At 62.9% G+C, this 113,252-nt stretch carries 112 protein-coding genes (2 of these 112 only partly in view); 86 read left to right on the plus strand and 26 right to left on the minus strand.

The genetic code is table 11. The features are described from left to right. The 6 genes from NLM15_RS16595 to NLM15_RS16620 form a co-directional block, all read left to right on the plus strand. Positions 1-384 carry the 3' portion of a branched-chain amino acid ABC transporter permease gene (locus NLM15_RS16595; protein ID WP_254118134.1) on the plus strand. It extends 483 nt beyond the left edge of the window, so the window shows 384 of its 867 coding nt (coding positions 484-867); its start codon lies beyond the left edge, outside the window; the stop codon is at positions 382-384. Between the two features lie 12 nt (positions 385-396). Further along, positions 397-1,470 carry a branched-chain amino acid ABC transporter permease gene (locus NLM15_RS16600; RefSeq protein WP_254118135.1) on the plus strand — a complete coding sequence of 358 codons (1,074 nt, stop codon included), beginning with the start codon at positions 397-399 and terminating at the stop codon, positions 1,468-1,470. A 2-nt stretch (positions 1,471-1,472) separates the two neighbouring features. Next, positions 1,473-2,192, plus strand: a complete 720-nt coding sequence (locus NLM15_RS16605) for an ABC transporter ATP-binding protein (RefSeq protein WP_254118136.1) — start codon at positions 1,473-1,475, stop codon at positions 2,190-2,192. Next, the gene (locus NLM15_RS16610) at positions 2,182-2,907 is read left to right on the plus strand and encodes an ABC transporter ATP-binding protein (RefSeq protein WP_256565446.1); all 726 of its coding nucleotides are present in this window, start codon (positions 2,182-2,184) and stop codon (positions 2,905-2,907) included. The genes NLM15_RS16605 and NLM15_RS16610 overlap by 11 nt, the downstream gene beginning before the upstream one ends. 47 nt (positions 2,908-2,954) lie before the next feature. Continuing rightward, positions 2,955-3,716: an SDR family NAD(P)-dependent oxidoreductase gene (locus NLM15_RS16615; protein ID WP_254118138.1), complete on the plus strand. Its 762-nt coding sequence runs from the start codon at positions 2,955-2,957 to the stop codon at positions 3,714-3,716. Positions 3,717-3,802: 86 nt separating this feature from the next. Further along, a complete protein-coding gene (locus NLM15_RS16620) occupies positions 3,803-5,206 on the plus strand; it encodes an amidase (RefSeq protein WP_254118139.1) in 1,404 nt (467 codons plus the stop codon). Between the two features lie 43 nt (positions 5,207-5,249). On the opposite strand, the gene NLM15_RS16625 is transcribed toward NLM15_RS16620, so the two are convergent. The 3 genes from NLM15_RS16625 to NLM15_RS16630 form a co-directional block, all read right to left on the minus strand. After that, on the minus strand, positions 5,250-5,993 hold the full coding sequence (locus NLM15_RS16625; RefSeq protein WP_254118140.1) for a methyltransferase domain-containing protein: 744 nt from the start codon (positions 5,991-5,993) through the stop codon (positions 5,250-5,252). A gap of 137 nt (positions 5,994-6,130) precedes the next feature. Further along, positions 6,131-6,253, minus strand: coding sequence for a hypothetical protein (locus NLM15_RS43510; protein ID WP_256565447.1), 123 nt, complete (start codon positions 6,251-6,253; stop codon positions 6,131-6,133). A 102-nt stretch (positions 6,254-6,355) separates the two neighbouring features. Beyond that, positions 6,356-6,592 (minus strand): hypothetical protein, encoded by a 237-nt coding sequence (locus tag NLM15_RS16630; protein ID WP_254118141.1) that lies wholly within the window; start codon positions 6,590-6,592, stop codon positions 6,356-6,358. A gap of 491 nt (positions 6,593-7,083) precedes the next feature. On the opposite strand from NLM15_RS16630, the gene NLM15_RS16635 reads away from it, so the two are divergent. After that, complete coding sequence (locus tag NLM15_RS16635) at positions 7,084-8,376, plus strand: c-type cytochrome (RefSeq protein WP_254118142.1); 1,293 nt, start codon at positions 7,084-7,086, stop codon at positions 8,374-8,376. A 31-nt stretch (positions 8,377-8,407) separates the two neighbouring features. Here the strand turns inward: NLM15_RS16635 and NLM15_RS16640 are convergent, their stop codons facing one another. Next, positions 8,408-10,378, minus strand: coding sequence for a 4Fe-4S binding protein (locus NLM15_RS16640; protein ID WP_254118143.1), 1,971 nt, complete (start codon positions 10,376-10,378; stop codon positions 8,408-8,410). Between the two features lie 130 nt (positions 10,379-10,508). Here NLM15_RS16640 and NLM15_RS16645 point away from each other — a divergent pair, with 130 nt between their 5' ends. The 10 genes from NLM15_RS16645 to NLM15_RS16690 all read left to right on the plus strand — a co-directional run bounded on the left by NLM15_RS16645 (position 10,509) and on the right by NLM15_RS16690 (position 19,652). Beyond that, positions 10,509-11,276: a biotin/lipoate--protein ligase family protein gene (locus NLM15_RS16645; protein ID WP_254118144.1), complete on the plus strand. Its 768-nt coding sequence runs from the start codon at positions 10,509-10,511 to the stop codon at positions 11,274-11,276. Further along, positions 11,273-11,767 (plus strand): DUF6505 family protein, encoded by a 495-nt coding sequence (locus NLM15_RS16650; RefSeq protein WP_309144930.1) that lies wholly within the window; start codon positions 11,273-11,275, stop codon positions 11,765-11,767. The genes NLM15_RS16645 and NLM15_RS16650 overlap by 4 nt, the downstream gene beginning before the upstream one ends. Next, complete coding sequence (locus NLM15_RS16655) at positions 11,760-12,764, plus strand: DUF6352 family protein (RefSeq protein WP_254124262.1); 1,005 nt, start codon at positions 11,760-11,762, stop codon at positions 12,762-12,764. Before NLM15_RS16650 ends, NLM15_RS16655 begins: the two co-directional genes overlap by 8 nt. Then, on the plus strand, positions 12,761-13,276 hold the full coding sequence (locus NLM15_RS16660) for a DUF3305 domain-containing protein (protein WP_254124263.1): 516 nt from the start codon (positions 12,761-12,763) through the stop codon (positions 13,274-13,276). The genes NLM15_RS16655 and NLM15_RS16660 overlap by 4 nt, the downstream gene beginning before the upstream one ends. Continuing rightward, positions 13,273-13,878, plus strand: coding sequence for a DUF3306 domain-containing protein (locus NLM15_RS16665; RefSeq protein ID WP_254118146.1), 606 nt, complete (start codon positions 13,273-13,275; stop codon positions 13,876-13,878). The genes NLM15_RS16660 and NLM15_RS16665 overlap by 4 nt, the downstream gene beginning before the upstream one ends. 134 nt (positions 13,879-14,012) lie before the next feature. After that, the gene (locus NLM15_RS16670; RefSeq protein ID WP_254118147.1) at positions 14,013-14,804 is read left to right on the plus strand and encodes a molecular chaperone TorD family protein; all 792 of its coding nucleotides are present in this window, start codon (positions 14,013-14,015) and stop codon (positions 14,802-14,804) included. A gap of 29 nt (positions 14,805-14,833) precedes the next feature. Beyond that, complete coding sequence (locus NLM15_RS16675; RefSeq protein WP_254118148.1) at positions 14,834-15,043, plus strand: twin-arginine translocation signal domain-containing protein; 210 nt, start codon at positions 14,834-14,836, stop codon at positions 15,041-15,043. Positions 15,044-15,054: 11 nt separating this feature from the next. Continuing rightward, positions 15,055-18,003, plus strand: coding sequence for a formate dehydrogenase subunit alpha (locus NLM15_RS16680; RefSeq protein WP_254118149.1), 2,949 nt, complete (start codon positions 15,055-15,057; stop codon positions 18,001-18,003). A gap of 12 nt (positions 18,004-18,015) precedes the next feature. Continuing rightward, the gene (gene fdh3B, locus NLM15_RS16685) at positions 18,016-18,612 is read left to right on the plus strand and encodes a formate dehydrogenase FDH3 subunit beta (RefSeq protein WP_007592757.1); all 597 of its coding nucleotides are present in this window, start codon (positions 18,016-18,018) and stop codon (positions 18,610-18,612) included. Between the two features lie 38 nt (positions 18,613-18,650). Next, on the plus strand, positions 18,651-19,652 hold the full coding sequence (locus NLM15_RS16690) for a formate dehydrogenase subunit gamma (RefSeq protein ID WP_254118150.1): 1,002 nt from the start codon (positions 18,651-18,653) through the stop codon (positions 19,650-19,652). A gap of 34 nt (positions 19,653-19,686) precedes the next feature. Here NLM15_RS16690 and NLM15_RS16695 read toward each other — a convergent pair whose 3' ends face one another. After that, the gene (locus NLM15_RS16695) at positions 19,687-19,890 is read right to left on the minus strand and encodes a hypothetical protein (RefSeq protein WP_254118151.1); all 204 of its coding nucleotides are present in this window, start codon (positions 19,888-19,890) and stop codon (positions 19,687-19,689) included. 490 nt (positions 19,891-20,380) lie between these two features. On the opposite strand from NLM15_RS16695, the gene NLM15_RS16700 reads away from it, so the two are divergent. The 5 genes from NLM15_RS16700 to NLM15_RS16720 are packed head-to-tail and all read left to right on the plus strand — an operon-like array spanning position 20,381 to position 25,528. Beyond that, positions 20,381-21,331 (plus strand): PDR/VanB family oxidoreductase, encoded by a 951-nt coding sequence (locus tag NLM15_RS16700; RefSeq protein ID WP_254118152.1) that lies wholly within the window; start codon positions 20,381-20,383, stop codon positions 21,329-21,331. Positions 21,332-21,350: 19 nt separating this feature from the next. Next, positions 21,351-22,691 carry a Rieske 2Fe-2S domain-containing protein gene (locus NLM15_RS16705; protein WP_254118153.1) on the plus strand — a complete coding sequence of 447 codons (1,341 nt, stop codon included), beginning with the start codon at positions 21,351-21,353 and terminating at the stop codon, positions 22,689-22,691. Next, positions 22,688-23,164: an aromatic-ring-hydroxylating dioxygenase subunit beta gene (locus NLM15_RS16710; protein WP_254118154.1), complete on the plus strand. Its 477-nt coding sequence runs from the start codon at positions 22,688-22,690 to the stop codon at positions 23,162-23,164. Before NLM15_RS16705 ends, NLM15_RS16710 begins: the two co-directional genes overlap by 4 nt. Before the next feature lie 7 nt (positions 23,165-23,171). After that, entirely contained in the window at positions 23,172-24,788 is a 1,617-nt protein-coding gene (locus tag NLM15_RS16715) for an ATP-dependent acyl-CoA ligase (RefSeq protein ID WP_254118155.1), read from the plus strand. A gap of 11 nt (positions 24,789-24,799) precedes the next feature. Further along, on the plus strand, positions 24,800-25,528 hold the full coding sequence (locus NLM15_RS16720) for an SDR family NAD(P)-dependent oxidoreductase (RefSeq protein WP_254118156.1): 729 nt from the start codon (positions 24,800-24,802) through the stop codon (positions 25,526-25,528). 8 nt (positions 25,529-25,536) lie between these two features. Here NLM15_RS16720 and NLM15_RS16725 read toward each other — a convergent pair whose 3' ends face one another. The 4 genes from NLM15_RS16725 to NLM15_RS16740 form a co-directional block, all read right to left on the minus strand. Next, positions 25,537-26,019, minus strand: a complete 483-nt coding sequence (locus NLM15_RS16725; RefSeq protein ID WP_254118157.1) for a MarR family winged helix-turn-helix transcriptional regulator — start codon at positions 26,017-26,019, stop codon at positions 25,537-25,539. Between the two features lie 26 nt (positions 26,020-26,045). After that, entirely contained in the window at positions 26,046-26,513 is a 468-nt protein-coding gene (locus tag NLM15_RS16730) for a MarR family winged helix-turn-helix transcriptional regulator (protein WP_254118158.1), read from the minus strand. A 155-nt stretch (positions 26,514-26,668) separates the two neighbouring features. Beyond that, entirely contained in the window at positions 26,669-28,234 is a 1,566-nt protein-coding gene (locus tag NLM15_RS16735) for an indolepyruvate oxidoreductase subunit beta family protein (protein ID WP_254118159.1), read from the minus strand. After that, a complete protein-coding gene (locus NLM15_RS16740) occupies positions 28,231-30,390 on the minus strand; it encodes an indolepyruvate ferredoxin oxidoreductase subunit alpha (protein WP_254118160.1) in 2,160 nt (719 codons plus the stop codon). The genes NLM15_RS16735 and NLM15_RS16740 overlap by 4 nt, the downstream gene beginning before the upstream one ends. Positions 30,391-30,518: 128 nt before the next feature. On the opposite strand from NLM15_RS16740, the gene NLM15_RS16745 reads away from it, so the two are divergent. The 6 genes from NLM15_RS16745 to NLM15_RS16770 all read left to right on the plus strand — a co-directional run bounded on the left by NLM15_RS16745 (position 30,519) and on the right by NLM15_RS16770 (position 36,912). Continuing rightward, positions 30,519-31,547: a carbon-nitrogen hydrolase family protein gene (locus NLM15_RS16745; protein ID WP_254118161.1), complete on the plus strand. Its 1,029-nt coding sequence runs from the start codon at positions 30,519-30,521 to the stop codon at positions 31,545-31,547. A gap of 66 nt (positions 31,548-31,613) precedes the next feature. Beyond that, positions 31,614-32,720 carry a cupin domain-containing protein gene (locus NLM15_RS16750; RefSeq protein WP_254118162.1) on the plus strand — a complete coding sequence of 369 codons (1,107 nt, stop codon included), beginning with the start codon at positions 31,614-31,616 and terminating at the stop codon, positions 32,718-32,720. A gap of 43 nt (positions 32,721-32,763) precedes the next feature. After that, a complete protein-coding gene (locus tag NLM15_RS16755) occupies positions 32,764-33,672 on the plus strand; it encodes a fumarylacetoacetate hydrolase family protein (protein ID WP_254118163.1) in 909 nt (302 codons plus the stop codon). Continuing rightward, positions 33,672-34,109 (plus strand): thioesterase family protein, encoded by a 438-nt coding sequence (locus NLM15_RS16760; protein WP_254118164.1) that lies wholly within the window; start codon positions 33,672-33,674, stop codon positions 34,107-34,109. Before NLM15_RS16755 ends, NLM15_RS16760 begins: the two co-directional genes overlap by 1 nt. An 11-nt stretch (positions 34,110-34,120) precedes the next feature. Then, on the plus strand, positions 34,121-34,831 hold the full coding sequence (locus NLM15_RS16765) for a hypothetical protein (protein ID WP_254118165.1): 711 nt from the start codon (positions 34,121-34,123) through the stop codon (positions 34,829-34,831). Positions 34,832-35,115: 284 nt separating this feature from the next. Next, positions 35,116-36,912 (plus strand): NAD(P)/FAD-dependent oxidoreductase, encoded by a 1,797-nt coding sequence (locus NLM15_RS16770; RefSeq protein WP_254118166.1) that lies wholly within the window; start codon positions 35,116-35,118, stop codon positions 36,910-36,912. 186 nt (positions 36,913-37,098) lie between these two features. Here NLM15_RS16770 and NLM15_RS16775 read toward each other — a convergent pair whose 3' ends face one another. Genes NLM15_RS16775 through NLM15_RS16790 form a run of 4 tightly spaced genes read right to left on the minus strand, consistent with a single transcriptional unit; the run spans position 37,099 to position 41,801 of the window. Next, positions 37,099-37,812 carry an ABC transporter ATP-binding protein gene (locus tag NLM15_RS16775; protein WP_254118167.1) on the minus strand — a complete coding sequence of 238 codons (714 nt, stop codon included), beginning with the start codon at positions 37,810-37,812 and terminating at the stop codon, positions 37,099-37,101. Further along, a complete protein-coding gene (locus NLM15_RS16780) occupies positions 37,809-39,578 on the minus strand; it encodes an ATP-binding cassette domain-containing protein (RefSeq protein ID WP_254118168.1) in 1,770 nt (589 codons plus the stop codon). Before NLM15_RS16780 ends, NLM15_RS16775 begins: the two co-directional genes overlap by 4 nt. Continuing rightward, positions 39,575-40,618, minus strand: a complete 1,044-nt coding sequence (locus NLM15_RS16785) for a branched-chain amino acid ABC transporter permease (protein WP_254118169.1) — start codon at positions 40,616-40,618, stop codon at positions 39,575-39,577. The genes NLM15_RS16780 and NLM15_RS16785 overlap by 4 nt, the downstream gene beginning before the upstream one ends. A 34-nt stretch (positions 40,619-40,652) precedes the next feature. Continuing rightward, complete coding sequence (locus NLM15_RS16790) at positions 40,653-41,801, minus strand: ABC transporter substrate-binding protein (RefSeq protein ID WP_254118170.1); 1,149 nt, start codon at positions 41,799-41,801, stop codon at positions 40,653-40,655. A 624-nt stretch (positions 41,802-42,425) separates the two neighbouring features. Between NLM15_RS16790 and NLM15_RS16795 the strand changes: the two genes are divergently transcribed. The 7 genes from NLM15_RS16795 (at position 42,426) to NLM15_RS16825 (ending at position 49,794) form a co-directional block, all read left to right on the plus strand. Continuing rightward, entirely contained in the window at positions 42,426-43,208 is a 783-nt protein-coding gene (locus NLM15_RS16795) for an aspartate/glutamate racemase family protein (protein ID WP_254118171.1), read from the plus strand. Between the two features lie 34 nt (positions 43,209-43,242). After that, a complete protein-coding gene (locus NLM15_RS16800; RefSeq protein ID WP_375166841.1) occupies positions 43,243-43,671 on the plus strand; it encodes an organic hydroperoxide resistance protein in 429 nt (142 codons plus the stop codon). Positions 43,672-43,683: 12 nt separating this feature from the next. Continuing rightward, positions 43,684-44,862 carry a thiolase family protein gene (locus tag NLM15_RS16805; RefSeq protein ID WP_254118172.1) on the plus strand — a complete coding sequence of 393 codons (1,179 nt, stop codon included), beginning with the start codon at positions 43,684-43,686 and terminating at the stop codon, positions 44,860-44,862. Next, positions 44,859-46,100, plus strand: coding sequence for an SDR family NAD(P)-dependent oxidoreductase (locus NLM15_RS16810; protein ID WP_254118173.1), 1,242 nt, complete (start codon positions 44,859-44,861; stop codon positions 46,098-46,100). Before NLM15_RS16805 ends, NLM15_RS16810 begins: the two co-directional genes overlap by 4 nt. 34 nt (positions 46,101-46,134) lie before the next feature. Further along, positions 46,135-46,917, plus strand: coding sequence for a cyclase family protein (locus NLM15_RS16815; RefSeq protein WP_254118174.1), 783 nt, complete (start codon positions 46,135-46,137; stop codon positions 46,915-46,917). A 61-nt stretch (positions 46,918-46,978) separates the two neighbouring features. Further along, positions 46,979-48,136 (plus strand): ABC transporter substrate-binding protein, encoded by a 1,158-nt coding sequence (locus NLM15_RS16820; RefSeq protein ID WP_254118175.1) that lies wholly within the window; start codon positions 46,979-46,981, stop codon positions 48,134-48,136. An 11-nt stretch (positions 48,137-48,147) separates the two neighbouring features. Next, positions 48,148-49,794, plus strand: a complete 1,647-nt coding sequence (locus NLM15_RS16825; RefSeq protein ID WP_254118176.1) for an ATP-dependent acyl-CoA ligase — start codon at positions 48,148-48,150, stop codon at positions 49,792-49,794. A 19-nt stretch (positions 49,795-49,813) separates the two neighbouring features. On the opposite strand, the gene NLM15_RS16830 is transcribed toward NLM15_RS16825, so the two are convergent. Together NLM15_RS16830 and NLM15_RS16835 are read right to left on the minus strand one after the other, a co-directional pair. Then, entirely contained in the window at positions 49,814-50,368 is a 555-nt protein-coding gene (locus NLM15_RS16830; protein WP_254118177.1) for a MarR family winged helix-turn-helix transcriptional regulator, read from the minus strand. Between the two features lie 126 nt (positions 50,369-50,494). After that, entirely contained in the window at positions 50,495-50,695 is a 201-nt protein-coding gene (locus NLM15_RS16835; protein WP_254124754.1) for a hypothetical protein, read from the minus strand. On the opposite strand from NLM15_RS16835, the gene NLM15_RS16840 reads away from it, so the two are divergent. From NLM15_RS16840 to NLM15_RS16850, 3 genes are read left to right on the plus strand one after another with little or no spacing between them, the layout of a single operon-like run. Continuing rightward, positions 50,627-52,948, plus strand: a complete 2,322-nt coding sequence (locus NLM15_RS16840; RefSeq protein WP_254118178.1) for a bifunctional salicylyl-CoA 5-hydroxylase/oxidoreductase — start codon at positions 50,627-50,629, stop codon at positions 52,946-52,948. The two genes, NLM15_RS16835 and NLM15_RS16840, sit on opposite strands and share 69 nt — an antisense overlap. Before the next feature lie 16 nt (positions 52,949-52,964). Further along, the gene (locus NLM15_RS16845) at positions 52,965-54,143 is read left to right on the plus strand and encodes an acyl-CoA dehydrogenase family protein (protein WP_254118179.1); all 1,179 of its coding nucleotides are present in this window, start codon (positions 52,965-52,967) and stop codon (positions 54,141-54,143) included. A 20-nt stretch (positions 54,144-54,163) separates the two neighbouring features. Next, positions 54,164-54,595, plus strand: coding sequence for a RidA family protein (locus tag NLM15_RS16850; RefSeq protein ID WP_254118180.1), 432 nt, complete (start codon positions 54,164-54,166; stop codon positions 54,593-54,595). Between the two features lie 83 nt (positions 54,596-54,678). Here NLM15_RS16850 and NLM15_RS16855 read toward each other — a convergent pair whose 3' ends face one another. The 3 genes from NLM15_RS16855 to NLM15_RS16865 form a co-directional block, all read right to left on the minus strand. Continuing rightward, entirely contained in the window at positions 54,679-54,879 is a 201-nt protein-coding gene (locus NLM15_RS16855; protein WP_254118181.1) for a hypothetical protein, read from the minus strand. Between the two features lie 1,229 nt (positions 54,880-56,108). Continuing rightward, a complete protein-coding gene (locus NLM15_RS16860; RefSeq protein ID WP_256565449.1) occupies positions 56,109-57,422 on the minus strand; it encodes a caspase family protein in 1,314 nt (437 codons plus the stop codon). A 7-nt stretch (positions 57,423-57,429) separates the two neighbouring features. Next, positions 57,430-58,338, minus strand: coding sequence for a DUF4399 domain-containing protein (locus NLM15_RS16865; RefSeq protein ID WP_254118183.1), 909 nt, complete (start codon positions 58,336-58,338; stop codon positions 57,430-57,432). A 256-nt stretch (positions 58,339-58,594) separates the two neighbouring features. On the opposite strand from NLM15_RS16865, the gene NLM15_RS16870 reads away from it, so the two are divergent. Further along, positions 58,595-59,467: a formylglycine-generating enzyme family protein gene (locus NLM15_RS16870; protein ID WP_254118184.1), complete on the plus strand. Its 873-nt coding sequence runs from the start codon at positions 58,595-58,597 to the stop codon at positions 59,465-59,467. A gap of 2 nt (positions 59,468-59,469) precedes the next feature. Beyond that, positions 59,470-59,901 carry a hypothetical protein gene (locus tag NLM15_RS16875; protein ID WP_254118185.1) on the plus strand — a complete coding sequence of 144 codons (432 nt, stop codon included), beginning with the start codon at positions 59,470-59,472 and terminating at the stop codon, positions 59,899-59,901. A gap of 361 nt (positions 59,902-60,262) precedes the next feature. Here NLM15_RS16875 and NLM15_RS16880 read toward each other — a convergent pair whose 3' ends face one another. Both NLM15_RS16880 and NLM15_RS16885 read right to left on the minus strand, forming a co-directional pair. Continuing rightward, entirely contained in the window at positions 60,263-60,496 is a 234-nt protein-coding gene (locus NLM15_RS16880) for a DUF6894 family protein (protein WP_254118186.1), read from the minus strand. Positions 60,497-61,558: 1,062 nt separating this feature from the next. Next, positions 61,559-61,960: a hypothetical protein gene (locus NLM15_RS16885; protein WP_254118187.1), complete on the minus strand. Its 402-nt coding sequence runs from the start codon at positions 61,958-61,960 to the stop codon at positions 61,559-61,561. 811 nt (positions 61,961-62,771) lie between these two features. Here NLM15_RS16885 and NLM15_RS16890 point away from each other — a divergent pair. From NLM15_RS16890 to NLM15_RS16925, 8 genes are all read left to right on the plus strand, one after another. Beyond that, complete coding sequence (locus tag NLM15_RS16890) at positions 62,772-62,987, plus strand: hypothetical protein (RefSeq protein WP_254118188.1); 216 nt, start codon at positions 62,772-62,774, stop codon at positions 62,985-62,987. A 168-nt stretch (positions 62,988-63,155) separates the two neighbouring features. After that, the gene (locus tag NLM15_RS44040) at positions 63,156-63,449 is read left to right on the plus strand and encodes a hypothetical protein (protein ID WP_375166842.1); all 294 of its coding nucleotides are present in this window, start codon (positions 63,156-63,158) and stop codon (positions 63,447-63,449) included. Positions 63,450-64,037: 588 nt separating this feature from the next. After that, on the plus strand, positions 64,038-64,250 hold the full coding sequence (locus NLM15_RS16900; RefSeq protein WP_254118189.1) for a hypothetical protein: 213 nt from the start codon (positions 64,038-64,040) through the stop codon (positions 64,248-64,250). A gap of 26 nt (positions 64,251-64,276) precedes the next feature. Beyond that, entirely contained in the window at positions 64,277-64,489 is a 213-nt protein-coding gene (locus NLM15_RS16905) for a hypothetical protein (protein ID WP_254118190.1), read from the plus strand. Positions 64,490-64,515: 26 nt separating this feature from the next. Next, positions 64,516-64,728 carry a hypothetical protein gene (locus NLM15_RS16910; RefSeq protein ID WP_254118191.1) on the plus strand — a complete coding sequence of 71 codons (213 nt, stop codon included), beginning with the start codon at positions 64,516-64,518 and terminating at the stop codon, positions 64,726-64,728. A gap of 1,559 nt (positions 64,729-66,287) precedes the next feature. Then, a complete protein-coding gene (locus tag NLM15_RS16915) occupies positions 66,288-66,500 on the plus strand; it encodes a hypothetical protein (RefSeq protein WP_254118189.1) in 213 nt (70 codons plus the stop codon). 26 nt (positions 66,501-66,526) lie between these two features. Beyond that, entirely contained in the window at positions 66,527-66,739 is a 213-nt protein-coding gene (locus NLM15_RS16920) for a hypothetical protein (RefSeq protein WP_254118190.1), read from the plus strand. A gap of 26 nt (positions 66,740-66,765) precedes the next feature. Continuing rightward, a complete protein-coding gene (locus NLM15_RS16925; protein ID WP_254118191.1) occupies positions 66,766-66,978 on the plus strand; it encodes a hypothetical protein in 213 nt (70 codons plus the stop codon). 117 nt (positions 66,979-67,095) lie between these two features. Here NLM15_RS16925 and NLM15_RS16930 read toward each other — a convergent pair whose 3' ends face one another. The 3 genes from NLM15_RS16930 to NLM15_RS16940 are packed head-to-tail and all read right to left on the minus strand — an operon-like array spanning position 67,096 to position 73,479. Next, positions 67,096-69,999 (minus strand): NHLP bacteriocin export ABC transporter permease/ATPase subunit, encoded by a 2,904-nt coding sequence (locus NLM15_RS16930; RefSeq protein WP_254118192.1) that lies wholly within the window; start codon positions 69,997-69,999, stop codon positions 67,096-67,098. Next, positions 69,996-72,218, minus strand: a complete 2,223-nt coding sequence (locus NLM15_RS16935) for an NHLP family bacteriocin export ABC transporter peptidase/permease/ATPase subunit (protein ID WP_375166843.1) — start codon at positions 72,216-72,218, stop codon at positions 69,996-69,998. Before NLM15_RS16935 ends, NLM15_RS16930 begins: the two co-directional genes overlap by 4 nt. Further along, positions 72,211-73,479 (minus strand): NHLP bacteriocin system secretion protein, encoded by a 1,269-nt coding sequence (locus NLM15_RS16940; RefSeq protein ID WP_254118194.1) that lies wholly within the window; start codon positions 73,477-73,479, stop codon positions 72,211-72,213. Before NLM15_RS16940 ends, NLM15_RS16935 begins: the two co-directional genes overlap by 8 nt. A 144-nt stretch (positions 73,480-73,623) precedes the next feature. Between NLM15_RS16940 and NLM15_RS16945 the strand changes: the two genes are divergently transcribed. After that, positions 73,624-74,151, plus strand: a complete 528-nt coding sequence (locus NLM15_RS16945; protein ID WP_254118195.1) for a hypothetical protein — start codon at positions 73,624-73,626, stop codon at positions 74,149-74,151. A gap of 101 nt (positions 74,152-74,252) precedes the next feature. On the opposite strand, the gene NLM15_RS16950 is transcribed toward NLM15_RS16945, so the two are convergent. Beyond that, positions 74,253-74,423, minus strand: coding sequence for a hypothetical protein (locus NLM15_RS16950; protein ID WP_254118196.1), 171 nt, complete (start codon positions 74,421-74,423; stop codon positions 74,253-74,255). A gap of 101 nt (positions 74,424-74,524) precedes the next feature. Here NLM15_RS16950 and NLM15_RS16955 point away from each other — a divergent pair, with 101 nt between their 5' ends. Then, positions 74,525-75,004, plus strand: a complete 480-nt coding sequence (locus tag NLM15_RS16955) for a Crp/Fnr family transcriptional regulator (protein ID WP_254118197.1) — start codon at positions 74,525-74,527, stop codon at positions 75,002-75,004. Positions 75,005-75,990: 986 nt separating this feature from the next. Here the strand turns inward: NLM15_RS16955 and NLM15_RS16960 are convergent. Further along, positions 75,991-76,722, minus strand: a complete 732-nt coding sequence (locus NLM15_RS16960; protein ID WP_254118198.1) for an IclR family transcriptional regulator — start codon at positions 76,720-76,722, stop codon at positions 75,991-75,993. 236 nt (positions 76,723-76,958) lie between these two features. Between NLM15_RS16960 and NLM15_RS16965 the strand changes: the two genes are divergently transcribed. The 7 genes from NLM15_RS16965 to solA all read left to right on the plus strand — a co-directional run bounded on the left by NLM15_RS16965 (position 76,959) and on the right by solA (position 84,098). Next, positions 76,959-77,789, plus strand: a complete 831-nt coding sequence (locus NLM15_RS16965; protein WP_254118199.1) for a transporter substrate-binding domain-containing protein — start codon at positions 76,959-76,961, stop codon at positions 77,787-77,789. 20 nt (positions 77,790-77,809) lie between these two features. Beyond that, positions 77,810-78,526: an amino acid ABC transporter permease gene (locus NLM15_RS16970; protein ID WP_254118200.1), complete on the plus strand. Its 717-nt coding sequence runs from the start codon at positions 77,810-77,812 to the stop codon at positions 78,524-78,526. Further along, positions 78,526-79,341 (plus strand): amino acid ABC transporter permease, encoded by an 816-nt coding sequence (locus NLM15_RS16975; RefSeq protein WP_254118201.1) that lies wholly within the window; start codon positions 78,526-78,528, stop codon positions 79,339-79,341. The genes NLM15_RS16970 and NLM15_RS16975 overlap by 1 nt, the downstream gene beginning before the upstream one ends. Beyond that, complete coding sequence (locus tag NLM15_RS16980; RefSeq protein WP_309143600.1) at positions 79,338-80,084, plus strand: amino acid ABC transporter ATP-binding protein; 747 nt, start codon at positions 79,338-79,340, stop codon at positions 80,082-80,084. Before NLM15_RS16975 ends, NLM15_RS16980 begins: the two co-directional genes overlap by 4 nt. Positions 80,085-80,136: 52 nt before the next feature. Beyond that, positions 80,137-81,453, plus strand: coding sequence for an FAD-binding oxidoreductase (locus NLM15_RS16985; protein WP_254118202.1), 1,317 nt, complete (start codon positions 80,137-80,139; stop codon positions 81,451-81,453). Between the two features lie 78 nt (positions 81,454-81,531). Further along, positions 81,532-82,848 (plus strand): FAD-binding oxidoreductase, encoded by a 1,317-nt coding sequence (locus NLM15_RS16990; protein WP_254118203.1) that lies wholly within the window; start codon positions 81,532-81,534, stop codon positions 82,846-82,848. A gap of 83 nt (positions 82,849-82,931) precedes the next feature. Further along, entirely contained in the window at positions 82,932-84,098 is a 1,167-nt protein-coding gene (gene solA, locus NLM15_RS16995) for an N-methyl-L-tryptophan oxidase (RefSeq protein ID WP_254118204.1), read from the plus strand. A 583-nt stretch (positions 84,099-84,681) separates the two neighbouring features. On the opposite strand, the gene NLM15_RS17000 is transcribed toward solA, so the two are convergent. After that, complete coding sequence (locus tag NLM15_RS17000) at positions 84,682-85,467, minus strand: DeoR/GlpR family DNA-binding transcription regulator (RefSeq protein ID WP_254118206.1); 786 nt, start codon at positions 85,465-85,467, stop codon at positions 84,682-84,684. 253 nt (positions 85,468-85,720) lie between these two features. On the opposite strand from NLM15_RS17000, the gene NLM15_RS17005 reads away from it, so the two are divergent. The 29 genes from NLM15_RS17005 to NLM15_RS17145 all read left to right on the plus strand — a co-directional run. Next, complete coding sequence (locus NLM15_RS17005; protein WP_254118208.1) at positions 85,721-86,737, plus strand: ABC transporter ATP-binding protein; 1,017 nt, start codon at positions 85,721-85,723, stop codon at positions 86,735-86,737. A gap of 57 nt (positions 86,738-86,794) precedes the next feature. Continuing rightward, entirely contained in the window at positions 86,795-88,051 is a 1,257-nt protein-coding gene (locus NLM15_RS17010; protein WP_254124266.1) for an ABC transporter substrate-binding protein, read from the plus strand. Positions 88,052-88,097: 46 nt separating this feature from the next. Further along, positions 88,098-89,018 (plus strand): carbohydrate ABC transporter permease, encoded by a 921-nt coding sequence (locus tag NLM15_RS17015; protein ID WP_254118209.1) that lies wholly within the window; start codon positions 88,098-88,100, stop codon positions 89,016-89,018. Beyond that, a complete protein-coding gene (locus tag NLM15_RS17020) occupies positions 89,015-89,824 on the plus strand; it encodes a carbohydrate ABC transporter permease (RefSeq protein ID WP_254118211.1) in 810 nt (269 codons plus the stop codon). The genes NLM15_RS17015 and NLM15_RS17020 overlap by 4 nt, the downstream gene beginning before the upstream one ends. Next, positions 89,713-90,663 carry an endonuclease/exonuclease/phosphatase family protein gene (locus NLM15_RS17025; protein ID WP_254118213.1) on the plus strand — a complete coding sequence of 317 codons (951 nt, stop codon included), beginning with the start codon at positions 89,713-89,715 and terminating at the stop codon, positions 90,661-90,663. The genes NLM15_RS17020 and NLM15_RS17025 overlap by 112 nt, the downstream gene beginning before the upstream one ends. A 1-nt stretch (position 90,664) precedes the next feature. After that, complete coding sequence (locus tag NLM15_RS17030; RefSeq protein WP_254118215.1) at positions 90,665-91,042, plus strand: NUDIX hydrolase; 378 nt, start codon at positions 90,665-90,667, stop codon at positions 91,040-91,042. 298 nt (positions 91,043-91,340) lie between these two features. Then, a complete protein-coding gene (locus NLM15_RS17035; RefSeq protein WP_254118217.1) occupies positions 91,341-92,660 on the plus strand; it encodes an extracellular solute-binding protein in 1,320 nt (439 codons plus the stop codon). Positions 92,661-92,815: 155 nt separating this feature from the next. Next, on the plus strand, positions 92,816-93,703 hold the full coding sequence (locus NLM15_RS17040; protein WP_254124267.1) for an ABC transporter permease subunit: 888 nt from the start codon (positions 92,816-92,818) through the stop codon (positions 93,701-93,703). 1 nt (position 93,704) lies between these two features. Further along, positions 93,705-94,625, plus strand: a complete 921-nt coding sequence (locus NLM15_RS17045) for an ABC transporter permease subunit (protein ID WP_254118219.1) — start codon at positions 93,705-93,707, stop codon at positions 94,623-94,625. Positions 94,626-94,634: 9 nt separating this feature from the next. Further along, positions 94,635-95,396 carry a glycerophosphodiester phosphodiesterase family protein gene (locus NLM15_RS17050; RefSeq protein ID WP_254118221.1) on the plus strand — a complete coding sequence of 254 codons (762 nt, stop codon included), beginning with the start codon at positions 94,635-94,637 and terminating at the stop codon, positions 95,394-95,396. Further along, the gene (locus tag NLM15_RS17055; RefSeq protein WP_254118223.1) at positions 95,393-96,928 is read left to right on the plus strand and encodes an alkaline phosphatase; all 1,536 of its coding nucleotides are present in this window, start codon (positions 95,393-95,395) and stop codon (positions 96,926-96,928) included. The genes NLM15_RS17050 and NLM15_RS17055 overlap by 4 nt, the downstream gene beginning before the upstream one ends. Position 96,929: 1 nt before the next feature. Continuing rightward, positions 96,930-97,730, plus strand: coding sequence for an inositol monophosphatase family protein (locus NLM15_RS17060; RefSeq protein WP_254118225.1), 801 nt, complete (start codon positions 96,930-96,932; stop codon positions 97,728-97,730). After that, entirely contained in the window at positions 97,727-98,674 is a 948-nt protein-coding gene (locus NLM15_RS17065) for a sugar-binding transcriptional regulator (protein ID WP_254118226.1), read from the plus strand. The genes NLM15_RS17060 and NLM15_RS17065 overlap by 4 nt, the downstream gene beginning before the upstream one ends. Further along, positions 98,671-100,137, plus strand: a complete 1,467-nt coding sequence (gene xylB / locus NLM15_RS17070; protein WP_254118227.1) for a xylulokinase — start codon at positions 98,671-98,673, stop codon at positions 100,135-100,137. Before NLM15_RS17065 ends, xylB begins: the two co-directional genes overlap by 4 nt. Positions 100,138-100,216: 79 nt before the next feature. Then, positions 100,217-101,233 carry an alcohol dehydrogenase catalytic domain-containing protein gene (locus NLM15_RS17075; protein ID WP_256565451.1) on the plus strand — a complete coding sequence of 339 codons (1,017 nt, stop codon included), beginning with the start codon at positions 100,217-100,219 and terminating at the stop codon, positions 101,231-101,233. Between the two features lie 31 nt (positions 101,234-101,264). Further along, a complete protein-coding gene (locus tag NLM15_RS17080; RefSeq protein ID WP_254118229.1) occupies positions 101,265-101,930 on the plus strand; it encodes an HAD family phosphatase in 666 nt (221 codons plus the stop codon). Between the two features lie 641 nt (positions 101,931-102,571). Next, positions 102,572-103,918: an ABC transporter substrate-binding protein gene (locus NLM15_RS17085; RefSeq protein ID WP_254118230.1), complete on the plus strand. Its 1,347-nt coding sequence runs from the start codon at positions 102,572-102,574 to the stop codon at positions 103,916-103,918. A 102-nt stretch (positions 103,919-104,020) separates the two neighbouring features. Beyond that, a complete protein-coding gene (locus NLM15_RS17090; RefSeq protein WP_254118231.1) occupies positions 104,021-104,980 on the plus strand; it encodes a carbohydrate ABC transporter permease in 960 nt (319 codons plus the stop codon). After that, positions 104,977-105,930, plus strand: a complete 954-nt coding sequence (locus tag NLM15_RS17095; RefSeq protein WP_254118232.1) for a carbohydrate ABC transporter permease — start codon at positions 104,977-104,979, stop codon at positions 105,928-105,930. The genes NLM15_RS17090 and NLM15_RS17095 overlap by 4 nt, the downstream gene beginning before the upstream one ends. Then, positions 105,927-106,139, plus strand: a complete 213-nt coding sequence (locus NLM15_RS17100; protein ID WP_254118233.1) for a hypothetical protein — start codon at positions 105,927-105,929, stop codon at positions 106,137-106,139. Before NLM15_RS17095 ends, NLM15_RS17100 begins: the two co-directional genes overlap by 4 nt. Before the next feature lie 6 nt (positions 106,140-106,145). Continuing rightward, the gene (locus NLM15_RS17105; RefSeq protein ID WP_254118234.1) at positions 106,146-107,243 is read left to right on the plus strand and encodes an ABC transporter ATP-binding protein; all 1,098 of its coding nucleotides are present in this window, start codon (positions 106,146-106,148) and stop codon (positions 107,241-107,243) included. After that, on the plus strand, positions 107,236-108,243 hold the full coding sequence (locus NLM15_RS17110; RefSeq protein WP_254118236.1) for an ABC transporter ATP-binding protein: 1,008 nt from the start codon (positions 107,236-107,238) through the stop codon (positions 108,241-108,243). The genes NLM15_RS17105 and NLM15_RS17110 overlap by 8 nt, the downstream gene beginning before the upstream one ends. Further along, positions 108,240-108,854, plus strand: coding sequence for a dihydroxyacetone kinase subunit DhaL (gene dhaL / locus NLM15_RS17115; protein ID WP_254118237.1), 615 nt, complete (start codon positions 108,240-108,242; stop codon positions 108,852-108,854). Before NLM15_RS17110 ends, dhaL begins: the two co-directional genes overlap by 4 nt. Then, a complete protein-coding gene (gene dhaM, locus NLM15_RS17120; protein WP_254118238.1) occupies positions 108,851-109,237 on the plus strand; it encodes a dihydroxyacetone kinase phosphoryl donor subunit DhaM in 387 nt (128 codons plus the stop codon). Before dhaL ends, dhaM begins: the two co-directional genes overlap by 4 nt. Beyond that, complete coding sequence (locus tag NLM15_RS17125; RefSeq protein WP_254118239.1) at positions 109,230-109,544, plus strand: HPr family phosphocarrier protein; 315 nt, start codon at positions 109,230-109,232, stop codon at positions 109,542-109,544. Before dhaM ends, NLM15_RS17125 begins: the two co-directional genes overlap by 8 nt. Before the next feature lie 4 nt (positions 109,545-109,548). After that, positions 109,549-111,147 (plus strand): phosphoenolpyruvate--protein phosphotransferase, encoded by a 1,599-nt coding sequence (gene ptsP / locus NLM15_RS17130; RefSeq protein WP_375166844.1) that lies wholly within the window; start codon positions 109,549-109,551, stop codon positions 111,145-111,147. Next, complete coding sequence (locus NLM15_RS17135) at positions 111,144-111,575, plus strand: hypothetical protein (RefSeq protein ID WP_254118242.1); 432 nt, start codon at positions 111,144-111,146, stop codon at positions 111,573-111,575. Before ptsP ends, NLM15_RS17135 begins: the two co-directional genes overlap by 4 nt. Before the next feature lie 37 nt (positions 111,576-111,612). Next, positions 111,613-112,602 carry a dihydroxyacetone kinase subunit DhaK gene (dhaK, locus tag NLM15_RS17140; RefSeq protein ID WP_254124268.1) on the plus strand — a complete coding sequence of 330 codons (990 nt, stop codon included), beginning with the start codon at positions 111,613-111,615 and terminating at the stop codon, positions 112,600-112,602. 535 nt (positions 112,603-113,137) lie between these two features. Then, positions 113,138-113,252: the start of a fatty acid desaturase gene (locus tag NLM15_RS17145; protein WP_254118243.1), read on the plus strand. 845 nt of this gene lie beyond the right edge of the window; the window shows 115 of its 960 coding nt (coding positions 1-115); the start codon lies at positions 113,138-113,140; its stop codon lies beyond the right edge, outside the window.

Raw genomic sequence — 113,252 nt, forward strand, 5'->3', positions numbered from 1 at the left:
GGCGTGATCGCCCGTGCGACGATGCAGAATGCGGCGATGGCGAAGGCGCTGGGCGCACGCACCGGCCGCATCTATGCGATCAGTTTCGGGATCGGCACCGGTCTCGCCGGGCTCTGCGGGGCGCTGTACGCGCCGACCATGACGCTGATCCCGACCATGGGCGCCACCTTCGTGGTCGAAAGCTTCGTCACGGTCGTGATCGGAGGGGCGAACGTGCTGCTCGGAACGGCGCCGGCCGCTGTGTTCCTGGCGATGATCCGGATGGCGTTGAATGCGAGCTACGGCCAGATCATCGGACAGATCGGAATGCTGGTCGCCGTCATCCTGATCATTCGGGTATTGCCCGAGGGGCTCTCCAGCGTGCTGGTTCGTCGTGGGCGCTAAAGGGGAATGTTGATGTTCAAGCTGCTGGAAGGCCCACAGACGCTCGGACGCGGCAAGTTGTTCTGGTCGTGCTTTGTCGCCGTGCTGGCAGGAGCGCTGGCCTATCCACTGTTCGCCGATTCCTACGACGTCGGCAATTTCGCCTACTTCCTGATCTGGATATTCATGGCGCTCGGCCTCTGCCTGATGTGGGGCTATGGCGGCATGCTGTCGTTCGGCCAGACCTTGTTCTTCGGCATCGCCGGTTACGGTTACGGCGTGCTCGCGATCAACATGGGCGGCGGCACCGCCACGATCGCGGCGCTTGTACTCTCTGTGTTTATCGCGATGGTCGCGGCTGGCATCCTCGGCTACTTCATGATCTGGGGCGGCATCAACGGTATCTTCTTCGGCATCGTGACACTGTCCGCAACGCTGGTGCTGGCCTTCTTTCTGGGCCAGACCGCGGGGCCTGAATGGCACATCGGCCCCGCCCGGCTGAACGGGTTCAACGGCATGAAGGGCATGGACCCGTTGACCGTCGGCGACTTCTATATCGAGGGCTCGGCGCTCTATTACGTCATGGTCGCGCTGATCGTGATCGTCTATCTCGCGCTGCGCATGCTGGTGAATTCGGGGATCGGCAACGTCATCGTGGCGACGCGGGAAAACCCGCAGCGCGCCGAGATGCTGGGTTACGACGTCAGGAAATACCAACTGCTGACCTTCGTGATCGGAAGCGGTCTCGCGGGCCTCAGCGGCGCCCTGTACACGTCGTGGGGTCAGTTCATCACCCCGTCGAGCATTGGCTTGCCGGCCGCTGCAATGCCGATCGTGTGGGTGGCCTTCTCCGGACGCAGCGATTTGACTGCGACCCTGATCGGGTCGTTCCTGTTGCTGTTCGGCTTCCAGACCATCACGGTCTACAGCCAACAGGCCGCACTGGTGCTGATGGGGGCGCTGCTCCTTGCCACGGTGATGCTCGCGCCGCAGGGCTTTGTGCTTGGCATCGGCAAGCTCGTTGCGGACTGGTGGAGCGGCCGCCGGCGGCGCGATGACGGTGCCGTCATGGTGGAGGCTGGCCGCTTGCAGTCGGAAGAGTCCTGATCATGACGCTGGTCGAAGTCAAAGGTGTATCCAAGCGTTTTGGCGGATTGACCGCCGTCTCCGATGTCGACCTTGCGGTCAACGCAGGCGAGGTCCACTGCCTGATCGGTCCCAACGGCGCCGGCAAGAGCACACTGTTCAAGCTGATCGTGGGTCTCTATCCGCCGACCCATGGCAGCATCCTGTTCGACAGCGTCGACATCACGGCTGAGCGTCCATACGCGCGCGTGCAGCGGGGCATGAGCATCAAGATGCAGGCTCCGAGCGTGTTCAAGGAGCTGCCGGTCCGGCAGAACATCCAGATTGCGCTCCAGGAGCGACTGTCCGGCGCGGAACGCATCGCCGAAGAGGATCGCCTGCTGACACTGCTCAACCTCGGCCCGGACAGCGAGAAGCTCGCGGGTGCGCTGTCGCATGGCCAGCAGCAATGGCTCGAGATCGGGATGGCGCTGGCGCTGAAGCCTCAGCTCCTGCTGCTGGACGAGCCGACTGCCGGGATGTCACCGGAGGAAACCTTCAAGACCGGCGAGCTGATCAAGTCGTTCAATGCCGAAGGCATGACGGTGCTTGTCGTCGAGCACGATATGGCCTTTGTGCGCCAGGTCGCCCAACGCGTCACGGTGCTGCATCTCGGCAAGATTTTTGCGCGCGGCAATCTCGAAAGCATTTTGCAGGACGAAAAGGTCGCGGAAATTTACCTCGGTAAGACCCATGCTCACTAAGCCCACACCCACTGGCCGGATTCTTGACGTATCGGACTTATGGGCGGGATACGGCGCGACGCCGATCCTGCAGGGGGTCACCATGTCGGTCTCGCGCGGCGAGATCGTCGGCGTGATCGGCCGTAACGGTGTCGGCAAGTCGACCCTGATGCGGTGCCTGATCGGCCTGCTGCAGACCTGGCGCGGCACGATCAGATTCATGGAGCAGGACGTCACAAAGCTCGAGGCGGACGCGCGGGCGAGGGCGGGCTTCGGATATATCCCGCAAGGGCGGGATGTCTTTCCGCAGATGACCGTCGAGGAGAACCTGCAGGTCGGCGAGTTGATCGGCGGTCCCGGCGGCAGGAAGCTGCCGGAGCTTGTCTATGAGTATTTTCCGCGGCTGAAGGAACGCCGGCGGCAGGCCGCGGGCACCATGTCGGGCGGCGAGCAGCAGCAGCTCGCCATAGGTCGCGCGCTGATCGGCAATCCGTCCTTGATGATCCTGGACGAGCCGTCCGAGGGCATCCAGCCCTCGATCGTACAACATATCTGCGAGGCGCTGAGGTCGTTCCGGAACGAGTTTGGGACCACGATCATCTTCGTCGAGCAGAATCTCGACACGATCCTGGCGATCGCCGAGCGATGTTACATCATGGAGAAGGGCAGGATCACGCAGTCACTGGCGGGAGGCGAGGTCAACGAGGACAATGTCCGCGAGCAGCTCCTGCTCTGAACGGCCGCATGGCATGTCTCTAAGTCGTCAACAGGGAGGGAATGGACATGGATCTGGGACTTAAGGGAGCAAAGGTTCTCGTCACCGGCAGCACCAAGGGCATCGGCAGGGCGATCGCCGACACCTTCGCAGCCGAAGGCGCCAATGTCGGCATCTGCGCGCGCAACCAGGCCGACGTCGACAGCGCGGTCACTGCGATCAAGGCGAAAGGCGTCGCGGCGTTTGGCAGTTCGGTCGACGTCTCCAACGGTCCGCCGCTCAAGGCCTGGGTGGAGGACATGGCGTCCAAGCTCGGCGGCATCGACATTGTCGTCGCCAATGTCAGCGCCTTGTCGATCGGGCAGGACGAGGAGAGCTGGGAGAAGGAATTCTCCACCGACATGATGGGCACGGTGCGGCTGGTCAATGCGGCGATGCCGTATCTGGAGAAGAGCAAGGCCGCCGCCATCGTCACCATCTCAAGCGTGTCGGGGCGCGAAGTCGATTTCGCCAGCGGCCCCTACGGCACGTTCAAGGCGGCGATCATCCACTACACGCAGGGGCTCGCCTTCCAGCTTGCCGGGAAGGGTATCCGCGCCAATTCGGTATCACCGGGCAACACCTATTTCGAGGGCGGTGTCTGGCATCAGATCAAGGACGGCAATCCCGAGCTGTACAAGACCGCGCTGGCGCTCAACCCGACCGGCCGCATGGGCACACCGCAGGAAATGGCGAATGGTGCGGTGTTCCTTGCCAGCAAGGCGGCGAGCTTCATCACCGGGACCAACCTCGTGGTCGATGGTGCCCTCACGCGAGGAGTGCAGTTCTAGGCGCTTCTCGCGCAGCGCAGTCACGAGACCGGGCCGTCAGCGGTGCCGGTGTGCGAAGCCGTTTCCGACAACAGCGGGGCTGTCAGATGTCAGCAGATCCAATTCACTACAAGTCCATCACCGAACTCTCCGAGCTGTTTCGCCGGGGCGAGCTTCTGCCCTCGAAAGTGACTGAGGCGATGCTGAGCCGGATCGCGAAGCTGGACGGCAGGTTTCACGGTTATGCGCTCGTCCTCGCCGAGCGCGCCATGGCGCAGGCGAAGCGCTGCGACGTCGAGCTTGCCAAGGGCATCTGGCGCGGGCCGTTGCACGGCGTGCCGATCGGATTGAAGGATCTTTGCTACACTACGTTCGCGCCGACCGCTGGCGGCACCACGATCCACGCCAGGTTTGTTCCGTCCTTCAATGCGACGATCGTGGATCGGCTTGAGCACGCCGGTGCCGTCACGCTCGGCAAGCTCAAGATGACCGAGGGCGCCTATACCAGCCACCATCCGAACGACCAGGCGCCGCTCAATCCCTGGGGCGTCGACTATTGGGTCGGCTCCTCCTCGAGCGGATCGGGCGTGGCGACCTCGGCGGGGCTCTGCTTCGGCTCGATCGGCAGCGACACCGGCGGCTCGATCCGGTTTCCGTCGGCGACCTGCGGCTTGACCGGGATCAAGCCGACCTGGGGACGCGTCAGCCGTCACGGCGTCTTTCCGCTGGCGGACTCGCTCGACCATGTCGGACCAATGTGCCGGAGTGCGGCCGATGCGGCCGCCATGCTCGGCGTCATTGCGGGCGCCGATGTCAACGACCCGACGGCCCTGCAGGCCCCGGTGCCGAATTATCTCGCCGGGATCGGGGACGGCATCCGCGGCTTACGGATCGGCGTGGACCGCAGCTACACCCAGGACGGAATCGATCCGCAGGTGGTCGCCGCCTTACTGGAAGCGGAGCGCATGCTTGCGGACCTTGGCGCCGATATCCGCGAGGTCAAGTTCCCGGACTACCAGAAGCTCGTCAGCATGTGGATCCCGATGTGCTCGATCGAGACGGCAGAGGCGCATCTCGAGACCTATCCGTCGCGGAAGTCGGAATACGGCCCCGATCTCGCGCAGCTTATCGAGCAGGGCAGGTCGATGAGTGGCGTCGAGATCGCAGCGATCCATCATGAGCGACTGAAGTTCTGCGGCAGCCTCGCCGCCCTGTTCGGCGATATCGACCTGCTGTTGATCCCGACCATGCCCGTGCCGATCCCGACGCTGACCAAGATGGGCGAATATGGCGCCGATCCGAACGTTCTGCTCAGTATCCTTCGCTTCACCGCCGTGTTCGATTTCTCGGGCAGCCCGACCATCACGCTGCCGAACGGCATGGCGTCGGACCGGCTGCCGCTCAGCATGCAGCTCGTCGGCCCGCATCTATCCGAAGATGTGCTTGCCCGTGCCGGGTACGCATTCCAGTCAGTGACGGATTGGCATACGCGGCGTGCGCCCATCGAATGAGCGGCATCGGAATGGTTTTGGGCAGGTGACCTTCATCGTATGATCAGCGAAAGCCGACGCGATCCGTGCAGGCAACGATGTCGCGAGGAGGTTTTCGACCTCCGGCCTGCGGTGGAGCGAACACCGCCAGGTACCCGCCATCGCCTGCGAGCCGATACGTGGCGATCTCGGCGTAGTCAACGGCGGTCAGTTCGCAACGCAGCAGATCAATCGGCGTGCCATGCCTTGAGGTCGGGCGCTCGAAGTCGACAATTCCGATCCGCGCGCCCGGCTTCAAGGCCGGTGCGAGATTATAGAGGAACGCATAGGGCTGGGTTATCTCATGATACATGCGGGCGAGGATGGCGGCATCCAGCGAGGAAGCGGGCAGGCGTGGGTCGTGTGGTTCGCCCAACGCGTATATGATGTTCGTCAGCCCCAACCGTTCTGTTCGCCTGTCGAGTTCGATGAGATAGTCCCGCATGATGTCCTGGGCGACGACGACACCCTTTGGGCCGACGATGTTTGAGAGGCGGACCGTGTAATAGCCGCTGCCTGCACCGATATCGCCGACCGTCATGCCTGGTTTCAGCTCGAGAAGACGGGCGACCTCACCGACCTCATCCAGGACGTCGCGGTGCTCCCAGGCGGAGCGGCTCAGGCCGGCGATCGGCGCAACCGGGCGCCGAGTTGGGAGAAAATCCTTGGCAGGGAGTCCCGGAGAAGTCAGATAACCAATGTCAGCGGCGCATACGCGAGTTGTGCCCAGCGCCGCGACAAGCGCCACGATGAGGACCAGCGTCATCATGCGGCCGCCAGGTATCAGACGCGGTCGTTCACGTTGCGAAAGACGTGGGCCCAGGGCACGCGCCCCTTCTCTCCCTTCTCTAGAGATAGCAGCCGGGCATGGAGCAGGCCGCCCCGGCGCCTCTTGCGGCCGGCGTCTTACAGACGCACGCCGGTTGTGGCAAACGCCTGGGAAACGGGTTCCTGCACCTGATCCAGGATTGCCATTGCGCCAAATGCGATGACAATGGCCGCAGCGCAGCCGAGCAGAAAAGCCTTCATGCGCAAACTCCATCACTTGCAAGCCGCCTGCATCTTACGACGCCGCTTGCTGTGGGCAACTGTGACGGACGATCTCAAGCTCACCCGCCGTTCCTGCCGACTCTAAGGGCTCATGAAAATCGGGTCGATTGGAAATGCATCGCCGATCAACCCCAGCGCTTGAAGGTCGGCGCGGTGCAAGTCCACTTCCAATATGGCGACGAGCAGCATGAGCACGACAACCGTGAGGACGAGGAGAGGCGAGGCTTCCCGGGTCGCTGGCTCCGGAGTGATCAAAAGCACGCGCACGGCGCGCAGCCATGAGATCATCCGCAGAAATGGCCTCGATTGCCCCAGCATGCCTTTTCCTTGACATGACGAGCAAAGACGTGACCAACCAAAGCTAGGACTCGCGCTGCCGCCATTCAAGGGAGAATGCCGACGATGGGCGAACTGACGCAGTGCGCTTTGAGGAACGGATATCGATCCTTCCTCGTTGGGCTCCAAAGGAGGAGTTCGCCGTGAAGGCACTGACATCCATCCTATGCCTGGCAGCAGTCGTGACCTTCGATAGTGCGCCCGCCCAGTCCGGACAGACAGGGTCGCCTGCGGCACAGACCCGTCCCGAAGAGAAGGGCCAAATACAGCCTCAGGGCTGGACGGGCCCCATCAATACGGGTTCGGGCGGCGCGCCCGCGGAAAGTCCGCAAGGTCAGAGTCCGCCCGGGATGCAGGCGGCGCCCGAGGGCTCGTCCAAAAAGGTCGTTGCACCGGAAAAGTAGACGTCGTGCCGCGGACATTTCTTTCGGGCATTCTTGAAGGCGTGGAGCAACCATGGCCGGCAAAGATTGATGGGGTGGGCTTCGTGCGCCCGGGTCGCCGCGACCCTCCTGGCGATTGTTGCTGCGTCAGCGGCACACGCGCAGCTTGCGGGGCACGGCGGTCCTGTACGGGCGCTCGCCGTTTCGCCAGACGGCGACAGCCTGTTGTCGGGCAGCTTCGACACGTCCGCCATCCGCTGGGCGCTGAAGACCGACGCGGCGGGTGAGGTGCTGCGGTATCATGCGGATGCCGTCAACGCCGTTGCGTTCCTGAAGGACGGCCGCATGATCACAGCGGGTGCCGACGGCCGGATTGCGCTCTGGACGGCAGGCCTGCAGCAGCCCGATCAAGTCCTGGAGGGGCATACCGGTCCGGTGGTGGCACTCGCCGTGGCGCCGGGCGGATCGATGCTCGCCTCGGCGTCGTGGGACCACAGCGTGCGGCTCTGGTCCCTGGCCGATGGCGCGTCACGCGCCTTTGAGGGGCACGTGCAGAACGTGAATGGTGTCGCCTTCGCTCCGGACGGCATGTCGCTCGTGAGCGTCGGCTACGATCGTGCGTTGTGCATCTGGCGCTTGCCGGAGGGCCGGCCTGAAACAGTGGTATTGCCGGCGCCATTGAACGCCGTCGCAATTGCGTCCGATGGGGAGATCGTCGCCGCAGGGGCCGACGGCAAGCTGCGCATGCTGACGGCGGACGGAAAGCCGGCTGGCGAGGTGGCCGCAGGCTCGGCACCGATCGTTGGCTTGGCCCTTTCCGACGATGGGACGCTGATCGCCGCCGCAGGCATCGGCGGCACGGTTGCCATTGTGGAGCGCAAGTCCCGCAGTGTGTTGAGGACTCTCGTGGGGCCCGGCTTCCCGGTCTGGTCGGTCGTCTTCCTGCACGATGCGGCCACGCTCGTGACCGGAGGTGCGGACGGAAAAATCCGGCGTTGGAATATGCGGAGCGGTGAGCCGGTCGGTTCGAACCTGTTCGGGACATCAGCGGATCCGCTGGCTGCCTATGCGGGCGATCATGGCGCCGATGTCTTTCGCGCCTGCGTTGCCTGTCACACGCTGTCGACCAAGGAGGCGCAACGTGCGGGGCCGACGCTAGCCGGATTGTTCGGCCGGAAAATCGCGTCCGTCCCCGGCTATCGGTTTTCCGAGGCGCTCAAGACGATGGATATCGTCTGGACCCCCGAGACCGTCGCAAAGCTGTTTGAGGTCGGGCCCAACGTCTACACGCCGGGAACGAAGATGCCGGAGCAGCGCATCGGATCGGCCGAAGACCGCCGTGCATTGACCGACTTCCTGGTCCGGGCGACCTCGCATAAGTGAGGACCCGAACGCTGATGACGGACGGTCGCGCTCAGGTCTTGCTGTCCGGCCGGCGCAAATAATCCTCGGTGGTTCGGGGCGGCGCGCGTTCCGGAACGCCCGCAAACGGATCGAACTGCTGTTCACTCATCGCGATCGCGCGGCAATCGGCGCACATCCTGATGGTGTCGAGGCGCTTGTCGCCGGCCGGATACATCCAGTGCCGGCCCTCGAGCTTCGCCGCGATCCGATCAATCGTGCTTCTTACGCCGAACGCCGTGCCGCAGCGGATGCAAAGCGCGGGCTCTTCCTCCTTGATCACAACCGCGCTCGCGCGGCCGGCGCGGAAATCGATCTGGGGCTTGAGCGTGATGACCTTTTCGGGACAGGTGCTCTGGCAGAGGCCGCATTGCACGCACGCATCTTCGACGAATTTGAGCACCGGGCGTTCGGGATCGTCGCGGAGCGCGCCGGTCGGGCAGACGGAAACGCAGGACAGGCACAGCGTGCATCCACTGGTATCGACGCTCACTGCGCCGATCGGAGCGCCCTGAGGCAGCGCAATGACATCGACCGGGTTCGGCGCGAGGCGATGCAGCTCGCTCAACGCGAAGCGGAGCAGGTCGCGCCGCTTGCCGACAGTCTTGAACGTCGCTGGCGTCTTCACGCTGGCAAGTCGTCCGATACCCTTCAATTGCTCCAGCAATGCATCCGGATCGTCGGTTTCGATCGCAGCGACCCGGCGCCCTTCAAATCCGAGGCCCGCAAGGATGGTCTCTGCCATGCCGATCGTTTGCCTCAGCCCGGTCACGTCATGCCGCGGCTTGCTGCGGAGCAAGAACCGGAATGCGGCCGCTCCGTAGGCAAAGGCGCCGATCACGGCCTCAGGCCCGACCTGCGTCACTTCATTGACGGCCAGAGGGATGACTTGCGCAGGCAGACCATCGCCGTGCCGCGCAAGCGCGTCGATCAAAGGCGTGCCGTGTTGGCCGTCGTGCAGCAACAGGACAGGGCTGGATCCGCCCGCCTGATGATAGGCGAGCAGCATGGCGCGGATGGTGTGAAGCTGGGTGTCCGCGGGCGGCAACGCGTAGGACGCCGCGCCCGTTGGACAAGCGGCGGCACATTGGCCGCAGCCGGCGCAAATCGCGGCATCGATGGCAACGTGATTGCCGGCCGGTGTGATCGCGCTCGTGGGACACAAATCGAGACAACGATGGCAGCCGGTCAGATTCGAGCGCGAATGTGCGCAAAGATCGGGCGTGAACTCGACATATTTGGGCTTATCGAAACGTCCGACAAGATCACGCGCGCTCAGGACGGCGCGGAGCATGGCGCCCGGGTCCTTGGGATCGGCCCGCAGGTAACCGTCACGCAAATCATGCGCTGGAAACAGCGCTCTCTCTCCCGATAGGTCAAGGATGATGTCACAACGCGAGGTGGCGCCATTGCGTGGCGTTTCAAAGACGTAGTGATCGCGTGAGGAGGGACGCGGGCGAGCGTAGTCGTCGATCGTGAGCTCGAAGGCGCCAAAATGTCCTCTGGCGTTACGGATCGCTCCCTTCACGACCGGGAAGGACGTTGCCACAGGCGAGATGATCTCGCGCGGCTCCCTCAGCATCACCGTCACATCGAGGTGCTCCGAAAGCAGCCGCCCGGCTTCGATTGCCGCTTCGTCCCTGCCGTAGATCAGGATGACCCCGTCGCTCGCCAGCGTGACCAGCGGATAGTCGGGCGCCTGCACGGCGCTCGCTGCGAGCAGCGCTGCCATTTTGGGGCCCGCTTGCGCGCCCTCGGTCGACCAGCCTGCCGTTTCGCGAACGTTTACGAACGCGATGGGCGCGGAGCGCTCGCCGGATTCCTCTGCAAACAAGGATTGCTGATACGTGCAGGCAACGGTCAGAGGGCCCTCTGCCTTTGCGCCTGCGCGAAAATGGTCGAGCTCGGCGCCGCACAGGTGACGAAAACTCTTGATGTCGCCATTGCCGCATCCGCGCTGGATCGCGGTCACGTCAAGCCGCATCGTGTCTTCACACGAGCAAATCAGGATGGTCTTCGCTGGCTGCTCCAGGTTCATCCCTCCCGAGACGAGCGACGAATGACGGACTCGCGCCGATCCTTTGCCTCGTATAGATATTGTCAATCGGGAAAAAGTGGAGGACGGCCTGCGGTCGATCCCAACCAGCCACGCTTCCATGGCGGAACCCATCCAACTGCCGCCGCCCTTTGCCTTGGTCCGATTGCGCGAGAGCGGAGATGCGTTTGCCCATGCATGCCGCATTGCACCGGAAAGCGGGGCCGGCACGCTGGTCTATGTAGGACGCTTCGATGTTGCCGAGTTCGCGGTGGTGCTGGAGCCGGCCGAGCCGCTGACCACCGCACGCCGCGCCTTTTACGCTGGCATGGTTGCCCTGACCGACGCCCTGCGCGCCTATGCGCCGCCGGCCAAGGAGGTCGCGATCGGTTGGCCTGATGCGGTGAGGATTGACGGAGCGCTGGTCGGAGGGGGACGGCTGGGCTGGCCCGCATCCGTGGACGAGGATGAGCCGCCGGGCTGGCTCGTATTCGGAGCCATGATCCGGACAGTCGCGATGAACGATCGTGATCCCGGTGTTCACCCGCTTGCCTCCGCCCTGGATGAGGAAGGGTTCGGCGAGGCCGGTGCAGTGCAGATGACGGAGAGTTTTGCGCGGCACCTGATGCGGGCGATCGACAATTGGCAGGTCGATGGATTTGACAGCGTCGCGCGCGAATATCTCGGCCGCATGCCTCGCGAGCGGCAGACGTTGCGACGCATCGATGATCGCGGCGATCTGCTCACGCGCCGCATCGGAAGTGACACGACTGAGCGGGCAGACCTTGTTAAAGCGCTCGCCGCGCCATCCTGGCTCGATCCTGATCTCGGAGGGCCAGGGTCGTGAAAAAGGCTGCGAAACTTCTGCGCACCATCGCGCTCGATGCCTCCGATACCTTCATGTTCGACGTGCCGGCAATCTCGGGCGAATGGGCGGTCTCCGGCGCGTTTCGTTTCTGCGATCAGGATCCGGGGACGCTGGGCGGAAAGGCGCGTGCCGCCTTCCGTAGCGGCTTTCTCGGCGTGCAATCCTGGGGATGGTCGACACTTGCGCAGATTGTTCCGGCGACCGAGGACGATTGCCAGGCGCTGATCGAACTCCTTGCCAGGCAACTCGTTGACCGGTTCGGCGCACCGGACATGGCAATTGCGAGGACCGCTGCGGAAGAGGAAGTCACCTTTGCGCAGACGCTCTGCACGCACCCGATCAGTTCGCTCATTGCGGTCCATCGTTCGGCGCGAGATGGCGAAGTCCACGAGGCCTTCCGCAAGCTGCAACTGCGGGAAGGGCAGCCGCATGGCAGGGCATTCTCGTTCATGGAAATCGAGGATGAGTGATTTCTGGATCGCATGTGGCCATCACCTGCTCGATCGCGACGAGAGCGGCGGGCTTCGTGTCACCGACGAATTCTTGAAGGCATATTTTGCCCGTCCCGAGCTGATGCCGCCGAGGGACGCGTGCCCGGTCGAACGGGGACTGCATCGCGATATGCTCGCCGATCCGCGCCGGGCGGTCGGAGCGGACGACGTCACCGCGATCGCCGATGAGGATGCGCGCGAGAACTGGCGCTTCGTGCTGGGCTTTCGCGATCTCATGTTGCGGCACTCAACACTCGAGGCTGCGTATCTCGCGGCCCTGCGCTCGCGGTCAAACCACCTGCCGCCGCTGTTCATCAATCAACTTGTGCACGTGATCCTGCGCAATGTCCTTGATGGCAACAACGATCCGTTCGTGCTGCGCGCCGCCGAGCTGTTTTTCCGGCCGCAGCGGATCCTGCCGCATGAGCAGGCCTTGCTGCTTGGCGATGAAGAGGTCGTCGGCGGTCGCAGCCCGACGCCTGTCTTGTCGCTGATCTCGATGCTGGGCACCAAGGTGGACGCGCAGCTCGACGTGCTGAGCGAGGACAATGCCGAGAGCTATTGGGACCGCAGCGACCGGTTTGACATGGCCCTCGATCTTACCGCGGGTGGGCGAGGGTCTCGCGCGCTGGCGCAGGCAATGACACGCTGGGTCTCCCATCTGCTCGGCATCGACGTTGTCATTGAACCGCTGACGGAACCACGCGAGGTGAAGCTGACCTGGTATATCGGGTTGGACGCCGATGCCACCAAGATGGGCGATCGGCTTTGGCACGGCGAGGAGCTTGACGAGCCTAGCGCGGGGAGAGTGCTTTCGCTGTTTCGCCTGACCTTTGCGGACTCGCAGCTCGCCTTGGAGAGCTTGCAGGGCGAGCCGGTCTATCTGATCCTGGCGATGACGGCCGATCACAAGCTCCGCATGAAACCGCAGAATCTGTTAGCGGGACTCCCGATCAGGCGCGTGGAGGCCATCTGATGAGCGCCGCCCCGCCAATCGTGCGCATCCCCGTCGGCATCGTCGTCGAACGACGCAGGGCGGAGTCGCCTTGGGTCGATTTCATCTGGCGGAGCACCGCCGTGTTGCCGGACGAACCGGATACGAAGCCCTGGACAATCTTGCGCGAGCAGGAGGGCAACACCTTGTTTTATGCCGGCAGCGCAACGGTTGATCTGTACGTGTCGGAAACCGCGCGTTACCGCGACAATGTTGCCTCCGGCACGCCGAGCATCTGGGTGGTCTTGAGCCCATCCGAGGGGGCCTGGCCTTATGCGATCGCCGCAGCGACGGCTGATCCCGCGGAAGGAGAGGGGTTTACCGAGGCCGCTGACAATCTGGTTGAAGCCGTACCAATGCCCGAGGTCGTGCGCGAGGTGATTGAAAGTTTTGTTGCCGAACACCACGTCGAGAGAGAGTTCGTCAAACGCGAGCGACGGCGCGCCGATCCCGAAGCCCTGGCGCGTCGGCAGCATGAAGGCGGGCAAGAATGACTGAGGAAGAGTTTCTCGCACGTTGGTCGCGCCGCAAGCTCGGGTCAAAACGGAATGCTCCGCCGGCGGAAATAGCCGGGCCGGCCGATGAAGCCGCGGTGTCGCCCCCGGCGGCCAAGGCCGAGCCGGACGTGGATCTCGGCAGCTTGCCGTCGATCGATGCGATCGCGGCCGGGACCGACATCACCGCATTCCTGCGCAAAGGTGTTCCGCAGGAATTGATGCACGCGGCTCTTCGCCGTGCCTGGACGGCCGATCCCGCGATCCGCGATTTCGTGGGGCTCGCCGAAAACGCCTGGGACTTCAACGATCCGAATGCCATGCCGGGGTTCGGACCGCTCGATTGCTCGCAGGCCGAGTTGGCCGCCTGGGTCGACCGGATCGTCGGCGGCCTGCGGAACGCTGTAGAGGCATCTTCCGACACGCCAACGCAATTGCAGGAGTCCGCGGACGTTCCAAAAGCGGATGTTGTGCACTCCGCAGTGCTTACAGAGTTTGATCAAGCGGTCCACACCGAGATCGCTGCTCCCGTTGCATCGCAACCGACCACGGAAGCCGCGACTGTTCGGCGCCGCACACATGGCGGTGCTCTTCCTCGCTGACACTGCGACCAAAGGTATAGCCTCACGCTATGGGTCGGCGATTGACCGTCCGAGGAGCGAGGTCTACGCTCTGTTAGCGCTTTGTTACGCAAGCAAAATCGGTCATTCGGGGGTCTCGGGCGACGGAGGTCCATATGCGTGACGCCGGGCTTGATCGTGCCATTGACGCCGCAGGCGGCGTGGCCCGGCTTGCGCGCAAAATCCGCATCAGACAGCCCTCGGTTTCGAACTGGAGCAAGATACCCGCTCAGCGGGTGATTGCGGTGGAAGCGGCAACAGGTGTTCCCCGGGCAGAACTGCGGCCCGATCTCTATCCCGATCACCATCACGAACGCACGATGTCGCAAGACAGCATCGATCCGATCGATGTCGCGCGATCGCGGGAATATGGCCTTCTCGCTGTCTTGCTCGCGGCTGCGCCGTCCAGGAGCTTGCTCGATCGGCTTACCGGTTTGAGCGGAGACGGGACCCCGCTTGGTCAGGCTCACGCTGGCTTGGCGGAAGCAGCTTCGCGAGCGAGCGCAGCTCAGGTCGAGCGCGAATATTTCGACCTCTTCGTTGGTCTCGGCCGCGGCGAGTTGCTGCCCTACGCCTCCTACTATTTGACCGGCTTCCTCAACGAACGGCCGCTGTCACGTTTGCGAACCGATCTCGCGGCGCTCGGCATCGCGCGCGCCGAGGGCAATTTCGAACCAGAGGATCATGCCGCCATCCTCTGCGAGATCATGGCAGGAATGGCCGACGGCCAACTGGATGCGCCGACGGATGTGCAGCGCGCACTGTTCGAGAAACACGTCTCGCCCTGGATGGGACGCCTGTTCGCCGACATGGAACAGGCGGCAAGCGCAAGATTCTATCGCGCGGTCGGCACGCTCGGCCGCCTGTTTATCGAGGTCGAGAGGCAAGCATTTTCGTTCGCTGAGTGACCAGCGCAGGCTGGTCCGGGAGAAATGCGATGAACGAAGACAAGCAAGCGACCGTCGGAAGGCGCGACTTTCTCCGCAAGGTTGGCATCGGCACGGTAGGCGCTGGCGCCACGCTGGCGACGCCGCTCGTCGGCTCTGCGCAAGCCGACAGCGAGAATGACGATGAGAAGCGCAAGGCGCGCTACAAGGAATCCGATCACGTGAAGGCCTATTACCGCGTCAACCGCTATCCCGCCTGAGGGAGGCTGCCGTGCTTATCAAGCGATCAGATCAGCATTCTGGATCCGGCCACCGCGGCTCAGTCGCCGATACCTTGGCACACCAGGCCGGCGGTCTCGATCGCCGCACCTTCCTGCGGCGGTCCGGTCTTGCAGGTGGTGCGCTCGCGGCACTCGGCACCATGCCGGTTTCCGGCGTGCGCAAAGCGGAAGCCGCCGTGGCGGGTCCGCTGGCCGCCGGCGCCACCGTCAGGAAAAGCATCTGTACGCATTGTTCGGTCGGATGCACCGTGACGGCGGAGGTGTTGAATGGGGTCTGGATCGGTCAGGAACCGACCTGGGATTCCCCCATCAATCGCGGATCTCATTGCGCGAAGGGGGCTTCCGTACGCGAGCTGGTGCACAGCGAGCGGCGCTTGCGCTATCCGATGAAGCTCGTGAACGGGCAATGGGCGCGCGTCTCCTGGGAGACCGCGATCAACGAGATCGGCGACAAGATCCTCGAGGTTCGCGAAAAATCGGGCCCCGATTCCGTTTACTGGCTCGGATCGGCCAAGATGACCAATGAAGGCGCTTATCTGTTCCGCAAGCTCGGGGCGTTCTGGGGTACCAACAACACCGACCATCAGGCCCGCATCTGCCATTCGACCACCGTCACCGGCGTCGCCAACACCTGGGGCTACGGCGCGATGACCAACAGCTACAACGATATCCGCAATGCCAAGACCCAGATGATCATGGGCGGCAATCCGGCCGAGGCGCATCCGGTTTCGTTGCAGCATCTGCTTGAGGGCAAGGAGCTGCAAAAGGCCAACTTCATCGTCATCGACCCGCGCATGACGCGCACCGCGGCGCACGCGACGGAATATGTGCGGATGCGTCCGGGCACTGACATTCCGATACTCTACGGCATCATGTGGCACATCCTCCAGAACGGCTGGGAGGACAAGGAATTCATCAGGCAGCGCGTCTACGGCTTCGACGATCTCCGCAAGGAAGTGGAGAAATGGAATCCGGAAGAGGTCGAGCGCGTCACCGGCATTCCCGCCGAACAGCTCAAGCGGGTCGCCAAGATGTTCGCTACCGAGAAGCCGTCGACCTTGATCTGGGCCATGGGCCAGACCCAGAAGACCGTCGGCACGGCCAATGTGCGGGCGAGCTGCATTCTGCTGCTCATGACCGGCAATGTCGGTGGACCGGGCATGGGCGCCAACATCTTCCGCGGCCACGACAATGTGCAGGGCGCGACCGATGTTGGTCTCGATATTGTGACACTGCCATTCTACTACGGCCTCGCCGAGGGTGCGTGGAAGCACTGGTCGCGGGTCTGGGATGTCGACTACGAGTTCTTGAAGTCGCGCTTTGTTTCCAAGCAGATCATGGAAACTCCCGGCATTCCGCTCACCCGCTGGTTCGAGGCGGTGACGTTGCCGAAGGATCAGGTCGCTCAGCAGGACAATGTGCGGGCCGTGTTCGTTCAAGGACACGCCAGCAACAGCATCACGCGGATTCCGGAGTCTCTCAAGGGCCTGAAGGCGCTGGACCTACTCGTCATTGCCGACCCGCATCCCACGACCTGGGCATCGCTGGCGGTCGAGGCCGGCCGCAAGGATGGCATCTACATTCTTCCGGTGGCCACGCAATTCGAGTGCAAGGGATCGCGCGTCGCCTCGAACCGCTCGCTGCAATGGGGCGAACAGATCGTGAAGCCGATCTTCGAATCCAAGGACGACCTCGAGGTCATCTATCTGATGGCCAGGAAGCTCGGCTTCGCCGACCAGATGTTCAAGAAAATCAAGGTCGATAACAATCTGCCTGAAGCAGAAGATGTGCTGCGCGAGATGAACCGCGGCAGCTGGTCGACCGGTTATTGCGGGCAATCGCCCGAGCGGCTCAAGGCGCACATGAAGAACCAGGCAAAGTTCGACATGCTGACGATGCGTGCGCCCAAGGACGATCCCGAGGTCGGCGGCGATTATTACGGCCTGCCGTGGCCGTGCTGGGGCTCGCCGGAAGTCCGGCATCCCGGCACGCCGCTGCTCTACAATACCAATCTCGCGGTGATGGACGGCGGCGGCACGTTCCGGCCGCGCTTCGGCATCGAGCGCGAGGAGAAGCTGCCCGACGGGACCACGCGCAAGGTCAGCCTGCTGGCCGACAAATCCTACTCCAAGGATTCCGAGATCCAGGACGGCTATCCCGAATTCACGCTGGCGAGCCTGAAGAAGCTTGGCTGGGACACGGATCTCACCGAAGCGGAGATGGCCACGATCATGAAGGTCAATCCGACCAATCCGGATTTGGTGTCGTGGTCGCTCGATCTCTCAGGGGGCATCCAGCGGGTCGCGCTCAAACACGGCTGCGTGCCGTATGGCAATGGCAAGGCACGGATGAATGCCTTCGGCCTGCCTGATCCGATTCCGGTCCATCGCGAGCCGATCTACACGCCACGTGTCGACCTCGTCGAGAAATATCCGACGCTGCCTGATGCCAAGCAGTTTCGCATGCCCAACATCGGCTTCTCGGTGCAGAAGGCCGCCGTGGAGAAGGGGATCGCCAAGCAGTTCCCGCTCATCCTCTCCTCAGGCCGTCTCGTCGAGTATGAGGGCGGCGGCGAGGAGACCCGGACCAATCCGTGGCTTGCCGAACTGCAGCAGGACATGTTCATCGAGATAAATCCGGCCGATGCCGCCGATCGCGGCGTCAAGGACGGCGGCTGGGTCTGGGTCACGGGCGCCGAGAACAGTTCCAGGGCGAGGATGAAGGCGCTCGTCACCGAGCGTGTCGGTAGGGGCGTGGCCTGGATGCCTTTCCACTTCGGCGGTTGGCTCGCCGGCAAGGATCTCCGGGGCAACTATCCGAAGGGCACTGATCCGATCGTGCTCGGCGAAAGCGCCAACACGATCACCACCTACGGATACGATCCCGCGACGAACATGCAGGAGACCAAGGTCACCCTTTGCCAGATCTCGGCGGCATAAGGAGCAACGACGATGGCACGTATGAAATTCCTCTGCGACGCCGACCGTTGCATCGAATGCAATGCCTGCGTCACCGCCTGCAAGAACGAGCATGAGGTGCCCTGGGGTATCAACCGGCGCCGCGTGGTCACCATCAATGACGGCAAGCCGGGCGAGCGTTCGATCTCGATGGCCTGCATGCATTGCACCGACGCGCCCTGCGCGGCCGTGTGCCCCGTGAACTGCTTCTACACCACTGCCGACGGCGTGGTGCTGCACTCCAAGGACCTCTGCATCGGCTGCGGCTATTGCTTCTACGCCTGTCCGTTCGGCGCGCCGCAATATCCCAAGGTTGGAAACTTCGGCTCGCGCGGCAAGATGGACAAATGCACCTATTGCGCCGGGGGCCCCGAGGCCGACGGCAGCAAGGAGGAATACGAGAAGTATGGCGCAAACCGGCTGGCGGAGGGCAAGCTGCCGCTGTGTGCCGAAATGTGCTCGACCAAGTCGTTGCTCGCCGGCGACGGGGAGATTATCGCCCAGATCTACAAGGAACGCGTGATGAAGCGCGGCTACGGCTCCGGCGCGTGGGGCTGGAAGACCGCGTATCGCGAGACGATCGAGTCCTGACGCGGACGGCAGTCAAGGACGCGATGCGGGAGGCGCAGATGGCGTCATTTGGAAGATTCGTTAGCTTGCTGTTCGGAGCATGTGCGCTGCTTCTGGTGATCACGGCGGTTCCTGCGAGTGCCCAGCAGGTCAACCCGACCGCGAGCTCCGTCAAGGAGCAGCAACTGCTGCAGGAACTCAACCGGATCCAGGGCCGTGTCAGCATTCCGGATCAGAGGTCGGGCGTGCTCGAGCAACCGCAGGGGCGCGAATGGCGGGAGTTTCGCAATGTCACGCTGCGCTGGATCGGCGGCGTCGCGATTATCGGCATGTTGGCGCTGCTCGTGATCTTCTATCTTACCCGTGGCATGGTGCGGCTCGAAAGCGGGCGATCGGGACGTGCGATCGTGCGCTTCAACCTGTTTGAGCGCTTCGTGCATTGGATGACAGCCAGCTGCTTCATCATCCTCGCCATCTCCGGTCTGAACATCACCTTCGGGCGGCCGCTGTTGTTGCCGCTGATCGGCTTCGAGGCCTTCTCCGAGTGGTCGCAATGGGCGAAGTATGCCCACAACTATCTGAGCTTCCCGTTCACCATCGGCGTCGTCCTGATCTTCCTGATGTGGATCGCGGGAAATATCCCGAACAAGGTGGATGTTGCCTGGATCAGGCGGGGAGGGGGCCTTGTCGGCCATGATCATCCGCCGGCCTATCGCTTCAATGCCGGCCAGAAGATGATCTATTGGATCGTCGTCATCGGGGGCGGCCTCGTCGCCGCAACGGGATACGCGCTGATGTTCCCGTTCTACATGAGTGGTATCGAAGGCATGCAGGTGGCCCAGATCATCCACTCCGTGGTGTCCGTACTATTCGTGGCCGCAATGATTGCGCATGTTTACATCGGCACGATCGGGATGGAGGGAGCCTTCGAGGCCATGGGCTCGGGTGAGGTCGACCTCAACTGGGCACGCGAACATCACAGCCTTTGGCTCGACGAGCAGATGGGGCGAACTGGACCGAGCGGTCAAAAGCCGCAACGGGCGACCGCTGCGGCTGAATGAAAAGGACGGCTGATAGAGGTTGGTCCGGTATGCTCTATTGCGTCCGCTCTCTGGCGAACAGGACGGAGCGGTCCTCGATCTGCTGCTCCGGTAGTGTGCCCGCTCGGCCTGTTTGCAGCTCCTGAATATTTGGCATGCCGCTCTGTGCAGAGCTAAAAAGTGCATGCGATCTGAGCATGCTGCTGGCCGCACTGATGACGAGCAAGGCCGAAACAAGCGAAAGCATAATGCGTTTCATCCGACATCTCCATCCGGAGTTGCATCCTCCAGGACGGCGTAAGCTTTAATTCGCCCCGGCGATGTGAGCCGCATCACATTTTTCCAAGCTTTCTCTGGGTCCCACGGTTAACCAAAGGGCGAGCGATCCTCGTTGGTCCAGTTTCGTTGAAGCGATGTCACCTTCGCAGGAGTTATTCGGCGGCCCGGACAGTTTGGCTGCAAAGCAGGTTACCCCTGATCGTCGTTGTTGCGATCAAGACTGTATCCAGGCGAACGGCCGGCCGACGCGGACGTGGGGCACGATCGCATTGACAGGAGCGGGCCTCCCACCCGCGGCCGGAAGCTGAGCCCGTTTTTCGCCGGGCGGCCGGAGCGCGCCCCCCGACAGCCAATTTCAGTGCAGACCCCTCGGCCGCCGCTGATGGCATTTTGGGCCGCCACCCGACGATTGACATGGAATTATTACATGTCTAAAAATATGCAAATTCATATAATTGTGAGATGCCTGAATGGACACGCATCCGCTCAAGATCAAGCTGAGGTCGTCTAACGCGGAAACCGCGTTGGTACGGAGCCTTGTGTTTGGCGTGGAGAAGGGTGTTGTGCCGCGATGGCAGGCGGGCGCGCATGTTCGCGTGGCGCTCCCGAATGGGGGTGACCGGCCGTATTCACTGATGGCCTTGCCGGGACTCCCGGACGATGCGCTGGCGCTCGGGGTCCTGCGCGAGCAGGCCTCGACCGGAGGCTCGCAGTTCATGCACGCGCTGAAGATCGGCGATGTCGTAAAGGCGACCGCGCCGGTGAACAATTTCAGTCTGCACGGAGAGGCTTCACCTGCGCTGCTGTTTGCCGGTGGCATCGGCATCACGCCGATCCTGTCGATGGCGGCTGAGCTGAAAGCTCGCGGCAACCCGTATCGCCTGCACTACGCGGGCCGCGCGCGCGGGATGCTGGCGTTCCTGCCGCAATTGCAGGAGATCTGCTTGAGCAGCCTCTCCGTCCATCATGACGACGACGACTCCCGCCTCGATATCGCAGCGGCGCTCGGTGATGTGTCGGCAAACTGCCACATCTACGTCTGCGGCCCTGGGGGAATGATCGAGGCGGTGAAGGCGGCGGCGCTGGCCAGGGGCATTGCCCCGGACCACATCCATTACGAGCTATTCAAGGCAGAGCAACCGAGCGCGCCCGACAAGCCGTTCGAGGTCGAGCTCAAGTCGAGCGGGCAGGTCGTCACCGTCGCGGCCGGCCAGACCATCATCCAGGCGCTGGAGGCGGTAGGTCTCGACGTTCTCTACGACTGCCAGCGCGGCGATTGCGGCATCTGCCAGTGCGGCGTGATCTCGGGCGTTCCCGATCATCGCGACGTCATTCTCAGCGACGACGAGAAGGCGTCAAACAAGGTCATGCAGATCTGCGTGTCGCGCGCGAAATCGGAACGGCTGGTGTTGGATCTCTAGCGGGAGGCAAGGGGGCGTCATGGACAGATACCGGAACAATGCCTTAGCGATCGACGCGCTGGTGCGCGACGCCGAGGTGCATCGCGACGTCTATGTCGACCCTGAAATCTTCGAGCTCGAGATGGAGCATCTGTTCCCGAATAGCTGGATCTATGTCGGGCATGCCAGCCAACTCGCAAAGCCCGGCGATTTCATCACCGCCAATATCGGCCGGCAACCGGTGCTGGCGAGCCGTCATACCGACGGCTCTATCCACGTTTTCTACAATCGCTGTCCGCACAAGGGCGTGAAGATCGCATCAGAGCCCTGCGGCAACACCGGAAAATTCTTCCGCTGTCCCTATCATGCCTGGTCGTTCAAGACCGACGGCTCGCTGCTCGCGATTCCCCTGAAGAAGGGCTACGAGGGGACCGGGTTCGGCGATGCGCAGGCCAATGAGGGGCTGTCGAGGATCAGGAACGTCGTCGTCTATCGCGATTTCATCTTCGTGCAGTTGAATGACAACGGTGTTTCCTTCGAGGATTATTTCGGTGAGAGCCTGTCGACCATCGACAACATGGTCGACCGGTCGCCGGAGGGGAAGCTCTCGGTCGTCGCTGCGCCGATCCGCTACATGCACACCTGCAATTGGAAGATGCTGGTCGAGAACCAGACCGACACCTGCCATCCGATGGTGGCGCATGAAAGCTCGGCGGGCACCGCGGTCAAGGTCTGGAAGCGCGAGCAGGGCTCCTCCACGGAAACGCCGATGGCGGTGCAGCTCTACGGCCCGTTCATGAGCCCTTACGAGTTCTACGAGCAGAGCGGCATCAGGATCTGGCCGAACGGCCATGGTCACACTGGCGTCGCCAACTCGATCCATTCCAACTACTCGGACGTCGAAGGCTATGTCGGCCAGATGGTTGCGGCCTACGGCGAGAAGCGGGCGTACGAGATCCTCGGCGAAGTCAGGCACAACACCGTCTATTTTCCGAACATCATGGTGAAGGGGGCGGTCCAGATCCTGCGCAATTTCATCCCGATCGCGGTCGACAAGACGCTGGTCGAAAGCTGGGTCTATCGCCTGGTCGGCGCGCCCGACAAGCTCTACGAGCGCGCGCTGATGTACAACCGCTTCATCAACGCGCCGACCTCGATCGTCGGACACGACGATCTCGAAATGTATGAGCGCGCCCAGGAAGGGCTGAAGTCCAACGGCAATCAATGGGTCAATCTCCAGCGCCTCTATGAGGCCGGTGAGCAGGCGGACGTCACCGCCGTCATCAACGGGACATCGGAACGGCAGATGCGAAACCAGTTTCATGCCTGGGCCAAGTTCATGACCATCGACATGGGCGAGCGCGTCGAGGCCGCCGAATGATCACCGAGAAGACCATCACGGACTTCATCTACCGCGAGGCCGATCTCCTCGATACGATGCAGTGGCAGGCCTGGCTCGATCTGTTTCATCCCGAAGGGCGTTACTGGATGCCGCTGGAATGGCAGCAGCAGGACCCGGTGCTTCAACCGTCCCTGATGTACGAGGACCTGCTGCTGTTGAAGGTGCGGGTCGAGCGCCTCGCCGGCGAACGCACCTTCAGCCAGAAGCCGAAGAGCCGCTGCCATCATCTGCTCCAGGCGCCGCAGGTCGTGGCGTGCGATCCGGAGGCTGGCGTGTTCAAGGCGCGGACCTCCTACGTCTACACGGAGACGCGCGGCGACATGCTGGAGCGCTTCTCGGGATGGGCCTCGCACGATCTCGTTCAGGTCGGCGACACCCTGAAGATCAAGCTCAAGCGGGTCGATCTCGTCAATTTCGACGCGCCGTTCGGCAACATCCAGCTCTTCATGTGAGAATGCCTTGACCGCTGCGACCACCGTCTACGCGCGCTTTCGCGAAACCGCCCTCCGCCGAAGCGAGGCGAGTTTCCTCAACGTTCTGCCGGAAACCGCCGACATCTACGGCATCGTGGCCGGGGAGATTTCCTATCGCGCCATGCTAGAGCGGGTCGAGCGTCGGCGATCGGCGTTCGCGCACCAAGGCTATGGCGAGGGCCACCGGGTCGGGCTTCTGCTCCAGAACCGGCCGGTGTTCATCGAGTTGTGGTTCGCGCTGAACGCGCTCGGCGTCTCCGTCGTGCCGATCAATCCGGATTTGCGGATGAGCGAGCTCGAATACATCATCGCGCATTCCGAGATGAACGCGGCGTTCGTGCTCGCCGAGCGACGCGCCGAGGTCGAGACCGCGGCCCGTCAGGCCGGCCGGCCGATTCCGGTGGTGGCCGATGACGACGACGTTCCCGCGCCATTTGGCGGCACGCTGGCCGCGACCGCAGGCGACGGCGCGACCGAATGCGCGCTGCTTTACACGTCGGGAACGACCGGGCAGCCCAAGGGCTGCGTGCTGACCAACACCTACTTTCTGCATTCCGGAAACTGGTATCGCGATGTCGGCGGGCTGTGCGGGCTGAAGGCCGAGGGCGAGCGCATGATCACGCCGCTGCCGCTGTTCCACATGAACGCGATGGCGGTGTCGCTGATGGCGATGCTGTCGGTCGGCGGCAGCCTCACCATGCTCGATCGCTTTCATCCGCGCAGCTGGTGGATGTCGGTGCGCGACAGTCGCGCCACGTGCCTGCATTATCTCGGCGTGATGCCCTCGATGCTGATGAGCGCGCCTGCCTCCGAGCAGGACAAGGCCCATACCGTGCGGTTTGGATTTGGCGCCGGCGTCGACAAGCTCTTGCATGCGCCGTTCGAGGAGCGCTTCGGCTTTCCGCTGATCGAAGCCTGGGCGATGACCGAGACGGGCAGCGGCGGCGTGATCGCCGCCAATGTCGAGCCGCGCAAGATCGGCACCAGCTGCTTCGGCCGCCCGGCGCCCGAGGTCGAGGTTCGCATCGTCGATGAGAGCGGCAGCGATGCGGTGGTGGGAACGCCGGGCGAACTCCTGGTGCGGCGGGCCGGCACGGATCCACGCTACGGCTTCTTCCGGGAATATCTGAAGAACCCGGAGGCCACCAATGAGGCGTGGGCGGGCGGATGGCTGCACACCGGCGACATCGTCTCGCGCGATGCGGACGGCGATCTTCATTTCGTCGATCGCAAGAAGAACGTCATCCGCCGCTCCGGCGAGAACATCGCCGCGGTTGAAGTCGAGTCTGTCCTGAATCGCCATCCCGCGATCCGGCAGGCGGCGGTCGCGGCCACCCCCGATCAGGTGCGCGGCGACGAGGTCGCAGCCGTCATCATTGCGGAGCGGGCGGGGGCGGACCGCGCGCTCGCCGAAGACATTGTCCGCTGGAGCTTGGGGCAGATTGCCTATTACAAGGCGCCGGGCTGGATCTGCTTCGTCGACAGCCTGCCGCTGACCGCGACCGAGAAGATCCAGCGCGGCGGGCTCAAGGACTATGTCGCGAAGCTGATGGGCGAGGGCGCGTTCTTTGATCTCCGCGACCTCAAGCGGCGGCAGGTCTGAGGGAGCTGATCATGAGCGCGATCCGTACGACACTCGTCACCGGCGGCAATTCGGGAATCGGTGAAGCGCTCGCCAAGAGGCTCGTCGAGAAAGGCCAGCGCGTCGTCTCGGTCGGGCTGGAGAAGCCGGGCTGGACCCACGAACTGCTCACTGCCTATTGCGCCGACCTGACCGACATCGGACAGACGCGCACCATCGCGCAGGAGATCTGCCGGGATCACGCCATCGATCGCCTCGTGCATAACGCAGGCATCATCCTGCCGAACCTGCTGCAAAATGCAAAACCCGAGGACATTCTGACCCTGGCGCAACTGCATCTCGGCGCGCCGATGCTCCTGACCCAGGCTGCGATGGAGGGGATGCGCGCGCGCCGCTTCGGCCGCATCGTGTTCGTCAGCTCGCGCGCCGCGATGGGGGCGGCGACGCGCTCGGCCTATTCCGCCACCAAGGCTGGCGTGCATGGCATGGCGCGGACCTGGGCGCTGGAGCTTGCCTCGAGCGGCATCACCGTGAATGTCGTCGCGCCGGGGCCGATCCTGACCGACAATTTCTGGGGCATCATTCCGAAAGGCTCAGAGCAGCAGCAGCGGATGGCGAGCAACGTGCCGGTCGGGCGGCTCGGCTCGCGTGAGGATGTCGCCCATGCGATCGAGTTCTTCCTCGATGAGCGCTCGGACTTCGTGACGGGGCAGGTGCTCTACGTCTGCGGCGGCACCAGCCTCGTCGGCCTTGGTCCTTGACACCTCATTCAGATCTGGTTCTGCCTGATATTCTCGACCATCTTCGCAAGCACGCGGGCGCAGACCTCGATCTCGTCGGGGTCGATGCCCGCGATCAGCCGGTCGTAGTTGTTGGTCATGATCGGCCAGATCTTGCGCAGCAGCGCTTCGCCGTCGGGCGTCAGCCCCACCACGCGGCGACGCTGGTCCTCCTCCGCGATCTCGCGCTTGACGAGGCCCGACGACACCATGGACTCGACCATGCGGCTCGCGGTCGACTGCTCGGTGACGGCGAGCACGGCGATCTCGTTGACGGTCAGTGTCTTGTAGATGAACAGCACCGACAGCGTTCGAAACACGACATTGTTGATGCCGTGCTCGGTGAGATCACGGTTCTGGTCCAGGTTCCAGCGATTGGCGAGCCGGTTGAACAGATACGGAATGTAGCCTTGCAGCTGGTCCCGCGTCCGGGGCGGACCCGATTTCCACCTGCTCTTGGAGTCTTTGGCCATTATCTCTTGCGACTTTACTTCTTGCTTCAGGGGCGAATTTTCGAGGAGAGGGAGCGGAGCACCGACAGCGCGGTGTCCAGCTCCCGGGCCGGAATGTTCTCCAGCCGTTTGCTGAGATGCCTCTTGTGGACGTCCGCCGCCTTCCGAAACAGCTGCTCGCCCTTCGGCGTCAGACGCACGATGAACGATCGCCGATCCTCGCTCGACATTTCCTTGCTGATGAGGTCGTCAGCCAGAAGGCGTTGCACCAGCCCCGAGACATTGCCGCCGGAGACCTTCAGGTTTTGCGATAGCTGCCCGAGCGCCATCCCGTCCGGGTAGCGGTCGAGCTGGGCCAGCACGTCGAACTTCGCCAGCGACAGTCCGAACTCCGCGCCCAGCATCGCATTCAGCGACGCGAAAATCTCTCCGTGCAAGGACAGCAGTTGAAGCCAGAGCCTGGTTTCGATCTGCCCATAGGCGGGACCAATGTTCTCTTTGAGTGCTGCCGGCATCGCATGACCATCGAGGACAAAATGTCTCGTCAACTGGAGGGGTTATCGCGGGTCTTTCACTCCGATTAGCAACCTGAGAATCGTAGTCAAGATGCCCGATTCTGACGTCCTGTCGGGCGAACGGCAATCCAATCCTGCGTCCCGGCCCGATGGAATCATGCAAAAGTCTTGATGGTCTGGATCACGCCGTCGAGCTCCTTGCCGGCGCTGTCCTTCAGTGCGGCTTCCCGCAGGCGTCGCGCCCAGTCGGCGGCATCGTCACGCCGCTCGACCAGCTTGATCGCCGCCAGCGTCCTGTCGAATTTGGACAGGCCCCGGCTGTGGGTATCGGAATAGCCCTTCACCAGGCGGCGGCATTGCAGGATTTCGACACCGAGCTGGTAGTTGGTGCCGACCGCGTTGGTCGCGGCCTTGAGCCACTCGTTCCGGTGAGCGGTCTCGACGGCATGACGCAGCGAGCGGCGGCGCAGGCCGCGCATCCCGCCCACCACGTAGAGCGCCAGGAACCAGGGCAGCGAGTAGGTCCGCACCCGGCGTCCCTTGTTGACGCGGCGATCAAGCCAGCCGAGCAGGCGCGGCCTCGCGCCCAACCAGCGGCCGAAGCCTGCCGGCAGCATGCCCATGACCTCCTCCATGCGGGGGTGCATGAATTCGGTGGTCTGGAGCACCTGACCTTGCGACATCTCGAGATCGCTCTCGATGCGCGCACGGCGGGTGGCCCGGGTCTTGAGATCGGCCACGCGGATGACGTCGTCATAGGTCATGGCGTTGGCGAGATATTTTGCAGCTGCCTGCGTGAAAGCATAGCCCCTGTCGTCGCCACCGGAATTCCGGTCGGCCGTGTGCAGCGTTCTGAGGATGTCGAGATATTCGCCGCCATAGGCGACGTCCTGGAAATCGACGACCTTTTTCAGACCGGCACGGGCCATGGCGCTCGCCGGCCCGGGCAACTCCTGCTTCAGCCTTGCGACAAGCCCCGCGAGTTGCGGATCAGGCGCGGCGGGAGAGGGGCTGTCGCTGGCCTGCTTCGACGGAACAGGCGCCGCAACATCGGCACATCCGGTTTTGACCCGGTCAAAGGCTGCTTCAAAGGTCCGAATGCTGGCCTTGGCCCCTTTCTCGCCGGCGCGGATCACATCGAGATAGCTCTCGCGGCTGAAAGGCAGCACACTGGCCGCAGCGAGCGCGCCGAACATCGCAGCCGAGATGACGCTGCCGTGCTCGATGGCCAGTGCGTTGAGGTCGAAGATGATCTCGGTCTTCGCGGCAATCCCGATCGCGCCGGTGACGGCGCCCTTGTCGGCGATACCGTTGCCCGGCGCGATCTTCTCGCCAATTGCAAACGACCGGTGGTTGGACGCAATCAGCGTGGTGCGATCCGGCGTCACGAGGCCGCGCAGGATCGACCGGCCGGCCTCCATGAATTCCGCCGCCATCACGACATCGACGTCGCCGGGCGTCGGCATCAAGGACAGGATCGGCTTGCGGCCGTCCAGCGGCGGCATCGCCTCGATGTAGTAGATTGTGGCGCCGGTGCGCTGGGCGACGCCGGGCACCGAGGTCGATTGCGCGACCCAGCCATGGTTTTCGGCGAGCTGGACGATCCAGTCGGTCAGGACGCCGCCGCCCTGGCCGCCCATCGCGACGATCGCGATCGAGATCGGTCGCTCGGTCGCGTCGCCCGCGGCGGGCAGGGCCAGCCGGACCGTCTCGTCTCTCATGCCAGTGCCTCGAGCGCGGGACGCCGGCGATCGCGCCGCCGCTGCAGCCAGCCGATCACGGCCATCGCGACCTTCGATTTGAAAGTGTCCCAGCCGGTCGGATTGTGGATGACGTCGGCGCGATAGAACGAGGGGCAAAGCACCGCGGCCTCGGCGACCTCGCCGCAATTGCCGCAGCCGACGCAGGAATTGTCGATGGCCGCAACCGGATCGTCGCGCAAGGGATCGTCGAGCTGCTTCACCGAGAGCGACGGGCAGCCCGAGAGCCGGATGCAGGCATGGTCGCCCGTGCACACATCTTCGTCGACGCCGAACCGTTCCTTGACGATCCGGACGCCGTCCTTGATCGCCTTGTTCATCTGCGGCTTCACGCGGCGCTGCTTGTTCAGCATGCATTCGCTGGAGGCGACGATGACCTTGGGGCCATCCTCCTTCGTCGTCAGTGCCTCCTTCAGCGTGTCGCGCATCTTGCCGACGTCGTAGGTGCGGTCGATCTGGCGGACCCATTGGCCGCCAATGCCCTTCACGGCCTTGACGATCGAATTGTTGGTGTCGCGCCGCTTGTTGATGGCGCGCGACGACAGGATGTCCTGACCGCCGGTTGCCGAGGTGTAGTAGTTGTCGACGATGACGAAGACGCCGTCATGCTTGTTGAAGACGGCGTTGCCGATGCCGCTGGTCAGGCCATTGTGCCAGAAGCCGCCGTCGCCCATCACCGCGATCGAGCGCTTGTCGGCCTTGACGTTGAAGGCCGAGGTCGAGGCCGGGCCGAGGCCGAAGCCCATGGTCGTCGCGCCGATATTGAAGGGCGGCAGGATCGAGAACAGATGACAGCCGATGTCGGCCGAGACGTGGTGCTGGCCGAGCTCTTCCTCGACCAGCTTCATGGCGGCGAAGATCGGCCGTTCCGGGCAGCCGGTGCAGAGCCCGGGCGGGCGCGCCGGCACGACCTGCTTCAGCTTCTCGATGGCGGGATGATTGAGCACGGGCGCGGCATCCGGCGCGGGCGGCCGGTTGCCGAGCAGCCGTGGCTCGGTCTTCTCCAGGAATTCGCGGACGCCGCCGAGCAGGACCTGCGCGGTATAGTCGCCGCCCATCGGCAGCACATCCTTGCCATGGACGCGCGCCTGGATGTCCTTGCGGCGCAGCACGGTGTTGATCGCCTGCTCCAGATATTCCGGCTGGCCTTCCTCGACGATGAGAACGGCCTCCTTGTCGAGACAGAATTCCGCGACCTCCGTGTCGATCACGGGGTAGGTGACGTTCATGACGTAGAGCGGGATCTGCGTGTTGCCGTAGGCATCCGACAGCCCGAGATATTGCAGCGCGCGGATCACGTTGTTGTACATGCCGCCCTGCATGATGATGCCGACCTTGCCCTGCTTCGGCCCCATCCACTCGTTCAGCTTGTTGTCGCGGACGAATCCGATCGCCGCGGGCAGCCGCGTCCTGATCTTCTCCTGCTCGTGCTCGTAGGCCGCCGGCGGCAGCACGATGCGGTTGACGTCGCGCTTCGGATTGTTGAGCGCATCCTTGATGGTGTGCGCCGGCTTGACGTTGTCCTTGCAGGCGAAGCTGCCATGCATGTGGCAGGCGCGAACGCGGACCTCGAGCATCACGGGCGTGTTCGAGAACTCGGAGAGCTCAAAACCCTTCTCGATCAGATTGACGATGCATTCATGGTCGGGGCGCGGGTCGAGCAGCCACATCTGCGACTTCATCGCGAAGGCGTGGGTGCGTTCCTGCATGATCGAGGAGCCCTCGCCATAGTCCTCGCCGACGATGATCATCGTGCCGCCGGTGACGCCGCCCGAGGCGAGATTGGCAAGCGCATCGGAGGCGACATTGGTGCCAACGGTCGATTTCCAGGCCACCGCGCCGCGCAGGGGATACATCACCGACGCCGACAGCATGGCGGCTGCCGCCGCTTCATTGGCGGAGCTCTGGAACACGACGCCGAGATCGTCGAGCACGTCCTTGGCATCTGCCAGCACGTCCATCAGATGCGAGATCGGCGAACCCTGATAGCCTCCGACATAGGCGACGCCGGATTGCAGCAGCGCCTTGGTGATGGCGAGGATGCCTTCGCCGCGGAACGTGTCGCCATCGCCGAGCCGGAGATCCTCGACCTCGCGAGCAAAAGACCGTTCAGCCATTGCACCCTCCAGAAATATGCGATAGCATACGTTTACATGTAAAGTAAGTCAACGCGGCGCCATGCTATCACGCTCGCGGAGTCCTGCTCCGAAAGCGCGGATCATGAGCCGGCGACAGGGTAGGGCCAATGCTGAAGCTGCCTCGCTTTAGAGCTGCTGCCGTCCAGGCCTCACCCGTATATCTCAACCCGAGCGCGACCGCCGACAAGGCGGCTTCACTGGTCCGTGAGGCAGCAAGCCACGGCGCGAAACTCGTCGCGTTCCCCGAGGTGTTCGTTCCCGGCTATCCCTATTGGAACTGGATCACCGATCCCGTCACGGGGAGCGCATGGTTCGAGAAGCTCGCCAAGGCGTCGGTGCTGGTGCCGGGTCCGGAGATCGACGTCGTCCGGAAGGCGGCGCGCGATACGGGCTGCCATGTCGTGCTCGGCGTGAACGAGCGCAGCCCGGTCTCGCTCGGCGCGATCTACAACACGCTGGTTTTCATCGGCCCGGACGGCGCGTTGCTCGGCAAGCATCGCAAGCTGGTGCCGACATGGGCAGAGAAGCTGACCTGGACCGGCGGTGACGGATCGAGCCTGCGTGTCTATGATACCGAGATCGGGCGTCTCGGCGCCCTGGCGTGCGGCGAGAACACCAATACACTGGCGCGCTTTGCGCTGCTCGGCCAGGGTGAGCTCGTGCATGTCGCAAGCTACATCTCGCTTCCCGTCGCGCCCCCCGACTACGACATGGCGGAGGCGATCAAGTTGCGCGCGATTGCCCATTCCTTCGAAGGCAAGATTTTTACGGTCGTCTCCTGCTCGACGGTTTCGGAAGAGATCATTGCGGCGATGGAGACCATCGTTCCCGATGCGCGGGCGCGCCTGCAGCGCAAATCGAGCGCCTTCTCCGGGATCATCGGTCCTGATGGTCGCGTGGTGGGGAATCCCCTGGTCGACGATGAGGGCATCGTCTACGCCGACATCGACCTCGAGCGCTGTATCCAGCCGAAACAGATGCATGACATCGTCGGGCACTACAATCGGTTCGACATCTTTGATCTCAGGGTCAACCGTCGTCCGCTGACGCCGCTTGGCCTGGCGGACGGAGAGCGCGTTGCCGCGGATGCCGGGGAGCAGGCAGGCTTCTCGTCGATCCCAGGCAAATCGGAATGAGAGCTCGGGACGCGTCGACCAACGACGTCATCAGGCAGGACTTCGAGACAGGACTTGGAGGATAGGATGCGCGAGAACGTGATCGGCCGGGCCAATGTCGAGGACACGCCCGAGCTCAAGGCCTATTACAAGGACCTCGAAAAATACGAAGCCGGCGCCTTGTGGACGGTCGCCAACAAGATCGAGCCATGGGAGCCGCAATCGGCGTCCGTTCCCGTGCTCTGGCGCTACAGCGATCTGCGCGAGCATGTGCTGCGCTCGGTCGAGCTGGTCTCGCCGGAGAAGGCGGGGCGGCGGGTGATCTACCTCAACAATCCTGGCCGCCGCGACGTGTCGGCTGCCGTCGGCTGGCTCTATTCGGGATTGCAGGTGATGCATCCCGGCGAGGTCGCAACTGCGCACGCGCACTCTGCTTCAGCTCTGCGCTTCATCATGGAAGGGGCGGGTGCCTATACCGTCGTCGACGGACACAAGATGACGTTGGGGGCGCGGGATTTCGTGCTCACGCCGAACGGCACCTGGCACGAGCACGGCGTCGAGGGCAACGGCTCGGTCTGCATCTGGCAGGACGGGCTCGACATTCCGCTGGTCAATGCGCTGGAAGCGAACTTTTTCGCGGTCCATCCGAAGGTTCAGCAGGAAGAATCCGGTTATCCCGTGGACGACATGACCAAGACCTGGGGCAATCCGGGCCTGCGGCCGGCAGCTTCGCCATGGTCGAAGGGCTATTCCCCGATGTTCAAATATGAGTGGGAACCGACCTACGACTCCTTGCGGAAATATGCCGCCGCAACCGATGGATCGCCGTACGACGGCATTCTCATGAACTACGTCAATCCGATCACCGGCGGACACGTGATGCAGACGATCGGCGCGAGCATGCAATTGCTGCGGCCGGGCGAGAGGACGCAGTCGCATCGGCATACCGGAAGCTTCATCTACCAGGTCGCCAAGGGCCGCGGCTATTCCGTGATCGGCGGCAAGCGCTTCGAGTGGCAGGAGCGTGACATCTTCTGCGTTCCGTCCTGGGCATGGCACGAGCACGGCAATACGTCCCAGAGCGAGGACGCCTGCCTGTTCTGTTTCAACGATCTGCCCGTCATCGAAGGTCTCGGCTTCTATCGGGAAGAGGCCTATGGCGACAATGCGGGCCACCAGCCGGTTGCCGCCTGACATCCCCTCGCAGAATTCAACCGAAAGAGCCGGATAAAGCGTCATGCGCCTTGTTACCTACACCACGGGCTCCAGCGGACCCCGCCTCGGGGTTCTCGTCAGCGGATTGGTCGTCGACGTCGAGCGCCTCGGTGCGTCGCGCGGCCTTGAATGGCCGAGCGACATGCTCTCGTTCATCGACAACGGCGTGACGTTGCTCCCGGCGCTGCGAGAATATCTGGAAAGCGCCAATGGACGCCTGCCGACCGGCTCCGCCGTTCCGGTCGAGGACGTCAAGCTGCAGGCGCCGATCCCGCGCCCGCGCAAGAACATCTTTGGCATCGGGCTGAACTACCGCGCGCATGTTGCCGAATCCGCCAAGAGCCTCGATACCAGCAAGGACCTGCCGAAGCAGCCGGTGGTGTTCTCGAAGCCACCGACGTCGGTGATCGGCCCGGGTGCCGCAATTCACCACAACGCGAAGATGACGCAGCAGCTCGACTGGGAGGTCGAGCTCGCCGTCATCATCGGCAAGACCGCGACGCGCATCCCGGTCGGGAAGGCGATGGACCACGTCTTCGGCTATTCGGTGATGATCGACATTTCCGCGCGCGACAATCGCCGCGCCGGCCAGTGGATCTTCTCCAAGGGCATGGACACCTATGCGCCGTTCGGCCCCTGCATCGTGACGGCGGACGAGATTCCCAATCCGCAGGATCTGCGGCTTTGGCTGACCAAGAACGGGGTCATGAAGCAGGACTCCAACACCAGATACATGATCTTCGATATTCCGGTCCTCATTGCCGACATCTCGTCGGGGATGACGCTCGAACCCGGCGACATCATCGCGACCGGGACGCCCGAGGGCGTCGGCGCGGGGATGAGCCCGCAGGAATGGCTGTGGCCGGGCGACGTCGTGGAAGCCGGCGTCGACGGCGTCGGTGTCATCAGACACCCGGTTGTCGCGATCTGATGACGTCGTTCTCGTTCGACCGCGAACTGCGCTTCGGGGACTGCGATCCCTCGGGGATCGCGTATTTTCCGTCCTATCTGAACATCCTCAACGGCGTCGTCGAGGAATTCTGGGCGACGATCGGCTTTCCCTGGCCGGAGTTGATCACGGTCCGGAAGATTGGAACGCCTACGGTGCATCTGACCTGCGACTTCTCGCGGCCGTCGCGGTTCGGCGATCTCCTCACGTTCGAGCTCGGCGTCGGCCGGGTGGGGGGATCATCGCTGCATCTGCAGCATGTCGTCTTGGGCGCAGACGGCATGCGCTGGCGTGCCCGCCAGATCCTTGCCGCGACCTCGCTCGTGCATCACCATGCCATTCCATGGCCGGATGATGTCCGCGCCGTGCTCGTGGCGCACGTGAATGCCGACGAGACAACTGAAGCGGCTCCATCATGATCTCCCTGTTCATGACGTTTTCAGATCCGGCAGGCGGACGGCGGGTCCGGTCGGAGGCACTGAACGCCGTCGCAGTGCTGATCGGGGCGATCCCGCAGATGACCGAGGGCCTGCTGTTCACGCCGCTGGAGGAAGCGGCGGACCATCCCTACAAGGCTGACGGTCCGGGGCCGGCCTTTGCGCTGCAATTGCGATTTCCGGACCTGCTCGCCTGCGAGGCCGCGCTCAATCGTGGTGGAGCGCTCGCCAGCCTCGCGACCGGCGGCGGATTATCGAGCCTCACCGGATTGGACGTCACCCATCAGGTGATGCTGACACGCTCCTTTCCGGTCGATGTTGCCGAGCATCATCCCGGCACGGCCACGCCGTGCAGTTATCTCGTGCACTATCCCGGGCCGGCCGAGGACATGAATGCCTGGAACCTGCACTATCTCGAGCATCATCCGTCGATCATGCGGACCTTCCCGAACGTCCGTCAGATCGAGATCTATACGCGGATCGATTGGGTCGACCAGCTGCCGTCGCAGCGGGTCGAGCACATGCAGCGCAACAAGCTGGTGTTCGACAGTCCGGCGGCGCTCTCGCATGCGCTGACCTCCGACGTGATCACGCGCATGCGCGCGGACTTCGTAAAATTCCCGCCATTCGCGGGTGGCAACAAGCATTTTCCGATGCTGACGCGGGTGGTTCGACCGGCGCCTAGCCAGGACATGCCCTCATAGGCCTGGCGTCGCAGATCAGGGATGAGGTCTGCTGTGCTCCTGATAGCGAAGTGATGGCAGGCGTCACCAGAGGTCCGCGTTGCCCCAATTCCGGAATCATGCATTGCAGCAAATAGAGCTCTCGTTCTACCGACCTCGTCGGTAGGCAAAGCAGCGTTGTCGCAGGCGAACGCTGAGAGGCGTTGAAGCCGGCCGGGAACCCTGCCGCGCGAGTCTGGATTCCCGCGATAGTTGGGATAAGGTGACGCGACCTGCGCAGTGCAAACGACATCCGGGAGGAAGCGATGCTCGACACCACGCTTACCGCGCGCGTCCAGGTTTTCCTCGACAGGTTTGAAGCCGCGCTTGCGACGGGCGATCTCGACGCCGCCGTGGGAATGTTCGCTCCAGAATGCTACTGGCGCGACCTTGTTACCTTCACCTGGAACATCAAGACAATGGAGGGCCGCGATCAGATCCGCGACATGCTCACGCATCGCCTCGCGCATGTGAAGCCGCGCAGCTGGAAGGTCGCTGAGGGTGAAACGCCAACCGAGGCCGGCGGCGTGACCGAGTCCTGGATCTCGTTCGAGACCGAGGTCGCGCGCGGATATGGTCTCATCCGCCTGCAGAACGGCCAGATCTGGACGCTCTTGACGACCATGGCTGAACTCAAGGGCCATGAGGAAAAGGCTGGCTTCAGCCGGCCGCTCGGCGCCAGGCACGGCGTCAATCCAGGCGCCAAGACCTGGAAGGAACTGCGTGACGAGGAGGTCGAGCAACTCGGATCCAAGACCCAGCCATATGCACTGATCATCGGCGGCGGGCAGGGCGGCATTGCGCTCGGGGCGCGGCTGCGCCAGCTCGGTGTGCCGACGATCATCGTCGAAAAGAACGCGCGCCCCGGCGATTCCTGGCGCAACCGCTACAAGTCGCTCTGCCTGCACGACCCCGTCTGGTACGATCACTTGCCCTACATCGATTTTCCCAAGAACTGGCCTGTGTTCTCGCCGAAGGACAAGATCGGCGATTGGTTGGAAATGTACACCAAGGTCATGGAGCTGAACTACTGGACGAACACCACAGCCAAGCACGCCAGTTGGGACGACACCAAGAAGGAATGGACCGTCGTTCTCGAACGCGATGGCAAGGAGATCACGCTGCGGCCCAAGCAGCTTGTGTTCGCGACCGGCATGTCGGCCAAGCCGAACATGCCAAAAATCAAAGGAATGGAAACCTTCAAGGGCGAGCAGCACCATTCCTCACGCCATCCCGGCTCCGACGGCTGCAAGGGCAAGAAAGTGGTGGTGATCGGCTCGAACAATTCGGCCCATGACATTTGCGCAGCGCTGTACGAGGCGGGCGTCGACGTAACGATGGTGCAGCGCTCCACGACGCACATTGTGCGCTCGGATTCGCTGATGGAGAGCATCGCCGATCTCTATTCCGAACGAGCCGTCCGGAGCGGAATGACGACGGCGAAGGCCGATCTGATCTTTGCCTCGCTGCCCTACCGGATTTTGAATCAGTTTCAGAAGCCGGTCTACGATAAGATCCGCCAGGATGACGCCGCTTTCTATGCCGGGCTGGAGAAGGCGGGCTTCAGGCTCGACTTTGGTGACGACGATTCCGGGCTCTTCATGAAATATCTGCGCCGGGGCTCAGGCTATTACATCGATGTCGGCGCCTCTCAGCTCATCATTGACGGCAAGATCAAGTTGTTCGCTGGCCAGGTCGAGGAAATCATGCCTAACGGCGTCAGGCTCGACAACGGCAAGGAATTGCCGGCGGACGTGATCGTCTATGCCACCGGCTACAGCTCGATGAATGGCTTTGTCGCCGATCTCGTGAGTCGAGAAGTGGCCGACAAGGTCGGCAAGGTCTGGGGCCTCGGCTCGAATACGACAAAGGACCCCGGTCCATGGGAAGGCGAGCAGCGCAACATGTGGAAGCCGACACAGCAGGAAGGACTATGGTTCCACGGCGGCAATCTGCATCAGTCACGACACTATTCGCAATTCCTTTCCCTGCAGTTGAAGGCGCGCCAAGAGGGCATCCCAACGCCGGTCTATGGCCTGGAAGCTGTCCATCACAAGGCCTGAAGTTGCCATCCATGGGCGGCGATGATGACACTACGCCACTGTTTTGCCCGACGGATCAACCTGAGTTCGTAAAATCCGCAATCGCTCGACGTTAAGCCATTGATATCGCTATCGCCGGCTACTGTGCATGGGGTTGTTTTCGGCGATTCTTGTTGTGTTGCGCGCCGGACCTGATCAAAACTGGTCTCAGTGCCCGCCGAGATAGGCGGTGATCAGCCGGGGATCGTGGATGAGGTCCTTGGCAGGGCCGGACTGCACGACCTCGCCGGTCTCCAGCACATAGCCGTAGTCGGCCGTCTCGAGCGCGGCGCGGGCATTCTGCTCGACCAGCAGGATGGAGACGCCGAGGTCGCGCAAGGAGGCAATGGTGCGAAAGATCTCGCGGACGATCAGCGGTGCGAGGCCGAGGCTCGGCTCGTCCAGCATCAGCAGTTTCGGCTTGGCCATCAGCGCGCGCCCGAGCGCGAGCATCTGGCGCTCGCCGCCGGAGAGCGTGCCGGCGGCCTGGCGCTGCCGCTCCTTCAGGCGGGGGAAGCGGTCGTAGACTTCGTCGAGCGTCTTCTGCACGCCCGAGCGGTCGCGCAGGCTGTAGGAGCCGAGCAGCAGATTGTCGGCGACCGACATGTCAGAAAACAGCTCGCGCTTTTCCGGGACGAGGCAGAGCCTGCGCTCGACACGGTCCTCGACCGACATTTTTCCGATGTCGCCGCCCTGGAAGACCATGCGGCCGCGCGAGGCGAGCAGTCCGATCGCCGCCATCAGCAGCGTGGTCTTGCCGGCGCCGTTCGGGCCGATGACGGTGACGATCTGTCCTTCTTCGACCGACAGCGACACGTTGCGGACCGCCTCGACATTGTCGTAGCAGACGGTCACGTCTCGCATGGAAAACATCTCGCTCACGCGACGCCTCCGAGATAGGCCTCTTGGACGCGCTCGTCGCTGCGGATGGCGCTTGGAGCGCCCTCGCAGAGCTTCGATCCGAAATCAAGCACGACGATGCGGTCGACCAGCGACATCACGAACTCCATGTCGTGTTCGACGATCAAAATGGTCAGATGGTCCGCCCGCAGCGACCTCAGCAGCTCGGCAAGGCGCAGTTTCTCCTGGCGGCGCAGGCCGGCCGCCGGCTCGTCGAGCACCAGCAGCGTCGGGTCCGCGGCGAGCGCGCGCGCGATCTCCAGGATGCGCTGGTTGCCGAGCGGCAGATTGCCGGCGAGCTCGAACGGCTTGTCGCCGAGCCCGACACGCTCGAGCTGCATCAAGGCCTCGTGCCGGGCACTGGCTTCCTCGCGCTGATTGAGACGGAACGCACCGGCCAACAGGCCCGTGCCCGTGCGGGCGTAGGTGCCGAGCATCACGTTTTCCAGGAGGCTCATGCGCGGCCTCAGCTTGACGTGCTGGAAGGTTCGCGCGATGCCGGCCTTGGCGATGCGCGCTTGCGCCTCGCGGGTGATCGGCCGTCCCGCGAAGACGATCTCGCCCTTGTTGACCCTGAGCGCGCCGGTCAGGCAGTTGAACATCGTGCTCTTGCCGGCGCCGTTGGGGCCGATGACGGCGAGGATTTCGCCCGACCGCACCTCGAAGCTGACCTTGTTCACCGCGATGAGACCGCCGAAGCGGCGCTCGGCGCCGTCGACTTTCAACAGCAGCTCGCCCGGCGTCGGCTGCGCACGGCGGGGCAGGGGCGGCGCGGGCTGCGGCCGCTCGCGCTGGATCTTCGGCAAATAGCGCGCGACGAAGGGCACGATGCCCTGCCGCGCCCATTGCAGGAACAGGATGAACAGCCCGGAGAAGGCGACGATCTCGAGCTGCCCCGACGCGCCCTTGGCGATAAGCGGCAGATAGTCCTGCACGCTGTTCTTGAGCAGGGTGACGATGGCAGCACCGACGACACCGCCGAGCAGGCTGCCGGCGCCGCCGACCATCGACATCATCAGATATTCGATGCCCATGCCGGCATCGAACGGGCCCGGGCTGATGAAGCGGCTCATATGCGCGTAGAGCCAGCCCGAGAGCGCGGCGAGGAAGGCCGCGATCACGAAGGTCACGAGCTTGATCCGGAAGGCGTTGATGCCGAGGCTCTCGACCAACGTGTTGCCGCCGCGCAGCGCCCGCATGGCGCGGCCGAGCCTGGAGTCCAGCAGGTTGTAGCCGAGGAACAGCACGGCAGCGACGATGCCCCAGATCAGGAAGTAGATCTGCGCGCTGGTGACCAGCGCGAACGAACCGATGCTGATCGGCGGGATCGAGGAGATGCCGTTGAAGCGGCCGAGCCCCTCGACATTGCCGAACAGGAAGCCGATGGCGAGACCCCAGGCGACGGTCGAGAGCGAGAGGAAATGGCCCTGAAGCCGCAGGGTGACGACGCCGAGGATCGCCGCGACGCCGCAGGTCAGTGCCACGCCGAACACGAGGCCAAGCCACGGCGAATATCCATTGAGTGCCGAGACCCAGGCCGTCGCATAGGCTGCGACGCCGACGAATGCTGCCTGTCCGAACGACACGATGCCGCCGACGCCAGTGAGGAGCGCAAGGCCAATGGCGACGAGCGAATAGATGCCGATGTAGTTCATCAGCGTGATGCTGAAGGGGCTGAGCACGAAGGGCGCGAGTGCCAGGCACACCACTGCGGCCATCGCTGCAAGCTGAACATGAAAGCGCGTCATTCCTCGATCTCCTCCTCGGAATGCAGCGAGGCGAGGGATCGCCAGATCAGGACCGGGATCAGGAGCGAGAACACGATGACGTCCTTCAGCGCACTGCTCTCGAAGGACGCGAAGCTTTCGAGGATGCCGACGCCGACAGCGCCGATCGCGGCGCCGGGATAGCTGGTCATGCCGCCGACGATGGCGCCGACGAACGCTTTGAGGCCGATCAGGAAGCCGGAATCGTAGAACACCGTGTTGACCGGCGCGATCAGGATGCCCGATACGCCGGCCATCAGCGAGCCGAGCAGATAGGCAATCGTGCCGGCACGCGCCGGCCGGATCCCCATCAGCCGCGATCCGGTCCGATTGACGGCGGTGGCACGGAGGGATTTGCCGACCAGCGTGAAGTCGAAGAAGAGGTAGAGCAGGCCGCTGAAAACGAGCGCCGCGATCACGATCAGCATGGTCTGGCCCGAGATCAGCACGCCGGCGAATTCCGTGGAGAGCGAGGTCAGCGGCTCGGTTCTGACGCCCTCGGGGCCGAAGAATAGCAGGCCGAGGCCAACCAGCGCGAAATGCAGCGCTACCGAGACCGTCAGCAGCAGCAGCACGGTGCCGTCGGCGATCGGGCGGAAGACGATCCGATCCAGCAGCGGGGAGATGGGCGTGATCAGCATCAGTGCGAGCACGAGCCGGATGGCGAGGGGAGGGTCCATGCGCATGACGAGCCAGGCAGCACCGACCACGGCCACGGGAAGAACGAGGTAGAAGAGAAGCGCGCGCGGCAGGAGGCGCATCTCGCCGGCGCGCAGGAGCGAGATGATTTCGATCAGGGTCGCAAGGCAGGCCAGGATCACGACGAGCGCTCCCGTACCCGGAAAGCGCTTGGCGTCGAGCGCTGCAAGCGTCAGCGCCGTGAAGGCGGCGATGTCACCAAAGGGGATGAAGATGACCCGCGTCACCGTGAAGATGAGCACGGTCCCGATCGCCACCAGCGCATAGACTGCGCCGGTGGCGATCCCGTCGATCGCAAGAATGGCTGCGATGTCGCTCGTCATTGAGACGCCGTCCCCCCGTTTTGACTGTCTGCGCTTACGGTGCGTACTTCCAGGCGCCGCCGGTGAGGCGCACCACGACCAGCGACCGCTCGTCGACGCCGGTCACGGCGCCCGGCTTGAAATTGTAGACGGCATGCACGCCTGGCAGCTCCTTAGTGCTGAGGATCGCGTCGCGCAGCGCCGTGCGGAATTCGGCCGTACCGGGCTTTGCGCTCTTCAGCGCGCGCTCGGCGGCGTTGGCGAAGATCAGCCAGGCGTCGAACGAGTAGGCGGAGAAACCGTCGGTGGTCGGGATGTTGTGGGTCTTCTGGTAGACGGCGCGGAAATCCAGCGCGATCTTCTTGGCGAAGTGCTCGTCCGGAAGCTGTTCGGCCACGATCACGGGGCCGGCGGAGACCTGGATGCCGTCCGCGGCCTTGCCGCCGACGTTGACGAAGTCCGGGTTGACCAGTGCCACCGTGCCGTAGGTGTTTCCCTTGAAGCCGCGCTCGGAGAGGGTGAGCAGGGGCAGTGCGCCTTGCGTTCCGGAGCCCCCGATCAGCACGGCGTCGGGACGTGGAGCCATCACTTTCAGGATCTGCGCGGTCACCGACGTGTCGGTGCGGGCATAGCGCTCGTTGGTCTGGATCTTGATGTCGTCGATCGGCTCGGCGGCCTTGGCACCGTTATAGACGAGGTCGCCCCATGCATCCGAGAAACCGATATAGCCGATGTTCTTCATGCCATCGCGCTTCATGCGATCGGCGACGATCTTGACGAGGAGCGAGGCTGGCTGCGGCACCGAGACGACCCATTGCTCCGGCGATTCCGGCAGCTTGCCGATCGGCGAAACCGCGATCATCGGCACCTTCAGCTCGCTCGCCACCGCCGCCATGGCGATCGTCGACGGCGCCGTGGCGGTACCGATCAGGAGGTCCACCTTCTCCTCTTCCACCAGCTTTCGCGCGTTGCGGGTCGCGGCCGACGGATCGGAGCCGTCGTCGAGCTGGATCAGGCGGACGGTCTGGCCGTTGATCGTCTTCTTGTACTCAAAGGCGGCATTGATGCCGCGCCCGTAGGGAATGCCGATCGACGAACCGTTGCCGCTCAGCGATGTGACGAAGCCGATGGTGATGTCGGCTCGAGCGGCGGGCGCCGCCAGGACGCCGGCAGCGAGTGCGAGGATGCTCAGAGTATTTCGCATGTGCGTTCTCCTCCGTTGATGCTGGGTACGAATGAATGCAGGCCGGGCGCGAAGCCCGGGCCGGGAACAAACCGATTGAAAGCATTGTTGCGGCGCCAATCGCTGGGCGCGGCCGAAAAGAGTTCGCTCGGCCGGGCGTCAGCAACCATGGCGACGCGTGCCGCTCAAATCGCGGGCCCATCGGCGGAAGCCGGCGGGTGCCTTTCGCGGGGACGAGACGTGATTGCCGCAGTCGCGATGCGCGACCGGCGATGCTGCTGCCGGCTCTTCAAGCCCGACGAATGTCCACGCGATCGAGTTTCTCAAAATCGGTGCCCTGCAACATCATTGTCTTGGCCATCGGCCGCAGCCGGTGGAGGATTACTTAAAGCCTAAAGTATTCCTGGCGGGGCCGTCAACACGCGTCACAGCGCTGTCAGAAAAAAATGTTGTTGCATACAATTCCATCAGAGTTCGCCATTTCCTTGATCTCTTTGTCCCTCAAAAAGGGCGTCATCGCCGCTGCGTGAGGGGGCCTCCCGTCGGAGTTGCCGCGCCCATTTGACGGGTCAATTAGTTTATGGTTGAAATATATCGTGGAAGCCGGCGACCGATCCTTCGATGGACCGCTCGAGGAGAAGGACGATGCGCATCTTCTGGCAGAGCTTCGTTGATGCGAGCGCGAATGCGCCCTACATGGCGCTGCTGTCGGAATACCTCAACAAAATCGCGGCGGCCGGCACGACGGTCCACGTCGAAGGGATTTCGCCGCCGGACCGCGAGTTCGGACGGCTCGCCGAACTGCGCTGCGCGGTCCAGGCCATCGACAACGGCATCGCGGCCGAGGAGGGTGGGTTCGACGCCTTCGTCATGGGACATTTCCAGGATCCCGGTCTCTACGAGCTTCGCTCGGCGCTCGCCATTCCCGTAATCGGGACCGGCGAGGCGACGCTGCTGGCGGCATCGCAGCTCGGCCGGCGCCTGGGTCTCGTCACGCTCGACCCCGTTTTCGAAGTCTGGCACTACGAGCAGGCCGAACGTTACGGTCTCGGTGACCGCGTCGTTCACGTCACCGGCATGGGCTGCAAACCCGAGGATTTTGCCGATGCGTTCGCGGGCAACGAAGCGGCCCAGGCCCGCATGATCAGGGATTTCGTCGCCTGCGCGCTGCCGTTGACCGAGCGCGGCGCCGATGTCGTGATCCCCGCCGGTGTCCTTCCCGGTCTCTTGATTGGACGGGAGCATGGCCTGAAGGTCGGGCACGCACCTGTCGTCAATTGCGCGGCCGTTGCGCTCAAGAGCGCCGAGATGTGGGTGCAGCTCAGGCGCCTCAATGGCACCGAGCCCAGCCGCGGGCCGAGCTTCAGTCGCGCCAGCGACCTGGCCCGCAGCGATTTTCGCGCCATGCTCGCACGCAACAAGCGTTAGGGCGGGCGCAGCGCCGAGTTCTGGAGAACGAGACATGATGACACCCGAAAAGATCCTGTACGAGACCGAGGTCACGGCCACTGGAGGCCGCGACGGCAAGGCCGCAAGTTCGGACGGTCTCCTGTCGGTCTCGTTGTCCTTGCCGAAATCGATGGGCGGTCCCGGCGGCGAGGGGACCAATCCGGAGCAGCTCTTTGCGGCCGGCTATGCCGCGTGCTTTCTTGGCGCGGTCAAGCTGGTGGCGCGCACGCGGAAGATCGTGCCGTCCGCTGAGCCGTCTGTGACGGCAAAGGTCGCCATGGGGCCGGTCCCGGTCGGATATGCGCTCGCCGTCGAATTGAAGGTCGATCTGCCCGGGGTCGAGAAGGCGGTCGCCGAGGAGGTCGTCGCCGGTGCGCATGAGCGTTGTCCCTATTCGAACGCGACACGCGGCAATATCGACGTCAGGCTGGCGGTGATCTGAGGCGCGCGACCGGTGAAGAATTCCCAGCGCACACCGTACGACGGCATCGTGATGGCGGCTCCCGTCACGATTCCCTATGCGCGCTATTCCATCGAGAGCGCGCAATGGTGGATTGGCCGTGCGCTTGGCGAGCTCGTAGCCCGGGCCGGCATCAAGGCCTCTGATATCGATGGTCTTTGCGTCTCGAGCTTCACTATGGGCACCGACAGCGGCATCGGGCTCACGCAGCATTTTGGTCTTTGCGTCCGCTGGCTCGACACGATTCCGCTTGGCGGCGCCAGCGCCATCGCGGGCTTGCGGAAGGCTGCGCGCGCGGTCCAGGCCCGTGACGCCGACATCGTCGCCTGCGTGGCGGGCGACACCAACCATGTCGATTCCTTCCGCCTGACGCTCGAGAATTTCTCGCGCTTCAACCAGGACGCCGTCTATCCTTACGGCGCGGGCGGCGCCAATGCGAGCTTCGCGCTGATAGCGCGCAACTATATGCGGAGCTTCGGCGTCACGCGCGAGGACGTCGGCAGGATCGCGGTCGCCCAGCGCGCCAATGCGCTACGTAACCCGCACGCCCTGATGAAGGTGCCGCTGACGCTCGAACAATATCTGGCGGCGCGGCCGATTTCCGACCCGATCCACCTCTTTGATTGCGTGATGCCCTGCGCGGGCGCGGAAGCTTTTCTGGTGATGCGCGAGGAGACCGCCGCATCGCTTGGGCTGCCGGCGGCGCGACTGCTGTCGACGATCGAACGGCACAACGCCTTTGCCGACGACCCGATGCAGGTGCGTGGTGGCTGGGCGATGGACGTCGGCGAGCTCTATGCCATGGCCGGCGTGAAACCCGATGATCTCGATATCGTCCAGACTTACGATGACTATCCCGTCATCACGATGATGCAGTTCGAGGATCTCGGCTTTTGCAAGAAGGGCGAGGGTGCGGAGTTCGTTCGCGCGCACGATCTCACCATTGACGGCGATTTCCCGCACAACAGTTCGGGCGGACAGCTCTCCGTCGGGCAGGCTGGCGCCGCCGGTGCCTATCTTGGTCTCGTCGAGGGGCTGCGGCAGGTCCTGGGAGCCGCGGGTCCCACGCAGGTCAGGAATGCGCGCCTCGGCTTGGCCTCCGGGTTCGGTATGATCAATTATGATCGCGGCCTCGCCTCGGGCGCCGCGATCTTTGCAGGGCCTTCACGATGATCGATCCGATCAAGCCGCCCCGCCGCAAGAACCCGCTGCTGCGGACGCGGCTCCCGGCATCGCCGCCGAGGCCGCGTAGCCGGACATCGCACGGGTTCACGCGGGCGGCGGCCGAGGGGCGCTTCATGCTCCAGCGCTGCGACGCCTGCGGCGCTTTCGCTTATCCGGCGCGGGATGCTTGTCCCTCCTGCCTGTCACCGGCGCTCGCGTTTGCGGACGCGCCAGGCCGGGGCACGCTGCTCGCCGAGACGACGGCGCGCGTGCCGAGCGATGTCTATTTCCGCGAACGGGCGCCCTGGCGGATCGGTCTCGTCAAGATGGACTGCGGCCCGACGATCGTCGCGCATCTCCACGCCGACTGCGCCGAGGGCGCGCCGGTCCGCATGTCGTTTCAGCTCGACAAGAGCGGTCAGGCGGTGGCCTTTGCCCGACCCGAGGGGGAGACTCCCAACATGGCAGACGACAGGCAATGGCGGGAAATGACGGCCGATCCGAAATTCAGGCGGGTGCTCGTCACCAACGGCCGCAGCGTAGTCGGCCAGGAGGCCGTCGCGGCGTTGACGGCCGCGGGCGCCAAGACGGTGTTCGTTGGCGTGGCCGAACCCTGGCGGCCGTTTGCCGGCGAGGATCTGCTGCGCGGGCAAGAGGGCGTTGAGGTCGTCACGCTCGACGCGGCCGATGAAAAATCTGCCGCTGATCTTGCCGCCGACATCGGTGGCAAGGTGGATATCCTCGTCAATACGACCGAGTATGTGCGAGCGGGTGGTCTGCTCGACCGCAAGGGGACGAGCATCGCGCGGGACGAGATCGACCAGGCCTATCTCGGCTTCATCAATCTCGCACAGGCCTTTGGGCCCGCCATGCGGATGCGCGGCGCCGACGGCGTCAACAACAGCGTCGCATGGGTCAACATCCTGTCGGTCTACGCGCTCGCGAACTGGCCGGCCTTTGGCGCTTACTCGGCCTCGCAGGCTGCGTGCCTGTCTCTCTCGCACTGCCTTCGCGCGGAGCTGCGGCCGGGCGGCATCAAGGTCATGAACCTGTTCACCGGGCCTGTCGACACCGAGTGGTTCCAGACCGTGCCGCCGCCGAAGGTCGCACCGCGCGCGATCGCGCAGGCGATCGTGTCGGGGCTTAGAGGCGGGCTCGAAGAGATGTATGTCGGGGACGTCGCCGAGGAAATCCGGCTGCGTCTCGCGGCGAATCCGAAAGCGCTCGAGCGCGAGCTCGACAGGTGAGGGGCTGATTTCAACCAAGCCGGAGGACGTGACTATGCAAAGCAAGAATCTCCTGGAGCTGGCCGGTGCAATTTCTTCCGGCGCGGTGCGCGTCGTCGATCTGACCTTTACGCTCAGCCCGGATTTTCCGGTCATCGTGCTGCCGCCGGAGTTCGGCCAGGCGGCGCCTGTCCGCATCCAGGAAATCTCGCGATACGATGGTCGTGGCCCGGCCTGGTACTGGAACAACGTGACGTTCGGCGAGCACACCGGCACGCATTTCGATGCGCCGATCCACTGGTTCACCGGCAAGGATCTGCCGAACAATGCCGTCGACACGATGCCGGCCAAGGACATGATCGCTCCGGCCTGCGTCATCGACTGCTCCACGGAAGCCGCGCAGGATCCCGACTTCGTGCTGACGGTACCGATCGTCGAGGCCTGGGAATCGAAGCACGGGCGCATCCCTGCGCGCCATTGGGTCCTGCTGCGCACCGACTGGTCCAAGAAGGGCTGGCGCGACTATTCCAACCTCAGGGATGACGGTGCGCACACGCCGGGTCCGAACCCCGCGGTCATGAAGTGGCTGGTGGAGGAGCGCGGCATCATCGGCTTCGGCACCGAGACCATCGGCACCGATGCGGGGCAGGCCGGACATTTCGAGCCGCCTTATCCGGCGCATCACTTCCTGCACGGTGCGGGCCGCTACGGCCTGCAATGCCTTTGCAATTTGGACCAGCTTCCGGCCACCGGCGCCGTCATCGTGGCATCGCCCCTGAAAATCCAGAACGGCTCCGGCAGTCCGCTCCGGGTCATTGCGCTGGTTGGGGCGAATTGACGAAGGCATGGCGCTTGCCGAACGAGACAAGAGACGAAACCACTCACGAAAGACAGGTGCCATGAACTTGATGAAGAGCCTATTGGCCTCCACCGTGCTGCTCATTGCCGTGCCAGAGATCGCGCAAGCGGACATTCTCGTCGGCTTCGTGACCGGCCTCAGCGGACCGGTGTCGTCGATCGGGATTCCGAACGGGAAGGGGATTGCGGCGGGCCAAGCCTATATCGGCGAGGTCGGTGGCGAGAAGCTTCGCCTGATTCAGCTCGACGATGGCTCCGATCCGACGGCGTCGGCGCGCAATGCGCGCAAGCTTGTCGAGCAGGAGAAGGTCGATATTCTCATCGGCACGTCAGGCGCACCCCAGACGCTGGCGATGGCGACCGCGGCGATCGAGATGAAGATCCCGATGATCGCGGTGTCCCCGATCGCGCCGGTGCCATCAGGCGATGGCGGCCCCTGGGTCGTGCAGACGCCGCAGCCAACGCCGCTCCTCGTCCAGGGCATCGTCGATCATATGAAGGCTCACGGGTTGAAAACCGTCGCCTTCATCGGCTTCTCCGATGCGTTCGGCGACCTCATGTACAGTTCGCTCGAGCAGAGTGCGAAGGCGGCCGATATCAAGGTCATCGCGAACGAACGATATGCGCGATCGGATTCCTCGGTGACGGCCCAGGTGCTGCGCGCGGTCGCCGCGCGCCCTGACGCCATCATGCTCGGGGGCACCGGTACGCCCGGCGCGTTGCCGGTCATCGGCTTGTCCGAACGCGGATATAAAGGACCGCTCTACGGCAATCACGGGCTCATCAGCGCCGATTTCCTGCGCCTTGCGGGCAAGGCCGCCAACGGCATCATCTGCCCGACCGGACCGGTGACCGCGGCCGAGCAACTTCCAGCCAGCAATCCGATCCGGAAGGTCGCGCTGGATTTCCGGTCGGCATTCGAGAAGGCGAATGGCGAGGCCCCGACGGATTCGTTCTCGTCATACTCCTTTGACGGCTGGCTGGTGTTCGTCGACGCAGCCAAGCGCGCGATGGCGACCGGCGCCAAGCCGGGCACGCCGGAGTTCCGCAACGCGCTGCGCGAGGCGCTGTTCACGATCAAGGACGTGGTGGGGACACAAGGCGTCTACACCTATACGCCGGCGGATCGGCACGGCGTCGACGCTCGTGCGCGCATTCTGGTTCAGATCGAAGACGGCAAATACAAACTGCTGCCGTGAGCGAGGCGCATATGGCGGAGCCCAGCGCGATGTCGGGGGCCGGGGAGGCGGCTGCGGCGCCGGCTTGGGCCCGCGCGGTGGAGCTGTTTCCACCGTCTGACCGGATCCTCTCCACCATCCTCACGCGGCAGGCCGAACGCTACGGGGATCGCGCCCTGCTCGTCTCGGGGGAGACGCGCTGGACCTACGCGCAGACCGCCGCGATCGCGGCTGCATCGGCGCAGGCGCTCGTCGACGCCGGGATCCAGCCCGGCGACCGGGTCGCCCTGATGTGCTCCAACCGGCCGGAGTTTCTTCAGGTCTATCTCGGCTGCGCCTGGCTCGGTGCGATCGTGGTGCCGATCAACACGGCGCTGCGCGGATTCCAGCTCTCCCACATCTTCCGCAATTCGCGTCCTGCGCTCCTGGTCGTCGAAGCGCCGTTCCTTGCTGCGATCGAAACGGTTGAAGCAGACGTCGAACTTCTGTCTCAGACGTGGATGATCGGAGCTGCTACCGAGACAAGCGGCGCGACGATTTCGCCGGTGCCACTGCCGGCTCTCCGAGCCAGGGCCTCCGCCAGTCCCGTGCGACCTGGCGACACGGTCGCCATTCTCTACACATCCGGCACGACCGGCCCCGCCAAGGGCGTGTGCTGTCCCCAGGCGCAACTGTTCTGGTGGGGCATCTACTCGGCCCGGGCACTCGGCATCCGCGAAGGTGACGTGCTGTTCACGACGCTGCCGCTGTTCCACACCAACGCGCTGAATGCGTTCTATCAGGCCCTGCTAAACGGATGCACTTACGTGTTGGAGTCGAAATTCTCCGCCTCCGGCTTCTGGGCTGCCGCGCGACGGCACGATGCGACCGTCGGCTATCTGCTCGGCGCCATGGCATCGATGCTGCTGGCGCAGCCCAAGACCGGAGACGACAGAGCGCATCGGCTTCGCGTCGCGCTTGGCGGCGGCGTGCCGCCGCAGATCCACGGGCCCTTTTTCGAGCGGTTCGGCGTACCACTGGTCGATGGCTACGGATCGACGGAGACCAATTTCGTGTTCGCAGGCTCGATCCCGTCCGATCGCCCCGGGACGATGGGATATCTTGCTGAAGGCATCGAAGCCCGGATCGTCGATGCAGACGATTCTGAAGTTCCTGACGGGCAGGCTGGAGAACTGCTGCTGCGGGCCAGCGAGCCTTTTGCGTTCGCGACCGGCTATTTCGGCATGCCGGAGAAGACGGTCGAGGCCTGGCGAAACCTGTGGTTCCACTCCGGTGATCGCGTGGTCCGCGATCCGGACGGGCATTATCGCTTCATCGATCGCATGAAGGATTCGATCCGCAGGCGCGGCGAGAATGTTTCTTCATGGGAGGTGGAGCAGGCCATCCAGTCCCATCCCGCGGTCGCGGCCTGCGCGATCTATCCGCTGCCTTCGGAATTGGGCGAGGACGAGGTTGCAGCCGCGATCCTGCCGGAGCCCGGCCAATCGATCGAGCCGATCGACATCATCCGTCATTGCGAAGGGAAGATCGCCTATTTCGCCATTCCCCGCTACGTGCGGATTGTGAGCCAGATGCCGCTGACGGAGAACGGCAAGATCAAGAAGGGCGCACTGCGCGAGGCGGGCGTGACGACGGATATTTGGGACCGCGAGGCGGCTGGCATCAAAGTGCGGCGCTAACGTCCGACGCCGCGGGGCTTCACGGCTTTTCCAGCGAGTCCCTGACGGCGCCCTTTAGCTGGTCGAGCTCACCGATCAACCCGTCGAGCCTTTCAGCTGGGAATTCCGCCAGCAGCTCCGCGAGCCATGAGCCATGGCTCTTTGCCATGCGCCGGAAGGCCTTTCGGCCCTCGACCGTCATGCAGACGATCTGCACGCGGCGGTCGAGCGTCGACGGCGTGCGGGTGATGTAACCGTCCTCGACCAGGCGGTCCACGATCGGCGTGAGGTTCCCGGCTGATACCATCAGGCGCTTGGGCAGCTCTCCCAGCACAAGTCCGCTCGGCTCGCGGTCGAGCTGGGCCAGCACGTCGAAGCGAGGCATGGTGAAGTCGAATTCGTCGCGAAACCGGCGCCGCAGCTCGCCCTCGATCAGGGTCGTGCAGGCCAGCAGCCGGAGCCAAAGCCGCGTTTGAGCCCTGTACTCGGCCTCCTGGTCTGCCCCATTCCTGGGCGAAACAGGCGGGGACTCCTTCGCGAGTGCCAAATCGAATCTCCTGGGAGCGTCCCGCCCGTCGAGAACGGGCGGCGTCATGAACATCTGCAAGATAGTTCGTGCCAAAAGTAAATTCAAGGCTTGGCGGAATCCCCGGAGAATCGGCCTCGCTTTGCGGTAAATCTGCAGCCAGTCACAAGACTGTAGCAACGCTTGGTGGCGATCTCAAAAGCCGCCGACAGGCATCTTGACAATCCGCGCGCCGTCGAAATATTTTATGCTTAAAATAATTTGTGGATCGGCATTCCCGGGGGTTTGCAGCTCGGCAAATGGCGCGGCGCGCGAAAGCGAGGGATCATGCGCATAGTCTGTATCGGTGGCGGCCCGGCCGGGCTCTACCTCGGCCTCCTGATGAAGCGTCGCCATCCGGAGCACATCATTAGCGTCGTCGAGCGCAACAAGCCCTACGATACGTTCGGCTGGGGCGTCGTGTTCTCCGACGCCATGATGCAGGCGATGCGGATTGCCGATCCCGAGAGCGCAGCCGAGATCGAGGACGCGTTCAATCACTGGGACGATATCGAGCTCGTCTTCAAGGGGACGCGCCAGCGCACGACTGGCCATGGCTTCATCGGTATTGGGCGCAAGCACCTGCTCAACATCCTGCAACGGCGCTGCGAGGCGCTGGGCGTCGAGCTCGTCTTCGAGCGAGACGTGGAGTCCGATCTCGAGTTTCCCGATGCCGATCTGATCGTCGCCTGCGATGGCGTCAATTCCAGGATCCGCGCCCGCTATGCCGAGCAATTCCAGCCCGACATGGTGATCCGGCCGAACCGCTACATCTGGCTCGGCACCAAGAGGCCGTTCGACGCCTTCACGTTCGATTTTCAGAAGACCGAGCATGGCTGGTTCCAGGCGCACATCTACAAGTTCGACGCCGAGACCGCGACCTTCATCGTCGAGACCACGGAAGAGGCCTACAACGCCCACGGGCTTGGCGAGCTCGATCAACAAGGATCAATCGAGTTCTGCGAAAAGGTCTTCGCCGAGACGCTCGACGGCGCGAAGCTCCTCACCAACGCGCGCCATCTGCGCGGGTCGGCCTGGCTCAATTTCAGCCGCTTGATCTGCGGCAAATGGAGCGTGTTCAACGGCCGCTCCCATGTCGTGCTGATGGGCGATGCGGCACACACCGCGCATTTCGCGATCGGCTCGGGCACCAAGCTCGCGCTCGACGACGCCATCGAGCTAGCCAACCAATTTGACCGTCACGGTCATGGCGGCGACAACATCGGGGTTGTGCTGGAAGCCTACGAGGAGGTGCGCCGTGTCGATGTCGCGCGCATCCAGAATGCGGCGCGCAACGCCATGGAATGGTTCGAGGTGGTTGGCCACCGCTATGCCGATACGCTGGAGCCGCCGCAATTTTTCTATTCGATGCTGACGCGCTCACAGCGGATCAGCCACGAAAACCTCCGCCTGCGCGATCGCACCTGGCTGGAGGGTTTTGAGCGCTGGTTCGCCGCGCGCTCGGGGATCGCCGTCAAGGACGGCGAACGTGTCCCGCCGCCGATGCTGACGCCGCACCGCGTGCGTGGCTTGTCGCTTGCGAACCGCATCATGGTTTCGCCGATGGCAATGTATTCGGCGCAGGACGGGCTCATCAACGACTTCCACATCGCCCATCTCGGCGCGCGTGCCATGGGGGGCGCCGCGCTGATCTTCGCCGAGATGACCTGCGTCTCGCCGGATGCGCGGATCACGCCGGGCTGCCTTGGGCTCTGGAACGATGAGCAAGCGGCGCAATGGCGCCGGCTGGTCGAGCTGATCCATGGCCTCGGACACGCCAAGGTCGGCATTCAGCTCGGCCATGCCGGGCGGAAGGGATCGACCAGGCTCGCGTGGGAGGGAATCGACCAGCCGCTGGAGACGGGCAATTGGCCGCTGATCTCGGCATCGGCGCTGGCCTACCTGCCCAACGGACAGGTGCCGCGGGCGATGGACCGCAGCGACATGGATCGCGTGCGCGACGATTTCGTCGCGGCCACACGCCGGGCAGCGGCGGCCGGCGTCGAGTGGCTCGAGCTCCATTGTGCCCACGGCTATCTGCTGTCGAGCTTCCTGTCGCCGCTGACCAACCGGCGGACTGACGAATATGGCGGCAGCCACGAGAAACGTGCGCGCTTTCCGCTGGAGGTCTTTCGCGCCATGCGTGCGGTGTGGCCGTCGGATCGGCCGATGTCGGTACGGCTGTCGTGCCACGACTGGACAGAAGGCGGCAACACGCCGGCCGACGCGGCAATCTTCGCTGCGATGTTCAAGGAGGCCGGTGCCGATGTGGTCGACTGCTCGTCGGGGCAGGTCTGGAAGGAGGAGCGGCCGATCTATGGTCGCCTGTTCCAGACGCCGTTCGCCGATCTGATTCGCAACGAGGTCGGTATCGAGACCATCGCTGTCGGTGCGATCTCCGAGGCTGATCACGCCAACTCGATCCTCGCCGCAGGCCGCGCCGATCTCTGCGCCATTGCGCGGCCGCATCTTGCCGATCCTGCCTGGACGCTGCACGAAGCAGCACGTATCGGCATCACTGCAGTCGATTGGCCGAAGCAATATCTGTCGGCCAAGGGGCAATACGAAACCAATCTGGCACGCGCCGCTGCAGCGGCTGCCGCCCAATGAGCGGAGGAGGGAACATATGAGCTCCGTTGCAAAGGTCATCCGGCGCGAGTGGCTCGACTGGCCGTTCTTCGAGCCGCGTCATCATGCGATCGGCGAGGCGCTCGACCGCTTCGTGCAGTCGGGAGTTCTCGACAAGATCGATCACAGCGATGTCGACGGTGCCTGTCGCAAGCTCGTGCGCGCGATGGGCGAGGCGGGGTTGCTCGATTGTGCGGTCGCTGCACCTGACGGTGACGCGGCTACGATCGATTCGCGCTCGATCTGCCTGTCGCGTGAGTCGCTCGCCTATGCCGACGGCCTCGCCGATTTCGCCTTTGCCATGCAGGGGCTTGGTTCGGGCGCAATCGCGCTCGGCGGTTCCGCGGAGCTCCGCGAGGCCGTTCTGCCGAAAGTCCGGTCGGGCGAATGGCTTTCCGCCTTCGCGTTGTCCGAGAAAGAGGCGGGATCCGACGTCGCGGCGATGTCCTGCACGGCCCGCGCCGATGGCGACGACTACGTCGTCGATGGCGAGAAGACCTGGATCTCCAACGGCGGGATCGCCGACGTTTACACGCTCTTTGCGCGCACTGGCGAGGCGCCGGGCGCCCGGGGCATTTCGGCCTTCGTCGTCTTCCCCAGTGATCCCGGTTTCAGCATTGCCGAGCGTATCGATGTCATCGCCCCGCATCCGCTCGCGACACTGCGCTTCACGAACTGCCGGATCCCGGCAAGCCGGCGGCTCGGCGCGCCGGGTGGCGGATTCAAGCTCGCGATGCAGACGCTCGACATCTTTCGTGCGTCGGTCGCCGCGGCGGCCCTCGGCTTTGCGCGACGGGCACTTGACGAGGCACTGTCGCATGCGCGGAGCCGGCGCATGTTTGGGGCGACGTTGGGTGATCTCCAGCTGACCCAGGCCACGCTCGGCGACATGGCAACGGACGTCGATGCAGCAGCGCTCTTGACCTATCGCGCGGCCTGGCGCCGCGACGTTCAGAAGTTACCCACCACCCGCGAAGCCGCGATGGCAAAGCTGACCGCCACCGAAACCGCGCAGCGCGTCATCGATCGGGCCGTACAGATGTTCGGTGGTCGTGGCGTGCGCAAGGGGGAGGTCGTCGAAAGCCTCTATCGCGAAATCCGCGCGCTCCGCATCTACGAGGGCGCGACCGAGGTTCAGAAGCTGATCGTGGCGCGTGAGCTGCTGAAGCCGCGCTGATTGCAGAGAGTTTTAGCACAATGAAACAAGAAGAGCTCACACTGACCGACGCGACCCGTGGTCTGCGGGTGCTTCAGCCTGGCGGCTGGCCGCAGCCGAAGGGCTATGCGAACGGCATCACGGCCGAAGGACGCCTCGTCGTGACCGGTGGTGTCGTCGGCTGGGACGCTGCGGGTCGATTTGCGGACGGGTTTGTCGCGCAGGTGCGGCAGACTCTCGAAAACATCGTGGCGATCCTGGCGGAGGGCGGTGCTGGACCCGAACATCTCGTGCGCCTGACCTGGTATGTCGTCGACATGGACGAATACATTTCCAATCTCAAGATGCTCGGCAAAGCCTATCGTGACGTCGTCGGCGTCCACTACCCGAGCATGGCGCTCGTCCAGGTCGTACGTCTTGTCGAGCCAGCAGCGCGCGTCGAGATCGAAGCGACTGCCGTTATTCCTCGTTGACGCGCGCAGGCTTTCCCGCTGTTGCTGAGCCATGGTCGCCTCCGTTACATGTGGGTGCCGAGAGCAAACCCGGCCGCGAGGAGTCAACCAAGCGAGACCGCCTGCGCCACCATGAGCCCAGCACCCAGGATGCAGATCAGGCCGGCAAAAAACTCAAAGACTGACGGCCCGGGGCGGCCCACCGCAAACAGCGCAAGGATGGTCGCAATGCCGAACCGAATGCCCTGTGGCGTGAGGCTATCCCACCCGATAATGTCCCAGCCGATAACCGAAAGAGGACTCATTTCCTGCCTCCTGTCTTGGAAACCTTTCGTTGCCCGGATTTCCGCGCACTTCCGACGCCGTTGGCATCGTCCCTGGCAACTTTGCTGTCGTCGATCATGAGTAGTCTCCTGGTCTGTGGGTGCTGATCCGCTCTTTATGTTGCCAGACTTGGAGGCTGTGCGATGTGATCGCACTCGCACTCGTGCGCTCTACCGGGCAGCGGGGCGAATTCTAGTTTGACCGCCTTTCCCGTTAAACGCCCATCCAGGCGCTCAGATTTTTTCTGAGGTCGGCCTTCGGTGAGGGCGAAGAGACTCGCCGAACGAGGCACCGGCGCCGGTCTCACCGCAAGAAGCACCGCCAACGGCTGGCGACACCCCGCCGACGGTTGCGGCAAAAACAAAAGAGGCCGCCGACCAGGGCGGCCTAACTGCCGTCGCCACCTGCTGGCAGGACGGCGATCACGATGATGACGATGCCTTCAGCTTTATAGTTGCCCCTTCGTTGCCAGAAGTGGCCATTCCCCGACATGCAGATCGAACAATGCTTGAGCCCGACTTAACCGCAACCTTACGCCGATGGACGATACGGATATGAGCACCGCGAATGGTCCGCCAGCTATGGGAAATTCTAATCCGAGTCATTTAACCTCCGAGGTTCAATGAAGAGTGACGGTTGTCTCTGGAACGTGCTTCCCAACACACGCTCAGGGATAGCCGATCCCAGGGGCAACGACCGTGATGCGCGTCACTGGAACTTCGACTGCATGACGAAGGTGCTCCATCACCGCGGCGAGTAACGTGGCACCGAAGATTGCGACAGCACGCCGGCGCAGGTTCTCAACCCCCTGGTCGATCTGCAGCGCGAGCTGAGGCGCGCCTACCTCTTCATCTCGCACGATCTCGGCGGGGTGCGTCACATTATGTGATTAGGATCACGGCCCTAGCGCGTGACTTGTAAGATTGTCGCGTCGATCAGTTGTTTTTCTGTTCTTCGAGGAGCGCACTATGAACGTCGTGATTAAAAGACTTGATGGCTTGTGGCACCTTATCGTCGGATCGTGCCGGCTCCGAACTCCGTTCCTGGCGATTCAGGACCGGGAGCTGGTCGTCACGTACGCCCGGCGAGCTTACCCTGGCGCCAAAGTCTTCGAGCGCGACTGATCTCGACGAGTTGGGCTGCGTCCCGGAGGCAGGGAAAATTTCAATCGAGAAATGTCATGGACACATCGTGAAGTGTCCAGACGAGATCAAGGAGCGAGGCTCTCGCGCAATCGGCGGAGCTGGGACCGGAGCCGCTCGCAGCCCAACTCCCTCTCGAGCTTGGTGATCGCCTCGACCGTAGGTTCAGCGCGCACGCTCTGCAATCGCGCCATGTCGCGGGTGCAAGCATCCTCGGAACGGACAGACTCATTCTGCGCCTGCTGCTTCGGAGCCGCTTGCGGCGCCGCATTTCCGCCAGGAGGCAGCGCGGTATTGCTGACAATACTCTCAAACAGACGCTGTACTTGTGGACGCAGCCGCTTGCAGGCGACCTCGCGTTGGAAGTTCGTGATCTCGTCCGGCGCAGGGGTGGCACGCAGACGCGCCAGCCTCGCTTCGTCGCGGACACAGGGGTCCGTGGTTTCGGGGGCCGGCTGTGCGGGAAGCGCCGCCTTGGGCAGTTCCGCCTTCACCGCCGGCGGCGCGCTTGGCGACGTCGGATTGACTCCGGCCGGCTTCGGCAAGGCCGGCGCCGAAACTGTTGGAGCGGCCAGGGGCGGGGATACCGGCGCTGCATTTGTCGCACCGAGCTGCGGCACCAGGGAGATGGTCGCGCCGCCGAGAGAGCCATAGATGAACGGCTCCTGCCGTCCACCGGTCATGGTGATAACCTCATCGCGCACGCGCCCAAGCGCGATCCGGATGTCGATACCGGGCTCGGCAAGGTGCCGGAGCAGCGCGGTTGCATAGGGACTATTCACGCCGTCGCCGTCATAGGAAATCGAGCCGGCCCTGGCGGCGAAGGCCACCAGCGTATCGGCACTGATTTCATCAAGCTTCGCAAGTCCGCCTCTGGTCGGCGAGCGGCTTGCGGACCGCAGCTTGGCCGCAAACGGGTTGTCGCGGCAGGCGTCGAGCAGTATCAAACGCAGGCGGCGTACCGGTTGCAGCGCCCAGATGATGCGATCGAGCGCGATAGCCTCATCGTCGACGTCGTAGTCGTGGCTCAGCCTGGCATCCATCGGGATCAGATAATTCATGCCGCCGATCTCGATGCCGTGGCCGGCGTAATAGACCACCGCCACATCGGCGTTCTCTGCAGTAATGAGAAACTCGCGCACAGTGCGCTTGAAGTCGACGACGCCGAGATCGCTGCGCGAAATGACGGTGTCGAAACCGATGGATTTGAACAGCGCGGCGATCGCTTTGGAGTCGTTGCCGGTATTGGACAGCGTCGGTGCGTTCGTATAGGCGGAGATTCCGACCACCAGCGCGACCCGACGCTCCGCTGCGGCCGCATCGGCGAAGATCGCGCTGACGATGAGGCAGAGGACGTAGATCAGGAGCCGGCGTGGTTTCATCGCTGCATCAATATCCGTAACTTCGCCAGGAGCGGTGGCGGTACTTTCGCTTTCTCGGCGGCTGGCCGCTCTCCGTCACCGTGACGTTGATGACTTCGGAGAACACCGCTGGATCGTGCGGCACGTGGGCATAATCGGCGAACAGCAGGCGCAGCTTGTGCTGGCCGATCGGGAGCGTGACCTTCGCTTCGGTCTGGCCTGCGCCGAAGTGCAGGTGGTTGAAGTCGTTCGGGATCGGTTGGTTGAGTGGAGGTAACTCGGCATCGACAATCAAATGATGATGGCCGGTGTTGGGTTTGTCGTAGCCCGCCGGCGCCACGCCCATGTTCAACAAGCCGAAGCGGATGACCGGGTTCGGAGAAATATAGGAGCCGTTCTTCGGATAGATGAAATAGACCTTAGCGTCCTTCGGCGAGGAACGACGTCCGCCAGCCGCCGGAGCTGCTTGAGTCACCGCGGGGCCAGTTTGGTCAGCCACTTTGACCTTGATCCGCTCGGAGATCACCGGCGGCGAATGCGGCACGTGATTTTTGTCGGCGAATACCAACTGCAACGTGTGCTCGCCGGGCGTCAGCGAAACTTCTGCCTCGGTCTGTCCCGCGCCGAAATGGAGGTGCTGGAAATCGTTTGGAATTTCGGCATTCAGCGCCGGCGTTGGCGAGTCGACGATCAAATGATGGTGACCGCTGTTGGCGCGATCCGAACCTGCGGGCGCAACGCCCATGCCACGCAGACCAAAATGGAGAGTGGTCTTGGTTGGCAGCGTGTCGCCATCCTTCAAGCCGATGAAATAGACGGCGGCCCCGGGTGGTGACGGCGTTGGTCCGCCCGTCTGGGCCTGGGCCTGTGCGGCGTGGCAGTGCATCAAACCGCCGATAATTGGAGCCAGAATCGATATCAGCAATCGTTGCATCATCGCAATCTTCCCAATGCATGGACCACAATCTGGACCGCAGAAGCCGCGGGAATCTGAAATAATTGCAAGCTTCGATAATATGCCCGTCCGGAAAAACGAACGAGGATAGAACGATATTCCTTTACCGACCAATGTAAACCCAAATCCCGCAGCGCGACCGGCGCCTTGCCGGTCGGGGCCGAATGAAGCATGCTATGGGACATTGAATGTGACGTGTGCATACTCCCGATCGTTCGAGCCGACCGGAGATCACAATATGAAATCCGCCGTCTTGTCTGTGATTTTTCTCACAGTGCTATTTGCAAGTGCTGCGGCAGGTGCCCAGCGAGGGCTGAGCAGCGGCCCGTCTGGCGACCAACCGTCCGTGCCATCCGGCACCAGAGTGGCTCAACAGCAGGGCGCCAGTCTGGATCCGGGAGAGCTGTTTCGCGATTGCGATAACTGCGCCGAGCTCGTGGTTGTGCCGCCGGGAGACTTCGTGATGGGATCCAATGACACGCCCTATGAGAAGCCCGAGCACCTGATCAGCATTCGCAAGCCCTTCGCCATCGGGCGCCGCGAGGTGACGTTCGCGGAGTGGGATCCGTGCGCCGATGCCGGCGTGTGCAAAGTGCGTCCCGAGGATCACGGCTGGGGCCGCGGCGACCGCCCAGTCATCAATGTGAGCTGGGAAGACGCCAAGCTGTATGTCGCCTGGCTGTCGCAGAGGACCGGACAGAAATACCGTCTGCCCAGCGAAGCGGAATGGGAGTATGCCGCGCGCGCGGGAACCAGAACGTCATTCTGGTGGGGCAAAGAGGCCGGCGCGGGTCATGCCCAGTGCGAGGGCTGTGGTAGTCCGATCAAGCAGCAGGTCGTGCCAGTGGGCTCGTTCCGGCCAAATGGCTTCGGGCTCTACGACACTTCCGGCAACGCTGCGGAATGGGTCGAGGATTGCTGGAACGATTCATATCGCAATGCGCCGAAGGACGCGTCGCCCTGGACGTCGGGCGACTGCCGTCTGCGGGTGCTGCGCGGGGGGAACTTCCTCAGCAAGGCCAGCGACGTCAGATCTTCGGCGAGGTTTCGCTACGACGTCGACGTGCGTTACTACGCCAACGGCTTTCGCGTCGTGCGGGAGTTGCAGTAGTCATGCCGTGCGCGGAAACGATACGCGCGATCGTCGTGGCGATATTTGTGTTGTTTGCCGCAGCCCCTGCCGCTCGGGCGCAGTCCTACTCTGCCAGCGGGCAAATCGGCTATCTGCACGAATGGGAGATAACGGGAAATCTCGCGAAAACCGTTACGCGTCTAGGTGCAGAATATTCAGGGACGGTCACGCTGCGCCACGTCGGCCTGTGCAGCGTCAATGGCGTAGAGCAAAAGCAGGCGCATATGCAGCTGAAAGTGTCGTCCGGGCGGCTGGAAGGCATGTTGATCAAGGACGAGGATCAATGCCGCATCGTGGCATCTGGATCATCAGGCTCGGGACTGTTGATCTGCGGCAGCGCACAAGGCGTTCCGATCAATCTTCTGATCGGCAAAGCGGTTGAGACCGAGGCGGCTGATCGCGCGCGACTTTAGAGCGCCGCGATTTCGAAGTGCTGCTTGCTCGCCGCGCGACGGCCAGCGACTACTATGATGCCGGCGCCGCGACGACACACCCGCACCTGCGGCCGCGACTGGCTCGGCTGCTCCGCCTCATCCGCAAGCTCGATTAGAGAGGCGCAGCACGACTCTCGGAGGCAAGAGCTTTAGGTGGTCCTTCCCAAATGTACCGTTTGGAGTCGCAGGCTGTTCGTGAGATTGGGTCCAGGCTGCGACGGGAGTGCCGTTGGGCGAGAATCGCTCCGGCGAAGGCACGCCGGATGATTGCTGTCGTGATCGCATTCACCCCCTTACGAAGAAGTATGAATGATGGCAGCCCCGACGACATGGCATTCTCTCAGTGCGGCCTGCCGAGCACGAATGCGAACGGCAGAACGAAAATCTCGTCCCCAGCCTCATCGCTGACATGCAGGGCCCACTGACGCCAATCTTCCAGGTTGGCAGCTACGACGAAGGAGCGCACCCTGCGGGTGGCTTCCTCGCACGCCTCGATCAGGTCGGATACGAATGTACCGCGACGATCCATCAGTACTCCCTTCGCGTTCGAGCAGTGGAAATAGACCTGAGTCATGTACGCCTCCTTGGAACATCCGGGCGGGCAAGCCCGACCCTGCATGTCGGAGTCATACTAGGCCGCAAGACGGATTGTCCGTGATCCTCCGCACATGGTGCGGTTTGGTAGCCCCGCGCGCCGTGATCGGGCGCACCACGCATCCACGGACAAGGCATGGATCCAACGCCAGCGTCAGGGCGATGGCGGGCGTCAGCCGTGCCTGCTCGGTTAGCAGCCGAAACCGCCGCGGCAGCTGTCTATCGTACCTGCATTCGGTCGGGCTCGGCCCGCCCCGCCGCCGCCCGAAGCGGGCACACCGCCGGTAGAGATAGAAACAGAACGCGGCATCATCTTGCAGTGCTTGCAAACGCGATACAGGGAGGAGGAGGCCCGGAAGCCTGTCTATTGATAGTGGCGGGGCTGAATTGCCCCCGCCTTTGCCCCACAGAGGGCCGTACGAGCATTCTATATTGATCGGCTAGTCTAGGTCGGCATTCCGCGGCCATAAATGGAACCCACTGCCACTTCTGAGTGATGCAGCGGTGGCTTCAGGGTGGTTATGAACGCCACAAAGCACAGCGCTCCGATCGCGAAGACGATAAGACTAAAAATGTGGTTCAGGTTCATCTGTGTTCCTCGCCGCCGTTTCGTTTTGGGGCCGCATCATGCAGCCATGAGCCGGATGATGAAGAGATCGACTCGAATCTTCCGTGACGGCGCTCACAATGTAGAGAATTGCCTCCTCTGCCTGCCCCTGAGTTACGCAGCGGCATTCTCCCAGCTATCTTCGCGATGGTGGCGCGGCCGCATGCCGTGGCGGACTGGATAGCGTCGTATGACATTCTTGGCCGTCAGCATGCGGGAAATGCCGTGTTGCGCTCGACATCGGCGGCCCTCTGCCCCGGTCTTGGCCTACCCTTGCGCCTCCTGGCGGCGGCGGTCTTCGTTGCGTGCGATGGCCGCGAGCATGTCGAGCAGCATTCCGTTGATGGCATCGAACACGCGGGCCGCGAGCGCCGCCCGTGATTTCCGTCACAGATGGAAAAGACACCCTCCAGTATGGTTCGAGCCACATGTTGTTCATTGCAACCCCCGAGGAGGGAAATCATGAGTGGAATGCGTGAACTGATCGATACGGAACTCGACGCCGTGAGCGGAGGACATCACGGGCATCATCATGGGCATCATGGACATCATGGGCATCACGGGCTCTTCAGCTTCGGCAATTTCGGTAATTTCGGCAATATCGTCATAGAGCAGAATATTGCTGTGCAGATCGGCATAGCTATCGGCAATAACGCCAGCGTCACACAGCAGCTCGGCCAGCTGAACTTCAGCTCCATCCACTAAATTGCGGATGCCCGAACGCTCCTTGCCCGCTCCCGAAGGGGGCGGAGACGAATTCAATCGAGAATTCTCTTGGACACGGGCACCGTCGCTCAACGCGCTCGGGAAGGCTCTCGACACGGTGTCGATACCCAACGAGCGTACCTGTTGCTCATCTCCACCGCGCGGAAGTTCGTGTCCATTCCGATCGCCTGACCGCCCAAGCCAGCGGCGGATAGCCATTCGTACGACACAATGATCACTTGCTTCGGTCGCTGGCGGAGGGCCGGCGAGCGGAGCCATATCATGGACGCGCTTGCAGGAGTCATGCGGTCGTTGAGGCCAACGGCCTGCCGATCCGGCTCGCGGTGACGCCTGCGAGGACCCGCTTGTCGGGAAGCTCTTGTCTCGCCTGAGCGCTGGGTCAGTATTGCCTATCGACCGTGGCTGCGACGCCGATTTGGATCGGAGAACTCGCAATCAGGAAGAGCGCCTGGGCAACATCCGGCCGAACAACAACCTCAATAAACCAATCTGTCTTTAGCCCTTACCCTCTACCGAACTCGCAATGTCGTTGAACGCATCTTCAACAGAATCAAGCAACGTTCAGGCGCGCAACGCCCTACGACGAGGTTGCGGCTACCCAGCTCGCGTTCGTTCGGCTTGCGCCAAACAGGCGTTGGCTCCGCGCTTAATCCTTGCACGTTGTGCCTAAGACAGCGAGATTCGTTTGAGGGCATGCGAGAGTCCATGCCGCATGAATCAGAAGGGACGTGGGAAAAAAAAGTCGCGCATGGCGTGGATTCAACGGGGCGTCATATCGTAGCCAAAGCTGACTGCCGTTGCGAGGCGCCCGTGATTTCTGTCACAGATCGAAAAACCATCCTCCAGTATCAATACGCGTAGTGAGGCACCGGCTTGCTTTGAGCCAGATGTGTTGTTCACCCGAACCCCTGAGGAGGGAATCATGAGTGAAGTGCGCGAACTGATCGATATGGAACTCGACGCCGTGTCTGGTGGGGGGCTCTTCGACGTGAGCAACTTGTCCGGCAATATCGTCGTACAGCCGCAGATTGCTACGCAGGTTGGTGTTGCCGTCGGCGGCTTCAGTGTCTTCGGCAATGGCGGTAGCGCAAACCTCACGCAGCTGCTCGCTCAGGCGAATGTCAGCTCGATCGGCTAAGTCGTAGATGCCCGCGCACTCCTTGGCTGCTCCCGGGAGTGTGCGGGTACACCTCAATCAGGTAACCGTGCCCGTTGCAAGGCGTTCCGCCATCGGCTGAACGCCGTTGCGGCTACCAGGGTCGATCAATCGCGCAACGCAAGCCGGACACATCCGCTGCCAGGTCTCATGACCAGCCGATCCGGGAATGGCTTCAGCCAGCGTTCGAGCTCGTCTCTCCATTCCACCATGATCAGCTCTCCAAGATCCGACATCCATGAATCATTGAAAAATCGATTCGAGAATCCCTTCGCGATCGCCAACCAACAATCTGCCAAAGTAGTGTTAGGCCGTGAGCTCATAAAGCCGGTGGCTTGGCGTACCGAAATCGATGTCCGTCTTGCTCCTAAAGCGACGCGGTTGCTGCGCGGCCGCGAAATGGCGCAGCGGGCGGCGGCGACAGCAATGTGCGATACGACGTGAACCGCCCCATCCGATAATTTCGCTGAAATTGTTCGCGCTAGCCTGCGAGGATCACGACCTCCACAGGTCGATGTCCCGCATTTGCTGTCACAACTAAGCAGGTACTGCTGCGGTGGACACGGCGCCGATTGGCTCGGAGAACTCGCCATCAGGAATGGCTCCTGGGCCGACATCCCTGCGAAAGTCGTCCATGCATCTACCGAACCCGCAATATCGTTGAACGCGTCTTCAACGGGACCCAGCAATGCCGTCGGGCGCGCAACGCGCTACGACAATCCAGCGGTCAACTGCCTCGCATACGTTCAGCTCGCGTCAGATGAGCGTCGGCTTCGCGCCAATGCGTCTGCAACTCCGGATGATAGAGGAGCAAAAGCGCCGTGGGCGCAAGAGTCGCGCGCACATTCAGCGCAAATCCAGCGGGTGATAAATCCGACGGGTGATATCGCAGCCAAGGCTGACGATCACTGTGGAGCGTGCGTGATTCGTCTCACAGATAGAAGCGCCACCCTCCGGTAAGAACACGGGCAGTGAGGCGCTGGTTTGGTTTGAGCCAGATGCCGTTCACAGCAACCACTGATGAGGGAAGTCATGATTGAAGCGTGTGAACTGATCGACATGGAACTCGATGCCGTGTGTGGCGGGTTCTTCGACCTGAGCAATCTGTCCAACAACATCGTCGCTCAGGCGAACAATGCGACGCAGGTTGGTGTGGCTCAGGGCGGCTCCAGCGTCTTCGGTGCCGGTGGTGCCGCGGCCGTCACGCAGCTGCTCGCGCAGGCGAACACCAGCTCGATCGGCTAAGCCACAAACATCTGAGGAGGGAAGTCATGATTGAAGCGTGTGAACTGATCGATATGGAGCTCGATGCCGTGTGTGGCGGGTTCTTCGACCTGAGCAATCTGTCCAACAACATCGTCGCTCAGGCGAACACTGCGACCCAGGTTGGTGTGGCTCAGGGCGGCTCCAGCGTCTTCGGTGCCGGTGGCGCCGCGGCCGTCACGCAGCTGCTCGCGCAGTCGAACACCAGCTCGATCGGCTAAGCAACGAATACCCAAGGAGAGAAGTCATGATTGAAGCGTGTGAATTGATCGATATGGAACTCGATGCCGTGTGTGGCGGGTTCTTCGACCTGAGCAATCTGTCCAACAACATCGTCGCTCAGGCGAACAATGCGACGCAGGTTGGTGTGGCTCAGGGCGGCTCCAGCGTCTTCGGTGCCGGTGGTGCCGCGGCCGTCACGCAGCTGCTCGCGCAGTCGAACTCCAGCTCGATCGGCTAAGTCAGCGATGCCCGCACACTCCCTGGCGGCTCCCGGGAGTGTGCGGGTACTCATCTCAACCGAGAAGTGTCATGGACACAAGCACCCCTGACAACGCGAGCGTTGGATCTGGCAGAGCTGCAAGATGCGCAGTTTGTGATGGCAAGTTTGGGCTAGTCCGGCACTACTCGTGGCGAACCCCTCTCTGTTCCAAGAAGTGCGTCGATCGCTGCAGAGCTCGCCGGGCAAGTGATGGCAGTTGGCTATCCTGGCTGATCGCTTTGGACCAGGTGCCGGAGAACCGAGCGAGGGCTTGATGACGTCCCAGATTTCACAACGAGGCAAGGAATACTTAATAGTAGCGCAGAGCTTGCTCCGCGCTGTCCAAACTATGACCGACCGAGCGATTGCGGGCCAGCTCAAGGCTCTCGCCGACGACTACGAGCGGCGAGCCGAGAAGGCGTCGCATGCTGATGCGGACAGAGCAACTGCGCGACCGGCCGCCGGTGCTGAACGCGAGTGACGTACATGGCCTGATGGACATGTTCGCAGCCACTTTGCGGAAGAAATGGGACCGAGGCCTTAAGTCGCGATAGTGTTCCGAACCCAAGACCGCTCGGGTGAGCCTTGGCCGGCAGCGCGCTTGGGAAATCCGAGTCTGATTGCGACCCTGGCCTTTAGGCGCGGCATGAAAGCCAGCGGAGTAGCGCCGCAACGGCAGCGGCAAGAGCATGCAACGCGCTGAACCTATCCAGGTTGATCGCTGCGTGTGAGCAGCTCCGTTCCGTGTCCTGTACCTGCCTCAAACCCGGCGATGTTCCCAATCGCGAATAGTTGGATGATGCCGACGACCGGTGTGAGGATTCTCTCCGTGACCTGAAACGAGAACCCACGGTTCTTACGCTCTGGCTTTCTATCGGCCGCGTGCGGCGCTGGACGCGATCGCGGACGCGCCGCGCATGCGCGACCTGAGCTGCAAGACTTGGAGCGGGCGTTAACGCGGTCACGATTGCCAGCCTCGGGAGCTTGGTGCTGCCCGCCCTCAGCCATCCCGACCTAGCTTACCGGTTTGTTCTCGAGTACGTCGTGCTCACGGTCGGGGTGCTCGCTCAGACCGATGACGGCATGCGGCTGGTGTCGCGGCTGGTCCAAGTGGGCTCGTGCCATGACAGGAGCGACGCTCGAAGGAAAGTCTTCTTGCGAGCCTCGGTGGTGTGTCGCCCAAGAAGCTGGCGCGAGGGTGCGGCCCGTCAGTGGGGCATTTCTCATCGCTTCCAGATGCGGCGGAGGAGTGCAGCTTCAGCTCAGATGAGCGTCGGCTCCGCACCAATGCGTCTGCATCTCCGGATGATAGAGGAGCAGAAGCGACGTGGGCGCAAAAGTCGCGCGCACATTCAGCGCAAATCCAGCGGGTGATAAATCCGACGGGTGATATCGCAGCCAAGGCTGACGATCACTGTGGAGCGTGCGTGATTCGTCTCACAGATAGAAGCGCCACCCTCCGGTAAGAACACGGGCAGTGAGGCGCTGGTTTGGTTTGAGCCAGATGCCGTTCACAGCAACCACTGATGAGGGAAGTCATGATTGAAGCGTGTGAACTGATCGACATGGAACTCGATGCCGTGTGTGGCGGGTTCTTCGACCTGAGCAATCTGTCCAACAACATCGTCGCTCAGGCGAACAATGCGACGCAGGTTGGTGTGGCTCAGGGCGGCTCCAGCGTCTTCGGTGCCGGTGGTGCCGCGGCCGTCACGCAGCTGCTCGCGCAGGCGAACACCAGCTCGATCGGCTAAGCCACAAACATCTGAGGAGGGAAGTCATGATTGAAGCGTGTGAACTGATCGATATGGAGCTCGATGCCGTGTGTGGCGGGTTCTTCGACCTGAGCAATCTGTCCAACAACATCGTCGCTCAGGCGAACACTGCGACCCAGGTTGGTGTGGCTCAGGGCGGCTCCAGCGTCTTCGGTGCCGGTGGCGCCGCGGCCGTCACGCAGCTGCTCGCGCAGTCGAACACCAGCTCGATCGGCTAAGCAACGAATACCCAAGGAGAGAAGTCATGATTGAAGCGTGTGAATTGATCGATATGGAACTCGATGCCGTGTGTGGCGGGTTCTTCGACCTGAGCAATCTGTCCAACAACATCGTCGCTCAGGCGAACAATGCGACGCAGGTTGGTGTGGCTCAGGGCGGCTCCAGCGTCTTCGGTGCCGGTGGTGCCGCGGCCGTCACGCAGCTGCTCGCGCAGTCGAACTCCAGCTCGATCGGCTAAGTCAGCGATGCCCGCACACTCCCTGGCGGCTCCCGGGAGCGTGCGGGTACTCATTTCAATCGAGACGCAATCAACTACGGGAAGGCGTCTCGACACGGTGTCGACGCCCAACGAGCGCTAGCGATGAGCCGGCTCAAGTAGCTGCCGCTCGGCAAAATCCGCAAACGGCCCCGGCTCGCTCATGAGTTCTGCATAGCTTCCCGCTTGCACGACTTTGCCGCGCAAGAGCATTACAATGCGATCAGCATTGCGCACGGTGCTGAGACGATGCGCAATCACAATCCGGGTGATGCTCAATCGTTCCAGCGAGGTGCCGACGATGCTTTGGGTTTGGTTGTCGAGCGCGCTGGTTGCTTCATCAAACAGAAGAATCCGTGGTGAGCGCGCAAGCGCGCGGGCAATCAATAGTCGCTGCCGTTGACCGCCTGACAGCGTGCTCACGCCTTCCGCAACCAGCGTATGCATGCCCATCGGCATCTGCGCGATGTCGGCATCCAGCGCCGCCAGTCGGGCGGCCTCCCAGGCCTTCTCCAGCGGCAGATCAACGCCACCGCAAATGTTGTCGTAAAGGCTTCCGGTTGCGAGCTTGGTATCTTGCAGCACTACGCCAAGCTGCCGGCGCACGGCGCTGATATCGAGCGTGTTGAGCGCCTTGCCGTCGTAGAACACTGTGCCGGCCTCCGCCCGCTCAAAACCGAGCAGCAAACGAAAGAGCGACGATTTACCGCTACCTGAGGGACCGACGATTGCGACGTAGTCACCCGTCGCAACGCTTAAGCTGATGTCATCCAGGACCTTCGGTCCACCTTTCATATAGCGGAAGACGATGCCGGAAAGTTCGAGCTCTCCGGATAGCTCTCCGGGCGATCGCCGTTCCTCAGAGATCTCGGCAGGGGTGGAGATCACGGGCTTCAGGCGGCTGAGGTGAGGAATCGCCACCAGTGATTCACTGACGCTCGAGGCCCAACTGCCGATCGCGGCCGTGGTCTGTCCGAACGCTGCCAGAAAGCCGAGAAAGGCGCCGAGATCGAGCAGGATGCGACTGTTGGTGTAGGAGGCAAGCGCAAAGATGGTCAATGTCGCCAGCATCGGAAAGGCGGTATCAAAGGTACTCAGCGCGTTGGCCGCTCGCTGCGAGGCGATGAAGTAGCGCCTCTGTACGGCAAATTGTTGCGACCATCGCGCTAGCGCGCGCGCCGTTGCGCCTGCCACGCGCAGCTTGCCGACTCCCGCAATCAATTGCAGCACAAAGCCGCTGGCCTTGCCTTGCAGGTTGAATTGCTTGGTTTCGTAGTAGAGTCGCACGGCGCTCGTGGCAAGAATTGCAACCGCTCTAATCGCCGTGAGCAGCAGTGCAATGCCGCCGAGTCGGAGGTCATAGTAGAGCATCAGCCCAATGCTGAAGAGACAAAAGAACGCGGATGTAAAGCCGCCCAGAACACGCCCCGTGAAGATCCGGCGAGTGGCGTCGATGCCCATGGCGCGATCGACCAGGTCACCGCTTGTGTATTCGCGAAACAGAGAGGTGGGGAGGCGAAGCAGTCGGTCGATCAGCGCGGCCTGCAGCTTATAGTCGAGCAGACCTTCGAGCCTCAACGTGACCCGTCCTTGCATCATCTGCAGACTGGCCATCGCTACGGCGGTGACCGTCAGTGCAAGCGCACAGACAACAAGCTGATCGATCTCGGTGCGCGGGATAACCGAATTGACCAGGACGTTGGTGATCAGTGGCGGCATCAGCGACAGGAGCCCGATTGCCATAACAGCCAACGCGATGCGCACGATGTTGCCGGAAACACCTCGCATCGCAAAGGCAAGCAGATCGCGATATTGGAGCGGGCGGGACGGCAACGCCGGATAGAAAGTGATGGCCTCCGGTTTGAGCTCGCCGGCAACGGAGCGATCGACCGGGCGGCGTCTTCCGCCCTTTGGGTCGAACATCGTGTAGGTATTTGCTCGATTGCGCACCAGAGCCACTGGACTGCGTTCGTCTCCGTGGCAGCCGAGGAGCGGTCCAGCATCGGTCTTCCACCAGACATCGCGCAGGAGCACACGGCGGATCCGCAATTGGGCTGTGCGAGCGATCTCCAGAATTTCGCTGAAGGCCTGTCTTGTGGGTTGAGCGCGCTGCAAAAGCGTAACTGGTACTCCCAGTTCTTCTCCGACAGCGCGGCAACTGCAAAGCAGCGGATCTGTCGGATCCCATTCAGATTGCGCGCGATCGGCTTTTCTGACCACGACATCGGAGAGCCGCTCAAACGAGTCGAGCGTTTGCGACGCAATGAGTTCGCCGCGCCGGACCAGGCGCTCCCGCTCTCGAATGACGCCCTCTGCCAGGTTGCGCTCGAGATGGGCAATAACCGTCACCTGGAATCGATCAATCGCGGACCAGAGAACCAGGGCATCTGGTGGGTTCGGGTCGAGACGCAATTTGCACCCGTGCTCGCCGGCTGCCACCCACAGCCCACCGGTCAAGGGGGAGGGGGGCTGCCCGGGAGCGATGCTCGAGCCGAGGTTCATGACCTTTGCTGTTCCGGCTTCGAGGTGTGCCCACAGGAGTTCCCGCATCGGACCGCGACGGCGTTCGTCCGGGTGCAGTTCGATCGCCTCACCGCTCACCAGCTCGGAAACGGCTTCGTTTGCCGACGAGCGGACCATGAACGTTGCCAATTGGGCAATCCAGCCAGACACAGGACCAAAGGACGCTGCACTACGCGGAACCTCCAAAAGCGCAGTCCCAGGGGGGCCGACGGCGATGATTTGCAGTCGGCTGCCCGAGGTTTCGCAGGCATTGTGCAGGTCCAGAATGCATTCGCCGTTTTCGACACGAAATAAATGCTGGCGCGTGCCCGTCGGCTGAACTGCAAACAAATCGACGTGACCAGCTGCCACTTGAAGTACGTGTTCGTGGTCGCTGAGAAGCAGCGGGCGACGCGCATCGAGCGCAGTCCGCTGTAGCAGACCGATCGGCGCCTCGCGTTGATGGCCGACGAAATCCTCGCTGGCAAATCGATCCGTCATTCGCGCGCCACCAGTTTGGCATAGGAGGCCTGAAGCGCAACAAGCTCTTCATGCGTGCCGCGTTCAACGATGCGACCGCGTTCGAGCACGATGATTTCGTCGCAATCGCGGATCGTGCTCAAGCGGTGGGCGATGATGATGCAGCTGCAGCCTCGGCGCCGCAGGTTGTCGTCGATGGATTTTTCCGTGATCGGATCAAGTGCAGCCGTCGCTTCATCCAGGACAAGGATAGAGGGATTGCAAACCAGAGCTCGGGCGATTTCGATGCGCTGACGCTGACCGCCGCTGAAGTTCGTACCGCCCTCATTGACGTGGCAGTCATAATTGCCTGGTCTGGTCGCAAGGTCTTGATGGATCAGCGCGTCCTTGGCCGCCGTCAGCAGGTGGCGCTCATCGGTCGTTGAATCCCAGAGCGTCAAATTGTCTCGCGCGGTTCCCTCGAACAGGAAGACGTCCTGGTCGACATAGGCGACGGAGTTCGCAAAAATGTCCGCAGGGATATCCGTCAGCTTGCAGCCATCAAAACGAATCTCGCCGGACCAGGGTTTGTACAATCCGCAGATCAGTTTACCGAGGGTTGATTTGCCGCTGCCCGACGCGCCAACGAGTGCCACGCGTGAACCGGCTGGGATCACCAGCGAAAGATCCGCCAAAAGCGGCGGTTCGAGCACCGAATAGCCGAAGTTGATGTTGTGAAGTTCGAGTCGGCCGGTAAGCTTCGGCGGTAGGGCACCCGCATGTGTCGGCGGTTGCGGCGCTAGCGGGTATCGGTAGACATCCTCGAGCCGTTCGAGCGCTCCCTTGATGGTTTGCAGGCCACCGAAATAGTTCACGAGGTTGGCGAAAGGCTCGGAGAAACTCAATGCCAAGGATTGGAAGGCCACGAGGCTTCCCAGTGTCAGGGAGCCCTGGATGACCCGCAAGCCTCCGACACCAAGTATCGCTGCGATCATGAGGCCCGTGAGCAGGGTCGGGACCATGTCCAATATGATGGCAGAGGCGCCGATCCGCTGTTCGGCGTTGAGAGTTTTGGCTTGAAGACCGGCCCACCGGCCGAAGGCGTCGTCTTCCAAACCACTTGCCTTGATGGTTTCGATCGTCCGCACCATGCTCACGGTCGCCCCGAGCAGCTTTCCCTGATCGAGCGCCAGCCGATAGCTCAGTTCCTGGCGGCGTGAAGCGACGAGCCGCAAGAGAAGAACATTTATCAAAGAGATCGTGACGCAAAGCGCGGTCAGGCCAACGTCGTAGACGGCCATGGCCGCGGCGAACAAGACCACCGACATCAGGCTGAGCGCATTGGCGGCAATGCCGCTTGAAAGCAGCCGGGCGATCTGTTCGTTGGCTGAAATACGGCTTGCAATGTCGCCGGCGTGGCGTTGGGTGAAAAATTCCAGCGGCAGCGTCATGAGGCGCCACAGAAAGCGGCTGGTCATCACGACGGCGAGTTTGGTCTGCAGCCGCAAGAGCAACGATTGGCGTATGGTGGTCAGAACGGCCCGCAAGGCAGCCGTCAGCGCCATGCCGATCAGGAGCGGCGCAAGCCAGCTGCGCGTGTGCTGGATCAAAATTTCATCAACAAAGATTTTTGAGAATCCTGCGGCAACAATATTGGGCAGAGCCGCGGCGATGCTGACAACAACTAGCAGGGCCACCGCCTCCTTTGATTGGCGCAGCTCCCGCATGAGCAGGCTAATGCCCTTTGGCTTGCTGCCAACCTTCTCGAACTTTTCGCCCCGTTCAAACGCCAGGACGACGCCCGTGAAGGCGAGGTCAAGCTCGCCCAGATCTATCCGTCGACGCCCGCTCGCGGGGTCATTTATGTAGGCGCGCTTTCTGTCAATTCCTTCGAGCACCACGAAATGGTTGAAGTTCCAGTGAATGATGCAAGGCGTTGGGATCTCGGCAAGTGCCGGAGGTTCGACGCTGTAGCCCTTCGCCGTCAGCCCGTATCGGCGGGCCGCTCTGATGATGTTGCTCGCCTTGCTGCCGTCGCGCGATACGCCGCATGCGACACGGAGCTGCTCCAACGGAATCCACGCACCGTGATAACCGAGAATGATGCCAAGCGCTGCCGCACCGCATTCGACGGCTTCCATCTGCAGTATGATGGGTGTCCGCCGCGTGCGTCGGCGCGGCAACCAGCTCGCCATGCGGCTGACGTAAGATTGGGGCCGGCCGCGTGCGTTGGTTGGCTGGTTTGGAGAAGGCTTATCCATCAATTCCCGTGAGGTGCTTGAGCAGGGGTATCACCAGATCGAGGGGGCGCCGCCGTCGGGTTGTGATCTCGGCCCGCGCCAACGTTCCGCTCGTGAGATGAATGTTCGGCCCCTCGCCAACGGCCCATCGATATCCGGTTGCAGTGGAGGCGTCTTCATCGAGCGCAACCATCGCGGCGTAAGGTGCACCGTCGCGCGAGAAACGTGAAACCAGGCTTTCGTTATGCAGCAGCGCGCCCATGCCTTGCGGTGTCATCGGGAAATCAGAGATGCTGACCACGTTGCCTAGCATCATGCCAAATTCCTCGCGCTTCACCGTGCTCGGCTCGAGTTGCACCTGCATGCCAGGCTTGATCTGCTTGCCCCGTTCGGCAGGAACATAGACGACGGCTTGGAGCTTGGCGCCTTCGCTTTCGATCGCAATCACCGGTGTGCCGATGGCTAGCACCGAACCGGGCGAAATCTTCACTTCCAAAACCCGCCCGTCCATCGGGCTCATCACTTGCGTGTTCTGGCTCAGCTGTTCGGCGGAGGCATTCATTTGCCGCCGGGCCTCGTTGAGGGCAAACTCGGACTGCTGAATTTCACGGCCGCGCTCCGTTTCCAGATCCGTCTTCTGCGACCGCAACTTCAGAATCTCGTTTTGGGCGTCAGTACGGCGCTGTTGCGCGTCGGCCAGCTCCTGGCGTCGCTCTTCCAGATTGCGCCGCGTCGTGTATCCTTTGGCCAGCAAATCCTCCAGGTTTTTGACGTCGACGGTGAGATACTCGATACGCTGGCTCGTTGCCTTGATCACCTGTTGCAGGGCGATTTCAAGTTTTGCAAAGTTCTGGCTTTTGGCGGCGAGCTCGCTTGCAGCCTTCGACACCCGATCGGCATGCTCCCGCTGGCGTTCTTGAAAGACCTCGGTGGCTGCGTTGTGCTTTTGCTGGATCTCGGTTTGAACGATCTGGGCGATGGGTTGGTCCTTGTTGACGTGATCGCCCACCGTCACTGCGACCGACTGTAGCCGTCCAGCGGCGGCGGATACGGCGTCGACGACCTTGCCGCCACTGCCGATCAGGATTCCTTCGCCCGAGACGCGCGTGGGCACGCGCCCGAAGATGCCCCACAGCACGGCCGCCACAAGTGCAATGCACAGCACAAGGGTGAGAATCCAGTCAGCGGGCTTGGTGATGACAACGAGATGATCGAGCTGCTCGGGAGACGCAGCCCGGTCAAGGGCCGCGGCGCGAAACGCCCGTTGCGGCCCGTCGGTCATGCTCCTATGCTCCGGCTGTGGGAGCGGTTCAGACGCCGACATGTCTGCACGCAAAGCAAGTGTGAACTGAAGCCGACGAAGCCCGATCTTTGCACAGAAACACCCATCTAACAATGAGGGGTGGCAGGGGAAGGACCAAAGGGGATGCACCGGCTGATCGGCACCACGAGAGTTTCGTTCCCGGCGCGAGCGCACCGAAAGATGCTGGCGGCAAGCTTGGGGCTTGGGCTGTTCCTACCCAGTGTGTGCTGTGCGGGCGTTCTGTCCGAGAGCGATTTCAGGCAGGCGGAGAGCCTTAGGCCGCTATTTGCCAACCTCATGAACGACCTTGTCGCAACCGCAAAGCGCCCCGATGTTTCCAGCGGCGACGCCGACTGTGTCAACTCGACTATCCGGGAACTTCTTCAGATCTCCGACGAGCTAGCGAGCTACGAGTATCTGATCACGATGGAGAAAGATCTGACGGACTTTGGCGACAAAAGTCCGATGCGGGACATCGTCAAGTTTGCCGTCGACAAGAGCAGCACGATCCTGATCAGCGAAAGGAAACGGTTGGTTCAGATATCCGAGCGGTGCACCAAATATCCGTTGGGGCAAGGCAAGATTGAGCAGGCCGTAACCATCATCGATACGACGACTGGCATATTGGCTTCCATTCGAGCTCGCCTTTGACCCGGGCGAAAAAAGCCGCCGCGCAGTAAGCGATCTCCGCGTCCGGAGGTAACTGCGAAGGATCACTTGCAGATCCTGATGGACGACGGAGCGCGCCCAGATCAGCCAGTGAGTAGCCGAGCACCATCGAGAAACACCTTGGTGGCGCCTTTTTTGTAAGCCGGCGGCGCCAGGCTTCCGGCGATGTAGGCGCTGACTGTCTTTCGTTCGACACCAAGTTGCCGGGCGCGGGCGCTGAGCGGCAGACCTTGGCGACACAACTCCAGGATCATGACAAGTTCCCCAAGTGTGATCACCGCGCCTTCCTGCCTGCGGCAGCAGCGTCAACGTCTCGGCGGCTTGTCACCGCCGGGAGCGGGAGTATATTTTCTCGATGGCTGTCAGCTCGCCCGATCTGAAAGCGTTTTTGCTTGCCACACCTTTCTTCGGTGGACTCTCAGACGCGAGCTGCGATCTCTTGGTCTCAATGCTGGTCGAGCGCCGCTTCGGCGCCGGTGACACTGTCGTGGCGGAAGGAGAACCCGGCCGCTCAATGTTCGTTGTTCACTCCGGAGAACTCGTGGTGAGCAAGCTCGGGGGCTCGGGGCGCATAATTCGCATGGCGAGTCTTGGGCCTGGTGACTTCTTTGGCGAGATGACGCTTATCGAGATGCAGAACCGATCAGCGACCATCGTCGCGCAGAGTCCAACCCTGCTATACGAGCTGACGGCTAGACAACTCTACGCGTACTACAAGGCCGACATCTACGCGTACGTGATGGTGATGCAGAATATCAACCGCGAGCTTTGCCGGCGGCTCCGCCGCGCCGACAATCGCATCGCGGAGCTACAAATGCTTCACGCGAGTCAATGACGAAGTGGCGTTATATCCGCTTTCGGTACGCACGGGACATCGCGTGCGAAAAGGCAGCCAGCGCCTATTGCGTACGGCGGACGAAGCAGGCCACCCCGCAGTATTAATTTGCATTGCCAGGCCGCCATTCGCGGAGGGCTCGGCAATCAGGAGCGGCTCGTCATCATTGAGCGCCGAATATGTCGGCTCGATATAGGCCAACCGGGAAATGCAGGCGCACACTAACAGGATTTTTCGAGCGTTCGTCGAACCGTGCGCATCGCTTCAACCTGTCGGCGCCGCCGGCTGAGTTTGCGACGGTATATTGATGCTGCTTCCCTTTTAGGTCAGGGGACCTGCGGTTTCCTGTTAAGGCTCGCCACAGGCAAGGCGCTGCGGCCCCGAGATGACTCGTCGTTGGCCGGCAGCGAAAGCTACAGGCCAACGTGGAGTTGCTTCATGCTCGGTTGACGAGATGAACGTAAGCGCGCCTGGGATGCCGCTTTATCATCACTATGCTTTTGAAGCTCGTTGCATGAATTGTCGAGCCGCCCAATTGAAGGTCCGTTCAATGTGAGCCGGCTGCTGACCATCTGTTGATGCGTTGGAGGAACTGAGCCGCGGCGGGATGAAGCTTCTTCCAGGAGCGGCATTTGTGATCGGCATTGCTCTCTCTTGGTGGCCGCCATCCTCGTCGGCTCGGCCGGCAGCCGGGTCAGACTAGCCTGTGTCGTGCCGAACCGCGTGGTCAGTCTCCGGACTGCGGCCGCGGCTGGCGAATGGAAGCGAGCGCGCGCCGCGCACGAGAGGCTCTATCCGCTTGTGGTCGCGATCGACCGCGATGCGCCCGGAGGGCGGGCAATCGTGCGGCTCAACGCAAGCCTGAAGCTACTCGGGTTTCTCCCATGCGAGGTGGCGCGGCCGCCGCAGGCGCCGAACGAGTTGCGGTGCGGCTCGCTGGTGCGCTCTAAGCTAAGCGAGGCTCGTTAAGCCACTGCCCCTCCGTCCTACTGACCGACGATGGCGTTGATCTCCTCCTCGAGCAGAGCGCCATAGCGTTCGATGACGCCGGGCCCGACCTTGGCGCAGAGCAGCGTGAAGCTGAGCGCTGCGCCCGGCTTTTCTCCCGGCGTCATGATCGGCATGCCCACGCCGGCAATGCCTGGAATGAGCTCGCCCATATCCACTGCGTAGCCCCGCCGGCGGGTATCGGCGATCAACCTCCGAACCTTGTCCTCGGTGAGGTTGCGATAGGACGCATAGCGCCCGAGATTGGCGCGGATGATGTACTCCTGCTCGTCATCATCGAGGAACGCGAGCATCGCGATCGAGCCAGGGCCGACGCCGAGGGGCACGAAGCCGCCGACCGATCCCGTCAGCGTCGGCACGATGCATTCGCCGTCGCGCCGGTCGAGACAGACTGAATCGTGGTTGAAGCGGGCCATCAGGTGGGTCGTGTCGCCGGTGCGGCGCCTGAGCCGGGTGAGCGCGACCTCGCAGCGGCTGATGATGCCGGGGCCACGGGCCGCGCGGACGCCGTAGATCGCCATGCGTGCACCCAGCCGATAGCGACGTTTCCTGTTGTCGCGGGCGAGCAGCTTGTGGCCGACCAGCGTGTTGAGGATGCGGTGACAGGTGGCGGTGTTGAGCCCGGAGCGGGCCGCCAATTCCTTGAGCGGTAGCCCATCGACGCCGCCATCGGCGACGAGATCCAGCAGGACGACGGTACGGTCGAGCAACTGGGCTCCACCGGATGGCGGTTGGACGATCACGGCGCAAATTCTCACATTATGAAAAAAGTGCTGTCGGCAACTTGTACAATGAGAAGGATGTGGCTCCAATGATGAAAATTAGGTCGCTCAAGAGGGATGCATATTCTTTGAGCGATCTGATTTCTGCAGGTGCACAGGGCTAATGGCTGACGCGGCGCCGAGGCAACGGCGCCGGAAGGCCGTGATTTATCCAGAGGAACAGGATGACACGCTTCAAAAGGATGATGGGCGTTTCCGCTCTCGCGCTCGCCGCTGTCTTTGCGGGTGGCGCCGCCGTGGCGGGCACGCTCGAGAACGTCAAGGCACGCGGCAAGCTGATCGTCGGCGTGAAGAACGACTACGTGCCCTACGGCTATTTGAACGACAAAAGTGAAGTCGTCGGCTTCGAGGTCTCGCTGGCGAAGTATGTAGCCAAGGAGCTTCTCGGCTCCGAGGACAAGATCGAACTCGTGCCGGTCATCGCTGCCAATCGCATCGATTTCCTGACCGCAGGCCGCATCGATGCGATCTTCGCCACACTCGGCGTCACGGCCGAGCGCGCCAAGGTCATCGACTTCACGACGGAATACGTTTCCGCCGCCGGCCCATCAGTGCTGATGGCCAAGGAAGCGACGATCTCAAAATGGGAAGAACTGAAGGGCAAGTCGATCTGCGGAATCCAGGGCTCCTACTACAACAAGAAGATGACCGAGGAGTTCGGCATCACGCTCGTCGCCTTCAAGACGCAGCCGGAAGCTTATCGCGCGCTGAAGGATAATCGCTGCATCGGCTTCGTCTTCGACGACATGACGCTTCAGCAGAAACTCAAGGAGCCCGAATGGGCGAACTACAAGGTCGCCGTTGCCCCCTATGAATTCCAGCCGATGGCCGGCGGCGTCCGCAAGGACGACGCGGAGTTCCGCCAGGCCGTCGACAAGGCCATCGGGAAGGCCGAGGCCGAAGGCAAGCTGATTGCGTGGGAAACCGAGTTCGGCATGCCGCACTCCGACTACATCGCTGCGCGGGCAAAGGCTGCGTCTGCGAAGAAGAACTGACGGACACGGAGCAGCAGCCCTTGTTAGGTCTCGACTATTCCTGGCTCGCGGATCCAGCGTACCAGCGATGGCTGCTCATCGGTGTCGTCAACACGCTGAAGCTGGCGGCGCTCTCGTCGAGTGCCGCCATCCTCATCGGCATGCTGGGGGCCCTCGGCCTCACGCTGCGGATATTCTGGCTCGATGCCTTGATCGAGCTGTTCGTCGAGGTGTTCCGCAACACGCCGCCGCTGTTGCAGATGCTGTTTGCCTATTTCACCCTCTCGACCCTCGGCCTCAAGGTGACCGATCCTTCAACCGGGCTGTCGGTGCCGCTGCTCAGTGCCTTCGCCTGCGCTGCGATTTCGCTCAGTCTCTTCGGCGGGGCGCTGGCCATAGAAACCTTTCGCTCGGGGATCGAAACCATGCCGCGCTCGATCGTCGATGCGGCGCGCTCACTCGGGTATGGCCGATGGGCCCGGTTCTGGCGCATCGAGGCACCGATCGCGACCCGCATCTGCCTGCCGGGACTGACGAACATCCTGACCAACCTCTTCAAGACGACGTCGCAGGCGTCCGTCATCACCGTGCCGGAGCTCATGTACTACGCCGGGCAGATTTACAACGACACGTTTCGTACGCTGGAAGTGATGATCCTCGTGCTCCTCATCTACGTGACGCTGGTGTCCATTCTGACATTCGCGATGGCAAGGCTCGAAGCCTTCATGGCCTTCCCTGGTTATGGAAGGGGGCATTGATGACAGGTTTGGTGCTCCACTACGAGGACAAGAAGCGCGCTGTTCAGTTGCTGATCGCCCTTGGTGTGGTGGTCTGGATTGGTGTCGATGCCGCGACGGGCGGCTCGGCGTACTGGACCCGAGTGATGGTGCGGCTTCCCGTGCTTCTGACCGGCTCCGCAACCGGTTGGCCGGTCACCGGCGGTTTCATCCTCAATATTCTTCTTTCCGTTGCGTCGATGGTTCTGGCGACGGCGCTTGGCACAGTTATGGGGCTTGGGACGCTCGCGCGGTTCGAACCGATCCGGATCGTTTCGCTCCTGTTGGTGAACTTCCTGCGCAATTCACCCTGGCTCGTTCTGCTCTTCGCTACGCTCTATTTCCTGCCCTTCGAGATGCGCATCTTCGGCGCGATCGTTCCGTTCCCGCCATTCGTGAAAGCCGTGATTGGCCTTGCGCTGCCGACGGCGGCGAATTTCTCCGAGGTCATCCGCGGCGCGGTCCAGTCCATTCACAGCGGCCAGTGGGAGGCGGCCCGCTCGCTCGGCTACACCACCGGCCAGATCTACCGCCACGTGATCATGCCGCAGGCCATGCGGCGCATGATTCCGGGCTGGATGAATCTCTACGCGCTGCTCATGATCGCGACCGCGCTCGCCACGGTCACCGGCATCCAGGACGTGCTGACGATTCTGAACACTTTGCTGGCCACGGAGAACGAGCGCGTGATCGTCTACTTCTATCTGACCGTCCTCTTCCTGTTCATCGCCTACTGCTATCCGATCGCGGCCCTGGCGCGCCGGCGGGAACGTGCCGTGAAGGGAGACAACCTGTGAGCCGCATCGAGGCGCTGATCGAGCTCGACAACGTCCGCAAGTCCTTCGGCGACTTCCAGGTCCTCAAGGGCATTTCGATGTTCGTGCAGAAGGGGGAGGCCGTCTGCATCATCGGCCCCTCCGGATCGGGCAAGTCCACCATCCTGCGCTGCATTAATGGCCTGTTTCCCATCGACGAAGGCTTTATTCGCGTCGGTGCGCATCGCGTGCACGAAATGAAGTCGGAAAAGGCGATGCGGCCGTTGCGCCATCAGGTGGCGATGGTGTTCCAGCAGTACAACCTGTTTCCGCATCGCACAGCACTGCAAAACATCATGATGGCGCCCGTCCAGGTTCTCGGACACGACCGCGCCGAAGTCGAGGAGCGCGCCCGCAAGCTCCTGAAGAAGGTGCGTCTCGCCGAGAAGGCGGACAGCTATCCGGGGCAGCTCTCCGGCGGGCAGCAGCAGCGCGTGGCGATCGCCCGCGCGCTCGCGATGCAGCCGGAGGTCATCCTGTTCGACGAGGTGACGGCGGCGCTCGATCCTGAAACTGTGAAGGACGTGCTCTTTGCCATCCGCGAGCTGGTGGAGGAAGGTCTCACCTGCATTCTCGTGACGCACGAGATGAAGTTCGCCCGGGAGGTCTCGCAGCGCGTCTGCTTCACCGATCATGGCCTGATCGTGGAGAGTGCGCCGCCTGCAGAACTCTTCGATAATCCGCAAGATCCGCGCACGCGCGAATTCCTCGGTCAGGTTCTCTGATCGCGCCGTCTCACGTTCAAAGAAAAGACAAGCCGGAAAGGCTCGATCCATCATGCCGCGCTTTGACGATATCTATGCCAAGGACTTCAAGGAGACGCCCTATTGGTGGGAGGCTGCCGAACCGGAAACCGATCTCGATCCCTTGCCGGAACGCGCCGACGTCGTGGTCATTGGCTCGGGCTATGCGGGGCTGAATGCGGCGACCCATCTGGCGCGCGCCGGGCGTTCGGTCGTCGTCATCGACGGCGACCGGATCGGAGAGGGAGCCTCGACGCGGTCGGGCGGCATGGTGTCGAGCGGCCAGAAGCTGGTCGTTGGCGGCGCGATCAAGGGGATCGATCCGGCGCTGTTCTCGCGCCTGATCGGCGAAAGCAACGAGAGCTTCGATTATCTGAAGATGTTGGTCGAGACCGAGAAGCTTGACGCCGGGCTCGCGCTCACGGGCCGCTTTTTCGGCGCTCACGCGGCGGGCAACTACGAAACCCTGAAGCGACACGGCGCGCTGCTGGCGGAGAAAACCGGCGTCACCGTGCGCTTTCTGGATCGGGCGCAGCAGCGGGCCGCGATCGGTTCGGACTATTATCATGGCGGCATGGTGATCGACCAATATGGCGGTCTGCACCCGGGCAAGTATCACAAGGCGCTGCGCGACCGTGCGCGCACCGCCGGTGTCATGCTGCGTTCGCATGCGCGCGCGGGTATGGTGCAGGATGGCGCGGGTGGCGAGAAGATCGTGCCGACCGCGCGGGGCAGCATCCGGGCCGCGCACGTCGTCGCAGCCACCAACGGCTACACCGCCGCCGATGCGACGCCGGGGCTCGCCAGCCGCATCGTGCCGGTGAAGAGCTATCAGATTGCCACCGAGCCGCTGCCGGCTGATCTGCTCGCCGAGCTCATTCCGCAGGCCCGCATGGTGTCGGACACGCGCCGCGACCTGATCTACACAAGGCCGTCACCCGACGGGACGCGACTTCTGTTCGGTTCGCGCCCGGGCATCTTCGACATGCCGGATAAGCTTGCCGCCAAGCGGCTCTATGCGCGCATGCTGACGATCTGGCCTCAGCTTGCAGGTGTGAAGATCACCCATGCCTGGAGCGGGCGTGTGGCGATGACGGTCGACAAGCTTGCCCATCTCGGTGCCCGCGACGGCACGGACTTCGCAGCCGGCTGCAACGGCAACGGCGTCGCGCTGATGACGTATCTCGGCTACCAGACGGCGCGGAAGATTCTCGGCGAGCAGAACATGCCGTCTGCCTTTGATCGGGACGAATTCACCGCTGTGCCGTTCTATGCCGGCAAGCCGTGGTTCGTGCCGCTTTTTGCCGGCTGGTATCGCCTGCGCGATTTCCTCGACCGCCCGGGGCGCTGACATGGATGGCCGGTTTCCGGGCAGCAAGGCGCACATGATTCGCTTCGCCTTCCATCTGCTCCTTTGCAGGAGGACAATTTGTCCCGAATAATTCCCGACTTCGTTGTCACCCCGCAAGAGCTGCCCGCGAAGGTGGACGTCGTCGTCATCGGCGGCGGCATCATCGGCGTCTCGACGGCGCTCTCGCTGGCCGAGCGCGGCGTCAGCGTGGCCTTGTGCGAAAAGGGGTTGATCGGAGCGGAGCAGTCGTCGCGAAACTGGGGCTGGGTCCGCCAGATGGGGCGCGATCCGGCCGAGTTGCCGCTTGCCATGGAAAGTCTCCGGCTCTGGCGTGGCATGAACGCGCGCATCGCCGGCGAAACGGGCTTTCGACAGACGGGCATCGCGTACCTCTGCGACACCGATGCCGACGTCGCGATGTATGAGGAGTGGCTGGAGCATGCCGCCCCGTTGGGTCTGGATTCCCGCCTCGTCAGCGGCGAGGTGCTGAAGACGCTCATTCCCGGAGCGGCGAAGCCGTTCCGCGCCGCGTTGCACACGCCGAGCGACGGCAAGGCCGAGCCCTTTATCGCAGTCCCGGCGATGGCGCGGGCCGCGGCCGCCACAGGCGCGCACATCCTCACCAATTGCGCGGTCCGCTCCATCGAGCGATCGGCCGGCCGGGTGAGCGGCTGCGTGACCGAGCGCGGTGAGATCCGCTGCTCCTCCGTGGTTCTGGCGGGGGGAGCCTGGTCGCGGCTGTTCGCTGGCAACATGGGCATCGATCTGCCGGTCCTGAAGATCCTCGGCAGCGTCGTCCGCCTGTCCTCGGTCGACGGCGTTCCGGATTTCGCAGTTGGCGCGGGCAACTTCGCTTTCCGTCGCCGTCTGGACGGCGGGTTCACCGTCGCCCAGCGCAACGCAAATATTGCGCCAATCACGCCGGACAGCTTCCGTTTGTTCTGCGACTATACGCCGACGCTCATCAAGAGCTGGAATGAGCTGACGCTTCGCATCGGCGGTCAGTTTCTTCGCGAGCTGTCGATGGCGCGAAGCTGGCGGAGCGACGAAGTTACGCCTTTCGAACAGGTCCGCATTCTCGATCCCGATCCGTCGTGGCGCTTCGTTCAAGGGGGCGTTCGCCATCTGCGCGAGGCGTTCCCGGTATTCGGCGACGCCAAGATCACAAAGATGTGGGCCGGCTTGATGGACGTTACGCCGGATGCCGTTCCGGTCATTGCGCCGGTCGGCTCCATTCCCGGCTTCTATCTCGCAACAGGTTTTTCCGGTCACGGTTTCGGTATCGGCCCGGGCGCCGGCGCGTTGATGGCCGATTTGGTGACCGGATCGAAAGCTTGTGTCGATCCGGCTCCGTTCCGGATGGAGCGATTCAAGCGGTTGAAAAAGGTCGCCTGATTTGAGCCCTCGTCTCCGTCGATCGCGGATCGCGACGCCTCTACAATGGTCAATACTTCAGACTCGAACCCGGAGAGCACGCCATGACCGAGCAAGCAGATTTCGTTGTCGTAGGCCTTGGCGCGATGGGCAGTGCAATCCTTTACCAATTGGCCAAGCGCGGCGTGCATGCGATCGGAATCGATCGTTTCGCGCCCCCACACCGTATGGGGTCGAGCCACGGCGAAACCCGTATCACGCGGCAGGCGGTCGGTGAGGGGGGCGTCTACGCTCCACTCGTCCTCAACTCCCATCGGATCTGGCGCGAGCTCGAAGCAGATACCGGAGAGAGGCTGCTGAATGATTGTGGCGTTCTGGTCATGGGGCCCGGCACGGGACCGACCTCGCACCATGGCAAACCGGACTTCGTCGCGCGCTCGGTCGAGGTCGCTCGCGAGTTCGGCATCGAGCACGAAATTCTCGACGGTACGGAAGTTGCCCGCAGATTCCCGCAATTCCTGGGCCTCGCAGGAAACGAGAAGGCTTACTATGAACCTGGCGGCGGATATGTTTTTCCCGAGCGCTGCATCTCGGCGCAACTGAGCCGCGCCTCGCAGCTCGGCGCACAAATCCGGACCGGCGTTGAGGTTCATTCAGTCGACCAGCACGGCATGGTTCGTGTCGAGACCTCGAGCGGAACGATCGAGGCACGGCAGGCGGTGGTCACGGCCGGTGGCTGGACGGCGCCCCTGCTGGGAGCGCCGTTCGATCGCCTGCTGACCGTCAATCGTCAGGTTCTTCACTGGTACGAGCTTGATGATCTCGCAGCTTATGGGCCTGACGCGCCGGCGTTCATCTGGATGCATGGCGCGACCGACGTCGACTACCTCTATGGCTTTCCGCCGCTGCCAGGCGATCGCCGCATCAAGGTCGCGACCGAGCAATATGAGACGCGGACCACCGCTGACACCATCAACCGCGAGGTCGATCCGGAGGAGTCCGCCGAGATGTACCGAAGGCACGTGCACGCTCGGTTGGCGGGTGCAACGCCTCGTGTTGCCCAGGCAGCCGCCTGTCTCTACACCGTCACGCCCGATCGAGGTTTCATCATCGATCACCATCCCCGCCATGATCGCATTTTCGTGGTCTCGGCATGTTCCGGCCACGGTTTCAAGCACTCCGCCGGAATCGGTGATGTGGTTGCCGAACGATTGACCATGGGGCGCAACCATATCGATCTGACTTCGTTTGCGATCGCTCGTTTTGAGTAATTCCAGCCGCTCTCTCTCCTGGTTCGACCAGCGCTTCTGCGAAATGCGCTCGATCGACAAAAGGGCTCCGTCGGAAGCGGTACTGCGGGCTGCGCGAGCTGAAATCAAGATCAAGCTGTTGAATTTACAAAGATTCAAGTTTTCCGTCGCCCCCATGATAGACTGGAGCGAGAGTTTAGTTGTTTCAACTGGTTAGAGGGCTGCGTGCGCGCGACATGTGCACCGGGAAATCAAAAAAGATCTCGCGACAGCCAGCGTGAGCGGGGTTCTCTGAAGCGGTAGATCGGTCGCGGAAAGTGCCGATCCTCGCTGCGCATTCGCGTAGCTGCGCTTGTGACCTATTCGATCAAGGACGCGGCGCACTAGGATAGAGCAACTGACTCCCAATCAGCGGGCCCCAGGTTCGAGCCCTGGTGCGCCCACCATTTTAATCAAGCACCTAGCATCTAGCGTGGCGCGGTGGGGTGCCCTCATTTTGCAGGTCATTTTACAGTTTCGCTCGCGCTTCGGGCTTAAGCACTGCTGCTTCACCGAGCTGGATCTTGCGACCCGCGATATGCGCATCGAGGAATGCCTGCCGACGCTACTGGGCCACTCGGTCGGGGGCCGTTACGTGAATGCGATCGGCGTATCGGGCGGTGATCGGCTGGAAGGCTAGTGGCAATGGGCCATCGGTGAAGAAGTGATGGCAATCGTCGAGATGTCCGCCGCGCACCGTCGCGTTGCGGCCGAATTTGGTAATGTCGGCCACAAGCAAGGCGGTTCGCGAATTGGCAACAATGGCTTGCCGCGCCTCAACCTCGTCAGAGTGAAAATCGAGCAGCGTGCCGTCCTGGTCAACACCGCCGACCCCGAAGATGCCGTAGTCGGCGCGAAAGCCCGAGAAGAAACGGACGGCGGCTTCGCCGACGATATCGCGGTCGAGCGGGCGAAGCGTGCCGCCTGCGATCGAGATTTCCACATCGGGGTTTTGCGCGAACGCCGCGGCCACATTCAGATTGTTGGTGATGACACGCAAATCCTGGCGACGGGATAATGCCTGGGCAACGTATTCAGGCGTCGTGCCGAGGCCGATCATGATCGAGGCCCCGTCGGGGATGAATCTTGCGGTCGCATGCGCGATGCGACGTTTCGCATCGGCGTTCAGTCCCTGCCTGCTTCCATAAGCGAGATTCTGGTTCTGCACGGGCAGGCCGACGCCGCCGTGGATTCGCCGCAGCAGTCCCTGGTCGCACAGCGCATTCACGAGACGCCGAATGGTCTGCTGGGTCACGTCAAAGTGCTTCGCGAGGTGTTCGATCGAGGCGAACCCTTTCTCTCGCACAATCTCCAGAATGTGGGCCTGTCGTGCCGTGGGCGTTTTGAGCATGGGCTCTCCGTGCCGACCAAAGTATCATTTGAACGGTCGGGGCGCAATTTTCTGTTTCACATGACGTCACATTATGTTCATATGAACATTATAATCGCTGCGCCGATGAAGGTTGCGTGGCCATGGGAGGACGACGGATGGATCGGTCGGGATGCCGGGACCGACCTTGGGCCGCTCCGCGCGCACAAAACGCGCCGCGTTTGCGTGACGACTGCATTCCGCTGAAATCACCACTGCCGAAAGCGATGACATCATGTCTGCTATCGCGCTGAGCCACGTCTCCAAGTTCTGGGGGACGATGCGCGCCGTCGACGATATAAGTCTGACGGCGGAGGAAGGCTCGCTGCTGGTGCTGCTCGGACCTTCTGGTTGCGGCAAATCCACCACGCTTCGATTGATCGCGGGTCTTGAAGAGCCCGATGGCGGCACGATCACGATCGGCGGTATGGATGTAACGCGCCTCTCCCCAGCGCAGCGGAAGATTTCCATGGTCTTCCAGTCCTATGCGCTGTTTCCGCATTTGAGCGTGGCCGAGAATATCGTGTTCGGTCTGCGCGTGCGGCGCGTATCGCGCGCCGAGCGGGACGAACGGCTCCGTCGGGTGGCCGACATCGTTGGCCTTTCGCACCTCCTGGAACGCAAGCCCTCGCAACTGTCCGGCGGTCAGCGCCAGCGCGTGGCACTCGGCCGCGCCATCATCGCGGAGGCGCGGGTCTGCCTCATGGACGAGCCGCTTTCAAATCTGGACGCAAAGCTGCGGCACGAGATGCGCACCGAGATCCGCGCGCTGCAACAACGTCTCGGCATGACGATGGTTTACGTCACCCATGACCAGACAGAAGCCATGACGATGGCCGACCGTGTCGTGCTGATGCGTGACGGGCGCATCGAGCAGAACGGCTCACCGGAGGAGCTCTACAATCGTCCGGCCACGGCTTTCACGGCGCGGTTCATCGGGACACCACCGATGAATCTTCTGCGCCGGGGCGATCGCTTGATCGGCATCCGGCCGGAGCACATCCGCATCGTACAGGGTGGGGATCACGGTGCACGCGTCAAGGCCGTCGAGCATCTCGGTGCCGACAGCATCGTCCTGTGCGAGATCGACGGTCAGCCAATTTCGGTTCGATTGGATGGCTTTAGCAAGGTCCAGCCCGGCGAGGATATCAGGATCGCCTGGGATCCAGGTCACGAGCACCGGTTCGATCCTGGCTCGGAAACCCGGCTGGAAAACATCGTCCAAGAGGGCCTGCTGGCATCCAGCCAATAGCCACGGCGGCTGCAGAGCATAACGAGGGAGACTGACAAGATGTTTGCGCGACGAACAATGTTGATGGCGGCCACGTTTGCTGCGCTGTCCATGGGTGCCCGTCCGGCGGCCGCGGTGGATTTGACGATGTACTATCCGGTCGCGGTCGGAGGTCCCGTCACCAAGATCATCGACGACATGGTCTCCCGCTTCGAGAAGGAGAATGCGGACATCAAGGTCACGGCCGTCTACGCCGGCAATTACACGGACACGATGACCAAGGCAATGACGGCCATGAAGGGCGGCCAGCCGCCGCAACTGTCGGTGCTGCTGTCCACCGACGTCTTCACGCTGATGGACGAGAACGCGATCGTGCCGATCGACGGCCTCATCAGCGACAAGGCGTGGTTCAAGGAATTTTATCCGGCGTTCATGGCGAACGGGCAGATCGACGGCAAGACCTGGAGCATCCCGTTCCAGCGTTCCACCATCGTGCTGTACTGGAACAAGGACGCCTTCAAGGAGGCCGGTCTTGATCCCGAGAAGGCACCGGCGTCCTGGGACGAAATGGTGGAGATGTCGAAGAAGCTGATCAAAAAGGACGCCTCCGGCAACACCACGCGCTGGGGCGTCGAAATCCCCTCGACCGGCTATGGCTACTGGATGCTCCAGGCCCTCGCCATCGAAAACGGGCAGAAGATGATGAACGAGACGGGCAACGAGGTCTATCTGACAACGCCGAAGACGGTCGCGGCGCTCGACTATTGGGTCGACCTGTCGCGCAAGCACAATGTCGCGCCTGCCGGCAGCATCGACTGGGCCACGCTGCGCACCGACTTCCTCGAAGGCAAGACGGCGATGATGTGGCACACCACGGGTAACCTCACAGCCGTCAAGGACGCCGCAAAATTCCCGTTTGGCGTGGCTATGCTTCCGGCCAAGGAACGCCGGGGCTCGCCGACCGGCGGCGGCAGCTTCTATATCTTCAAGAGCGCGTCGCCCGAGCAGCAGAAGGCTGCCGTCAAGTTCATCCAGTGGATGACGGCGCCTGAGCGTGCGGCGGAATGGAGCATGAAGACCGGTTATGTCGCCGTGTCGCCGGCTGCCTACAAGACCAAGGCGATGGAGGAGTACGCCAAGGGCTTCCCGCAGGCGACCGTCGCGCGCGATCAGCTCGAGCACGCAGTGCCCGAGCTCTCGGTGCACGAGAATGGCCGCATCTACAAGTTCGTGAACGATGCGATCCAAGCCGCGATCACCAGCTCGCAGAAGCCGCAGGAGGCGCTGGCTTCCGCGCAAGCACAGGCTGACCGCGTGCTGCGCACCTACAAGTAAGGGGAACGGCAGGATGGCGGCTTGCCGCCATCCCGCCGGCTCAGGGATGTCAGAGATCGTCGCCACATCGAAGATCACTCCGCGCCGCGCTGGATCGCAGGCGTGGTGGAATGCGGTGAACGCCTGGCTGCTGCTGTTGCCGGCGGCGGTCCTGCTGGTCGGGTTCACCCATTATCCGATCCTGGCGACGATCCGGCACTCGCTGTTCGTCACCAAGCGGAATGGCACGGAAGCTTTCGTCGGCCTCGACAACTATCAGGCCATGGCGGCCGATCCGATCTTCTGGAAGGCGCTGGTCAACAATTTCTGGTTCGCGCTTGGCACCATCCCGACCTCGATTGCGCTCGCGCTTATCATGGCGATCTGGGTCAATCGCAACATGCGTGGCCGCGGCTTCCTGCGCCTGGCCTATTTCACGCCGACGGTGCTGCCGATGATCGCGGTCGCCAACATCTGGCTGTTCTTCTACACGCCGGATTACGGGTTGCTCGACCAATTGCGCAGCCTGTTCGGTCTCGGCGGCCGGAATTGGCTCGGCGATCCTTCGACCGTGATGGGCTGCCTGGTCGTGATGGTGATCTGGAAGGAAGCCGGCTTCTTCATGATCTTCTATCTCGCAGCCCTTCAGCAGCTCTCGCCCGATCTCGACGAGGCTGCCTCGATCGAGGGCGCGAGCCGCTGGTACATATTCCGCCGCATCACGTTCCCGCTGCTGATGCCGACCACGCTGTTCGTGGCGATCAACGCTGTCATCAACTCGTTCAAGCTGGTCGATCATCTCGTCATCATGACCAAGGGCGGCCCCAACAACGCCAGCACGCTGTTGCTTTACTACATCTATGAGGTCGCCTTCACGTTCCAGGATGCGTCCTACGCTGCGACGCTGACCGTGGTGCTTCTGATCCTGCTGAGCGCGGTTGCGCTTGTAAAATTCGGCTATCTCGATCGCAGGATCCACTATCAATGAGAGGCCGGACGCATCCCGTAGAGGCGGTTGCAGCCTGGCTTCTGGCCTTGGTCTGGCTCGCGCCGCTGGCCTATGCGTTCTGGAGCGCGCTGCATCCGGCCGCCTATGCGACGTCGTTCAGTCTGTCCGCGCCCTGGACGCTGGAGAATTTTGCGCGGGCCTGGAAGCAGGCGCCATTTGCCCGCTACTACCTCAATACGATCATCCTGGTAACCCTGGTCCTGGTCGGGCAGCTCATCCTGTCGACGCTGGCGGCCTACGCCTTTGCGCGCTTCAGGTTCAGGGGCAGCGGCGTCGCCTTTGCGCTCGTGCTGCTGCAATTGATGATCATGCCCGACGTGTTGATTGTCGAGAACTATCGGGCGATCGCCAAGCTCGGATTGCTGGACACCATCCCCGCGATCGCGCTGCCCTATCTTGCCAGCGCCTTCGGTATCTTCCTGCTGCGACAGACTTTTAAGAGCGTCCCGCAGGAGCTGGTTGAGGCCGCCCGCGTCGAAGGGGCGGGACCGCTTGGAATTTTGTGGCGGGTCTACGTCCCGCTGGCGCGTCCGACCTATGTGGCCTTTGGCCTCGTCTCGGTGAGCTACCACTGGAACAACTTTCTGTGGCCGCTGATCGTCACCAACTCGGTAGAGGCGCGACCACTCACCGTGGGGCTCGCGGTGTTCGGTGCACCCGAGACCGGCGTGGATTGGTCGGTCATCACGGCGGCAACGGTGATGACCATGGCGCCGCTCTTGATCGCGTTCCTGCTTTTCCAGCGACAGTTCGTCCAATCCTTCATGCGTGCAGGAATCCGTTGATGCGACTTCTCACCTGGAACATTCAGTGCGGCAAGGGCTGCGACGGTGTGACCGATCTCGTAAGGATCGTCGCCGTCGCAAGGGAAACCTTGGATGCGGACGTCTTCTGCTTCCAGGAGGTGAGCTCGAATTTCTCCAAGTACGACGGCGGCGGGGATCAGAGCGCAGAACTCGCGGCGCTGCTTCCGGGCTACACGCCGATATTCCGGCCGGCGATCGAAACCGTCGATCAAGCCGGTCAGTTGCATCGTTTCGGCAACATGACCCTGTCGCGCCTGCCGATCGTGCAGATCAACAATCACATCCTGCCGTGGCCGGGCGCGGGCAGCGTGCGCAGCATGCGGCGCAATGCGCTGGAGGTGACGGTCACGGCCGCCTTCGGCAATTTGCGCGTTGTCAACACCCATCTCGAATTTCATTCGGTCGCCCAACGCGAGGCGCAGATCATGCGCCTGCTGGACTTGCAAGAGGATGCTTCGACGAGCCCCAAGGCGCCTTCCGGGGAGCCCGACGAGCCCTACGAGAGCCAAACCGTCACAGCCGCGAGCCTGATGTGCGGCGATTTCAATTTTGACGTCAGCGATCCCCAGCACGCGCTGATCGACCGGTCGGGTCGGCCGGGCCTTAACTATCGCGACGCCTGGACTGCCGGTCAGCCGGATCGACCGCGCGCACCGACTTGCGGAATCTACGATCACGCACAATGGACCCAGGGCCCCGATTGCCGCGACTTCATTTTCGCGACAGAGGATCTGGTCGGCCGCATTGATCGCATCGAGGTCAACGGCAAGACCGATGCGTCCGATCATCAACCGGTCCTGATTGAGTTGGCTGACTGATATGACGAAGGCTTCAAAACTGGTCGCGGCGAAGAAGGGGCGGGTCCTGCTGGTCAGGCGACGGCGTGACAAGCTCTGGATGTTTCCGGGCGGCCGCAAGCAGGACGGGGAAAGCGAAAGGAAGTGCCTTCACCGTGAAATCCGGGAAGAACTGCCCAAGCTCAAGCTTGGGGCGGTAAAACTGTGGAAAGAGGTCAAGCGCAAGAACCGGAAAACCGGTCGAAGGATGAGCGACGCGATCTTCGTTGCAAAGAAGGCCTCCGGTCCATTGAAGATCGGTGACAAGAAGGAGATCGACAAGGTCGCCTGGCGAAAGCCGCGAGGGATCAGGCTTACGCCGACCTCGCGCTACATCCGGGATAAGCTGTTTCCAAAGTAGATCATATGCGATGCGGCGGAATCGATTTTAGCGCCGGCCGTCGCTCTTCCACGCGGTGCCCCGGGCCACGCCACGCGCCTCTTGATTGATACCCGGCCAACGACGCGCCTTATCGCAACCCAACCGGATGCCGCCTTGCGGCCGAGGGCGCATGTCTGTCGCCGCGATGTTACGGGCCGTCGCGCTGGAACAAATCTGCCCCTTTCATCGTCGTGACACATATGTCATTATAAGAATACAAATGCTCAATGGCGCCGGGGCAGCCGGTTGACCGGGCTTTGACAGGGGAGGACCATCCATGAAGCGCGCATCATTCATGGCGGTTTTGTTCACGGTTTTGGCGTTGGCGCCTTCGGCGCAGGCTGCGCGTATAGAAGTGCAGTGGTGGCACGCGATGAGTGGCGTGCTGGGCGACCGGCTCAACGAGGTGGTCGATAAATTCAACAAGTCGCAGGACAAATACACCGTCGTGGCGGTTGCCAAGGGCAATTACGACGAGGTGACCAACGGCGTCATCGCCGCCTATCGCGCCAAGCGGCCGCCTGAAATGGTGCAGATCGCCGAGCGCGGCTACATGACCATGCTGCTGTCGGAGGCGGTCGTGCCGGTGCAGGATCTCTTGGAGAAGCAGGGCTATAAGATCGATTTCGCCGATTTCATCAAGCCGGTGGCGAGCTTCTGGAGCTACAAGGGAAGGATGTCGGCGCTGCCGTTCAACTCCTCGACGCCGATCTTCTGGTACAACAAGGATCATTTCCAGAAAGCGGGCTTCGACAAGCCTGCCGACACCTGGCAGGAGCTGGAGAAGCAGCTCTATGCCATCAAGGCCAAGGGAATCAGTGAATGCGGCACCGTGCTGCCCGGCGATTTCTACTGGAGCCTCCTGGAGAACTACAGCGCCATCAACAACCAGCCCTATGGCACGCTTGCCAACGGCTTCGACGGGCTCGGTACCGAGTTCGTCTACAACAGGACCAAGGTCGTCTCGCAGGTAGCTCGCTTAAAGAAGTGGCTCGACGATGGCATCATGCAGATCGCGGGGCAGGGGTTTAGCCCGGAACAGCTCTTCACCTCCGGCCGCTGCTCGACCTTCGTCAACTCGACCGCATCACACGGCAATATCGAGCGCAACGCCACCATCAACTGGAGCGCCACGTTCCTGCCGCATGAGAGCGACATTGATCGACCGCTCAACAGCACGATCGGCGGCGGCGCGATCTGGGTGCTGAAGGGGCACACGCCGGAGCGTTACGAAGCGGTGGCTGCGTTCCTCAACTTCGTTGCCCAGCCGGAGACCCAAGTATGGTGGCATGGCGCGACCGGCTATGTTCCAGCGACCAACCGCGCCTACGAGCTGGCGCGCGAGCGTGGCTATTACAAGGATCATCCGACCCGTGAGATCGCCGTGCTACAATTGTCGCGCGGAACGCCCAACGAGAACTCGCGCGGCTTCCGCTTCGGCAATTTCGTGCAGACCATGCTGGCGCAGCGCCAGGAGGTGGAGGCGGTCTTTTCAGGTCAGAAGCAGCCGCAGCAGGCGATGGATGACGCGGTCAAGCGTGGCAACGAGATCCTCCGTCAGTTCGAGAAGCTCAATGCCGGGAAAAATCTCGAGTGACTGCTGACGGCGTGCGTTCGTCTGCGACATGGCGTGACGTGGCTGTGCCTGCACAACCGCGTTCCGCCGCAGTGTCGGCCGAACCGACTTCGCACGGCGCCGGCCGGGCGTCCGCGTCGCGGAAGGAGAAAACGCGGCCCGCGCAGGAGGCGGGGCTGAAGCGGGCGAATTTCGGCGAGGGGCCGGGCCTGCCGACCTTGCTGCTGCTGCCGCAATTTTTGATCCTGCTGTTCTTCTTCTTCATCCCTTCGCTGCGGGCATTGACTCAATCGGTGCTGCTGTCCGATCCCTTTGGCACCACGGTCCAGTTCGTCTGGCTCGACAATTTCACGGAATTGTTCGCCAGCGGCGAATACCGCCAGTCGATGTGGGTGACGTTTCAGTTCACCGTCGGGCAGAACGTGCTGACGCTGCTGGTTGCGCTGGTGCTTGCCTTTGCCACCGACCACATCATCCGCGGCCGCTCGGTCTACCGCACCATCATTCTCCTGCCCTATGCGATTGCGCCGGCGATCGCCGGCATTCTCTGGGCCTTTCTGTTCAATCCGGCGGTCGGGCCGCTCGCTCAGATTCTGCATGGGCTCGGAATCGCCTGGGATCCGAACCTCAATCCAAACCACGCGCTGCTTCTGGTGACGCTGGCCGCCTCGTGGAAGCACATCTGCTACGATTACATCTTCCTGGTGGTGGGCTTACTGGCCGTGCCGGTCTCGCTGATGGAGGCTGCGGCCGTCGACGGTGCCGGCCCGATCCGGCGGTTTGTCTCGATCGGCCTGCCGATGCTCGGGCCGACCGTGTTCTTCCTCGCCGTGATGAACTTCATCTACGGCTTCTTCGAAACCTTTGCGATCATCGACGCCGTCACCAAGGGCGGTCCAGCCGGCGCCACCAACATCCTCGTCTACAAGGTCTATGTCGACGGCTTCGTCAATCTCAACCTCGGCTCCTCCGCCGCGCAGTCGGTGCTGCTGATGAGCTTTGCGTTGCTCTGCACGCTGCTGCAGTTCCGCTATTTCGACCGCAAGGTCAACTACGGGGTCTGAGATGGTCGAGCGCGCACCTGTCCTCAGTTTCGTCTGCCATGCGATCCTGATCGCGGGCGCGCTGATCGTGTGCGTGCCACTCTATTTTGCCTTTGTCGCGGGCTCGCTCTCGATCGCCGAGGTGCAGAAGGTGCCGCTACCCTGGCTGCCGGGCGATCAGTTCCTCAGCAATCTGCAGGCAGCCTGGGTGAAGGCGAATTTCAGCCGCACCTTCGTCAACTCGGTCGTGGTGGCGCTCGGCATCACCGCGGGCAAGATAGCGGTATCTCTGCTCTCCGCTTTCGCCATCACTTATTTCCGCTTCCGCTTCCGGATGCTGGCATTCTGGTTGATCTTCGTCTCGCTAATGCTTCCGATCGAGGTGCGGATCGTGCCGACCTTCGAGGCGGTGGCCAACGCGGCGCTGCCGATGCAATGGCTCGCCGACACCCTGCACCTTGCCGATCTCTGGCACTGGATCAGCGGCCACGACGTCACGATCGCGCTCGAATGGAACATGGTCAATACCTATCCGGGCCTGATCCTGCCGTTGATTGCCTCTGCGACAGCGACCTTCCTGTTTCGCCAGTTCTTCCTGACGGTGCCCGACGAACTCTGCGAGGCGGCGCGGCTCGACGGTGCCTCGCCGCTGCGCTTCTTCTGGAGCATCCTGCTGCCGCTGTCGGTACCGAACATGGTCGCACTTGCGATTATCCTTTTCCTGTTTGGCTGGAATCAATATCTCTGGCCTCTGCTGTTCACGACTGACAAGGACATGGCGACAGCAGTCATTGCCCTGAAGAACCTGATCCCGCGCTCCGACAGCGAGCCGGCCTGGAACGTCGCCATGAGCGGCGCGCTCCTGACCATGCTGCCGCCGACGCTCGTGATCCTGCTGTTGCAGCGCTGGTTCCTGAAGGGGTTGGTCGACAGCAGCAAGTGAGGAGATAAAATGGTTTTCATCGCCGGACATCGGGGCGGGCGGGATCTTTGGCCCGAGAACAGCCTGCTCGGCTTCCGCAGATTGTGCGACCTCGATGTCGATGCGGTCGAGTTCGATGTGCACCAGAGCTCGGACGGCGGGATCGTCGTCATCCACGATCCCCTGCTCGACCGCACCACGCATGATTCCGGTCCGGTCGGCGAGCGCAGCCTGAACCGGCTGACCTCGACGCGGCTGCGTGATGCCGGTGACGAGTGCATCCCGACCTTGTCGTCCGTGCTCGACGTGTATGCCTCAACCGCGCTGGAACTGCATATCGAGATCAAGACCGACGCCCTGGGTAACGCCTATCAGGGACTCGAGGCGAAAATCATCGAGGAGATCAAGCGACGTGGTCTCGAGCGACGGGCGGTCATCACCTGTTTCGTGCCCGAGGTGGTCGAGACGGTGCGGCGGCTGTCGCCAGATGCGCGGGTGCTGCTGTCGCTCGACCGCCGCTCGGCGGAGATGATGGGCGGGATTGCACCGGCGCTGGAACGGCTCGCAAAGATCCGCGACTGCATCGTGGCGATCGAAAAGGCGCTGCTGACGCCGGCACTGCCGCTGGCGCTCGGCATCCTCGGCACCTCCAGGCTCGGCGCCTGGGTCACCAACACGCCGGAGGATATCGGCTACTGGTTGGCCCAGCCGGTGCGGCAGATCACGACCGACCGGCCGGATCTCGCCGTCGACATCAGGCGCAGGCGCGCGGCGGTGCCGGCCGCGTCATGACGGGAATTCCGCGCCGGCATTTTCTTGTTGGATCGCTGGCGGGGGCCGCGTTTGCGGCCCCCTGCGGCATCGTGCGCGGCGCACCCGTCACCTTAAGCTCCGATCCCTATACGCTCGGGATCGCCTCCGGATGCCCGCGCGTGGACCGCGTCATCCTGTGGACGCGTCTCGCGCCGCAGCCGCTCGAAGACGGCGGCATGCCAGATACGCCAGTCGAAGTGGAATGGCAGGTCGCGGAGGATGAGAAGTTTGCGCGTGTCGTTGCACGTGGCACCGAGCGCGCGACGTCCGAGTTCGCACATTCCGTGCATGCCGAGGCGAGGGGGCTGCAGCCCGATCGCGTCTACTGGTACCGCTTCCGCGCCGGTACGGCCGTGAGTCCGGTCGGGCGCACGCGCACCGCGCCGGCCGGGCGCAAGGCGCGCGTCCGGTTCGCCTTCGCTTCCTGCCAGCAATACGAGCAGGGCTTTTTCAGCGCCTATCGCGATATGGCCACGCGCGATCTCGATCTTGTCGTGCATCTCGGCGACTACATCTACGAACGATCCTGGGGATCGCGCCATGTGCGCAAGCACGGCGTCGGAATTCCGACGACGCTGGCCGAATATCGCAATCGTTATGCGCTCTACAAGACCGACGTCGACCTGCAGGGGGCTCACGCAGCCTTTCCGTTTCTGTCGATCTGGGACGACCACGAGGTCATGGATGACTACGCCAATGACCGCTCCTACACGGTGCACGATTCCGTGCAGTTCCTGAAGATCCGGGCCGCCGCCTACCAGGCCTATTACGAGCACATGCCGTTGCCGCCCTCGGCGCGGCCGCACGGGCCGGATGCCACGATCTACGAGCATTACCGGTTCGGTGATGTGATGGACGTGTTGCTGCTCGATGACCGGCAATATCGTTCGGCCTCCGCCTGCACGAATAGCGGGCGGCCGACCTGGATCGCGCCCTGTGCCGAGCGGATCGAGGAAGCGCGCACCATGCTGGGGCGAGCTCAGGAAAAATGGTTCGATGACCGCCTGTCTGATTGTCGTGCACGCTGGACCATCGTCGCGCAGCAGACCTTGATGGCGCAGGACCGTCGCGACGCCGATGACGGCGACCACTATTGGATGGACGGCTGGGATGGCTACCCCAATGCCCGCCGTCGCCTGCTTGATGCGCTCGCCGCGCACCAGACGCGCAACCCGATCGTGATCGGCGGCGATCGCCATGCCTTCTATGCTGGCAGCCTGAAGCGCGATTTCACGCGTCCCGACGAGCCGGCGGTCGCGACCGAATTCGTCGGCACGTCCATTACCTCGGACGGGCCGGGCGAAGTCTCGACACGCAAGGCGCTCGCCGAGAACCCGCATCTTGCCTTTGCGAGCGGCGACAAGCGTGGCTATGCCACTGTCGAGCTCGACGAGAAGACCTGCAGGGTCGGTTTCGAGGCGGTAGACGACGTCAAGGACATCAAGAGCAGCGTGCGGCGGCTTACGACCTTTGTAGTCGAGGACGGGACGCGAGGACCAAAGGCGATCTGAAATGTCTGTCGATACCGAAATGATGGCGCTGATGCGCGGTGCCGAACCGATTGTGACCCGCGCAGCCGCGACGCTGGTCGAAATGCAGCGCAAGCCGCGCGCGACCACGCGCAAGGAATTGCGCGATATTGTCACTGACGCGGATCTCGCCGCGGAAAGGATCGTCATTGACGGGCTGAGGGCTCTGACACCCAACGCTGCAATCCTGTCGGAGGAGGCGGGCTTTAGCGGCACGCTGACGGCTTCGCGCTGGATTATCGACCCGCTCGACGGCACCGTGAATTACGCCGCCGGCCTGCCGTGGTTTTCGGTCAGCGCGGCCTATCACGACGGCGGGGAAGCGCTAATCGGGCTAGTCGAGTCGCCGCTGTCTGGTATCAGCGGCCGCTACGTGCGCGGCGCGCTTGCGACCATCAACGGCGTGCCGGCGAGGGTGTCAGATACGCGGTCGCTTTCCGATGCCGTCGTGTCGGTCATTCTGACCTCGAACTTCCAGCCCGACGAGGTACGGATGGCGGCCGCCATCGTCGAGCGGCTTGGTTCGGTGGTTCGTGGCGTCCGCATCGTCGTTTCGGGCGCACTCGAAATGGCATGGATTGCGGCCGGCCAGCTCGACGCCTTCGTCTCGACCAGGGCCGATCTCGTCTCTCACGCGGCGGCCATGCCGCTGGTGCGAGCGGCAAACGGGCGCGTGACGACAATCGCGGGTGTCGACTCGCAATTTGACGATTTGCAGAAGATTGCCACAAATGGTCACATCCACGACGAGCTTCTGACATTGCTCCAGGAGATTGCGCTTTGAGTGACCAGACTATTTTGCGGATTGCCTGGCTCTATTACATGGAGAATCTAACCCAGGCCGAAATCGGCGAGCGGCTCGGGCTGACGCGTGCGCGCGTGAACCGCATGCTATCCGAGGCCCGGCACTCGGGCATCGTCAGTATCCGGTTGAACTCGCAGTTCGCGAGCTGCACCGAGCTGGAGCACCAGTTGCGTGAGCGGTGCGGGCTGGACGATGCGGTTGTGATCCCGAGCCCGGAAAATCCTGAACTGGTCGCAAGCCTGATCGGGATGGCGGCCGGGGCCTACCTGTCCAAGTTCCTGGAAGAGAAGCGCCCGCGCACGATCGGCATCGGTTGGGGTGCGACCCTGCGGGAAACGATTCGCCACGTCACGACGGCGGAGTATCCGGAGCTCTGGGTCGTCTCGATGATGGGGGGGCTGTCGCGCGGGCTCGAACTCAATACGTTCGAGATCGCGGGCGAGCTTGCGCGCCGGCTGCATGCCAAGTGCAGCTATTTGGCCGCTCCGATCTACGCAAGCAGCAAACGATCGCGCGACACCTTTATGGCACAGGAGATCTATGCGGAGGTCCTGGAGCGTGTCGGCCGGCTCGATCTCGCGCTGCTCAGCCTGGGAGACCTCACACCGCGCTCCCTGCTGGTGCGGCACGGCCTGCCGCCGGATGTGGGCATCGAGGATCTGCGCGCAGCGGGCGCGGTCGGAGACGTTCTGGGCCAGTATCTCGATCAATCTGGCCGGCAGATCGACCACGGCATCAATTCCCGCGCCATCGCGCTGCCGATCGAGAAGCTCGCGAAGACACCGACCGTGATGCTGATCGCGGGAGGTACCAACAAGGCGCCGGTGATCGCGGCGGCATTGCAGGGACGGATCGGCAAGGTGCTGGTCACGGACGAGAAGGCGGCTGCCGGAGCGCTCAAGCTGATCGGCAAACAGAAATGAGCCTGTTTCTGGGCATCGACATCGGCACATCAGCCGTGAAGGCGATCATCGTCGATGCCGAGGACCGCGAGCAGGCAAGTGCGGTAGTTCCGCTATCGATCGACAATCCGCAGCCACTCTGGTCCGAGCAGCATCCGGATGCCTGGTGGACGGCTTCAGCCGCCGTGCTCGACCGTCTCGCCACCGATCATCGGAAACTCATGTCCGGTGTGGTGGCGCTCGGTCTTTCCGGCCAGATGCTCGGTGTGGCCTTGATCGACGCCGCCGGACGGCCGATCCGGCCAGCGCCGCTCTGGAACGACGGACGAGCGGGCGCCGAATGCGCAGAGCTCGACGCCAAGGTGACTGATTTCGCGGGCGTTGCCGGTGCTCGGCCGATGCCGGGCTTTTCCGCACCAAAAATCCTCTGGCTATCGCGCCATGAGCCCGACGCCTTGAAGCGCACCCGGCGCATTTTGCTGACGAAGGACTATGTCCGCCTTTGCCTGACGGGTGAGGCGGTATCGGATCGTGCAGATTCATCGGCGACACTGCTGATGGACACCCGGGCCGGGGCATGGTCTCCGCTGCTTGCCGAAGCGTGCGGGATTGGCGTCGATGTGCTGCCCGATCTCGTCGAGAGCGGTGCGGTTGGCGGCACGCTGCGACCCGAATTGGGGCGACGTTTTGGCTTGCGCGCCAATCTGCCCATTGCCGGCGGCGCGGGTGATAACATGGCCGGCGCGATTGGTGCCGGCGTAATTCGCGCCGGCGACGCATTCATCAGCCTTGGGACGTCGGGCGTCTATTTTGTCGCCAACGACCGTTTTGTGCCGGCACGCGGCCAGGGCATGCACACCCACAGGCATGCGGTGCCTGGCTTGTTCGGCCAGCACGGTTGCGTCCTGAGCGCAGCGAGCGCGCTGAACTGGGTCGCGGGCGTCTTGGGTATTGCCTCGATCGAGCGCTTTCTTGCCGAGATCGAAGCCGCGGATTTGTCGCCAGCCGATATTCCGGTATTTTCGCCTTATCTCGGCGGCGAGCGGACGCCGCATGACGATCCGCTCGCCACCGCAACGCTGTCGAATTTGCGCAGCACAGCCGGGCCGCTTCACATCGGTCGCGCCGTCCTCGAGGGTGTCGCTTTCGCGATTGCCGACTGCCACGATGCGCTGACTGCGGCGGGGGCGGCGATGGGAACGATCGCACTTGTCGGCGGCGGCGCGCGCAGCCGGTTTTGGGGACAGCTCATCGCGACCGCAATCGACCGGCCCCTGCTTTTGCCGCCGCTGGCCCCGCTGGGGCCAGCATTGGGGGCTGCGCGACTGGCGCGCCAGGCGAGCGGCGGTGGATTGAGCGACGAGGGCGACCGCCGCGGAATGACCGTGCTCGAGCCACACGCCGGCCAGCGCTCGGGATTGGAGGAACGGCGCGCCGTCTACCGGCAGCATTATGCAAAAATCGCCTCACGAGAACATTTGTAAATATAAGAATACATATGTATAGTTCTGGTGCTGCCGAGAGCGGCGACGCCGGAAACATCCAGAAGTCAGGGTTTTGAACATGCGCGCAGCGGTTCTCCACGATGTTCGCGATATTCGCGTCACCGAAATTCCGACGCCAACGCCGGCCGCTGACGAGGTCATCGTGCGGGTCAAGGCCGTGGGCGTGTGCGGCAGCGATTTGCATTCCTATCTGGAGGGCGGAACGACCGGTCCGACCCGGATCAATCCGTTCGTGCTTGGGCACGAATTCTCGGGCACGCTGACGCCTGAGAGTGCACGTCGGGCAGGGCTGCCGGCGGATGCGCTGATGGCGGTCGATCCCGCTATTTCCTGCGGTCGCTGTGAATGGTGCCATCGTGGCCATACCAATCTGTGCCCGCACGTGCGGTTTCTCGGCTACGCGCCGAACAACGGCGCCATGGCCGAGTTCATCTGCGTGCCGACATCCGCGGTGCATATCGTGCCTGACAGCATCGACCCCGCAGGCGCGGCGATCCTGGAAACGCTCGGCGTTGCAATCCACGCCATGGACCTCGCACGCCCCCGATTGATGGAAACCGTCGCGGTGCTTGGCTGTGGTCCGGTCGGTTTGCTGCTGATTCAGTTGGCGCGCTTGGCTGGCGCCAGCAAGATCATCGCGATCGACCCGGTCAAAGCACGAGCGGATCTCGCCTGCGATCTTGGCGCCGACGTCGGCTGCGGCGGTCCGGAAGAAGCTGCCGGCTTTACCAACGGCCGCGGCGCCGACCTCGTCATCGAGGCGACCGACTCCTCGCACGGCTTCGAGCATGCCGCGCGCAGCGCCCGCATTGGTGGCCGGCTCGTCATCGTCGGAATCCCCGAGAATAATCAATATTTGCTGAGTGGTGCGGAATCGCGCCGCAAGGGCCTGTCGATCAAGTTCTCGCGCCGCATGCCGGAGGTCTATCCACGGGCGATCGCCCTGGCACAGAGTGGTCGCGTCAAGCTCGCACCCCTTGCCACGCATCGGTTTTCGCTGGACCAGACGCCGGCGGCGTTCGAACAGCAAGTCACGCGCCGCGACGGCATCATCAAGGCGATCATTTACCCCTAGCTCTGCATGTGCGGGCGCGCGAGTTCAGTGAATGGCCAAAGCGTTTATTTTCGATTTTGACGGCGTTATCGCTGACAGCGAGGTGCTGGCCAATACCCTGCTTGCTGAAGTCGTGACCGAGCTAGGCGTGCCGACGACACTCGAGGACTCCTATCGCGCTTACCTGGGCAAGCGGCTCAGCGAGATCATCTTGGAGATCGAGAAGAACGTCGGTCGGCCGCTGCCCCCATCGTTCGCCGCTCAGTTTCAGGCCAGAACGCTAGATCGCTTCAAGCAGGCACTCGCGCCAATTCCCGGCGTGCGAGAGTTCATTGCAAAGTTCAGCCACGTCCCCCGATCCATCGCGTCATCTTCGTCGCCGGACAGGCTCGCCCTCTGCCTCGATGTCCTGGACATGGCGCCTCTTTTCGAAGGGCGCGTGTTCAGTGCGTCCAATGTTGAACGCGGCAAGCCGTATCCTGACATTTTCCTGCACGCCTCGGCCAGCATCGGAATTCCCCCGAGCGAATGCATCGTCATCGAAGACAGCCCGAGTGGCGTGATGGCAGCACGCGCGGCCGGGTGTACGGTCGTTGGCCTGCTCGCGGCGGGACATATCCGCGAAGACCATGGCGCGCTTCTTAGGAAGGCCGGGGCTCACTACCTTGCGTTGGACTACCTCGAAACGGAGCGCATCGTTGGCGAGCTGCTCGACTGACTTGCGCGTGCGATGCCTCGAGAACGAGAGGTGGGATTCGCGTGTGCATGACCAGATTTGTACAGGGCAGGGGATGACAAGCATCCTGACGCGCAATTCAGTTGACGGGGCAGCGTCGTTTCCTCGGTTGCTCTAGTTGGCAAGCGGCGCAGATCGGCTAGATGCGCACGTAGGTAAAGCTGCTTTGCAACGGGCGACCACTCACGCGAATGCGTTGCGTGTGAAGGCCGCGGAGGTCTGGTTTGCTTCTGGGTGCTGACGTTTTCACGATGCCGGCTGGGATACGTGCCGGCCTCCGGTAATTGCAGTCAGCGAGAGCCGACACGATCCGTACAGGCACGATATCGCGGGGAGATGTTCGACCCGCTTCTTGCGGTGGAACGATCATTCCCAGACCTAGGACAAAGATCAAGCGCTGGCATCAGGCACGCCGTGTCGAAGCCAACTCCGCTTGCAATGTTTAGTAAATCGTGGTTCACTAAACAATTCGAGCCTGCCGGGCCTATAGAATCCGGGTGGCGCGAGGAAACGCCAGTTTAGTTATTCAGCTCGTCACGGACTGTGTCGCTCTGCTCGAAGCATTCGAGCGGGATGGAAAGCCGCGCCATGTCGATGGCCGGCCCACTCGGAGGGAACGTGTAATGAAACGGACATTGAAGGCGCTTGCTGTTGCGTGCGGGGCTACCGTCTCCGCGTTTGGCGTCGGAGCGGGGACCACGCCCGCACAGGCTCAGGGCAAAACCATCACGCTGTGCTGGGCCGCATGGGATCCGGCCAACGCGCTGGTCGAGCTTTCGAAGGACTTCACCGCCAAATCGGGGATCGGTATGAAGTTCGAATTCGTGCCGTGGACCAACTATGCCGATCGCTTCCTGAACGAGCTCAATTCGCGCGGCTCGTTGTGCGATCTCATCATCGGCGATTCACAATGGATCGGCGGCGCCGCGGAGAACGGCCAGTACGTCAAGCTCAACGATTTCTTCAAGAAGGAAGGAATCAGCATGGACGACTACATGCCGGCAACTGTGGTCGGCTATTCCGAGTGGCCAAAGAACACGCCGAACTATTGGGCGCTGCCGGCGATGGGCGATGCGGTGGGCTGGACCTATCGCAAGGACTGGTTCGCGCGGCCGGACGTGCAGAAGGATTTCAAGGCCAAGTACGGCCGCGAGATCGGCGTGCCGAAGACGCTCGACGAGCTCAAAGACATCGCGCAATTCTTCCAGGGCCGCGAGATCGACGGCAAGAAGGTCTATGGCGCCTCGATCTACACCGAGCGTGGCTCGGAAGGCATCACCATGGGCGTGTCGAACTACCTCTACGATTACGGCTTCAAATACGACGATCCAAAGAAGCCCTATGCGATGGACGGGTTCGTGAACTCGGCCAGCGCGGTGAAGGGGCTCGAGGCCTACAAGGAGCTCTACAAGTGCTGCACGCCGCCCGGCGCCTCCAATTCCTACATGTCGGAAGGGCTTGATGCCTTCAAGTCCGGCCAGGTCGCGCTGCAGATGAATTTCTTCGCGTTTTTCCCGGGCCTCTACAAGGACCCGAATGTCGGCGGCGACAAGATCGGCTTCTTTGTCAATCCGGCCGGTCCCGCCGCGCAGGCGACGCAGCTCGGCGGACAGGGCATCTCGGTGGTCTCCTACTCCAAGAACCAGGCCGAGGCGCTGCAATACATCAAGTGGTTCTCCGGCGGCGACGTCCAGAAGAAGTGGTGGGCGCTCGGCGGTTATTCCTGCGCCAAATCCGTGCTGAACGACCCGAGCTTCCCGAACAGCGCGCCCTTCGCCAAGGAGTTCCTGCAATCGATGGGCATGGTGGTCGACTTCTGGGCCGAGCCTTCCTACGCCCAGCTGCTGCAAGCCGAGCAGAAGCGTGTGCATGACTATGTGGTGGCCGACAAGGGCACCGCAAAGGAAGCGCTCGACGGTCTGGTGAAGGACTGGAAGGCGATCTTCAAGGAAGAAGGCAAGAAGTTCTGAGATGAGCTGCCCGGAGCGCGTGCGCTCGCGCTCCGGGTTTCCTTCGAGATGACCGGAACCGTCGCAGTGTCGACGACCCCGGTACCAGGATCGGTCGACGCAATGAATGAACTGAGTGCCTCTTCGCGGATCATCTATCGGGCCGTCATGGTCCGGCCGGGTGTGGCGCGTCGTATCCGGGGCCTGTCGGACAGGACGCTCGCCTGGCTGTTCATCACGCCGACGATCGTGCTGCTGCTGGCGATCAACATCTTCCCGCTGCTCTGGACGATCTATCTGTCGTTCACGAATTACCGCGCCAATCGCGCCAACGTGCCGACGATCTGGCTGGGCGCCGATTGGTACCAGTCGATCCTGACCGATCCGGACATCTGGGCGGCGATGCAGGTGACGGCGCATTTCGTGATTTGGACGGTGGTGATCGAGACCGTTCTTGGATTTGGCCTTGCCTATCTCATCGACAAGAAGTTCCGCGGCCACGGCCTGTGGACCACGATCATTCTGCTGCCGATGATGCTGTCGCCGGCCGTAGTCGGCAATTTCTGGACGTTCCTGTACCAGCCCCAGATCGGATTGTTCAATTACGTGGTCGCCTTCTTCACCGGCCGCGCGGCCTCGTCCTTCCAGATGCTGGGCGACGTCACGCTGAGCCCCTGGGCCATCGTCATCGTCGATGCCTGGATGTGGACGCCCTATGTGATGCTGATCTGCCTCGCCGGCTTGCGGTCGATCCCGGACTATATCTACGAGGCGGCGGAGGTCGATCGCGCGTCGAAATGGCGGCAGTTCTGGTCGATCACGCTGCCGATGGCGCTGCCGTTCATCATGCTGGCGGTGCTGTTCCGCGGCATCGAGAACTTCAAGATGTTCGACATGGTCAATCTGCTCACCGGCGGTGGGCCGGGGTCGACCACGGAAGTCGCGTCGATCACGCTCAAGCGTGCGGCGTTCGAGAGCTGGCGCACCGGCTATTCCTCGGCCTTCGCGATCATCCTGTTCGTGACGGTCTTCGGCCTCGCCAACATCTACGTGAAGGCGCTGAACAAGGTGAAAAGCCGATGACATCAGCCACCACAGCCCATTCGGTCGTCGAGCCGTCGGCCACGACGCGGCGCTTTGCCGGCTCGCTCGTCGTGCTCTATGCCATCATCACCATGATCCCGCTGGTGTGGATCATGCTCACCGCGTTCAAGTCGCCGGACGATGCGATCTCCTATCCGCCAAAAGTGATGTTCAAGCCGTCGCTCGAAGGTTTCTGCAATCTGTTCACGACGCGCTCGCGCCAGACGCCGGAGTTCATCCGCTCGCTCGGACCGCCGCGGGGGCTTTGCGACAGCATCGCCCGCGACCGCAACATGGTGGTCGCCGGTCCCTCGAACTATGTGCCGCGCTTCGTCAACTCGCTGATCATCGCGTTCGGCTCGACCGTGCTCGCCGTCGCACTCGGCACCTTGTCGGCCTATGGCTTCTCGCGCTTCCGCGTGCCGCTGAAGGACGACCTCTTGTTCTTCATTCTGTCGACCCGGATGATGCCGCCGATTGCGGTCGCGATCCCGATCTATCTGATGTACCGCACCGTCGGATTGTCGGACACAAGGCTCGGGATGATCCTGCTCTACACCTCGGTCAACGTCTCGCTCGCCGTCTGGCTGCTCAAGGGATTCATCGACGAAATCCCCCGCGAGTACGAGGAGGCGGCGATGATCGACGGCTATACCCGGTTTCAGGCCTTCGTGAAGGTGGTGCTGCCGCAGGCCACCACCGGAATCGCGGCAACCGCGATCTTCTGCCTGATCTTCGCCTGGAACGAATACGCCTTCGCGGTGCTTCTCACCTCGGGCAACGCGCAGACGGCGCCACCGTTCATCCCGATCATCATCGGCGAGGGCGGGCAGGACTGGCCCGCAGTGGCCGCCGGCACGACGCTGTTTCTGGTGCCGATCGTGGTGTTCACGGTGCTTCTGCGCAAGCATCTGCTGCGCGGCATCACCTTTGGAGCCGTTCGCAAATGAGCCTCGATGCCAACTCATCCATCGCGCATCGCGGTCTCGCGGACCACATGCTGCGCCGCGGCCCGCTCGAAGCCGTGGCAACGACGATCATCGCCGCCGGTGTTGTGATGCTGATGCAGCCGTTCTCTCTGACGCTGTATTCCTGGTCGTTTGCGACGACCCTGTTCGGCACGGTGATGTTCACCATCGTGTCCAAGGTCCGGGAGTAGGGCGCGATGGCACAGATCAAGGTCGAGGCGCTCGACAAATCCTTCGGTGATTTTCATGCGGTCAAGTCCGCCAGCTTCACGGTGGAGGACGGCCAGTTCCTTTGCCTGCTCGGGCCGTCCGGCTGCGGCAAGACCACGACGCTCCGCATGATTGCCGGCCTGGAGTTGCCGACGGCAGGTACGATCCGGTTGGACGGCGAAGACGTGACGATGAATCGCGCATCCGCGCGCGACATCGCCTTCGTGTTCCAGCTCTTCGCGCTCTATCCGCACATGAATGTCCGGCGCAACATCGGCTTTCCCCTGACATGCGAGGGCATCGGTGCGGCCGAGCGCGACCGGCGCGTTGTTGAGGCTGCGCGGATCTTGCGGATCTCGCATCTACTCGACCGCTCCGTCTCCGGCCTCGCCGGCGGCGACCGGCAGCGTGTGGCGCTTGGACGAGCCATTGTGCGCAAGCCGAAGTGTTTTCTGATGGACGAGCCGCTCGGCGCGCTCGATACCGAGATGCGCGAGGCCATGATTCACGAACTGCGGGCTCTGCATGACCGCTTGGGAGCGACGACCGTCTATGTCACCCATGACCAGCTTGAAGCCATGGCGATGGCTGACAGGATCGCGGTGATGAACAATGGCGTCGTCGAGCAGGTGGCGAGTCCGCGCGACATCTATGACCGGCCGGCTTCGCTGTTTGTCGCGGACTTCATCGGCTCGCCGCCCATGAATTTCCTGCCGTTCCGTGGCGGTTTGCAGACCGGCGCAGAGGCGATCCGGCTTGGCGAACGCGACGTTGCAATTCCTGCCGCGCGTGAGGCGATGGCGGAGAGCGAGCTGGTGCTCGGCGTGCGGCCCGAGCATGTGCGCTTCACCGATGGCGGCATGGTGCGCGGCGAAGTCTATGGCACGGAATATCTAGGAACGACACAGATCGTGACCGTGACGACGCGTTACGGCGCGCTCAAGGCCCGCTCACCTAGCAGCAGATCGTTTCGGACCGGCGAGACTGTCGGGCTCGACTTTCGGCCCGATACGCTGTCGATCTTCGACAAGGCATCCGGCCGGGCGATTCGCACCGCGCTGCATGAGGGAGGCGCGCATGGCTGAGGTTGAGATCATCTCCGTCTCCAAGGCGTTCGGCAAGACGCAAGCCCTGAGCGATCTGTCGCTGACCGTCGGCGACGGCGAGTTCGTGGCATTGCTCGGGCCGACGGGTGCCGGCAAGACTACGGCATTGCGCTTGATCGCCGGGCTGGAGCAGCCGGATAGCGGTTCGATCCGGATCGACGGGCGCGATGTGACCGGTGCCGCGCCGGCGGACCGCGATGTCGCCTTCGTCTTCCAGCAATATTCGCTGTATCCGCACCTCACTGTGTTCGAGAACATGGCTTTCGCGCTGCGCGCGCCGCCCCGCCGCGTGGGCGAAGCCGATATCCGCGCGAAGGTGCAGGAGGTCGCGCGGCTTCTTCACATCGAGACCAAGCTGGACAACAAGGCGACGCAGCTGTCGGGCGGGCAGATGCAGCGCGTTGCGATCGGTCGGGCGCTGGTCCGTTCGCCCTCGATCTATCTGATGGACGAGCCGCTGTCCTCGCTGGATGCCAAGCTGCGCGGCGAGCTGCGTCTGGAGCTCAAGCGGATCCAGGTCGATCTCGGCGCGACGATCCTCTATGTCACCCACGATCAGACGGAGGCGATGACCATGGCATCGCGCATTGGCGTGATTGAAGGAGGGCGGCTGATGCAGATCGGATCGCCGCGTGAGATCTACGAGAACCCGATCAACGCGCATGTCGCGGCGCGGCTGGGCCAGCCGGCGATCAATCTGCTGCCGGCGGCCCTGTTTGCCGGCACGCCGGCCGGCGCCGAGACCATCGGCGCGCGGACCGAGCACCTGACGATCGCGCGCGGCGGTGGCGACGTCTCGGCAACCGTCAAGCGGGTCGAGCACCTTGGCGACCAGAGCCATCTCCATCTCGATCTCGCTGGCCGGCCGGTTGTGACCCTGGCAGATCCCGAGGCGGGCTTTGGCGCAGGGGACGTTGTGTCGCTCCGGCTGAACAGACCGCTGTTTTTCGATGCGAAGGGCGGGAGGGTAGCGGCATGAGCCTCGATCGGGTAGCCAGGGAAAGACTGGTGCGAGCGCTGGCAGGAGCGGTGATCGAACACGCGGACGAGTTGACGAGCCTCGATCAGGCGATTGGCGATGGGGATCATGGGCTGAACATGAAGCGCGGTTTCGAGGCGGTGCTCGCGGCATTGCCGGGCCTTGCCGACAAGTCGCTCCCGGACATGCTGAAGGCGATCGGAATGACTTTGGTCATGAAGGTCGGCGGTGCTTCGGGGCCGCTGGTCGGGACATTCTTCATGGAACTGGGCAAGGCCCTTCCGGAGCACCCGAGCCGGGCCGATCTCGTCGCCGCGACGGAGAAGGCGGTTGAGGCCGTCAAGGCGCGTGGCCGTTCCGAAGCAGGCCAGAAGACGCTGCTGGATGTTCTGGTGCCGGTGCACGCCGTTCTGGCGGGCGGCGGCGATGCAAAGGCGATCGCAGCTGAGGCTGCGCAAGCGGCCGATCGCACCACGCCGATGCAGGCGATTCGCGGCCGCGCGTCGTTTCTTGGCGAACGTTCCATCGGTCATATGGACCCGGGCTCGCGCTCGGCGTCCCTTTTGATCGGCGCAGCAGTTGAGACACTGGAGTTCGAGGTCAATACATGAGCAATGTCGGAATTGTCATCGTATCGCATTCGCCGAAGATTGCGGAAGGCGCGGCCGATATGGTGCGGCAGATGGTCGGAGACGCGGTGCCGCTCGCCTGGACCGGTGGCGACGTCGATGGTGGGCTCGGTACCAATGTTGCAGGAATCCTCGAGGCGATCGGGACGGCCTGGTCACCGGCAGGCGTCGCGATTCTCGTCGATCTCGGCGGTGCCGAGACCAATTCGGAGATGGCGGTGGAGATGCTCCCCGAGGATCGGCGCGCGCGCGTGCTGGTCTGTAACGCCCCGGTGGTCGAGGGAGCTGTGATCGCTGCGACCGAATCTTCGGGCGGCTCATCGCTTGCCGCCGTCAAGCGCAGTGCGGAGGAATTCTATGCATGATGCCAACGCCAACCGGGCGGCTCAGACGTTTGCGCCGCTGACCGCCTCGGCGGTCCTGGTCAATCCGGTCGGCCTGCACGCGCGGCCATCGGTGAAGCTCACGCAATGCGCGAAAGGCTTTGCCGCAAAGATCGAAATTGCGCTTGCCGCCGACGGCCCCTGGACGGACGCTAAGAGCCCGGTGAAGGTAATGCGTGTGAAGGCGCCGCAAGGCGCAACGCTGCATTTCCGCATCGCCGGTCCTGATGGCGAGGCGGCGCTCGCGGCCATGCTGGCGCTGGTGCATGACGGTTTCGGCGAGGCCTGAGACCGTGGGCGAGATCCAACTCACCGGCCATCCCGCCTCGCCAGGCCTCGCCATTGGTCCCGTCGCCGTGTTGACGAGTACGGTGGTGAGTAGGGCGGCGAAGGGCGCCCCGGCCCAGGAGGCCGCAGCGCTGAAGGCGGCGATCGAGGAAGCAGCAGCGGACCTCGCCGACCTGATCGCGACGGTTCATGGCGAGGCCGCAGAGATCCTGGAATTCCAGGTCGCGATGCTCGGTGACGATGCGCTTGCCGAGGGGGCTTACGAAGCTATCGCGGGTGGTGCGGCCGCCGATGAAGCCTGGCGCGCGGCACTCGATGCGGAGATAGCCGGCTATCGCGCGGCGGATGATGAATACTTTCGGGCTCGTGCCACCGATTTGGTCGACATTCGCGATCGCGTGCTGGCGGGTCTGAATGGTGCCGATACGATTGCAAAAATTTCCGGCGATTCCGTCGTCATGGGTGATGACATTTCGCCGTCCACCTTCCTGGCCGTCGACTGGACGCGTGGCGGCGCCATTGCGCTGGCTAGCGGATCGCCGTCATCGCATGTCGCGGTGCTCGCGCGATCGCGTGGCGCCCCCATGGTGGTCGGATTGGGCCCGTTGCCATGGAACGGACAGCCGCCGTCACTGGCGCTGGTCGACGGCGACGCCGGCACCGTGATCTTTGATCCCAAGCCGGAAACGCGCCGCCTTTTCGAGCAGCGCATGGCGGCGGCAAACGCGGCGCAGATCGCTGCCGACGCGGGCCGCCTCAAGCCGGGGCTGACGGCCGATGGACGGCGCATCGCCGTCCTGCTCAACGTCGCCGCGCCCGAAGATCTCGCGGGCCTCGATCCCGCAATCTGCGACGGTATCGGCCTCGTGCGGACAGAGTTTCTATTCGAAGGCTCGAGGGGGCTGCCAGGCGAGGATGCGCAATATGCGGTCTATCGGCGCATTCTCGAGTGGGCTGCAGGACGACCGGTGACGATCCGCACCCTCGATGCCGGTGGCGACAAGCCAATCGTCGGCTTGACGATCGATGGCGAGCGCAATCCATTCCTGGGCTTGCGCGGGATCCGGCTCTCGCTGGCGCGGCCGGAGGTGTTTCGCTTGCAGTTGCGGGCGCTGTGCCGTGCGGCTGTCCATGGAACACTGAAGGTGATGCTGCCGATGGTCGCGGTCCCGTCGGAGCTCGACCGCGCCAAGGCCATGCTGGACGCGGAGTTTGCGACCCTCACGGCAGAGGGCATCGCCTGCGCGCGGCCGCCGCTCGGCATCATGGTTGAGGTCCCGGCCGCAGCGCTATGCGCCGAGGATTTTGATGCGGCGTTCTATTCCATCGGGTCGAACGACCTGACCCAATACACGATGGCCGCGGCACGCGATATCGGCGCCGTTGCCGACCTCAACGATGCCGGCCATCCGGCGGTGGTGGCGCTAATCGCAAGGACGGTCGAGGCCGGACGTAGGCGCGGCGTCGAGGTCTCCCTCTGCGGCGATGCCGCGGCCGATATGCGTCTGACGAAGGCGCTGCTGGCGACAGGCTTGACGACGCTCTCGGTCTCGCCGATTGCGGTGGCGCGGCTCAAGGCCGCCATTGCCGGGGTGACCGCATGAATGACGATGCAGGCGAAGACATAAGCCGGCCGGGCGACAGCAATGTCGCGGATTACAAGTTCATCCTGCGGCGGGCCCTCGACAACCGGCCGTCCGGGACGCGGCTGAAGCTCGCGGCAGCGCTCGGCAAGAACCGCTCCTTCGTCAGCCAGATCACCAATCCGGCCTATCTGGTGCCGATCCCGGCCAAGCATGTCGCGATCATCTTCGAGGTCTGCCATCTCTCCGGTGCCGAGCGCGCGGCGTTCCTCGAAGCCTATGGTCGCGCGCATCCGGGCCGGCTGCGCGGTGCCCATCGCGAGGCCCGCACGCGCGTTGTGACCGTGACGGTGCCTGATCTCGGCGACGACAAGAAAAATCGCGCGCTGGAGCAACTCATCGTCGACTTTGCCGCCCAGCTCGCGCGCTACGCCGAAAGCATCGGCTGACGAATTCGAAACACAAAAAGATAACCGGGAGGACGCCATGAAAAAGCTGATCAACAGCGCCGACACGGTGCTCGAAGAGAGTCTCGACGGATTGGCGGCGGCCCATGCCGATATCCTGCTGCTCGGTGCCGAGAGAAAGTTCGTGCGCCGCCGTACTCTGAAGCCGGGCAAGGTCGCGCTCATCTCTGGCGGCGGCTCCGGCCATGAACCGCTGCATGCGGGCTTTGTCGGCCACGGCATGCTCGATGCGGCATGTCCGGGCCAGGTCTTCACCTCGCCGACGCCGGATCAGATGATCGAGGCGGCGGAGGCCGTCGACACCGGGGCAGGCGTGCTCTTCATCGTCAAGAACTACGAAGGCGATGTGATGAATTTCACGATGGCCGCCGAGATGGCCGGGCGTGAGGTCGCAAGCGTGGTGACCAACGATGACGTCGCGGTCGAGAAATCGACCTACACGACCGGCCGTCGCGGCGTCGCGGGGACGCTGATCGTGGAAAAGATGGTCGGGGCCGCGGCCGAAAAGGGAATGCCGCTCGCCGCGCTCAAGACGCTCGGCGATGACGTCAACCGGCGCACCCGCTCGATGGGCGTGGCGCTGCTGCCGTGCACCGTCCCGGCGGCGGGCAGGCCGAACTTCACCCTGGCTGACAACGAAATGGAAATGGGAGTCGGCATTCATGGTGAGCCGGGGCGCCGCAGGGTGCCGCTGGCCTCTGCCGATGACATTGCTGCCGAGATGCTCAACTCAATCCTGAGCGATCTCGCACCCGGCAGGGGCAGCGAAGTCCTGCTTCTGGTCAACGGGTTTGGCGCAACGCCACTGATCGAACTCTATCTGATGGTCAACAGCGCCAAGCGGATTTTGGACGGGGCGGGGATCGCAGCGACGCGTTTCCTGACCGGTTCTTACGTGACGTCCCTCGACATGGCCGGTGCCTCGATCACCGTCTCCGTGCTCGACAGCCAGTCAAAGGAATTGTGGGACGCCCCAGTGCATACAGCCGCGCTACGCTGGGGTATCTGATGGATTTTGTCGTGGTCGGGTGATGCCGCTGCCGTCAGGCCGCGGTTGCATCTCGGGGATGGAGTCGCGAAAGGAGCGCAGGAGGCTGCCCGGGAGCGTGGTCAGATGCTCGACTTTGCGGACTTATTTTTACGATCGCCGCGGCGGTCTCGTGCGCCGGTGCATCCTTTTACTGGCACTGAGCTGCCCATTGCGCTGGCGGTTCAACGATGAAGGCTGCATGTGCGCGACGTGTGCATCGGAAGATCAACAAGAATCTTGTGACGGCCAACGCGGTCCGCACGCAGCGCTCGCGGAATAGGATCTGGACCTGATTGCCCAAAACGGCACTGGCGATTGGCCCGGCGACGCTCCATCGCCGGGCCAATGCGGTGAGGCGAAGGCCGCAATCTCGGATGCCTGGTGGCTAATGCCCGTGAAATTAATTGCTTCTGCGATGCGGCGTCGCTCCCTAGTTTCGGTCTGTGCTTGACGAATTCCAGCGTCCGCACGAGCACGGTCAAGTGCGTGATCCCGGAAGGAGACGACTACGATCATGAGCAATGCGATCACTGCCGCCGGAGAAAAGCCGCTGACTCCGACCATGCTGCGCGAATTATCGGTGCGGTCCGATTGGCAAGGCCTGGTCCGTGCGGCCAGCCACTACGGCG

Origin of the sequence: Bradyrhizobium sp. CCGB20 (assembly GCF_024199855.1) — a bacterium.
Taxonomy (GTDB): Bacteria; Pseudomonadota; Alphaproteobacteria; order Rhizobiales; family Xanthobacteraceae; genus Bradyrhizobium.

Excerpts from the sequence above, each read along its gene's own strand:
- NLM15_RS16600 (WP_254118135.1), top strand. The coding sequence starts at position 397 with ATGTTCAAGCTGCTGGAAGGCCCACAGACGCTCGGACGCGGCAAGTTG.
- NLM15_RS16605 (WP_254118136.1), top strand. The coding sequence starts at position 1,473 with ATGACGCTGGTCGAAGTCAAAGGTGTATCCAAGCGTTTTGGCGGATTG.
- NLM15_RS16610 (WP_256565446.1), top strand. The coding sequence starts at position 2,182 with ATGCTCACTAAGCCCACACCCACTGGCCGGATTCTTGACGTATCGGAC.
- NLM15_RS16615 (WP_254118138.1), top strand. The coding sequence starts at position 2,955 with ATGGATCTGGGACTTAAGGGAGCAAAGGTTCTCGTCACCGGCAGCACC.
- NLM15_RS16620 (WP_254118139.1), top strand. The coding sequence starts at position 3,803 with ATGTCAGCAGATCCAATTCACTACAAGTCCATCACCGAACTCTCCGAG.
- NLM15_RS16625 (WP_254118140.1), bottom strand. The coding sequence starts at position 5,993 with ATGATGACGCTGGTCCTCATCGTGGCGCTTGTCGCGGCGCTGGGCACA.
- NLM15_RS43510 (WP_256565447.1), bottom strand. The coding sequence starts at position 6,253 with ATGAAGGCTTTTCTGCTCGGCTGCGCTGCGGCCATTGTCATCGCATTT.
- NLM15_RS16630 (WP_254118141.1), bottom strand. The coding sequence starts at position 6,592 with ATGCTGGGGCAATCGAGGCCATTTCTGCGGATGATCTCATGGCTGCGC.
- NLM15_RS16635 (WP_254118142.1), top strand. The coding sequence starts at position 7,084 with ATGGGGTGGGCTTCGTGCGCCCGGGTCGCCGCGACCCTCCTGGCGATT.
- NLM15_RS16640 (WP_254118143.1), bottom strand. The coding sequence starts at position 10,378 with ATGCGGCTTGACGTGACCGCGATCCAGCGCGGATGCGGCAATGGCGAC.
- NLM15_RS16655 (WP_254124262.1), top strand. The coding sequence starts at position 11,760 with ATGAGTGATTTCTGGATCGCATGTGGCCATCACCTGCTCGATCGCGAC.
- NLM15_RS16665 (WP_254118146.1), top strand. The coding sequence starts at position 13,273 with ATGACTGAGGAAGAGTTTCTCGCACGTTGGTCGCGCCGCAAGCTCGGG.
- NLM15_RS16670 (WP_254118147.1), top strand. The coding sequence starts at position 14,013 with ATGCGTGACGCCGGGCTTGATCGTGCCATTGACGCCGCAGGCGGCGTG.
- NLM15_RS16675 (WP_254118148.1), top strand. The coding sequence starts at position 14,834 with ATGAACGAAGACAAGCAAGCGACCGTCGGAAGGCGCGACTTTCTCCGC.
- fdh3B (WP_007592757.1), top strand. The coding sequence starts at position 18,016 with ATGGCACGTATGAAATTCCTCTGCGACGCCGACCGTTGCATCGAATGC.
- NLM15_RS16690 (WP_254118150.1), top strand. The coding sequence starts at position 18,651 with ATGGCGTCATTTGGAAGATTCGTTAGCTTGCTGTTCGGAGCATGTGCG.
- NLM15_RS16695 (WP_254118151.1), bottom strand. The coding sequence starts at position 19,890 with ATGAAACGCATTATGCTTTCGCTTGTTTCGGCCTTGCTCGTCATCAGT.
- NLM15_RS16700 (WP_254118152.1), top strand. The coding sequence starts at position 20,381 with ATGGACACGCATCCGCTCAAGATCAAGCTGAGGTCGTCTAACGCGGAA.
- NLM15_RS16705 (WP_254118153.1), top strand. The coding sequence starts at position 21,351 with ATGGACAGATACCGGAACAATGCCTTAGCGATCGACGCGCTGGTGCGC.
- NLM15_RS16710 (WP_254118154.1), top strand. The coding sequence starts at position 22,688 with ATGATCACCGAGAAGACCATCACGGACTTCATCTACCGCGAGGCCGAT.
- NLM15_RS16720 (WP_254118156.1), top strand. The coding sequence starts at position 24,800 with ATGAGCGCGATCCGTACGACACTCGTCACCGGCGGCAATTCGGGAATC.
- NLM15_RS16725 (WP_254118157.1), bottom strand. The coding sequence starts at position 26,019 with ATGGCCAAAGACTCCAAGAGCAGGTGGAAATCGGGTCCGCCCCGGACG.
- NLM15_RS16730 (WP_254118158.1), bottom strand. The coding sequence starts at position 26,513 with ATGCCGGCAGCACTCAAAGAGAACATTGGTCCCGCCTATGGGCAGATC.
- NLM15_RS16735 (WP_254118159.1), bottom strand. The coding sequence starts at position 28,234 with ATGAGAGACGAGACGGTCCGGCTGGCCCTGCCCGCCGCGGGCGACGCG.
- NLM15_RS16740 (WP_254118160.1), bottom strand. The coding sequence starts at position 30,390 with ATGGCTGAACGGTCTTTTGCTCGCGAGGTCGAGGATCTCCGGCTCGGC.
- NLM15_RS16745 (WP_254118161.1), top strand. The coding sequence starts at position 30,519 with ATGCTGAAGCTGCCTCGCTTTAGAGCTGCTGCCGTCCAGGCCTCACCC.
- NLM15_RS16750 (WP_254118162.1), top strand. The coding sequence starts at position 31,614 with ATGCGCGAGAACGTGATCGGCCGGGCCAATGTCGAGGACACGCCCGAG.
- NLM15_RS16755 (WP_254118163.1), top strand. The coding sequence starts at position 32,764 with ATGCGCCTTGTTACCTACACCACGGGCTCCAGCGGACCCCGCCTCGGG.
- NLM15_RS16760 (WP_254118164.1), top strand. The coding sequence starts at position 33,672 with ATGACGTCGTTCTCGTTCGACCGCGAACTGCGCTTCGGGGACTGCGAT.
- NLM15_RS16765 (WP_254118165.1), top strand. The coding sequence starts at position 34,121 with ATGACGTTTTCAGATCCGGCAGGCGGACGGCGGGTCCGGTCGGAGGCA.
- NLM15_RS16770 (WP_254118166.1), top strand. The coding sequence starts at position 35,116 with ATGCTCGACACCACGCTTACCGCGCGCGTCCAGGTTTTCCTCGACAGG.
- NLM15_RS16780 (WP_254118168.1), bottom strand. The coding sequence starts at position 39,578 with ATGACGCGCTTTCATGTTCAGCTTGCAGCGATGGCCGCAGTGGTGTGC.
- NLM15_RS16785 (WP_254118169.1), bottom strand. The coding sequence starts at position 40,618 with ATGACGAGCGACATCGCAGCCATTCTTGCGATCGACGGGATCGCCACC.
- NLM15_RS16790 (WP_254118170.1), bottom strand. The coding sequence starts at position 41,801 with ATGCGAAATACTCTGAGCATCCTCGCACTCGCTGCCGGCGTCCTGGCG.
- NLM15_RS16795 (WP_254118171.1), top strand. The coding sequence starts at position 42,426 with ATGCGCATCTTCTGGCAGAGCTTCGTTGATGCGAGCGCGAATGCGCCC.
- NLM15_RS16800 (WP_375166841.1), top strand. The coding sequence starts at position 43,243 with ATGATGACACCCGAAAAGATCCTGTACGAGACCGAGGTCACGGCCACT.
- NLM15_RS16810 (WP_254118173.1), top strand. The coding sequence starts at position 44,859 with ATGATCGATCCGATCAAGCCGCCCCGCCGCAAGAACCCGCTGCTGCGG.
- NLM15_RS16815 (WP_254118174.1), top strand. The coding sequence starts at position 46,135 with ATGCAAAGCAAGAATCTCCTGGAGCTGGCCGGTGCAATTTCTTCCGGC.
- NLM15_RS16820 (WP_254118175.1), top strand. The coding sequence starts at position 46,979 with ATGAACTTGATGAAGAGCCTATTGGCCTCCACCGTGCTGCTCATTGCC.
- NLM15_RS16825 (WP_254118176.1), top strand. The coding sequence starts at position 48,148 with ATGGCGGAGCCCAGCGCGATGTCGGGGGCCGGGGAGGCGGCTGCGGCG.
- NLM15_RS16830 (WP_254118177.1), bottom strand. The coding sequence starts at position 50,368 with ATGACGCCGCCCGTTCTCGACGGGCGGGACGCTCCCAGGAGATTCGAT.
- NLM15_RS16840 (WP_254118178.1), top strand. The coding sequence starts at position 50,627 with ATGCGCATAGTCTGTATCGGTGGCGGCCCGGCCGGGCTCTACCTCGGC.
- NLM15_RS16835 (WP_254124754.1), bottom strand. The coding sequence starts at position 50,695 with ATGGCGACGCTTCATCAGGAGGCCGAGGTAGAGCCCGGCCGGGCCGCC.
- NLM15_RS16845 (WP_254118179.1), top strand. The coding sequence starts at position 52,965 with ATGAGCTCCGTTGCAAAGGTCATCCGGCGCGAGTGGCTCGACTGGCCG.
- NLM15_RS16850 (WP_254118180.1), top strand. The coding sequence starts at position 54,164 with ATGAAACAAGAAGAGCTCACACTGACCGACGCGACCCGTGGTCTGCGG.
- NLM15_RS16855 (WP_254118181.1), bottom strand. The coding sequence starts at position 54,879 with ATGAGTCCTCTTTCGGTTATCGGCTGGGACATTATCGGGTGGGATAGC.
- NLM15_RS16860 (WP_256565449.1), bottom strand. The coding sequence starts at position 57,422 with ATGAAACCACGCCGGCTCCTGATCTACGTCCTCTGCCTCATCGTCAGC.
- NLM15_RS16865 (WP_254118183.1), bottom strand. The coding sequence starts at position 58,338 with ATGATGCAACGATTGCTGATATCGATTCTGGCTCCAATTATCGGCGGT.
- NLM15_RS16870 (WP_254118184.1), top strand. The coding sequence starts at position 58,595 with ATGAAATCCGCCGTCTTGTCTGTGATTTTTCTCACAGTGCTATTTGCA.
- NLM15_RS16875 (WP_254118185.1), top strand. The coding sequence starts at position 59,470 with ATGCCGTGCGCGGAAACGATACGCGCGATCGTCGTGGCGATATTTGTG.
- NLM15_RS16880 (WP_254118186.1), bottom strand. The coding sequence starts at position 60,496 with ATGACTCAGGTCTATTTCCACTGCTCGAACGCGAAGGGAGTACTGATG.
- NLM15_RS16890 (WP_254118188.1), top strand. The coding sequence starts at position 62,772 with ATGAGTGAAGTGCGCGAACTGATCGATATGGAACTCGACGCCGTGTCT.
- NLM15_RS44040 (WP_375166842.1), top strand. The coding sequence starts at position 63,156 with ATGACCAGCCGATCCGGGAATGGCTTCAGCCAGCGTTCGAGCTCGTCT.
- NLM15_RS16900 (WP_254118189.1), top strand. The coding sequence starts at position 64,038 with ATGATTGAAGCGTGTGAACTGATCGACATGGAACTCGATGCCGTGTGT.
- NLM15_RS16905 (WP_254118190.1), top strand. The coding sequence starts at position 64,277 with ATGATTGAAGCGTGTGAACTGATCGATATGGAGCTCGATGCCGTGTGT.
- NLM15_RS16910 (WP_254118191.1), top strand. The coding sequence starts at position 64,516 with ATGATTGAAGCGTGTGAATTGATCGATATGGAACTCGATGCCGTGTGT.
- NLM15_RS16915 (WP_254118189.1), top strand. The coding sequence starts at position 66,288 with ATGATTGAAGCGTGTGAACTGATCGACATGGAACTCGATGCCGTGTGT.
- NLM15_RS16920 (WP_254118190.1), top strand. The coding sequence starts at position 66,527 with ATGATTGAAGCGTGTGAACTGATCGATATGGAGCTCGATGCCGTGTGT.
- NLM15_RS16925 (WP_254118191.1), top strand. The coding sequence starts at position 66,766 with ATGATTGAAGCGTGTGAATTGATCGATATGGAACTCGATGCCGTGTGT.
- NLM15_RS16930 (WP_254118192.1), bottom strand. The coding sequence starts at position 69,999 with ATGACGGATCGATTTGCCAGCGAGGATTTCGTCGGCCATCAACGCGAG.
- NLM15_RS16935 (WP_375166843.1), bottom strand. The coding sequence starts at position 72,218 with ATGGATAAGCCTTCTCCAAACCAGCCAACCAACGCACGCGGCCGGCCC.
- NLM15_RS16940 (WP_254118194.1), bottom strand. The coding sequence starts at position 73,479 with ATGACCGACGGGCCGCAACGGGCGTTTCGCGCCGCGGCCCTTGACCGG.
- NLM15_RS16945 (WP_254118195.1), top strand. The coding sequence starts at position 73,624 with ATGCACCGGCTGATCGGCACCACGAGAGTTTCGTTCCCGGCGCGAGCG.
- NLM15_RS16950 (WP_254118196.1), bottom strand. The coding sequence starts at position 74,423 with ATGATCCTGGAGTTGTGTCGCCAAGGTCTGCCGCTCAGCGCCCGCGCC.
- NLM15_RS16955 (WP_254118197.1), top strand. The coding sequence starts at position 74,525 with ATGGCTGTCAGCTCGCCCGATCTGAAAGCGTTTTTGCTTGCCACACCT.
- NLM15_RS16965 (WP_254118199.1), top strand. The coding sequence starts at position 76,959 with ATGACACGCTTCAAAAGGATGATGGGCGTTTCCGCTCTCGCGCTCGCC.
- NLM15_RS16975 (WP_254118201.1), top strand. The coding sequence starts at position 78,526 with ATGACAGGTTTGGTGCTCCACTACGAGGACAAGAAGCGCGCTGTTCAG.
- NLM15_RS16985 (WP_254118202.1), top strand. The coding sequence starts at position 80,137 with ATGCCGCGCTTTGACGATATCTATGCCAAGGACTTCAAGGAGACGCCC.
- solA (WP_254118204.1), top strand. The coding sequence starts at position 82,932 with ATGACCGAGCAAGCAGATTTCGTTGTCGTAGGCCTTGGCGCGATGGGC.
- NLM15_RS17000 (WP_254118206.1), bottom strand. The coding sequence starts at position 85,467 with ATGCTCAAAACGCCCACGGCACGACAGGCCCACATTCTGGAGATTGTG.
- NLM15_RS17005 (WP_254118208.1), top strand. The coding sequence starts at position 85,721 with ATGTCTGCTATCGCGCTGAGCCACGTCTCCAAGTTCTGGGGGACGATG.
- NLM15_RS17010 (WP_254124266.1), top strand. The coding sequence starts at position 86,795 with ATGTTGATGGCGGCCACGTTTGCTGCGCTGTCCATGGGTGCCCGTCCG.
- NLM15_RS17015 (WP_254118209.1), top strand. The coding sequence starts at position 88,098 with ATGTCAGAGATCGTCGCCACATCGAAGATCACTCCGCGCCGCGCTGGA.
- NLM15_RS17020 (WP_254118211.1), top strand. The coding sequence starts at position 89,015 with ATGAGAGGCCGGACGCATCCCGTAGAGGCGGTTGCAGCCTGGCTTCTG.
- NLM15_RS17030 (WP_254118215.1), top strand. The coding sequence starts at position 90,665 with ATGACGAAGGCTTCAAAACTGGTCGCGGCGAAGAAGGGGCGGGTCCTG.
- NLM15_RS17035 (WP_254118217.1), top strand. The coding sequence starts at position 91,341 with ATGAAGCGCGCATCATTCATGGCGGTTTTGTTCACGGTTTTGGCGTTG.
- NLM15_RS17045 (WP_254118219.1), top strand. The coding sequence starts at position 93,705 with ATGGTCGAGCGCGCACCTGTCCTCAGTTTCGTCTGCCATGCGATCCTG.
- NLM15_RS17050 (WP_254118221.1), top strand. The coding sequence starts at position 94,635 with ATGGTTTTCATCGCCGGACATCGGGGCGGGCGGGATCTTTGGCCCGAG.
- NLM15_RS17055 (WP_254118223.1), top strand. The coding sequence starts at position 95,393 with ATGACGGGAATTCCGCGCCGGCATTTTCTTGTTGGATCGCTGGCGGGG.
- NLM15_RS17060 (WP_254118225.1), top strand. The coding sequence starts at position 96,930 with ATGTCTGTCGATACCGAAATGATGGCGCTGATGCGCGGTGCCGAACCG.
- xylB (WP_254118227.1), top strand. The coding sequence starts at position 98,671 with ATGAGCCTGTTTCTGGGCATCGACATCGGCACATCAGCCGTGAAGGCG.
- NLM15_RS17075 (WP_256565451.1), top strand. The coding sequence starts at position 100,217 with ATGCGCGCAGCGGTTCTCCACGATGTTCGCGATATTCGCGTCACCGAA.
- NLM15_RS17080 (WP_254118229.1), top strand. The coding sequence starts at position 101,265 with ATGGCCAAAGCGTTTATTTTCGATTTTGACGGCGTTATCGCTGACAGC.
- NLM15_RS17085 (WP_254118230.1), top strand. The coding sequence starts at position 102,572 with ATGAAACGGACATTGAAGGCGCTTGCTGTTGCGTGCGGGGCTACCGTC.
- NLM15_RS17090 (WP_254118231.1), top strand. The coding sequence starts at position 104,021 with ATGAATGAACTGAGTGCCTCTTCGCGGATCATCTATCGGGCCGTCATG.
- NLM15_RS17095 (WP_254118232.1), top strand. The coding sequence starts at position 104,977 with ATGACATCAGCCACCACAGCCCATTCGGTCGTCGAGCCGTCGGCCACG.
- NLM15_RS17100 (WP_254118233.1), top strand. The coding sequence starts at position 105,927 with ATGAGCCTCGATGCCAACTCATCCATCGCGCATCGCGGTCTCGCGGAC.
- NLM15_RS17105 (WP_254118234.1), top strand. The coding sequence starts at position 106,146 with ATGGCACAGATCAAGGTCGAGGCGCTCGACAAATCCTTCGGTGATTTT.
- NLM15_RS17110 (WP_254118236.1), top strand. The coding sequence starts at position 107,236 with ATGGCTGAGGTTGAGATCATCTCCGTCTCCAAGGCGTTCGGCAAGACG.
- dhaL (WP_254118237.1), top strand. The coding sequence starts at position 108,240 with ATGAGCCTCGATCGGGTAGCCAGGGAAAGACTGGTGCGAGCGCTGGCA.
- dhaM (WP_254118238.1), top strand. The coding sequence starts at position 108,851 with ATGAGCAATGTCGGAATTGTCATCGTATCGCATTCGCCGAAGATTGCG.
- NLM15_RS17125 (WP_254118239.1), top strand. The coding sequence starts at position 109,230 with ATGCATGATGCCAACGCCAACCGGGCGGCTCAGACGTTTGCGCCGCTG.
- NLM15_RS17135 (WP_254118242.1), top strand. The coding sequence starts at position 111,144 with ATGAATGACGATGCAGGCGAAGACATAAGCCGGCCGGGCGACAGCAAT.
- dhaK (WP_254124268.1), top strand. The coding sequence starts at position 111,613 with ATGAAAAAGCTGATCAACAGCGCCGACACGGTGCTCGAAGAGAGTCTC.